Source organism: Streptomyces sp. NPDC006512 (genome assembly GCF_040611935.1).
Lineage (GTDB): Bacteria > Actinomycetota > Actinomycetes > Streptomycetales > Streptomycetaceae > Streptomyces.
On the sequence record NZ_JBEXPG010000012.1, the window covers coordinates 54,632 to 148,680 of the forward strand.

Annotated in this window: 84 protein-coding genes, 1 tRNA gene and 1 pseudogene (1 of these 86 cut by a window edge); 33 read left to right on the forward strand and 53 right to left on the reverse strand. The window is 73.2% G+C overall.

The window, feature by feature from the left end:
- From ABZZ17_RS11395 to ABZZ17_RS11405, 3 genes are all read right to left on the reverse strand, one after another.
- Positions 1–115 carry the 5' portion of a tetratricopeptide repeat protein gene (locus ABZZ17_RS11395; protein WP_356874504.1) on the reverse strand. The gene continues 1,742 nt to the left of window position 1, outside the view, so only the first 115 of its 1,857 coding nucleotides appear in the window; its start codon is at positions 113–115; the stop codon falls past the left edge of the window.
- Between the two features lie 237 nt (positions 116–352).
- Positions 353–426, reverse strand: a tRNA-Met gene (locus ABZZ17_RS11400).
- A gap of 52 nt (positions 427–478) precedes the next feature.
- Complete coding sequence (locus ABZZ17_RS11405; protein WP_356874663.1) at positions 479–3,361, reverse strand: UPF0182 family protein; 2,883 nt, start codon at positions 3,359–3,361, stop codon at positions 479–481.
- 157 nt (positions 3,362–3,518) lie between these two features.
- Here ABZZ17_RS11405 and ABZZ17_RS11410 point away from each other — a divergent pair, with 157 nt between their 5' ends.
- The gene (locus tag ABZZ17_RS11410; RefSeq protein WP_356874506.1) at positions 3,519–4,091 is read left to right on the forward strand and encodes a PPA1309 family protein; all 573 of its coding nucleotides are present in this window, start codon (positions 3,519–3,521) and stop codon (positions 4,089–4,091) included.
- 24 nt (positions 4,092–4,115) lie between these two features.
- Here the strand turns inward: ABZZ17_RS11410 and ABZZ17_RS11415 are convergent, their stop codons facing one another.
- From ABZZ17_RS11415 to ABZZ17_RS11430, 4 genes are all read right to left on the reverse strand, one after another.
- Entirely contained in the window at positions 4,116–5,204 is a 1,089-nt protein-coding gene (locus ABZZ17_RS11415) for a PDZ domain-containing protein (protein ID WP_356874508.1), read from the reverse strand.
- A 105-nt stretch (positions 5,205–5,309) separates the two neighbouring features.
- Positions 5,310–5,507 (reverse strand): hypothetical protein, encoded by a 198-nt coding sequence (locus tag ABZZ17_RS11420; protein ID WP_281211018.1) that lies wholly within the window; start codon positions 5,505–5,507, stop codon positions 5,310–5,312.
- A gap of 169 nt (positions 5,508–5,676) precedes the next feature.
- Entirely contained in the window at positions 5,677–6,138 is a 462-nt protein-coding gene (locus tag ABZZ17_RS11425; RefSeq protein WP_356874511.1) for a molybdenum cofactor biosynthesis protein MoaE, read from the reverse strand.
- Positions 6,139–6,305: 167 nt separating this feature from the next.
- Positions 6,306–7,472 (reverse strand): SDR family oxidoreductase, encoded by a 1,167-nt coding sequence (locus tag ABZZ17_RS11430; protein WP_356874513.1) that lies wholly within the window; start codon positions 7,470–7,472, stop codon positions 6,306–6,308.
- A gap of 191 nt (positions 7,473–7,663) precedes the next feature.
- Between ABZZ17_RS11430 and ABZZ17_RS11435 the strand changes: the two genes are divergently transcribed.
- Positions 7,664–9,052: a zinc-dependent metalloprotease gene (locus ABZZ17_RS11435; RefSeq protein WP_356874515.1), complete on the forward strand. Its 1,389-nt coding sequence runs from the start codon at positions 7,664–7,666 to the stop codon at positions 9,050–9,052.
- On the forward strand, positions 9,049–9,579 hold the full coding sequence (locus ABZZ17_RS11440) for an NUDIX hydrolase (protein ID WP_356874517.1): 531 nt from the start codon (positions 9,049–9,051) through the stop codon (positions 9,577–9,579). Before ABZZ17_RS11435 ends, ABZZ17_RS11440 begins: the two co-directional genes overlap by 4 nt.
- A gap of 89 nt (positions 9,580–9,668) precedes the next feature.
- On the opposite strand, the gene ABZZ17_RS11445 is transcribed toward ABZZ17_RS11440, so the two are convergent.
- From ABZZ17_RS11445 to ABZZ17_RS11460, 4 genes are all read right to left on the reverse strand, one after another.
- Positions 9,669–10,424, reverse strand: coding sequence for an AIM24 family protein (locus tag ABZZ17_RS11445; RefSeq protein WP_356874519.1), 756 nt, complete (start codon positions 10,422–10,424; stop codon positions 9,669–9,671).
- 17 nt (positions 10,425–10,441) lie between these two features.
- On the reverse strand, positions 10,442–11,131 hold the full coding sequence (locus ABZZ17_RS11450) for an AIM24 family protein (protein WP_356874521.1): 690 nt from the start codon (positions 11,129–11,131) through the stop codon (positions 10,442–10,444).
- Between the two features lie 11 nt (positions 11,132–11,142).
- The gene (locus tag ABZZ17_RS11455) at positions 11,143–12,834 is read right to left on the reverse strand and encodes a TerD family protein (RefSeq protein WP_356874523.1); all 1,692 of its coding nucleotides are present in this window, start codon (positions 12,832–12,834) and stop codon (positions 11,143–11,145) included.
- Positions 12,835–12,978: 144 nt separating this feature from the next.
- Positions 12,979–13,518, reverse strand: coding sequence for a M48 family metallopeptidase (locus ABZZ17_RS11460; RefSeq protein WP_356874525.1), 540 nt, complete (start codon positions 13,516–13,518; stop codon positions 12,979–12,981).
- A 231-nt stretch (positions 13,519–13,749) separates the two neighbouring features.
- On the opposite strand from ABZZ17_RS11460, the gene ABZZ17_RS11465 reads away from it, so the two are divergent.
- Both ABZZ17_RS11465 and ABZZ17_RS11470 read left to right on the forward strand, forming a co-directional pair.
- Positions 13,750–14,961 carry a TOMM precursor leader peptide-binding protein gene (locus ABZZ17_RS11465; protein ID WP_356874527.1) on the forward strand — a complete coding sequence of 404 codons (1,212 nt, stop codon included), beginning with the start codon at positions 13,750–13,752 and terminating at the stop codon, positions 14,959–14,961.
- 73 nt (positions 14,962–15,034) lie between these two features.
- Positions 15,035–16,372: an AarF/ABC1/UbiB kinase family protein gene (locus tag ABZZ17_RS11470; protein WP_356874529.1), complete on the forward strand. Its 1,338-nt coding sequence runs from the start codon at positions 15,035–15,037 to the stop codon at positions 16,370–16,372.
- A 33-nt stretch (positions 16,373–16,405) separates the two neighbouring features.
- Here ABZZ17_RS11470 and ABZZ17_RS11475 read toward each other — a convergent pair whose 3' ends face one another.
- From ABZZ17_RS11475 to ABZZ17_RS11495, 5 genes are all read right to left on the reverse strand, one after another.
- Positions 16,406–16,612 (reverse strand): hypothetical protein, encoded by a 207-nt coding sequence (locus tag ABZZ17_RS11475; protein ID WP_356874531.1) that lies wholly within the window; start codon positions 16,610–16,612, stop codon positions 16,406–16,408.
- 111 nt (positions 16,613–16,723) lie between these two features.
- Positions 16,724–17,056: a hypothetical protein gene (locus ABZZ17_RS11480; RefSeq protein ID WP_356874533.1), complete on the reverse strand. Its 333-nt coding sequence runs from the start codon at positions 17,054–17,056 to the stop codon at positions 16,724–16,726.
- Positions 17,053–17,424, reverse strand: coding sequence for a WhiB family transcriptional regulator (locus ABZZ17_RS11485; RefSeq protein ID WP_356874535.1), 372 nt, complete (start codon positions 17,422–17,424; stop codon positions 17,053–17,055). The genes ABZZ17_RS11480 and ABZZ17_RS11485 overlap by 4 nt, the downstream gene beginning before the upstream one ends.
- Positions 17,425–17,599: 175 nt before the next feature.
- Positions 17,600–17,905 carry a hypothetical protein gene (locus ABZZ17_RS11490; RefSeq protein ID WP_356874665.1) on the reverse strand — a complete coding sequence of 102 codons (306 nt, stop codon included), beginning with the start codon at positions 17,903–17,905 and terminating at the stop codon, positions 17,600–17,602.
- Between the two features lie 179 nt (positions 17,906–18,084).
- Positions 18,085–20,325: an ATP-dependent DNA helicase UvrD2 gene (locus tag ABZZ17_RS11495; RefSeq protein WP_356874667.1), complete on the reverse strand. Its 2,241-nt coding sequence runs from the start codon at positions 20,323–20,325 to the stop codon at positions 18,085–18,087.
- Between the two features lie 124 nt (positions 20,326–20,449).
- Here ABZZ17_RS11495 and ABZZ17_RS11500 point away from each other — a divergent pair, with 124 nt between their 5' ends.
- Positions 20,450–20,710, forward strand: a complete 261-nt coding sequence (locus tag ABZZ17_RS11500; protein ID WP_356874538.1) for a mycoredoxin — start codon at positions 20,450–20,452, stop codon at positions 20,708–20,710.
- Positions 20,711–20,819: 109 nt separating this feature from the next.
- On the opposite strand, the gene nudC is transcribed toward ABZZ17_RS11500, so the two are convergent.
- The 5 genes from nudC to ABZZ17_RS11525 all read right to left on the reverse strand — a co-directional run bounded on the left by nudC (position 20,820) and on the right by ABZZ17_RS11525 (position 31,415).
- Positions 20,820–21,764: an NAD(+) diphosphatase gene (nudC, locus tag ABZZ17_RS11505; protein WP_356874540.1), complete on the reverse strand. Its 945-nt coding sequence runs from the start codon at positions 21,762–21,764 to the stop codon at positions 20,820–20,822.
- Positions 21,765–21,819: 55 nt separating this feature from the next.
- A complete protein-coding gene (locus tag ABZZ17_RS11510) occupies positions 21,820–23,223 on the reverse strand; it encodes a dipeptidase (RefSeq protein WP_356874542.1) in 1,404 nt (467 codons plus the stop codon).
- A gap of 10 nt (positions 23,224–23,233) precedes the next feature.
- Positions 23,234–27,238: a UvrD-helicase domain-containing protein gene (locus tag ABZZ17_RS11515; protein ID WP_356874544.1), complete on the reverse strand. Its 4,005-nt coding sequence runs from the start codon at positions 27,236–27,238 to the stop codon at positions 23,234–23,236.
- Between the two features lie 43 nt (positions 27,239–27,281).
- Entirely contained in the window at positions 27,282–30,782 is a 3,501-nt protein-coding gene (locus tag ABZZ17_RS11520) for an ATP-dependent DNA helicase (protein ID WP_356874669.1), read from the reverse strand.
- A 285-nt stretch (positions 30,783–31,067) separates the two neighbouring features.
- Positions 31,068–31,415, reverse strand: coding sequence for an MGMT family protein (locus ABZZ17_RS11525; protein WP_356874546.1), 348 nt, complete (start codon positions 31,413–31,415; stop codon positions 31,068–31,070).
- A 167-nt stretch (positions 31,416–31,582) separates the two neighbouring features.
- Here ABZZ17_RS11525 and ABZZ17_RS11530 point away from each other — a divergent pair, with 167 nt between their 5' ends.
- A complete protein-coding gene (locus ABZZ17_RS11530; RefSeq protein WP_356874549.1) occupies positions 31,583–34,423 on the forward strand; it encodes a lysylphosphatidylglycerol synthase transmembrane domain-containing protein in 2,841 nt (946 codons plus the stop codon).
- 255 nt (positions 34,424–34,678) lie between these two features.
- On the opposite strand, the gene ABZZ17_RS11535 is transcribed toward ABZZ17_RS11530, so the two are convergent.
- Complete coding sequence (locus ABZZ17_RS11535; protein ID WP_356874551.1) at positions 34,679–35,416, reverse strand: YwiC-like family protein; 738 nt, start codon at positions 35,414–35,416, stop codon at positions 34,679–34,681.
- Between the two features lie 265 nt (positions 35,417–35,681).
- Between ABZZ17_RS11535 and ABZZ17_RS11540 the strand changes: the two genes are divergently transcribed.
- From ABZZ17_RS11540 to ABZZ17_RS11570, 7 genes are all read left to right on the forward strand, one after another.
- Complete coding sequence (locus ABZZ17_RS11540; protein ID WP_356874553.1) at positions 35,682–39,344, forward strand: nitrate reductase subunit alpha; 3,663 nt, start codon at positions 35,682–35,684, stop codon at positions 39,342–39,344.
- 4 nt (positions 39,345–39,348) lie between these two features.
- The gene (gene narH / locus ABZZ17_RS11545; protein ID WP_356874555.1) at positions 39,349–40,869 is read left to right on the forward strand and encodes a nitrate reductase subunit beta; all 1,521 of its coding nucleotides are present in this window, start codon (positions 39,349–39,351) and stop codon (positions 40,867–40,869) included.
- Positions 40,866–41,582, forward strand: a complete 717-nt coding sequence (narJ, locus tag ABZZ17_RS11550; RefSeq protein WP_356874557.1) for a nitrate reductase molybdenum cofactor assembly chaperone — start codon at positions 40,866–40,868, stop codon at positions 41,580–41,582. The genes narH and narJ overlap by 4 nt, the downstream gene beginning before the upstream one ends.
- Positions 41,582–42,307, forward strand: a complete 726-nt coding sequence (gene narI, locus ABZZ17_RS11555; RefSeq protein ID WP_356874559.1) for a respiratory nitrate reductase subunit gamma — start codon at positions 41,582–41,584, stop codon at positions 42,305–42,307. The genes narJ and narI overlap by 1 nt, the downstream gene beginning before the upstream one ends.
- Positions 42,304–43,563, forward strand: a complete 1,260-nt coding sequence (locus ABZZ17_RS11560) for a TIGR04053 family radical SAM/SPASM domain-containing protein (protein WP_356874561.1) — start codon at positions 42,304–42,306, stop codon at positions 43,561–43,563. The genes narI and ABZZ17_RS11560 overlap by 4 nt, the downstream gene beginning before the upstream one ends.
- Before the next feature lie 48 nt (positions 43,564–43,611).
- Positions 43,612–44,988: a protoporphyrinogen oxidase gene (gene hemG / locus ABZZ17_RS11565; RefSeq protein WP_356874563.1), complete on the forward strand. Its 1,377-nt coding sequence runs from the start codon at positions 43,612–43,614 to the stop codon at positions 44,986–44,988.
- Positions 44,989–45,074: 86 nt separating this feature from the next.
- Entirely contained in the window at positions 45,075–46,673 is a 1,599-nt protein-coding gene (locus tag ABZZ17_RS11570; protein WP_356874565.1) for an alpha/beta hydrolase, read from the forward strand.
- Positions 46,674–46,725: 52 nt separating this feature from the next.
- Here ABZZ17_RS11570 and moeZ read toward each other — a convergent pair whose 3' ends face one another.
- The 12 genes from moeZ to ABZZ17_RS11630 all read right to left on the reverse strand — a co-directional run bounded on the left by moeZ (position 46,726) and on the right by ABZZ17_RS11630 (position 60,810).
- A complete protein-coding gene (moeZ, locus tag ABZZ17_RS11575; protein WP_356874566.1) occupies positions 46,726–47,904 on the reverse strand; it encodes an adenylyltransferase/sulfurtransferase MoeZ in 1,179 nt (392 codons plus the stop codon).
- Between the two features lie 63 nt (positions 47,905–47,967).
- Positions 47,968–48,732, reverse strand: coding sequence for a spherulation-specific family 4 protein (locus ABZZ17_RS11580; protein WP_356874567.1), 765 nt, complete (start codon positions 48,730–48,732; stop codon positions 47,968–47,970).
- Entirely contained in the window at positions 48,720–49,715 is a 996-nt protein-coding gene (locus ABZZ17_RS11585; RefSeq protein ID WP_356874569.1) for an NAD-dependent epimerase/dehydratase, read from the reverse strand. The genes ABZZ17_RS11580 and ABZZ17_RS11585 overlap by 13 nt, the downstream gene beginning before the upstream one ends.
- 100 nt (positions 49,716–49,815) lie before the next feature.
- Positions 49,816–50,811, reverse strand: coding sequence for a hypothetical protein (locus tag ABZZ17_RS11590; protein WP_356874571.1), 996 nt, complete (start codon positions 50,809–50,811; stop codon positions 49,816–49,818).
- Complete coding sequence (locus ABZZ17_RS11595) at positions 50,808–52,436, reverse strand: DUF3492 domain-containing protein (RefSeq protein WP_356874573.1); 1,629 nt, start codon at positions 52,434–52,436, stop codon at positions 50,808–50,810. Before ABZZ17_RS11595 ends, ABZZ17_RS11590 begins: the two co-directional genes overlap by 4 nt.
- 208 nt (positions 52,437–52,644) lie before the next feature.
- Positions 52,645–54,270: an ABC transporter ATP-binding protein gene (locus tag ABZZ17_RS11600; RefSeq protein ID WP_356874575.1), complete on the reverse strand. Its 1,626-nt coding sequence runs from the start codon at positions 54,268–54,270 to the stop codon at positions 52,645–52,647.
- Positions 54,267–55,259 carry an ABC transporter permease gene (locus tag ABZZ17_RS11605; RefSeq protein WP_356874577.1) on the reverse strand — a complete coding sequence of 331 codons (993 nt, stop codon included), beginning with the start codon at positions 55,257–55,259 and terminating at the stop codon, positions 54,267–54,269. The genes ABZZ17_RS11600 and ABZZ17_RS11605 overlap by 4 nt, the downstream gene beginning before the upstream one ends.
- On the reverse strand, positions 55,256–56,239 hold the full coding sequence (locus ABZZ17_RS11610; protein WP_356874579.1) for an ABC transporter permease: 984 nt from the start codon (positions 56,237–56,239) through the stop codon (positions 55,256–55,258). Before ABZZ17_RS11610 ends, ABZZ17_RS11605 begins: the two co-directional genes overlap by 4 nt.
- The gene (locus ABZZ17_RS11615) at positions 56,236–57,990 is read right to left on the reverse strand and encodes an ABC transporter substrate-binding protein (protein ID WP_356874581.1); all 1,755 of its coding nucleotides are present in this window, start codon (positions 57,988–57,990) and stop codon (positions 56,236–56,238) included. Before ABZZ17_RS11615 ends, ABZZ17_RS11610 begins: the two co-directional genes overlap by 4 nt.
- A gap of 189 nt (positions 57,991–58,179) precedes the next feature.
- The gene (locus tag ABZZ17_RS11620; protein ID WP_356874583.1) at positions 58,180–58,275 is read right to left on the reverse strand and encodes an Ms4533A family Cys-rich leader peptide; all 96 of its coding nucleotides are present in this window, start codon (positions 58,273–58,275) and stop codon (positions 58,180–58,182) included.
- Between the two features lie 70 nt (positions 58,276–58,345).
- Complete coding sequence (locus ABZZ17_RS11625) at positions 58,346–59,824, reverse strand: DUF3152 domain-containing protein (protein WP_356874585.1); 1,479 nt, start codon at positions 59,822–59,824, stop codon at positions 58,346–58,348.
- Positions 59,825–59,829: 5 nt separating this feature from the next.
- Positions 59,830–60,810, reverse strand: coding sequence for an alpha/beta hydrolase (locus ABZZ17_RS11630; protein WP_356874587.1), 981 nt, complete (start codon positions 60,808–60,810; stop codon positions 59,830–59,832).
- Positions 60,811–60,943: 133 nt separating this feature from the next.
- On the opposite strand from ABZZ17_RS11630, the gene ABZZ17_RS11635 reads away from it, so the two are divergent.
- From ABZZ17_RS11635 to ABZZ17_RS11650, 4 genes are all read left to right on the forward strand, one after another.
- Positions 60,944–61,159 (forward strand): hypothetical protein, encoded by a 216-nt coding sequence (locus tag ABZZ17_RS11635; RefSeq protein ID WP_356874589.1) that lies wholly within the window; start codon positions 60,944–60,946, stop codon positions 61,157–61,159.
- A gap of 157 nt (positions 61,160–61,316) precedes the next feature.
- Positions 61,317–61,955 (forward strand): TetR/AcrR family transcriptional regulator, encoded by a 639-nt coding sequence (locus ABZZ17_RS11640; protein ID WP_356874591.1) that lies wholly within the window; start codon positions 61,317–61,319, stop codon positions 61,953–61,955.
- A gap of 120 nt (positions 61,956–62,075) precedes the next feature.
- Positions 62,076–62,303 (forward strand): DUF3107 domain-containing protein, encoded by a 228-nt coding sequence (locus ABZZ17_RS11645; protein WP_356874593.1) that lies wholly within the window; start codon positions 62,076–62,078, stop codon positions 62,301–62,303.
- Positions 62,304–62,420: 117 nt separating this feature from the next.
- Positions 62,421–62,723: a hypothetical protein gene (locus tag ABZZ17_RS11650; RefSeq protein WP_356874595.1), complete on the forward strand. Its 303-nt coding sequence runs from the start codon at positions 62,421–62,423 to the stop codon at positions 62,721–62,723.
- A 106-nt stretch (positions 62,724–62,829) separates the two neighbouring features.
- Here ABZZ17_RS11650 and ABZZ17_RS11655 read toward each other — a convergent pair whose 3' ends face one another.
- Positions 62,830–63,588, reverse strand: a complete 759-nt coding sequence (locus ABZZ17_RS11655) for a ferritin-like fold-containing protein (protein WP_356874597.1) — start codon at positions 63,586–63,588, stop codon at positions 62,830–62,832.
- Between the two features lie 449 nt (positions 63,589–64,037).
- On the opposite strand from ABZZ17_RS11655, the gene ABZZ17_RS11660 reads away from it, so the two are divergent.
- The 3 genes from ABZZ17_RS11660 to ABZZ17_RS11670 all read left to right on the forward strand — a co-directional run bounded on the left by ABZZ17_RS11660 (position 64,038) and on the right by ABZZ17_RS11670 (position 67,321).
- A complete protein-coding gene (locus tag ABZZ17_RS11660) occupies positions 64,038–66,113 on the forward strand; it encodes a DEAD/DEAH box helicase (protein ID WP_356874599.1) in 2,076 nt (691 codons plus the stop codon).
- A 101-nt stretch (positions 66,114–66,214) separates the two neighbouring features.
- Complete coding sequence (locus tag ABZZ17_RS11665; RefSeq protein WP_356874601.1) at positions 66,215–67,072, forward strand: alpha/beta hydrolase; 858 nt, start codon at positions 66,215–66,217, stop codon at positions 67,070–67,072.
- 96 nt (positions 67,073–67,168) lie between these two features.
- On the forward strand, positions 67,169–67,321 hold the full coding sequence (locus tag ABZZ17_RS11670) for a hypothetical protein (protein WP_356874603.1): 153 nt from the start codon (positions 67,169–67,171) through the stop codon (positions 67,319–67,321).
- Between the two features lie 63 nt (positions 67,322–67,384).
- Here ABZZ17_RS11670 and ABZZ17_RS11675 read toward each other — a convergent pair whose 3' ends face one another.
- The 4 genes from ABZZ17_RS11675 to ABZZ17_RS11690 all read right to left on the reverse strand — a co-directional run bounded on the left by ABZZ17_RS11675 (position 67,385) and on the right by ABZZ17_RS11690 (position 70,391).
- Positions 67,385–67,990, reverse strand: coding sequence for a MarC family protein (locus ABZZ17_RS11675; RefSeq protein WP_356874605.1), 606 nt, complete (start codon positions 67,988–67,990; stop codon positions 67,385–67,387).
- Positions 67,991–68,063: 73 nt separating this feature from the next.
- On the reverse strand, positions 68,064–68,930 hold the full coding sequence (locus tag ABZZ17_RS11680) for a PHP domain-containing protein (protein ID WP_356874607.1): 867 nt from the start codon (positions 68,928–68,930) through the stop codon (positions 68,064–68,066).
- A gap of 150 nt (positions 68,931–69,080) precedes the next feature.
- On the reverse strand, positions 69,081–69,722 hold the full coding sequence (locus tag ABZZ17_RS11685; protein ID WP_356874609.1) for a DUF6758 family protein: 642 nt from the start codon (positions 69,720–69,722) through the stop codon (positions 69,081–69,083).
- Positions 69,723–69,806: 84 nt separating this feature from the next.
- Positions 69,807–70,391, reverse strand: coding sequence for a suppressor of fused domain protein (locus ABZZ17_RS11690; RefSeq protein WP_356874611.1), 585 nt, complete (start codon positions 70,389–70,391; stop codon positions 69,807–69,809).
- Between the two features lie 373 nt (positions 70,392–70,764).
- Between ABZZ17_RS11690 and ABZZ17_RS11695 the strand changes: the two genes are divergently transcribed.
- Together ABZZ17_RS11695 and ABZZ17_RS11700 are read left to right on the forward strand one after the other, a co-directional pair.
- The gene (locus ABZZ17_RS11695; protein WP_356874613.1) at positions 70,765–71,889 is read left to right on the forward strand and encodes a magnesium and cobalt transport protein CorA; all 1,125 of its coding nucleotides are present in this window, start codon (positions 70,765–70,767) and stop codon (positions 71,887–71,889) included.
- Positions 71,890–71,920: 31 nt separating this feature from the next.
- Positions 71,921–72,436, forward strand: a complete 516-nt coding sequence (locus tag ABZZ17_RS11700; protein WP_356874615.1) for a hypothetical protein — start codon at positions 71,921–71,923, stop codon at positions 72,434–72,436.
- Positions 72,437–72,457: 21 nt separating this feature from the next.
- Here the strand turns inward: ABZZ17_RS11700 and ABZZ17_RS11705 are convergent, their stop codons facing one another.
- Entirely contained in the window at positions 72,458–73,264 is an 807-nt protein-coding gene (locus tag ABZZ17_RS11705; protein ID WP_356874617.1) for a hypothetical protein, read from the reverse strand.
- Between the two features lie 168 nt (positions 73,265–73,432).
- On the opposite strand from ABZZ17_RS11705, the gene ABZZ17_RS11710 reads away from it, so the two are divergent.
- The 3 genes from ABZZ17_RS11710 (at position 73,433) to ABZZ17_RS11720 (ending at position 76,580) form a co-directional block, all read left to right on the forward strand.
- Complete coding sequence (locus tag ABZZ17_RS11710) at positions 73,433–74,704, forward strand: CBS domain-containing protein (RefSeq protein ID WP_356874619.1); 1,272 nt, start codon at positions 73,433–73,435, stop codon at positions 74,702–74,704.
- A gap of 97 nt (positions 74,705–74,801) precedes the next feature.
- Entirely contained in the window at positions 74,802–75,377 is a 576-nt protein-coding gene (locus ABZZ17_RS11715) for a DUF1003 domain-containing protein (RefSeq protein WP_356874671.1), read from the forward strand.
- Positions 75,378–75,419: 42 nt separating this feature from the next.
- Positions 75,420–76,580, forward strand: a complete 1,161-nt coding sequence (locus tag ABZZ17_RS11720) for an Mrp/NBP35 family ATP-binding protein (RefSeq protein WP_356874621.1) — start codon at positions 75,420–75,422, stop codon at positions 76,578–76,580.
- A gap of 95 nt (positions 76,581–76,675) precedes the next feature.
- On the opposite strand, the gene ABZZ17_RS11725 is transcribed toward ABZZ17_RS11720, so the two are convergent.
- From ABZZ17_RS11725 to sigE, 5 genes and pseudogenes are all read right to left on the reverse strand, one after another.
- Positions 76,676–77,416 carry a hypothetical protein gene (locus ABZZ17_RS11725; RefSeq protein ID WP_356874623.1) on the reverse strand — a complete coding sequence of 247 codons (741 nt, stop codon included), beginning with the start codon at positions 77,414–77,416 and terminating at the stop codon, positions 76,676–76,678.
- 138 nt (positions 77,417–77,554) lie between these two features.
- Complete coding sequence (locus ABZZ17_RS11730; RefSeq protein ID WP_356874625.1) at positions 77,555–77,992, reverse strand: sec-independent translocase; 438 nt, start codon at positions 77,990–77,992, stop codon at positions 77,555–77,557.
- Between the two features lie 121 nt (positions 77,993–78,113).
- Positions 78,114–79,769 carry a trypsin-like peptidase domain-containing protein gene (locus tag ABZZ17_RS11735; protein WP_356874627.1) on the reverse strand — a complete coding sequence of 552 codons (1,656 nt, stop codon included), beginning with the start codon at positions 79,767–79,769 and terminating at the stop codon, positions 78,114–78,116.
- 333 nt (positions 79,770–80,102) lie between these two features.
- Positions 80,103–80,585 (reverse strand): annotated as a pseudogene (locus tag ABZZ17_RS11740) (zf-HC2 domain-containing protein); the annotation flags it as partial.
- Positions 80,582–81,361 (reverse strand): RNA polymerase sigma factor SigE, encoded by a 780-nt coding sequence (sigE, locus tag ABZZ17_RS11745; protein WP_356874629.1) that lies wholly within the window; start codon positions 81,359–81,361, stop codon positions 80,582–80,584. The pseudogene ABZZ17_RS11740 and the gene sigE, both read right to left, overlap by 4 nt.
- 167 nt (positions 81,362–81,528) lie before the next feature.
- On the opposite strand from sigE, the gene ABZZ17_RS11750 reads away from it, so the two are divergent.
- On the forward strand, positions 81,529–82,191 hold the full coding sequence (locus ABZZ17_RS11750; protein WP_356874631.1) for a class I SAM-dependent methyltransferase: 663 nt from the start codon (positions 81,529–81,531) through the stop codon (positions 82,189–82,191).
- Positions 82,192–82,319: 128 nt separating this feature from the next.
- Here the strand turns inward: ABZZ17_RS11750 and ABZZ17_RS11755 are convergent, their stop codons facing one another.
- Positions 82,320–82,487 (reverse strand): DUF3117 domain-containing protein, encoded by a 168-nt coding sequence (locus ABZZ17_RS11755; RefSeq protein WP_003966491.1) that lies wholly within the window; start codon positions 82,485–82,487, stop codon positions 82,320–82,322.
- Between the two features lie 332 nt (positions 82,488–82,819).
- Between ABZZ17_RS11755 and ABZZ17_RS11760 the strand changes: the two genes are divergently transcribed.
- Positions 82,820–83,623, forward strand: a complete 804-nt coding sequence (locus ABZZ17_RS11760) for an enoyl-CoA hydratase-related protein (protein WP_356874633.1) — start codon at positions 82,820–82,822, stop codon at positions 83,621–83,623.
- Between the two features lie 40 nt (positions 83,624–83,663).
- Here ABZZ17_RS11760 and ABZZ17_RS11765 read toward each other — a convergent pair whose 3' ends face one another.
- Both ABZZ17_RS11765 and ABZZ17_RS11770 read right to left on the reverse strand, forming a co-directional pair.
- Positions 83,664–84,242: a DNA-3-methyladenine glycosylase I gene (locus tag ABZZ17_RS11765; protein WP_356874635.1), complete on the reverse strand. Its 579-nt coding sequence runs from the start codon at positions 84,240–84,242 to the stop codon at positions 83,664–83,666.
- Entirely contained in the window at positions 84,239–84,604 is a 366-nt protein-coding gene (locus ABZZ17_RS11770; protein WP_356874637.1) for a DivIVA domain-containing protein, read from the reverse strand. Before ABZZ17_RS11770 ends, ABZZ17_RS11765 begins: the two co-directional genes overlap by 4 nt.
- 76 nt (positions 84,605–84,680) lie before the next feature.
- Here ABZZ17_RS11770 and folP point away from each other — a divergent pair, with 76 nt between their 5' ends.
- Positions 84,681–85,541 (forward strand): dihydropteroate synthase, encoded by an 861-nt coding sequence (folP, locus tag ABZZ17_RS11775; RefSeq protein WP_356874639.1) that lies wholly within the window; start codon positions 84,681–84,683, stop codon positions 85,539–85,541.
- A gap of 42 nt (positions 85,542–85,583) precedes the next feature.
- Here the strand turns inward: folP and ABZZ17_RS11780 are convergent, their stop codons facing one another.
- Complete coding sequence (locus tag ABZZ17_RS11780) at positions 85,584–86,342, reverse strand: TIGR00730 family Rossman fold protein (RefSeq protein WP_356874641.1); 759 nt, start codon at positions 86,340–86,342, stop codon at positions 85,584–85,586.
- A 64-nt stretch (positions 86,343–86,406) separates the two neighbouring features.
- A complete protein-coding gene (dapE, locus tag ABZZ17_RS11785; RefSeq protein WP_356874643.1) occupies positions 86,407–87,486 on the reverse strand; it encodes a succinyl-diaminopimelate desuccinylase in 1,080 nt (359 codons plus the stop codon).
- Between the two features lie 86 nt (positions 87,487–87,572).
- On the opposite strand from dapE, the gene ABZZ17_RS11790 reads away from it, so the two are divergent.
- On the forward strand, positions 87,573–88,511 hold the full coding sequence (locus ABZZ17_RS11790) for a hypothetical protein (protein ID WP_356874645.1): 939 nt from the start codon (positions 87,573–87,575) through the stop codon (positions 88,509–88,511).
- A gap of 262 nt (positions 88,512–88,773) precedes the next feature.
- Positions 88,774–89,082, forward strand: a complete 309-nt coding sequence (locus ABZZ17_RS11795; RefSeq protein WP_356874647.1) for an ATP-binding protein — start codon at positions 88,774–88,776, stop codon at positions 89,080–89,082.
- 86 nt (positions 89,083–89,168) lie between these two features.
- Here ABZZ17_RS11795 and dapC read toward each other — a convergent pair whose 3' ends face one another.
- Positions 89,169–90,263 (reverse strand): succinyldiaminopimelate transaminase, encoded by a 1,095-nt coding sequence (gene dapC, locus ABZZ17_RS11800; RefSeq protein WP_356874649.1) that lies wholly within the window; start codon positions 90,261–90,263, stop codon positions 89,169–89,171.
- A 107-nt stretch (positions 90,264–90,370) separates the two neighbouring features.
- Positions 90,371–90,700 (reverse strand): ferredoxin, encoded by a 330-nt coding sequence (gene fdxA / locus ABZZ17_RS11805; RefSeq protein WP_281211214.1) that lies wholly within the window; start codon positions 90,698–90,700, stop codon positions 90,371–90,373.
- A gap of 116 nt (positions 90,701–90,816) precedes the next feature.
- On the opposite strand from fdxA, the gene ABZZ17_RS11810 reads away from it, so the two are divergent.
- Both ABZZ17_RS11810 and ABZZ17_RS11815 read left to right on the forward strand, forming a co-directional pair.
- Positions 90,817–91,806: a GNAT family N-acetyltransferase gene (locus ABZZ17_RS11810; protein WP_356874651.1), complete on the forward strand. Its 990-nt coding sequence runs from the start codon at positions 90,817–90,819 to the stop codon at positions 91,804–91,806.
- Complete coding sequence (locus tag ABZZ17_RS11815; RefSeq protein ID WP_356874653.1) at positions 91,803–92,594, forward strand: transglutaminase-like domain-containing protein; 792 nt, start codon at positions 91,803–91,805, stop codon at positions 92,592–92,594. The genes ABZZ17_RS11810 and ABZZ17_RS11815 overlap by 4 nt, the downstream gene beginning before the upstream one ends.
- Before the next feature lie 84 nt (positions 92,595–92,678).
- Here ABZZ17_RS11815 and ABZZ17_RS11820 read toward each other — a convergent pair whose 3' ends face one another.
- Positions 92,679–93,938, reverse strand: a complete 1,260-nt coding sequence (locus ABZZ17_RS11820; protein WP_356874655.1) for a hypothetical protein — start codon at positions 93,936–93,938, stop codon at positions 92,679–92,681.
- Positions 93,939–94,049 lie beyond the last annotated feature (111 nt).

Below are 94,049 nucleotides of genomic sequence, written 5' to 3' on the forward strand. Positions count from 1 at the left end.
CGTTGTGCGCGTTAACGACCTGAGCCGCCCCACCGGCTTCCGTGACCGACTCGGTCTCCGCCCTCACAAACCGCCCTGTCTCCAGCAGAGTTGACCTGTCCCCCATAAATCCCATCGTCGCATCACCTGCTACCCGCGTACACCTGGTATGTCGCAGCCAGTGAGGTCACTACAGCGTTTTGTCGACATGCCCACAGAGAGACAAGTCAAACACGCTCCTACCCCAACTCACCCGCCCCAGTGACCCCGTGTCCCCCGTGTCCCCCCTCACGGCCCCCCGCACGCCACTCCGGACTCCGCTCCGGACACGACGAAGGCCCGGATCCCATTGGATCCGGGCCTTCGTCTTCAGTAGCGGGGACAGGATTTGAACCTGCGACCTCTGGGTTATGAGCCCAGCGAGCTACCGAGCTGCTCCACCCCGCGTCGGTGAAACCACAGTATCACGACGCGGGACGGGGCCATTACCGCGTTCGGGTCAGCCGCCCGGCTTGGGCGCCGTCAGCTTCGCCTCCGCGTCGATCGCCCGCTTCAGCGCCGCCTCCAGGTCGTCCTGGGCCTTGCCGTAGGCGGACCAGTCGCCGGCCTTCATGGCCTTGTCGGCCTCCTCGACGGCCTTCTGCGCGTCGGAGAGGGCCGCTTTGACCGTCGGGTCCGTGACGGCCGGCGGCTGCGCCGTGCCGTCGCCGGGCTGGGTCGGGTTCGTCGGCGTCGTCGGCGGGGTCGGGGCGGCCGCCCCGAAGACCACGTTGAGCGCCTTCTCCAGGGTGTCCTCGAAGGCCGTCTGACCGCCGTAGGTCACCAGCACCTTGCGCAGCAGCGGGTACTTGAGCCCGGAGCTGCGGACGTAGACGGGCTCCACGTAGAGCATGCCGCCGTCGAGGGGCACCGCGAGCAGGTTGCCGTACTCGATCTCCGAGTCACCACCGCGCAGGAGGCGGATCGACTCGGCGATCTTCGGTTCGGACTGGAACTTGCTCTGCACCTGTCCGGGGCCGTCCGGCGGCTTGCTCGTCGGCATCTTCAGGATTCTGATCTTGCCGTAGTCCGGGGTTCCCGGATCGGCGTTGACCGCCATGAAGGCACTCAGGTTGGGCCGCTCGTTCGGCGTGAACGTCGTGGTGAGCGAGAAGACCTGGTCCTTCTCCTGCTGACCCGGCATCTTCATCGACAGGTAGTACGGCGGAACCGCCGTGCCGGCCTTGGTGGTCGGGTCGTCCGGGACGGCCCAGGCCTCGCTGCCGCTGAGGAAGGTCTGCGGGTCCGTGACGTGGTACCGCGTGAGGAGCTCGCGCTGGACCTTGAAGAGGTCCTGCGGGTAGCGCAGGTGGTCCATGAGCGGCTTGGAGATCTCGCTCTTGGTCTTGACCGTCCCCGGGAAGGCCTTCATCCAGGTCTTGAGGACCGGGTCCTCGGTGTCCCACTGGTACAGGCTGACCGTGCCGTCGTACGCGTCGACGGTGGCCTTCACCGAGTTGCGGATGTAGTTGACCTGGTTCTCCTGGGCCACCACCGCGCGCTGGCTGTTGGTGAGCGAGTCCGCGGTGCTCTGGCCCAGCGTGGTCCGCGAGGCGTACGGGTAGCCGTTGGTGGTCGTGTACGCGTCGACGATCCAGACGACCCGCTTGCCGATGACGGCCGGGTACGGGGCGCCGTCGATGGTCAGCCAGGGGGCGACCGCCTCGACGCGCTCCTTGGGCGTGCGGTTGTACAGGATCCGCGAACCGTCACCGATGGCCCCGGAGTAGAGGATCTGCGGCTCGTTGAAGGCCAGGGCGTACGCGGCGCGGTTGACCGGGTTGTCGAGGTTGACGCCGGAGCCGCCCTTGTAGCTCGTCTCCTTCTCGCCGTTGTCGTCCGAGTAGTCGAGCTCCTTCTGCGGTCCGCCGACGATCGAGTACTGCTTCGTCTGCTCGCCGTAGTAGATGCGCTGCTCGAAGTCCGTGCCGAACATGCCCTTGGAGGGCAGGTCGGCCTGGGTGAAGTCGGGGGCGCCGTCCTTGACCGTGGTGCCCTTGGCCGCGACCACGCCGTAGCCGTGCGTGTACTTGAAGTGGTCGTTGATCCAGTTGTTCTTCGGGATGCCGCCGATGTTCAGCTCGCGGAGCCCGATGACCGTGTCCTGGCCGCTGTACCGGTCCACGGCGAGCGTGGACGGGAAGCCGTAGTAGCCCTTGACCTGCTGGAGCTGCTGGAAGGCCGGGGAGACGATGTTCGGGTCGAGGAGGCGGACGCTGGCCGTGGTGTCGGCCACCGACCGCAGCTTGGTCCGGTCGTCCGTCTGCGGGACGCCCGGGTAGTCCTTGACCTCGGACCCGGCGATCCCGTAGGCGTCGCGCGTGGCCTTGATGTTCTTCTCGACGTACGGCGATTCCTTGGCCTGCTCGTTCGGCTGGACCTGGAACTTCTGCACGATCGCCGGGTACAGCCCGCCGATCAGGATCGCCGAGAGGACCATCAGGCCGAAGCCGATGACCGGCAGCTGCCAGGTCCGGCGCCACAGGGTGGCGAAGAAGAGCACCGCGCAGATCGCCGCGATGGCGACGAGGATGGTCTTCGCCGGCAGGTAGGCGTTCGCGTCGACGTAGCGCAGGCCCGTCCAGTTGTCGGCGGCCTTGAAGTCGCTGGACTTCACCGCGAGGCCGTACCGGTCGAGCCAGTACGCGATCGCCTTGAAGGTGACGAAGAGGCCGAGCAGCACCGACAGGTGCCCGGTGGCCGCGGCGGTGGCCCGGGCGCCCGGGCTGGTCACGCGCAGGCCGCCGTACAGGTAGTGCACGACGACGGCGGCGATCACCGACAGCACGACCGCGGCGAAGCCGAAGCCGAGCAGGAAGCGGTACCAGGGCAGGTCGAAGGTGTAGAAGGACACGTCCAGGTTGAACTGGGGGTCCTTACGGCCGAAGGGCACGCCGTTGACGTACATCAGCCAGGTCTTCCACTGGCCGGCCGCCGAGGCGCCCGCGATCAGCCCGACGATCGCGGCGATGCCCAGGAGCAGCCACTTCTTGTACGGGGCGATGCTCATCCGGTAGCGGTCGAGGCTCTGCTGTTCCAGCGACATCGCGCTGAGCGGCGGCCGCAGCCGGTGCGCCAGCCAGATGTTCAGCCCGACGGCACCCGCCATCAGCAGGCCGAAGACGGCGAAGAGGCCGATCTTGGTCCACAGGGTGGTCGTGAAGACCGTGGAGTACTTGACGGAGCGGAACCAGAGCCAGTCCGTCCAGAAACCGGCGAACATGATGAACGCCATGGCCAGGACGGCCAGGACGCCCAGGGTCGTCAGAAGAGTCCGGGCGCGCCTGGAGGGGCGGCCGACTCTCATCCGTGGCCCGGAGGGGCCTCCGCCGCGGTCCGGCATCTGGAAAGCCAAGGTGCGCACCTCGAAAGTCGCTGAGTCTGGGTACTGATTCCGGGTACTGAGAAGAATCCGGAGCTGGGCCCCCGATGGTAGGGCCCACTCATGCAACTTACTGAGGCTTTAGTCAGTTCCCGGTATCGGGGAGAAAGGAGGCAGGATGTTGTCCATGTCCAACCTTTCGCCTTCCCCCGGCACCCCGATGGCCGCCAGCCCGCTGACCCGTGCCGTCCTGGAGATCGACGAGTACGCCGCCACCCTCGGCTGGGACAAGCCGGCCCGGCTGTTCGCCCTGGTCGACACGGCCCGGCTGCGCAAGCAGGAGCCGGGGCTCGCGCGCCAGCTCGGCCTCGACCAGGACGACACCGGCAAGAGCCAGCTCACGCCCATCGAGCAGGATTCGGTGCCGGCCGGGACCCCGCTGGACAAGTTCCTGGGGACCATCGCCTGGCCGGCCGCGATCGTCGGGTGCGCGCTGACGGTGGAGCGGCTGATGCTGCCGCCGTCCGCCGAGGCCTCCGTACCGGAGGGGCTCGGCGACAAGCAGCTGGCCAAGTGGGTCGCCGGGCATCCCGACCGGCAGGAGGTCCGGCTGACCGTGGGCGTCCTGCGCGACGGTTCGCGGGAGTCGGCCGTGCGGCTGCGGGAGAAGGACTCCTCCAGCGAGGTGCTGACCGGCGCGAGCCTGGTGCCGGGCCTGGCCGAGGCGCTGGCCGCGACCTTCCTCGACTAGGCCGGCTCTTCCGGATCCTGCCGGTCAGCGGGTGGTGCACCGCGGGAGGCCCGCGGTGTCGCCCTTGGAGATCTTCTCCAGTGCCTTCGTGGCGTCGTCGATGGTGGAGACCTTGACCAGGGTCAGCCCGTCGGGCACGTGCGAGGCGGCGGAGGCGCAGTTCTCGGCCGGGGTCAGGAAGTACTCGGCCCCGGCCTGACGGGCTCCGATGGTCTTCATCTGGATGCCGCCGATCGGTCCGACCCTGCCGGTGTCGTCGATGGTGCCGGTGCCCGCGATGAACTTTCCGCCGGTCAGGTCCTCCGCGGTCAGCTTGTCGACGATGCCGAGGGCGAACATCAGGCCCGCGCTGGGGCCGCCGACGTCGGCGAGCTTGATGTCGATCGGGAACGGGAAGGTGTGGTCGGTCCCGGCCCGGATGCCGACGATGGCGTGCCCGTCGCCCTCCGCCTTGCCCGCGGTGATGGTGACCTTGGCCGTGGTGGTGGGCTCGCGGCCCGCGCGCTCCGCCTCGGCCGCCTCCGCGGCGGGCACGATGGTGAACTCGACCGGCTCGCCGGGCTTGTGCTTCGTCACGAGCTTGGCCACGTCGGCGGGGTCGGTGACCGCGGCGCCGTCGACGGACCTGATCACGTCTCCCGCGTGCAGCCTGCCCTCCGAGGGGCTGGCCTTGACGACGGAGGAGACGATCACGCGGGCGGTGACCGGGATGCCCAGCTGCTTGAGCGCGGCGACCTTGGCGCTCTCCTGCGACTGGCTGAACTCCTCGGCGTTCTCCTGCGTGGATTCCTTGTCCGTCTTGCCGTTCGGGTAGAGGTTCTCGTGCGGGACGACGATGTTGTCGCCCGCCATCCAGCCGTACACCGCTTCCAGCAGGTTCATGTCGTAGTCGGCGCCGGTGACGCGGACGGTGGTCATGTTGAGGTGGCCACTGGTCGGGTACGTCTTGTGCCCCGAGATGCTCAGGACCGGCTCGCCGCGCGAGTCGCCGAGCGTGTTCACCGTCGGGCCCGGGCTCATCTCGGAGTACGGGACCTTGATGAACACCCCGACGCAGAGCAGCGCGAACAGCATGAGGGTGGAGGCGAGCATCGTCGCGGTGCGGCGTGGCATGAATCGACAGTACGGGACGGCCTCGGCGGGCGGCCCCTGGGGCCGGTCCGTACGGGGGCCGTGCGCGGAACTCTCAGAGGATTCTCAGCGGGACCCCCGGGACGCTCAGACGGCGTCGGAACCGGAGTGCGCCTTTTCCTTCGTCCGGGCCTGATCGGCCTTGCCCATGGCCTCACGGAACCTCGCGTAGCCGGCGAGTTCGGATATGTCGCCCTGTGTGCGGTCGCGGGCCGCCCAGCTGCCCCATATCGCCGCTCCGATCGCGGCGAACAGCGGAATCAGCAACCACGCCAGTGATGCCATGGACGTGCCTCCCTGCCCCGAAAGTACGTGTCGTTGGTGGCTTCAACGCTCGTGCCCGGAAAGGGGTTACGCAAATCGAGGGCGTGTTGCGCGGCCGAACGGGTGTGAGGCTACCCCCTTGCGGGGGCAACCCCGCGCCCGGGGGGTTGAGCGGCCGCCGGCCCCGGATTCAGCAGGCGCCGACCCATTCCTCGGTGCCGTCGCTGAAGGTCTGGTGCTTCCAGATGGGGACCTCGTGCTTGAGGTCGTCGATGAGCATCCGGCAGGCCTCGAAGGCCTCGCCGCGGTGCGGGCAGGAGACGGCGACGACCACGGCCAGGTCGCCCACGGCCAGGTCACCGATGCGGTGGACGGCCGCGAGGGCGCGGACCGGGAACTTCGCCACGACGCGCTCGGCGACGCGGCGCATCTCGGCCTCGGCCGTCGGGTGCGAGGAGTAGCCGAGCGAGTCGACGTCGGCCCCGCCGTCGTGGTCGCGCACCGTGCCGACGAACAGGGTCGTGCCGCCCGTCGAGTCGTCGCCGACGGCCTGGAAGACCTCGTCGATCGACAGCGGGGTCTCACGGATCGCGAGCAGCCGGATCGGGTCCGGAGCGGCCTGCTCGCCGGGGTGGTCGAAGTGCGGTGCCATGTCTTCCATCGTGCCCTAGCCGCTGACGTGGCGGAATAGCCGATTCGCCCGGTCCGGGCCCGCGGGCTTGGGAGTCTCCTACAGGAACCGGGCCCCGCACGGCCCGGTGCGGACGGTTCCGGGCGCGGCGGGCGGGCGGGAAGGCAGGCGGGCGGGCGGGCGCGGGGTCAGATGCCGCGGCGCTTGCGGGCGCGGCGGACGGCGGCGGCCGCTCCGAGCAGGGCGACCGTCGCTCCGGCGGCTCCGGCGGCCGTGGCGGCGTCCTTGCGGCCCAGGCGCCGGCCGGCGACGGTGTGCCGGCCCGCCACCTCCTGGAGCAGCTCGGCCAGCACCTCCTCGTTGGTCCAGCGCGGCCGCCAGCCCGCCGCGTGCAGTCCGCTGACGCTGACGACCCACGGGTGCATCGTGTACGCGAGGTCCCCGGCCGGTGACGGGGTCAGGCCGATCCGGTGGAGCCGGGCCGCGGCGCCCAGGGCGACGGCCGAGGGGAGCTCCATGCGGCGGATGCCGCTCAGCTCCTCGACCTCCTCCTGTTCCAGCCATCCCTCGCAGCCGACGGCCAGCTCGCCCTCGGCCTTCTCCAGCGCGGCGTACTCCAGGGCGCTGACCAGGTCCTCGACGTGGCAGAACTGCCAGGTGGGCCGGGATCCGGCGACGACGAGCAGGCGCGGGGACTCGAAGTACCTGGTCAGGGCGGTGTCGGTGCCGCCGACGAGGACCGCCGGGCGGACGACCGTCACGTTGAGGCCGGGGTGCGCGCGGGGGGCCCTGCGGCCCAGGCGCTCGATCTCCAGCAGGTCGCCGACCCCGGTGGCCTCGGCGGTGGCCCGCAGCTCGGAGTCCTCCGAGAGCGGGATGTCGTTGTCGGGGAGCGCTCCGTAGACCATCGCCGAGGTGCAGAGCACGACCCGGTGGACGCCGGCCGCCGCGGCGGCGGTCAGGACGGTCTGGGTCCCGCGCACGTTGTACGCGGTACGGGTCGCCGGGTCGGTCTCCAGGTCGAGGTCGAGCGCGAGGTGGACGACCACGTCCGCGCCGCGCAGTTTCTCGGCGATCGCGGGATCGCGCACGTCGAGGAGGTGCCAGTGCGCCTCGGCGCAGTCCCCGCGCCGCTCGTCGATGGCGACGACCTGCTTGACCTCGTCGGATGCGACGAGGCGGGCCACCAGGGCCGCGCCCACTCCGGACGCGGCACCGGTCACCGCGATCACGGGGCTGCGGCGCCGGGGCTCGGCCTGGTTTCGCGGCTGGCGAACGCCGGGGGCGCTGTCGCCTGGTTCAGGGCGGTTTTCGGCGTCGTGCGGCGCGCGAGCATGCGGATCTGGGGAACTCACCGGGCGTCTCCAGCGGTTGTCTTCAGTAGGGACGCGCCGTGACGCGTACCCACCAGGTGATGTCCATCCTGCCGCAGCCCAGGAGTCGGCGGAGCACCGAGCCCGGAAGCGGGTCAGGTGTCTAGGCTGGGTGGTGTTGCCGGACCATCGCCGTCGGCTCCCGCCGGCGGCCCTACGAGCCGAGGAAACCCGTGAGCGACACCCCATTCGGATTCGGCCTTCCGCCGGAGGAGCCGGAGAACGGCGACGAGGGCAAGAAGGGCGGCCAGGGCGGCCCCGCGAATCCGTTCGGGTTCGACCCCGCCGGTCTTCCGGGCGGCGCGGACAATCCGTTCGCCGCGATGTTCGGTTCGATGAACCCCAATGACCTCGGTGCGGCCTTCCAGCAGCTCGGCCAGATGCTGAGCTACGAGGGCGGTCCCGTGAACTGGGACATGGCCAAGGACATCGCCCGCCAGACCGTCGCGCAGGGCACGGCGGACGGCGTGAAGGACACGAGCGTCGGCCTCGCGGAGAAGGCCGCCGTCGAGGAGGCCGTGCGCCTGGCCGACCTGTGGCTGGACGGCGTCACCTCCCTGCCGTCGGGGGCCAACGCGGCCGTCGCGTGGAGCCGCGCCGAGTGGGTCGAGGCGACCCTCCCGGTGTGGAAGGAGCTGGTGGACCCGGTCGCCGAGCGCGTCGGCGCGGCGATGGGCGGGGTGCTTCCCGAGGAGATGCAGGCCATGGCGGGCCCGCTGCTCGGCATGATGCGCTCCATGGGCGGGGCCATGTTCGGCCAGCAGATCGGCCAGGCCGTGGGCGTGCTCGCGGGCGAGGTCGTCGGCTCGACCGACATCGGGCTGCCCCTGGGCCCGGCCGGGCGGGCGGCGCTGCTGCCGCTGAACATCGAGGGCTTCGGCAAGGACCTGGGCGTCCCCTCGGACGAGGTACGGCTGTACCTGGCGCTGCGCGAGGCGGCGCACGCCCGGCTGTTCGCGCACGTTCCGTGGCTGCGCTCGCACCTGTTCGGGGCCGTGGAGGGCTACGCGCGGGGCATCAAGGTCGACACCTCGAAGCTGGAGGACGTGGTCGGCCAGCTCGACCCGTCGAACCCGGAGCAGCTCCAGGAGGCGTTGCAGGGCGGCATGTTCCAGCCGGAGGACACTCCGGAGCAGAAGGCCGCCCTGGCCCGCCTGGAGACGGCTCTCGCGCTGGTCGAGGGCTGGGTGGACGCGGTCGTGCACGAGGCGGCCAAGCCCCGGCTGACCTCGGCGGACGCCATGCGCGAGACGATGCGCCGGCGCCGTGCCTCGGGCGGTCCGGCGGAGCAGACCTTCGCGACGCTGATCGGCCTGGAGCTGCGTCCGCGCCGGCTGCGGGACGCCTCCCGGCTGTGGGCCTCGCTCACCGACGCGCGGGGCGTGGACGGCCGCGACGGGCTGTGGGAGCACCCGGACATGCTGCCGACGGCCTCCGACCTGGACGACCCGGACGGGTTCGTGCACCGCGAGCAGCTCGACTTCTCCGAGATCGACAAGATGCTCGGCGAGGCGGCCGAGAAGCGTGACCGGCGCGACGACGAGGGTGAAGAGAAGAAGTGAGCCTGCACGAAGACGCGGTCCTGGTACTGAAGCGGTACGAGGGCCAGCCGGAACTGCGCGAGCTGTACCTGGAGCACCTGGCGGCCCATCCGGACGGGGTCTACAAGCCCTGCACGGCCGGGCACGTCACGGGCAGCGCCCTGGTCGTCGACCCGGTGCGCGGCCGGGTGCTGCTGACCCTGCACAAGAAGCTCGGCCTGTGGCTGCAGATGGGCGGCCACTGCGAGCCCGGTGACGCCACGCTGGCCGACGCGGCGCTGCGCGAGGCCGTCGAGGAGTCGGGGATCGCCTCCGGGCTGACCCTGCTGCCGGGCGGGCCGCTGCGGCTGGACCGGCATCCGATCCCGGCGCCGTGCAACTGGCACCTGGACGTGCAGTACGCGGCGCTGGCTCCGGCCGACGCGGTCGCGGAGATCAGCGAGGAGTCGCTCGACCTGCGCTGGTTCCCGTACGAGGAGGTGGCGGCGGTGGCCGACACCTCGGTCGTGCGGCTGGTGGAGGCGACGCGGGAGCGGCTCGGCGCCTGAGGCGACGTGCCGTGACGCGTGATGCGTGACGTGCCGGAGGGGCGGGCCCGTGCGGGCCCGCCCCTCCGGCGCGTTCGCGGTGCCGTCCGTCAGTTCCAGGCGTTGTTCTGGTTCTGGGAGTGGGCTCCGTGCTGGCCCATCCCGAACTGCGCGGCGGCGCCCTGTCCGATCTGGGCGTTCTGCGGCGGCAGCACCTCGCTGGGCTGCACCAGCGCGAAGCCGGTGCCGAGGAAGCTGAGCTCCCAGCCCTCTCCGGTGTTGCCGCGGCGCCGCCAGACCCCGGTGGAGTGGGTCTGGGCCTGCATCTGCACGCGCAGCGAGGTGGACCAGGCGACGATCGCGTCGGCGTCGGCGTTGACGTACTTGTCCGGGGTGACCTGCATCATCAGGGGCTGCCCGGAGGTCATCAGGGCGACCTTGCCGCGGCCGCTGATGTTGAGCTGGTACTTGCCCGAGCCGGAGATGCCGTACTGACTGTCCACCGCGATGGCCTCGGTGTGCAGGGTGGAGTCCAGGGCCAGCACGTAGCTGCTGTCGACGGTGAGGCCGTCCTGGTCCACGTCCACGACGTGGACGTACTGGGCGAGGTTGGCCAGGTAGACGGTGCCCTGCCCGGAGCAGCGCATGAGGTCCAGGCCCTCGCCGGTGCGGGCGCGGGCGGTGCGCTGGCCGCTGCTCTGGTACTCCCCGTCGAAGTCGATGATGCCCTGGTAGGCGACCATCGCCCCCTTGCGGGCGAGGACGTCGTCGGTGCCGCTCAGGGAGACCCGCAGGAGCTGGGGGTTCTGGACGGTGTACCGGTCCTGGGACTGCGCTTCCGCGTAGCCGAAAAGTGCGCTCTGCATGATGTGTCCGCTCCCCCTCAGCCCCGGGCCCGGAGCCGGTCGGTGCTGTCCTCGCTGGGCTGTACGACGACGATGCCCGTGCCGGAGAAGGCCATCTGGTAGGCCTCCCCGCTGCCCCGGCCGATCATCGACGAGGCCTTGAAGCTGCGCTTCCCCTTGACCTTGAGGTTCGGGGACCAGGCGACGAGCGCGTCCGGGTCGACGTACGTCTCGTCCTCGCCGCGGCCGCAGTCGACCACGATCGGGGTGCCGCGGGAGGTGATCGCGACCCATCCCGTGCCGGCGATCTGGACGTTGAACAGGCCCTGGCCGGCGAACTTCGCCATGCCCTTGACCCGCTCGACGCCCCACTGGAGGTGGGCGTCGAAGGCGAGGAGGTTGGTCCCGTTGACGGACAGGGCGTCGTTGTTGAGGTTGATGCAGACGACGTCGGCGCCGTAGTCGGCGAGGTAGAGCAGGCCGTCGCCGGTGGCCTTCATGAGCGGGGCGCCCTCGCCGGTCAGCCACTGGGAGGCCATCTGGCGCACGGCGGGCGGGTTGGGCTCGTACTGGACGAAGCCCTCGTAGGCGACCATCGAGCCGGTGCGGGCGAAGAGGTCCTGGCCGCTCTGCATGGCGACCTTGAGCATGGCCCGGCCGTGGTTCTCCATGCGGGCCGTGACGGGGGTGGGGGCGTAGCCCGCGAGCTGCTGGTTCGTTGCGTTCATGACGGGCTCCCTCAGACCTCGTACGGCTGGACGACGATGAAGTTGCCGGGAGCGCCGCGGAACTGGAGGTTCACGGTCTCCCCGCTGTGGCCGGGGTAGGCGTTGCGGCGCAGCCGGACCTGGCTGGAAATGATCACCTGGGAGGCGGCCGACCAGGCGACGATGGCGTTGCTGTCCGCGAACGTGGTCGGGGTGACGGGCAGGACGACGGGGACGCCCTGCGTCTTGACGATCACCGTTCCCGAGCCCTGGAAGAGCATGGTGAAAAGGGCCCCGCCCGGAATGCCGTGACCCTCGATGCGGCGGACCTCGTGCTGGAGTGACTCGTCGAAGGCGAGGACGTTCTCGGCGGAGACGCAGATCCCGTCGCCCTGGAGCTCGATGGCGTGCAGGTGGGCGCCGTTCTCGGCGAGGAAGACCTGGCCGCGGCCGGTGCAGCGCATCAGCTGCATCTCCTGGCCGGTGGCGTTGCCGACGATGCGGCCCGCGAAACCGGCTCCCTTGTAGCTGAAGTCGACCTTGCCCTGGTAGAGGACCATGCTGCCCTGGCGGGCGAGGACGGCCTGGCCGCCCATCGACAGGTCGACCCGCATGAGCTGCTGGTTCTGCGGGGTCCAGCGGGCGCCCGTGGGCGCCTCCTTGTACGGCTGGAGCGCGGCCGCGAGACCGGCTCCGGGACCGGCGGCCTGGGGGGCCTGGCCGTAGGGAGCCTGCTGGCCGTAGCCGGGCTGCTGCCCGTACGGGGGCGGCTGCTGGCCCGGGATCTGGCCGTAGGCGGGCTGCGGCGGCTGCTGGCCGTAGGGCGCGGGGGCCGGGGGCGGGACCTGGCCGCCGTACGAGGGCTGCGGCGGCTGGCCGTACGAGGGCGGGCCGGGCTGCTGCGGCGGGTGCGGCGGCTGGCCGTAGGGCGCGGCCGGGGCCAGCGGGGCGACCATGGTCGGGGCGGTGTGCACCGGGGCCGGGGGCTGCTGCGGGGCGGGAGCCTGCGGGGCGGGTGCCTGCGGCTGCGGGGCGGGCGCCTGTGCCGGGGCGCCGAAGGACGGCGCGGGGGCGGGCGGCTGCTGCTGGACGGGCGCGCCGAAAGACGGGGCCGGGGCGGCGCCCTGCGGCGGCGGGGCGAACCCGGGCGCGGCGCCCTGCGGCGGTGCCGGCTGTGCGGCCTGCTGCGGCTCCTCCTCGGCGACCTCGCCGCCGAAGTGCTGGAGCAGCGCGGCGAGGCCGCCGTCGAAGCCCTGGCCGACGGCGGCGAAGCGCCACACGTCCTTGAGGTAGAAGTCGCCGATCATCAGCGCGCGCTCGGTGCTGAACTCGGAGCCGTTGAACGCGTAGCGGACGACTTCCTCGCCGCCGGCGACGATCCGGATGTAGCCGGGGCCGATCTGCGACATCTGCCCGGCGCCGTCGAGGGTGGCGGAGAAGGAGAGCCGGTGGATGGACGACGGGATCCGGTCGAGCGTCACCCGGAAGGATTCCGTGTCGCCGGCCTGCGCGCCGAGCTGCTGGATGGACTCTTCCGGCGACTTCGGCTGGTTGAAGAAGACGAAGTAGCGGTCGTCCGAGAGCTGCTCGTTCGCGTCGAGGCCGAAGCAGCTGATGTCGAAGGTGAGTCCGGGCCCGGAGATCTGGACGCCCACGTACAGATCGGTACCCGCCGTCAGATCACTGATCTTGGCCTTGTGGCCGCGTTGGAATTCCCTGGCCATACGTCCGACCGTCCCCCATTCCGACTGTGAATGCCTGCCGCTGCATGCGTGCCGCTCAGGCTAACGGCTCCGGCCGACATCCGGCCAAGTCGGTACCGACCCGGTACAAACGCGTACCGCGGCGTGCGCTCGCGTGGCGCGGGGTCATTCCTCGCGGGCTGCCGGAACCTTCGGCAGGCGTTCCGCCGCGACCACTCCTTCGAGGTAACCGCGGGCCCGTTCGGTCTTCGGATAGGCCTCCAGCAGCTCCCAGAAGCGGGGGCCGTGGCCGGGCACGAGGAGGTGGGCCAGCTCGTGCAGCAGCACGTAGTCGACCACGTACTCGGGCATGCCCTGGAGCCGGTGCGAGAGCCGGATGCTGCCCTCGGCGGGGGTGCAGGATCCCCAGCGGGTGTTCTGGTTGGTCACCCAGCGCACCGAGCGGGGGCGGGCACGGGCGCTGAAGTACTGCTCGGACAAACGCGCGGCGCGTTCGGTGAGTTCCGCGTCGCCGAGGGTCCTCTTGCTCTCCTGGGCGGCGAGCTTGTCCAGCATCACCCCCACCCAGCGGCGCTCCTCCGCCTCGGACATCCGGGCAGGGATCAGGACGACCGTACGGTCACCCTCGCGGTAGGCGGATACGGTCCTGCGGCGGCGCGCGCTCCGGCGGACTTCGACGGCGCGCTGCGGTGGATCGGCGGACACGCCTCGAAGGTACCCGGTCGCCATGGCGGAAGTCCCGCGCGTCCGCGGTTCGAACATGATCGATTCGTTGCGAATTCCAGAAACACCCCTTTTCTCCATCTCATATGCCTAATACCCCTCGCCTGTGGACGAATTCCCGCACGTCGCGCGACGTGCGGGCATGGTGATCGAAAGCGGTGAATCGGGACGGGCGGATCCCCCGGCGGGATCCGCGCATCGAAGGGGGCTGTCGTGTATCCGAAGGTGAAACCCGCGCTGGCACGGGCCTGGCGCGATCTGCAGACGGTGCAGTTCGGGGTGACTCCCGCCAGCGCGGTGGTGCTCGGACCGGTGGACACGGCCACCGGCTCGCTCATCGACCGCATCGACGGGACGCGAAGCATGGACCTGCTGCGGGCGGAGGGCGCCGGGATGGGTCTGCCCGAGGGGCGGGTGGACGAGCTGGTGCGGCGGCTCGCGGGGGCGGGGCTGCTCGACGACGTCACCGCGGGCGGGCCACGGGCCCAGGCCGTCCGGCGGCGGCCCGAGACCCTGGAGCGGCTGGGGCCCGACCTGGGCTCGCTGTCGCTGGTGCACCGGGAGCCCGGTGGTGACTTACGGGGCGCCGCGGCGCGCAGGGCGATACGGGTCCAAGTGCGCGGGAGCGGACGGGTGGGGGCGGTCATCGCCGCCGTCCTGGCGGGAGCGGGGGTGGGGCGGGTCGAGGTGCTCGACGGGGGCCGGGTGCTGCCGGCCGACGTGGCTCCGGGCGGGCTGGGTCCCGCGAGTGTCGGGCGGCTGAGGGCCGAGGCGGCGGGGACGCTGGTGCGGGACGCGGCCCCGGGGCGGGGGCCCCGGGCCGGGGAGCCGGCGGGGCCGGAGCCGGCGCTCGCCCTGGTGGTGGTCGCGCCCCGGGACGGGCTGCAGTCCTGGGCGCCCGATCCGCACACGGCGGCCGACTGGGTGGCCACCGGCACCCCGCATCTCTACGCGGGAGTACTGGAGGCAACCGGTCTGGTGGGGCCACTGGTGCTGCCGGGGTCCACGGCCTGCGCGGGGTGCATGGAACGCGACCGGGTCGACCGGGACCCGGCCTGGCCGCGGATGCTGGTCCAGTGGCGCTCGGCGCACCGCCGCCGCGCGACGGCCGCCTGCGATCTGGCCCTCTCGACGGCGGTGGCCGGCCTGGCGGCGGCCCACGCCCTGTCCTTCCTCGACGGGGAGGTGCCCGCTTCGGCGGGCGCCCGCTGGGAGGCCGCGCTGCCGGGCCTGTCCTGGGACCGCTCGGCGGTGTGGCCTCATCCGGACTGCCCTTGCGGGGCGGCGACGGCACGCGAGCCGGCTCCGCCCCGGCCACCGGGCCTGGGCGGCGGTGCGGGCGACGGCGACGGCGACGGCGACGGTCGAGCGGCGCTGCAGGACGCCGGGGCAGGATCGGGCGCGGACCGCCGGAGTCGGCCATGACAGGATGCGTCGGAACCGTGGATCGCCTTGAACCGCCGCTTGCGGCGCAGCTGTCTGGGAACTGGAGGGGCGCATGTCTGATCTTCCCCGGAAGGCGGTCACCCGTACCGTCAAGCTGGCCGCGCTGCCACTCGGGTTCGCGGGCCGGGCCACCTGGGGGCTGGGCAAGCGGATCGGCGGCAAGTCGGCCGAGATCGTCGCCCGTGAGCTCCAGCAGCGCACCGCCGAGCAGTTGTTCCGCACGCTCGGTGAACTGAAGGGGGGCGCGATGAAGTTCGGGCAGGCCCTTTCGGTGTTCGAGTCGGCCCTGCCCGAGGAGATCGCCGGGCCCTACCGGGCGGCGTTGACCAAGCTTCAGGAGGCGGCCCCGCCACTGCCGGCGGCCAGGGTCCACGAGGTGCTGGCGGAGCGTCTGGGCGAGGACTGGCGCGAGCTGTTCGAGGAGTTCGAGGACAAGCCGGCCGCGGCCGCCTCGATCGGGCAGGTGCACCGGGCGGTGTGGCACGACGGCCGGCAGGTGGCGGTCAAGGTCCAGTACCCGGGGGCCGGTGAGGCGCTGCTGTCCGACCTCAAGCAGCTGGGCCGCTTCGCCGGACTGCTGGGGCCACTGGTCCCCGGCATGGACATCAAGCCGCTGATCACCGAGATGCGCGACCGGGTCGCGGAGGAACTGGACTACGAGCTGGAGGCCGAGGCCCAGCGCACGCACGCGGACGCCTTCGACGACGACCCGGACGTGGTCGTGCCGGACGTCGTGCACCAGGGCGACGAGGTGCTGGTGACCGAGTGGATCGAGGGCACCCCGCTGTCGGAGGTGATCGCCGACGGAACCCAGGAGGAACGCGACCGCGCCGGGCAGCTGTTGGCCCGGTTCCTGTTCTCGGGCCCGGCCCGGACGGGGCTGCTGCACGCCGATCCACACCCGGGCAACTTCCGCCTGATAGCGGGGGCGGACGGCCGGACACGGCTGGGCGTACTGGACTTCGGCACCGTCGACCGGCTGCCCGGCGGCTGGCCCAAGCCCATCGGCCGGTCCCTGCGGATGACGCTGGACGGTGACGCCGAGGGGGTCTACGGGCACCTGCGGGCGGAGGGGTTCGTGCGGGATTCCATCGACCTCGACCCGGAGGCCGTGCTCGACTACCTCAAGCCGATCATCGAGCCCGCCGAGGCCCAGGAGTTCACCTTCACCCGACCGTGGCTGCGCGGCCAGGCGGCGCGGATCGCCGATCCCCGCTCCCCCGCGCACCAGTTGGGGCGCCAGATCAATCTGCCGCCGTCGTACCTGCTGATCCACCGGGTGACGCTGAGCACCATCGGGGTGCTGTGCCAGCTGGGCGCGACGGTGCGGCTGCGGGACGAACTGGACGCCTGGCTCCCGGGGTTCGCGCCGGAGGACGGGCCCGCGTAGGGAGCGGGGCCGGCCCCGGGCGCGGCCCGGGGGTCACCACCAGGAGGAGTCGAGCCGGCCTTCGATGGCGCGGAGGTTGGCCCGCGCGCAGTCGACGCAGAAGTACTGCCTGGTCCCGTTCTCCACGGAGCAGGTCCAGGTGGGCGGGGCGCCGTCGGGGGCGGTGGTGCCGCAGCGCGCGCAGGCGACGGGCTGGGCCTCGGGCCCCCGCGGGGCGGGGTGGGGAGTCGGCTGGTCCACCTCCAGACGATATCCCCGCGGGCCCCGGCCGGCACGCGCAACGCACCGGGGGGACCGGTCCCTTCGGACCGGTCCCCCCGGTGGTTCTTGTTCGTTCGGCTGCGTCAGCTCTTAGTGCATGACGGCCATGGCCAGCGCGCGCCGGGCGCGCAGGGACACGCGCTCGGCTCGACGCTGCATGCGCCGGGCGGCGACCAGGCGCAGGGCCTGACGCTCGGCGTCCGCCTCACGCATGCGGTCGTCCATATGGGCACGGGCCAGGGCTTCTGGGATGAGTTGCATTTCGCGGGTCCTGTTCTGACGCGAGGTGATCGCGCCGGCGGTGATGAAGTCTGCGGTGGCGGAGCCGTGCGGCTGCTCGCTCGTGGTGGTGATGGGGGACATGAGGGCCTGCTTCAGGGGGTCGTGCGTCAGAGGGCGGTCGATGGTTCCGATGGCGGTCATGCCGCTGCAACCGGGTTCTTGCGCGGACGGCCACGCGGCCGCTTCCGGGCGACGACGACGCCCTGGACGAAGAGCTCGCCGCCCCAGACGCCCCAGGGCTCGCGGCGCTCCTTGGCCCCGGCGAGGCAGGCCTCGACGAGGGGGCAGGTGCCGCAGAGCGACTTGGCGTACTCGACGTCGGCCGGGGACTCGGCGAAGAAGACCTCGGGGTCGAAGGTGCGGCAGGGAACCGGGACGCCGAGGTTCTCGATGGCGTCGTCGAGCGCGGTGAGCGCGGTGAGGGGGGTCAAGGTGGAGTCCTCCGGGACTGCGGGCGGGGAGATCGTTTGGGTCTGCGGTACGGACGGGGCGTGCGCTTCGAGTTGCACGGTGTTTTCTTCCTCGTCTTGTTCGTCTAGTCGTTCCGGCCGGTTGGCCGGGTGCGGCTGGTTCTGCCAGTCCCGAGGCCCCTTCGCTCCGTCATCCCCGTTCGGGGACAAACAGAAGGGCCGCGGATCCCTGGTGGGGTTCCGCGGCCCTGAAGGCGCCGGCCTGATCTTGCGATCAGACTGGATCACTCCAGGGTTCGAGCCCGCGGAAGGCCCACATCAGGTGCTGCTGCTTCGTCGTCTGCTTCGTCCGAGCTCCGGCACCGGCGGCGGCCGCGAAGCCATAGGCGCCATGCGCCTGGGCTTCCGCTACTGCCACCAGTGCCTTGGTCGGTCGCTCATTGCGCTCGCTGACCGGAAGGGTCGCGAGCAGGGCGGGGCTGCCGGCGGAAATCGCGGACAGACCGGTGCCCAGGATCGAGACGGAACCGAGCAGGCAGGAAGCGTCGACCGAGCGATCGGTCATTTTGGTGAAGGTCATGAAGCTGGTCACTGGTCTCGCCTCCTCTCGGCGTCTCGGGGACCCGGCCCGAAGGCCAGTCCCATGCGTATTCGGATAAGTACAGCACGGATCCAGGGCTTCGGAGAAGCCACCGTTTCCGTTGCTAAGAACCTATGGGGATTCGCTGGGCATGTGCAAACTATTTTTCCGACGAGTTTCTACGCGTCGTCAGGATCCTCGCCCGCAGGCTCCTGGCCTGCACAGATGGCCAGGACATCCGCTCCGTACCGGTCGAGCTTGCGGCCACCGACGCCGGAGATCATCGAGAGCTCGCCCGCCTCGGAGGGCGCGGCCTCCGCGATGGCCATCAGCGTCTTGTCCGTGAAGACGCAGTACGCGGGCAGTCCCTGGGCCTTCGACTGGCCGGCCCGCCAGTCGCGCAGCCGCTCGTAGAGTCCTTCGTCCATGTCGGACGGGCACTCTTCGCAGCGCATCAGTTTGATCTCCCCGGCCTCGGTCAGGGTCTTGCCGCAGACCCGGCACAGCGCGGGGCCGCGGCGGCCGCGCTTGCGGACGCCACGGTCGGCTCCGGTGCCGGGGCCGGTTCCCGGGGCCGCCGAGCCCGGCCGCAGGCCGTTCAGGAAGCGGCTGGGGCGTCGGGAGGCCCGGCCGCCGGGAGTCCGGGAGAGGGCCCAGGAGAGCGTCAGGTGGTGCCGGGCGCGGGTGACGCCGACGTAGAGGAGCCGGCGCTCCTCCTCGACCTGCTCGTCGGTCTTCGCGTAGGTGATGGGCATCATGCCGTCGGTGAGGCCGGCGAGGAACACGGCGTCCCACTCCAGGCCCTTCGCGGCGTGCAGCGAGGCGAGGGTGACGCCCTGGACCGTCGGGGCGTGCTGCGCGGCCTTCCGCTCGTCGAGCTCGCGCGTGAGGTCGGCCAGGGTGGCGCCCGGCCTGCTCCGGGCGAAGTCCTCGGCGAGGCGGACCAGCGCGGCCAGGGATTCCCACTGGTCGCGCACGGCGCCGGAGCCGGCCGGCGGCTCGCTGGTCCAGCCGGTGGAGCTCAGCACGGCGCGGACCTGGGAGCCCAGCTCGACGACGTCCTCCAGCAGCGGGTCGCTGCTGCCGCCGGAGCGGGCGGCGCCGCGCAGGGCGAGGACGGCCTTCTGGACCTCGCTGCGCTCGAAGAAGCGCTCGGCGCCGCGCAGCTGGTAGGGGACCCCGGCATCGGCGAGGGCCTGTTCGTAGACCTCGGACTGGGCGTTGATGCGGTAGAGCACGGCGATCTCGCCGGCGGGGACGCCGGCCGCGATCAGGTCGCGGATGCGGCGGGCGACGCCCTCGGCCTCGGCGGGTTCGTCCGGGTACTCGGCGTAGACCGGGTCGGGGCCGGGCTCGCGCTGGGAGACGAGCTCCAGCCGGTGCTCGGCGGCCCGGCCCTTGGCCTGGTTCAGCAGCCCGTTGGCGAGGTGGACGACCTGGGGGGTGGAGCGGTAGTCGCGGATCAGCTTCACCACGGTGGCCTGCGGGTACCGGGTGCGGAAGTTCAGCAGGTGGTCGGGGGTGGCGCCGGTGAAGGAGTAGATCGTCTGGCTGGCGTCGCCGACGACGCAGAGGCTGTCGCGGTCGCCGAGCCACAGTTCGAGGAGGCGCTGCTGGAGGGGACTGACGTCCTGGTACTCGTCCACCACGAAGTGCTGGTACTGGCTGCGGATCTGCTCGGCGATGTCGTGGCGGTCCTGGAGGATGCCGACGGTCAGCAGCAGCACATCCTCGAAGTCGATCATGCCGCGGTCGCGCTTGAGCTGCTCGTACGTCCCGTAGATCTGGGCGATCTCGGCCATGTCCCTGGGGGCCTCGCGGCCCGCCTTGAGGGCGGCGGCCGGGTAGTCGGCGGGCACGGTCTGGGTGACCTTGGCCCACTCGATCTCGCCGGTGACGTCCCGCAGCTCGCTCCGGTCGAGGCGGATGCGGCAGCGCGCCCCGGCCTCCGCCACGAACTGGATCTTGCGTTCCAGCAGCCGGGGCACCTCGCCGCCGACCGCGCGGGGCCAGAAGTACTGGAGCTGGCGCAGGGCGGCGGAGTGGAAGGTGCGGGCCTGGACGCCGTCCGCGCCGAGGGTGCGCAGGCGTCCGCGCATCTCGCCGGCGGCGCGGTTGGTGAAGGTGACGGCCAGCACGCTGGCCGGCATGAGCTGGCCGGACCGGACGCCGTAGGCGATGCGGTGGGTGATGGCACGGGTCTTGCCGGTGCCCGCGCCCGCCAGCACGCACACCGGTCCGCGCAGGGTCGTGGCGACCTCGCGCTGCTCCGGGTCGAGACCCAGGAGCACGGCGTCGGCATCGGCCGCGCCGGTGCCCGGGCCGTCCGGGAAGGCTGAGGAGTGCGTTGCTGCTGTCACCCCGCCATGCTGCCAGGTCCGGTGGGGCGGGCGGGAAATCCGTCCACAGGCCCCGCGGATCCGTCGTACCGGTACGGAGGACGGGGACCGGGCGCGGGGCCGGGTGCGGGGGCCGGGAATGGCACGGCGGTCCCGTGCGTTCGAGTACTCGGACCACCGAGGCCCCCACGAAGGAGAGCGCAGCATGCAGGACACGGGCACCGTCACGATGTACAGCACGACCTGGTGCGGCTACTGCAACCGGCTGAAGAAGCAGCTGGACCGGGAAGGCATCGCGTACAACGAGATCAACATCGAGCTCGACCCCGCGTCCGCGGCGTTCGTGGAGAAGGCCAACGGCGGCAACCAGACGGTTCCGACCGTGCTCGTGAAGTCGGCCGGCGGCAACGAGTCCGTCATGACGAACCCGAGCCTGGCCCAGGTCAAGCAGGCCCTCGCCGTCTGATCCGCGGTCCGTCGCGGTCTCGGAAAGGCCCCCGCCCGTCGGCGGGGGCCTTCTGCTGTAACGGTGACCGTGACCGTGAGTGCGACGGTGACTGTGACTGTGACGAACGTTACGCCGTCGGGCGCGGCAGCGGCTTCCCGTACCAGAGCTCGACCAGCCGGGCCGCGATGGAGATGCCGCCGGCGGGGGGCGTGACCTCGCCCCGCTCGATCGCCTCGGCCAGGTCCTCGCGCGAGAACCAGCGGGCCTCCTCGATCTCCTCGCCGTCGACGGTGATCTCCGAGGTGACGGCCCGGGCGGTGAAGCCCAGCATCAGGCTGTACGGGAACGGCCAGGGCTGGCTCGCGACGTACTCGACCTCGCCGACCTTGACGCCCGCCTCCTCCCACACCTCGCGGATCACCGACTGCTCGATCGACTCGCCCGGCTCGACGAACCCGGCGAGCGTCGAGAAGCGGCCCTCCGGCCAGTGGACCTGGCGGCCCAGCAGCGCACGGTCCTGGTCGTCGGTGACCAGCATGATCACCGCGGGGTCGGTGCGCGGGTAGTGCTCGGCGCCGCAGCCCGGGCAGCGGCGGATGTGCCCGGCGGCCGCGACCACGGTGCGCTCGCCGCAGCGGGAGCAGAAGCGGTGCATCCGCTGCCAGTTCTCCAGCGCCACGGCGTGCACCATCAGCCCGGCGTCGCGCGGGTTCAGCAGGAGCCCGGCCTCGCGCAGTCCGGCCGGGCGGGCCGACTGGTCCATGCGGCCCGGCAGGGAGTCCTTCTGGAGCGCGAAGTACCGTACGCCGTCCTCGTCGGTGCCCAGGAAGTAGCGGTGGGTCTCGGTGACCGGGGCCTCGAAGGCCGGGGTCATCACGATGCCGGTGCCGCCGTCGGGGGTGTCGTCGATGAGGACCTGGCCGCCGGAGACGACGAACACGCGGGTCGTCGGGTGGCTCCAGGCGGCGGCCAGCCACGCCTCGTCGAGGCGGTGGTGGGCGGCGCGGTCGATTCCGCTCGGCGCGGCCAGCGTGATCGGACGCTCGGTACGGGTGCTCACAGGTACTTCCAACTCCCCCGGTGGTGGGACAAGGCAGGCGCGGCGATGGGTGGGTGTGCGGGCGGGCTCAGCCGGTCTTCCAGTGTTCGGCCAGGTCGCCCCACAGGTAGGCGGTGGTCTCCACGCCCTTGAGGAGGAGGTCGAGTTCGACCTTCTCGTTCGGCGAGTGCCAGCCGTCGGAGGGTACGGAGATCCCGAGGAAGAGGACGGGCGCGTCCAGGACGTCCTGGAGGTCGGCCGCCGGCCCCGAGCCGCCCTCGCGGGTGAAGCGGACCTGCTGCCCGAAGGCGCGTTCCATGGCCCGCACGACGGACCGCAGCGCCGGGTGGTCCAGCGGGGTCAGGCACGGCCGGGTGGGTGCGCCGAAGGTGATGGAGTGCCGGATCCCGTCGGGGACCTGCGCGGCGACCCAGTCCTTGACGGCCGCCTCGATCTCGTACGGGTCCTGCCCCGACACCAGGCGGAACGACAGCTTCAGGTGGGCGGAGGCGGGCACGATCGTCTTGCCGCCGGGGCCCTGGTAGCCGCCGCCGATGCCGTTGACCTCGGCGGTCGGGCGGGCCCAGACGCGCTCCAGGGTGGAGTAGCCGGCCTCGCCCGCGGCGGCGTGCGACTTGGCGGTGCGGAGCCACTCGGCCTCGTCGAAGGGCAGCTCGGAGATCAGCCGGCGTTCGGCGTCGGTCAGCTCGGTGACGTGGTCGTAGAAGCCGGGGACCGTGACGCGCTCGTCCGCGTCGTGCAGGGCCGCGACGAGGCGGGCGGCGACGGTGGCCGGATTGGGCACGGCCCCGCCGAAGGCACCGGAGTGGATGTCCTGGTCGGGACCGTGGAAGTCGATCTCGCAGTCGGCGACGCCGCGCATGCCGGTGCACACGGTGGGGGTCGTCTCGGACCACATGCCGGTGTCGGAGACGATCACGACGTCGGCGGCGAGGCGCTGGGCGCGGGCCTCGACGAGGTCCCGGAAGTGCGGGGAGCCGGACTCCTCCTCGCCCTCGATGAGGAGCTTGAGGTGGACGGCGGGGGCGGCGGCGCCGGTCGCGGCGAGGTGCGCGCGGACGCCGAGGGTGTGGAAGAACACCTGGCCCTTGTCGTCGGCCGCGCCGCGCCCGTACATCCGGCCGTCCTTGACGACGGGCTCGAAGGGCTCGGTGTGCCAGCCGTCGGCGAGGGCGGCGGGCTGGACGTCGTGGTGTCCGTAGACGAGGACGGTGGGCGCGTCCGGGTCCTCGCTCGGCCAGTGCGCGAAGACGGCGGGGGCGCCGTCGGTCGGCCAGACCTCGGTGACCGGGAAGCCGGTTTCGGCGAGCTTGGCGGCGAGCCAGTCGGCGCTGCGGCGTACGTCGTCCGCGTGCTCGGGCTGGGCCGAGACGGAAGGGATCCGCAGCCACTCGGCGAGGTCGCCGAGGAAGGCCGTGCGGTGGGTGTCGATGTACGCGCGGACGACGCTGTCCGCCTGGATCTCGCTCATGCCCACGAGCCTAGCCGTCCGCCCGGGGGGCATCGTCGGTGCCCGATTTGCCTTGGAGGATCCGCTCAAGGCGGGCCCGGTCGGGCAGGTCGCGGGGGCGTATCACGCGGCCGCTGCGAACGTGGAGGAAGGCGGCGCCGACCCGGTCGAGGGGGGTGCCGGTGGCCTCCGCCCAGGCGAGCCGGTACACGGCGAGCTGGAGGGGGTCGGCCTGGGTGGTGCGGCCGGTCTTCCAGTCGACGACCTCGTACGAGCCGTCGGGATTCCGGTAGACGGCGTCGATGCGGCCCCGGATGACGCGGCCGGCGAGGGTCAGCTGGACGGGGGCCTCCATCCGGTACGGGGTGCGCTCGGCGTACTCGCTGCGCTCGAAGGCGGCCTTGAGGGAGTCGAGGTCGGCCTCGTCGGCGATCTCCTGGTCGGAGCCGGGCAGCTCGGCGACGGGGTCGAGGAGGTCGAGGTGCGGCAGGGGCAGCTCGTCGAAGCGGGACTCGACCCAGGCGTGGAAACGGGTGCCCTGGCGCGCGGCGGGCTGCGGGGGCTTGGGCATGGGGCGGGCGAGATCGCGTACGAAGCCCTGCTCGTCGGCGGCGAGTCGCAGCAGCTGGCTCGCGGACAGGGCGGAGGGCAACTCGACGTCGCGCACGGCTGCGCGGGCCCGGCGGAGCTCGCCCTCCAGGGCGTCGAGGTCACGGTCCCAGGAGGCGATGGCGCGGGCCTCTTCGGGGGTGAAGGTGGCCCGGCCGGCCTGTCGGGGGACGGGGCCGGCTCCCGCCGCCCAGGGCTCCGCGGCCCAGGGGTCGTCGTCCCCCCGGCTCGGCCCGGCCGACGGGCGGCGGGCGGGCCACAGGTCCCCGTCCCCGGCCCACAGATCGTCCCCGCCCCCGGCCGGCGCGCCGTCCGCTGCGCTCTCCCCGGCCCAGGGGTCGTCGGAAAGCGGCTCGGGCGCCCCCGCGCGGGCGGCGGGTACGGCGTGCTCCCCGGCCCAGGGGTCGTCGGACAGCGGGCCCGGGCCGCCGGGCCGGGCGGCGGGCACGGCCGGGCGAGCCGCCCAGGGGTCGTCCGGCGGCGCCTGGGGACCCCCGAGGGAGCCGGCCACCGGCTCCGCCGCTCCGGCGCGGGCCGGGGGCAGGGCGCTCTCCCCCGCCCAGGGGTCGTCGGAGAGCGGCCCGGGCCCGGTGGCGGGGGAAGCAGCCGCGGCGGGCTCGCCCGCCGGGGGATGGTCCGGCGCGGCCTGCGGAGCCCCGACGGGGTCGGCCGGTGCGGTCGGCGTCCCGGCGCGGGTGGCGGGTACGGCGCTCTCCCCCGCCCAGGGGTCGTCGGAGAGCGGCCCCGGGCCGTCGGCGCGGGCGCCGGGTACGGCGGGCCCGGTCGGCCAGGGGGTGTCCTCCGGGGGGTCCGGCCAGGGGGTTTCGTCCGTCGGGTCCTCGCAGTGCGGGGGCCAGAGGTAGGGGTCGGTCTCGGGGCCGGGTGCGGGGGCCGGTTCGGGGCGGTTTGCGAGGTGGGCCTCGACCAGGGCGGCGGCCCGGCGGCGCAGGGCCAGCGAGTCGGGGTCGAGGGGCAGCGGCCAGGAGTGCTCGGCGACGGATTCCGCGGCGAGCGCCGGGTTCTCGGCGTCCGGGGCGGGTTCCTCCGCCCAGGCCTCGATCTCCCCGAAGCCGGCCGCGCAGTGGTCGTGCAGGGCGGTCAGGAAGCCGGAGGGGCCGCGGCGCTTCTTCTGGGTCGGGCCCCACCAGTGGCCGGAGGCCAGCAGGAGGGAGCGCGGGCGGGTGAAGGTCACGTAGCCGAGGCGGAGTTCCTCGACGGCCTTGTGCTCCTTGAGGGCGGCCTTGAAGGACTTCAGGCCGGCCGAGGTCCAGGCCGGGTCGTCCGGCAGGGTGGGGGCGTCGCCGCGCAGCCCGTACGGGAGGACCTTGGCGTACGAGGTCCAGGCCTCCGGCGGCTTCTCCTTCGGGAAGGACCCGGCGCACAGGTCGGGGACGACGACCACGTCCCACTCCAGCCCCTTGGACTTGTGGGCGGTGAGGACCTTGACGGTGTTCTCCCCGCCGGGCAGGGCGTGGTCGAGGCCCTTCTCGTACTGGGCGGCGGTGCGCAGGAAGCCGAGGAAGGCCAGCAGCGTCGCCTCGCCGTCCAGGGCGGCGAAGCCGGCGGCGACGTCCATGAAGTGGGACAGGGTCTCCCGGCGGCGGGCCGCCAGGGCGTGCGGGGACGCGGACAGCTCCACCTCCAGCCCGGTCGCGGCGAGCACCCGGTGCAGGACGTCCATCAGCGGGTCGGCGAGGGAACGCCGCAGGTCCCGCAGTTCCTGTGCGAGGTGCGCGAACCGGACGCGGGCGGCCGCCGAGAAGGGGAGGTCGTCGGGGGTCTGGCCGGAGCCGTCGAGGAAGGTCTCCAGCGCGTCGGCGAGGGAGACGACCTCCGCCGGGTCGACTCCTTCGACGGCCGCGGCGAGACGGCCGTCGGGGCCGGAGTCGGGGCCGGACGGGCGGGCGACCAGCTGCCGGGCCCGGCGCCCGAGCAGGGCCAGGTCGCGGGGTCCGATCCGCCAGCGCGGGCCGACGAGGAGCCGGACCAGGGCGGCGTTGGCCCCGGGGTCCTGGAGCACCTCGCAGACGGAGACCAGGTCGGCGACCTCGGGCAGGTGCAGCAGCCCGGACAGGCCGACGACCTCCACCGGCACGTCCCGGGCCACCAGGACGGCCTGGATCCGCGCGAAGTCGGCGGCGGACCGGCACAGCACCGCGATCTCGCCCGGTTCCTTCCCGGTGCGCACCAGGTGGGCGACGGAGTCGCCGAGCCACTCCAGTTCCTCGGCGTGGGTCTCCAGCAGCGCGCAGCGGACCGAGCCGTCGCGTTCGGCGCCCGGCGCGGGGCGCAGCGCCTCGACCCCTTCGTGCATGGCGCGCAGCGGGGCGGCGAGGCCGTTGGCCAGGTCGAGGAGGCGGCCGCCGCTGCGCCGGTTCTCGCTGAGCGAGAGGCGGGTGGCGGGGCTGCCGTCGGCGTGCGGGAAGTGCTCGGGGAAGTCGTCGAGGTTGGCGACGGAGGCTCCGCGCCAGCCGTAGATGGCCTGGCAGGGGTCGCCGACGGCGGTGACGGCATGCCCCGTGCCCCCGCCGAAGAGACCGGACAGCAGCAGCCGCTGGGCGACGGAGGTGTCCTGGTACTCGTCGAGCAGGACGACCCGGAACTCCTCGCGGAGCAGGGCTCCGACCTCGGGCCGGGTGGTGGCGAGCTGTGCGGAGAGGGCTATCTGGTCGCCGAAGTCGAAGAGGTCGCGGGAGCGTTTGGCGGCGCGGTAGCGGGAGACGAGCTCCAGCAGTTCCAGACGGCCGCGTACGGCTTCGGGAACCTTGCGGAGGTCCTCGTTGGTGAGCTTGGCGTCGGCGAGTGCGTCCAGCAGGGCGGTGTCGTACGCGCGCAGGACGGGCGGGTCGACGAGGTGCTCGGAGAGTTCCCCGTCGAGGGCGAGGAGGTCCCCGACCAGGTCGGGCAGGGATTTGGTGAGGGAGGGGTACGGGCCCGGGGCCTCGCGGAGCACCTTCGCGGCGAGCTGGAAGCGGGTGGCGTCGGCGAGGAGCCGGGCGCTGGGCTCCAGGCCGATGCGCAGGCCGTGGTCCTTGAGGAGCTGCCCGGCGAAGGCGTGGTAGGTGGAGATGCGGGGCTCACCGCCCGCCGAGCCGGACTCCACGTCGGCCGGGGAGGGGTCCGGGTCGGTGATCCCGGCACGGCCGAGGGCCTTGCGGACGCGCTCGGCGAGTTCCCCGGCGGCCTTGTTGGTGAAGGTCAGTCCGAGGACCTGTTCGGGGGCGACGGCGCCGGTGCCGACGAGCCACACCACGCGGGCGGCCATCACGGTGGTCTTGCCGGAGCCGGCGCCCGCGACGACGACCTGGGGTGCGGGCGGGGCGGTGACGCAGGCCATCTGTTCGGGCGTGAAGGGGATCCCGAGGAGCTCCTTGAGCTGCTCGGGATCGGTGAGGACGGGCGCGCGCCCGGACTCGTACGCGGTCACCTCAAAAGGCTAGCCGCCCGCACCGACACTCCTCGCCGCCGTCTCATTCCACGGTCTGGCGGCCCTCGGGGCGGGCGCTGCACGCGCCGCGGAAGGAGCAGCGGTTGCAGTGTTCGCCGGTGGCCGGGGCGAAGCGTTCGTCGAGGACCCGTCCGGCGGCGGTGGCCAGCAGGTCGCCGACCCACGCGCCGGAGGGTCCGTCGTGGAGGGCCTGCTGGGCCTGGACCTTCGGGATCTCGTCGCCGCCGTCCTTCTTGGCGGCGCCCTGGCGCAGCTGCACGAGTTCGGCGCCGCCGGGTTCGGGGCGCAGCCCGTCGAAGACCTCGTCGACGGCGCCCTCGCGGACGGCGAGCTGGTAGACGGCGAGCTGGGGGTGCCGGGCGACCTCGTCCCTGGTCGGTGCGGCCTTGCCGGTCTTGAAGTCGACGACGTACGCGCGGCCCTGCGGGTCGGCTTCGACGCGGTCCATGGAGCCGCGGATCCGCACGGCGTACTCGCCCGCGTCGAGGGTGACGTCGAAGTCGTGCTCGGTGGCGACGGAGGCGCGGCCGCCGCGGTCGGTGGTGTGCCAGCGCAGGAAGCGTTCCAGGGCGGCGCGGGCGTTGTCCTTCTCCTGGCGGGACTTCCAGGGCGCGTCGAAGGCGAGGGCGTCCCAGACGGAGTCGAGGCGTTCCATCAGGACGGCGAGGTCGGCGGGGGTGCGGCCGGAGGCGACCTCGTCGGCGAGGACGTGAACGACGTTGCCGAAGCCCTGGGCCGCGGTGGAGGGGGCGTCGGCCTTGACCTCGCGGCCGAGGAACCACTGGAGGGAGCAGGTGTTGGCGAGCTGGTCCAGGGCGCTGCCGGAGAGGGCGACCGGCCGGTCCCGGTCGCGCAGCGGGACGGTGGAGCGGGTGGGTTCGTACAGGCCCCACCAGCGCTGCGGGTGCGCGGCGGGAACGAGGGGGCGGTCCTCGTCGTCGGTGATCGCGGCGAGGCGCGCGAGGCGGCGGGCGGCGGCGTCGCGCAGGGCCTCGGAGGCGTCGGGGTCGACGGTGGTGGCGCGCAGCTCGGCGACGAGGGCGGGGACGGCGAGGGGCCGGCGGGGGCGGCCGGTGACGTCCTTGGGGGTGACGCCGAGTTCGGTGAGGAAACGGGAGGGCTGGTCGCCGTCCTCGGCGGGGGCCTTGACGGCGGTGACGACGAGGCGGTGGCGGGCGCGGGTGGCGGCGACGTAGAAGAGCCGGCGTTCCTCCGCGAGGAGCGCGCCGGGGGTGAGGGGTTCGGCGAGGCCGTCGAGGCCGATGCGGTCGGCTTCGAGGAGGGAGCCGCGGCGGCGCAGGTCGGGCCAGAGTCCTTCCTGGACTCCGGCGACGACGACGAGTCCCCACTCCAGGCCCTTGGAGCGGTGGGCGGTCATCAGGGTGACGGCGTCGCCGCGGACGGCCCGGGTGGTGAGGGTGTCGGCGGCGATGTCCTCCGCTTCGAGCTGTTCGAGGAAGTTGAGCGCGCCGCGGCCGCCCGTACGGTCCTCCGCGCGGGCGGCGTTGTCGAAGAGGGCGCAGACGGCGTCGAGGTCGCGGTCGGCGTTGCGGCCGGCGGCGCCGCCGCGGCGGGCGCCGCGTTCCAGGCGCTGCGGCCAGGGGGTGCCGTCCCACAGGGTCCACAGGGCCTCTTCGGCGGTGCCGCCGCCCTGGAGGAGTTCGCGGGCCTTGCGCAGGAGCAGGCCGAGGCGCTGCGCGCCGCGGGCGTAGGCGGGGTCGTGGGCGGTGAGCCGCTCGGGCTCGGCGAGGGCGCGGGCCAGCAGGACGTCGGAGGGTGCGGGGGCGGTGACACCGGCGGCCCGTTCCTCGTCCCGCAGCGCCCGCCCGAGCCGGCGCAGGTCGGCGGCGTCCATGCCGCCGAGCGGGGACCCGAGCAGCGTGAGCGCGTCCTCGACCCCGACCCAGCCCACGGCTCCGCCGCCACTGCCGTCACCGGCGCCGTCCGCGACCGTCCCGGCGTCCGGAACCGGGCCGGCCGCCGGGCCGTCGCCCTCACCGTCAGCCTCACCCGCGCCCTCGCCCGCGACGAAGCCCGGGCCCTCGACGGGACCGGCGGAGCCGGCCGCCGGGGCGGGGGGCTCCGTATCCGCCGGGCGCCCGGCGGAGTCCGCAACGGGCTCGGCTTCCCGCACCGGGGCGGGGTCCGGCCCGGTACCGGTACCGGTACCGGAACCAGCACCACCACCGTCCGCGGGGTCCTCGCCCTCGGCGGAACCGGAACCGGAACCGGCCGGCGGGGCCGTGGCGGCCGTGGCCGTGATGCGCAGGGCCGTCAGGAGGGGGGCGACGGCCGGTTCGTGGCGCAGGGCGGTCGCGGCGGCGTCGGTTTCCGCGGGGACTCCGGCCGCGATGAGGGCGCGGCGCATGGCCGGCAGGGTGCGGCCGCCGGCGCGGACCAGGACGGCCATGTCCCGCCAGGGGACGCCGTCCTCCAGGTGGGCCCGGCGCAGGACGTCCGCGATGTTGTCGAGCTCGGACCCGGCCGTCGGGTACGTGTACACCTCGACCCGACCGCCCTCCCGTACGGGCTGTAGGGCCCGGTGCGCCTTGACGGCGGCGGACGGCAGGCGCGGTACGGGCATGCGGGTGGTGAGCAGGCGGGTGGCGGCGAGCAGGGCGGAGCCGGAGCGGCGGCCGACGGTGAGGGCCCGTACGGCCGCGCCCGGGAAGGCGGACTCGAAGTCGAGGACGTTGTTGATGTCGGCGCCGCGGAAGGCGTAGATCGACTGGTCGGGGTCGCCGAAGGCGACGAGCGTGCCGGCGGGGCCGTTGAGGGCGCGCAGCAGGCGCAGCTGGGAGGCGTCGGTGTCCTGGTACTCGTCGACGAGGATCACGTCGTGGGCGGAGGCGACGGACGGGGTGCCCTCGGCCAGCAGGACGGCGCGGTGGAGGAGTTCCGCGTAGTCGAGGGCGCCCTGGAGGTCGAGGACGTCGAGGTACTCGGAGAGGAAGGCGGCGGCCGCCTTCCAGTCGGGGCGGCCGGTGCGGGTCGCGAAGGAGTCGAGCGCGGCCGGGCCGAGGCCGAGCTCGCGGGCGCGGGCCAGGACGGCGCGGACCTCGTCGGCGAAGCCGCGGGTGGTGAGCGCGGCGCGCAGGTCGTCCGGCCAGCGGATGGAGCGGAGGCGGCGCTGGCCTTCGAGCAGGGTGCGGACCATGACGTCCTGCTCGGGGCCGGAGAGCAGGCGCAGCGGGTCGGCGAAGAGCTCGTGGTCCTGGTGGGCGCGGACGAGGCCGTAGCAGAAGGAGTGGAAGGTGGTGGCCTGCGGGGCGCGGGCGCCGCCGAGGCGGAGGGCGGCCCGGTCGCGGAGTTCCACGGCCGCCTTGCGGCTGAAGGTGAGGATGAGGATGCGGGCGGGGTCGGTGCCGGCCTCGACGCGGGCGGCGGCGGCCTCGATGAGGGTGGTGGTCTTGCCCGTGCCCGGTCCGGCCAGGACGAGCAGTGGTCCCCGGGTGTGATCAACCACCGCGCGCTGGGCTGCGTCCAGGACAGGGGGAGCCACCTGTTCCGGCCCGGTGCGCACCAGGCGGTACGCGTCAGGGGTCCGCGTACGCCGCTCTGAGCGGCCGGAGGAAGAGGTGATCACGTGAGGTGCCGGTCCTGGTGGGTCTGCGGTTGCTGCGGTGGTGGCGGCGGCGGGGACTGCGGTGGCCGCACCCGTCGCGTACGCCGAAGGGGCAACGCTACGCCAATCGCGGCGGCCGCCGCAGTCCGTCCCGGGAGGGCGGGACGTCGCCCCGGAGGCCCCGGGTGTCGTCCCCCGTACGGGCCTTCGACCGCCCGCCCCCGCTCCGCATGGCCGAAGCTGTCAGGTGTGAGCCTCGTCGCCTCCGTCCCGTCCGTCGCGCCCGTCCCAGCGGGCCCGCCGCATGGCCAGGCGCGGCTCGCCGGACGGGGTCTCGCGCAGCGGGGTGCCCTCGGTGCGGTAGTGCTCCAGGGCCCGCCGCTCGCTGCCCGGGAGGGGTTTCCCGTCCGCCCGCACCACCCGCCACCAGGGCACGGCTCCTCCGTACAGGGCCATGACGCGCCCGACTTGGCGCGGTCCGCCCTCGCCGAGCCACTCCGCGACGTCCCCGTACGTCATCACCCGGCCGGGCGGAATCCGCTCGGCCGCCTCCAGCACCCGCTCCGCGTAGGCGGGCAGCTCTTCGCTCATCCGGGACATGCTGCCGGATGCCACCGACATCCGGACGGAAGCTTCGGTTCCATACCGGCGCGCACCCTGATGCCCCGCCGGGCCGTCGGTCCGTGCCACCATCTTCCGGGCGGTGACTGGTGATACGTGATCAAGAAGAGACGGATGTGACGGCGAAGGAGCAGGGTGTGAGCCCTCCGGACGGCGCGTCGAAGGACGAGGGCGCGCACCCGGACGACGGCGCGCGCGACGTGCGCGCCGCACGTCCGGACGCCCCGGCGCGCCCGGGCGCGCTGGCTCCTCCCGCGCGCGGCCCGGGCTCGGGAACGCACCCCGGGACCGGCCCGGCCCCCGGGGCCGCTCCGGAAGCCGGCCCCGGCGAAGGCCCGGGCGAAGGCCCCGGCCCTGCGGCGGACCCCGCCGACGAGGACGAGCCGCACGGCCACGCGCCGACGGCCGCCGACCAGGTGGAGGTGGACGAGCCGCTGCTCGCCGCCCGCGTGCACCGCCCCTCCGACCTCGTACGGTTCCTCGCCGGCATCCTCGGCATCGCCGTCGTCCTCGGCATCGCGACCTTCGCCCACGGCACCACCGCGGGCCTCGAACAGGACATCAGCAACAGCACCGGCCAGGCACCCGCCCTCCTGATCAAGGTCGCCGGGCTGGTGTCGAGCATCGCGGTCCTCCTGGTCCCGGTCGCCTTCGCCATCGAACGGCTGATCAAACGCGACGGACTGCGCATCGCCGACGGCGTGCTCGCCGCCGTCCTCGCGCACGGGGTCACCCTCGCCACCGACCTGTGGGTCTCGCGGGCCGCCCCGGGCGCCATCCAGGAGGCCCTCACCCAGTCCACGGGCATCGGCGACACCCTCACCGATCCCGTGCACGGCTACCTCGCGCCCGTGATCGCGTACATGACCGCCGTCGGGATGACGCGCCGGCCCCGCTGGCGCGTGGCCCTGTGGGTGGTGCTGCTGCTCGACGCCTTCGCGATGCTGGTCGGCGGGTACACCACACCCTTCTCGATCATCCTGACCGTGCTGATCGGCTGGAGCGTCGCGTACGGGACCCTGTACGCCGTCGGCTCGCCGAACGTGCGGCCCACCGGGCAGAACCTCCTCGCCGGGCTGCGCCGGGTCGGCTTCCAGCCGGTCAGCGCGATGCGCGCGGAGACCGGCGACGGGACGGACAACGGCTCCGAGGCGAGCGACCGGGGCCGGCGCTACCACGTCACGCTGGAGGACGGTCCGCCGCTGGACGTCACCGTCGTGGACCGCGAGCAGCAGGCGCACGGCTTCTTCTACCGGGTGTGGCGACGGCTGACCCTGCGCGGGATCACCACCCGGCGCAGCCTCCAGTCGCTGCGCCAGGCGCTGGAGCAGGAGGCCCTGCTCGCGTACGCCGCGATCGCGGCCGGGGCCAACGCCCCGAAGCTGATCGCGACCTCCGAGCTGGGGCCGGACGCCGTGATGCTCGTCTACGAGCACCTGGGCGGACGCACCCTGGACTCGCTCTCCGACGAGGAGATCACCGACGAGCTGAGCCGCAACGCCTGGGAGCAGGTACGGGCCCTCCAGTCGCGCAGGATCGCGCACCGCCGGCTCACGGGGGACGCGCTGGTGGTGGATCGTTCCGGCAAGGTCATCCTCACGGACCTGCGGGGCGGCGAGATCGCGGCCGGTGACCTCGTGCTCCGGATGGACATCGCGCAGCTCCTGACCACGCTCGGCCTGCGGGTCGGCGCGCAGCGCTCGGTCGCCTCGGCGGTGTCGGTACTCGGCCCGGACACCGTGGCGGACTGCCTGCCGCTGCTCCAGCCGATCGCGCTGAGCCGTTCGACCCGGGCGACGCTGCGCAAGCTGGCCCGCGAGCGGGCCGACCGGCAGCGGGAGGCCGTACTGGAGTCCTCGCGGGCGGCGAAGGCGGCGCGCGAGGCGGACGCCTCGGCCCCGGCGGCGACGCCGGCGGCGGCCCGCAAGGCCGAGAAGCGGGCCCTGGACGACGCGCTGGACGACGCCCGCGAGGAGGACCTGCTGAGCCAGATCCGCCAGCAGGTGCTGCTGATCCGCCCGCAGGCGCCGGTGGAGCCGGCCCGGCTGGAGCGGATCCGGCCGCGGACGCTGGTCTCGTTCATCGCGGGCGCCTTCGGCGCGTACTTCCTGCTGACGCAGCTGGCCCACGTGGACTTCGCGAAGATCGTCGGCGAGGCGCAGTGGGGCTGGGTCGGGGCGGCGCTCGGCTTCTCGGCGCTGAGCTACTTCGCGGCGGCGATGAGCCTGCTGGGCTTCGTGCCCGAGCGGGTGTCGTTCCTGCGGACCGTGGTCGCGCAGGTGGCGGGGTCCTTCGTGAAGCTCGTCGCTCCGGCGGCGGTCGGCGGGGTCGCGCTGAACACGAGGTTCCTGCAGCGGGCGGGGGTCCGGCCGGGGCTGGCGGTCGCCAGCGTGGGCGCCTCGCAGCTGTTCGGGCTGGCGAGCCACATCCTGCTGCTGCTGTCCTTCGGCTACCTGACGGGCACCGAGAAGACCCCGGAGATGACCCCGTCCCGGACGGTCATCGCGGGTCTGCTGACGGTCGCGGTGCTGGTGCTGGTGGTGACGGCGGTGCCGTTCCTGCGGAAGTTCGTGGTGACCCGGGTACGGGCCCTGTTCGCGGGCGTGGTGCCGCGCATGCTGGACGTGCTCCAGCGGCCGCAGAAGCTCATGACCGGCATCGGCGGCATGCTGCTGCTGACCGGCTGCTTCGTGATGTGCCTGGACGCCTCGATCCGCGCCTTCGGCGGAGGCGAGGCCATCAGCTACGCGAGCATCGCGGTGGTCTTCCTGGCCGGCAACGCGCTCGGTTCGGCTGCGCCGACCCCGGGCGGCATCGGCGCGGTGGAGACCACGCTGACGCTGGGCCTGGTCGCGGCGGGCCTCCAGGGCGACGTCGCCTTCTCGGCGGTACTGCTGTTCCGCACGATGACCTTCTGGCTGCCGGTGCTGCCGGGGTGGATCTCGTTCAACTTCCTCACCCGCAAGGAAGCCATCTAGGCCAAGGAAGCCATCTAGTGCCGTGACCGGAAAGGTCCACCGGGTCGCGACGCCCGGCACGGCGCCTCTCCGCGTTGTCGGACCACGGAGGTACGTCCAGTACGAGCCGTGGCCCTCCGCCTTGAGATGCACCGCACCGGACGCCGCGACCCGGCAAACCTTCCCGGCCACGGCACTAGGCCCCTCTCTTCCGGATCGTGCCGGTCGTGCCGGGCCGTCCCGCGTGGAGCGGGGTGGCGCGGGCGCGGCTGCGGGTCAGAACGCGAGCAGCAGGGTGGCCAGGAGGGCGGCCGACAGGGCGAGTTCCACCGCGCCGACCAGTGGGGGTTTCAGGCCGCGGCCCGGCAGGGCGGCCGCTCGGGCGAGGCAGGCGGCGAAGGGCAGCGCCAGCCAGGGCGAGAGCGCGGCCGCGGCGGCCAGGGCCGCCGCGTGGTAGGCGACCGAGCCGCGGCGGTAGGCCGGGGAGCGGCGTTCGCGGATCATCGTCTTCACGTACGGGACGGTGCCGGCGAAGTAGAGCAGGCAGGCCAGCGCCGGCCGCCAGAGCGCCGCGGGGTCCGCCCCGCCGAGGCCGCCCGCGACCAGCAGCATGCCGCAGGCCGGGACGACCGCGGCCAGGCCGTTGACCAGGGCCCGCTCGCGGCCCCGTAGGGCGTAGCGGGTGTTCACCGCCACGAAGGGCGCCGCCGCCGCGCCCGCGAGCAGCAGCCGGGGGTGGAGCGCCACCAGGGGCAGGCCCGCCGCCGCGGCGGCCGCGCCGAGCACCAGCGCCGGGCGGCCGTGCCGGGACGCGGAGCGCAGCCCGCGCGCCCGCAGCCGCAGCCACTGCTGGGCGTGGAAGACGGCGGCGTACGCGAGCAGCCAGGCGGCGAGGAGCAGCCCGTGCTGTCCGCCCGGCCGGGGCGCGAGGAAGGTGCCCGCGAGGAAGGGCACGGCCAGCATCGCCCACGCCCCGTGCTGGTCGGGGATCCAGCGGTACTCGTCGCGTGCCACGGCCACGCCCTCCTGGATGTCGCGTTCTTCCGCGATTCGCCTGTGGCCCGGCGCAGTTGGGCCGCTTCCAGCGTGGCATCCACTGGGCCCGTGAAAGTGCGGAAGGAGGTCACGGACAGAGGGGACCTTTGTCACCGGTTCGGCCGGTCCGGCGGGCGTAGCGTCGTTTCGGGCCCGTTTCCTCCCGGACTGTCCGATGACCGTCCGGTCCTGTTCCCGGTCCCGGTCCCGTTTCCGGTCCCGTTTCCCGCCCTGGAGGGTCGCCTTGCACGAGCGTCAGGAGAACAAGGCGCATGAGGACGCCGTCGATTCGCTCATCAGGGCGGGCAGTTTCTTCACCCGCGCCGAGGTGTCCGACGACCTGCGGACGGTGCACCGGACGGGCGGGCGGGCCGCGGAGGCCTTCTACCGCGACCGCTGGAGCCACGACAAGGTCGTCCACTCCACCCACGGCGTGAACTGCACCGGTTCCTGCCGCTGGAAGGTGTTCGTCAAGGACGGGATCATCACCTGGGAGACCCAGGCGACCGACTACCCGTCCGTCGGCCCGGACCGGCCGGAGTACGAACCCCGCGGCTGTCCGCGCGGAGCCTCGTTCTCCTGGTACTCGTACTCCCCCACCCGCGTCCGCTACCCGCTCGTGCGCGGCACGCTCCTGGAGGCGTACCGCGAGGCCAAGGCCCGCCTGGGCGATCCGGTCGGGGCGTGGGCGGACATCCAGCGCGATCCGGAACGCCGCCGCGCCTACCAGCGGGCCCGCGGCAAGGGCGGTCTGGTGCGGGCCTCGTGGGAGGAGGCGACCGAGATCATCGCCGCGGCGCACGTGCACACGATCGCGGAGCACGGCCCGGACCGGGTCGCGGGCTTCTCCCCGATCCCCGCCATGTCGATGGCCTCGCACGCGGCGGGGGCCCGCTTCCACTCGCTCATCGGCGCCCCGATGCTCAGCTTCTACGACTGGTACGCCGACCTCCCGGTGGCCTCGCCGCAGGTGTTCGGCGACCAGACGGACGTCCCCGAGTCGGGCGACTGGTGGGACGCGGCGTACCTGATGATGTGGGGCTCGAACGTCCCCGTCACCCGCACCCCGGACGCGCACTGGATGGCCGAGGCCCGTTACCGGGGCCAGAAGGTCGTCACGGTCTCACCGGACTTCGCCGACAACACGAAGTTCGCCGACGAGTGGATGCACCCGCACCCCGGTACGGACGGCGCGCTGGCCCTGGCGATGGGCCACGTCGTCCTGAAGGAGTTCTTCGTCGAGAAGGAGACGCCCTTCTTCACGGACTACGTCCGCCGGTACACCGACCTGCCGTTCCTGGTCTCGCTCCGGGAGACGGAACAGGGCCTGGTGCCGGGCAAGTTCGTCACCGCCGCCGACCTCGGGCAGGACACCGAGAACGCGGAGTGGAAGACCGTCCTCGTCGACGACGTCACCGGCGAGCCGGTCGTGCCGAACGGCACGCTCGGGCACCGCTGGGGGAAGAACGAGACGCCCGAGTGGAACCTGGACCTCGGTGACACCGTGCCCCGCCTCACGCTCCTCGGGGAGGGCGGGAGCGCCGAGATCGTCCTGCCGCGCTTCGAGGACGACGAGCGCGGCGGCACCGTCCGCCGCGGGGTGCCCGTGCGCCGGCTCGGCGACCGCCTCGTCACCACCGTCTTCGACCTGATGCTGGCCCAGTACGGAGTCGGCCGCGCGGGCCTGCCCGGCGAGTGGCCCGCCGGCTACGACGACGCCTCGCAGCCCGGCACCCCCGGCTGGCAGGAGTCGCTGACCTCGGTCCCCGCCGCCCAGGCGGTGCGCGTGGCCCGGGAGTTCGCGGAGACGGCCGAGCGGTCGAACGGCCGCTGCATGATCCTCATGGGAGCCGGCACCAACCACTGGTTCCACTCCGAGACGATCTACCGCGCCTTCCTGGCGCTGCTCACCCTCACCGGCTGCCAGGGCCGCAACGGCGGCGGCTGGGGCCACTACGTCGGCCAGGAGAAGTGCCGTCCGGTCACCGGCTGGGCGACCCTCGCGGCGGCCTCCGACTGGTCGCGCCCGCCGCGCCAGATGATCGGCGCGGCCTGGTTCTACCTGCACACCGGCCAGTGGCGCTACGACACCCTGCCCGCCGAGGCGCTGGCCTCCCCGCTCGCGACGGGCGCCTTCACGGGGATGACCGGCGCGGACTGCCTGGCCGCGAGCGCCCGCATGGGCTGGATGCCCTCGTACCCGACCTTCGACCGCAACCCCCTCGACCTGGGCGCGGCCGCCGACCCGGTGGCCGACGCGGTGCGGGAGCTGAAGGACGGCACGCTCGGCTTCGCCGGCGAGGACCCGGACGCCCCGCGGAACTGGCCCCGCGTGCTCAACGTGTGGCGGGCCAACCTGCTCGGATCCAGCTCCAAGGGCAACGAGTACTTCCTCAAGCACCTGCTCGGCACCCACTCCAACCTCCCCGACGACGGCCCGCGCTGCGCGCCCAGGGACGTCACGTACCGGGAGGAGGACGTCGAGGGGAAGCTGGACCTGCTCATGTCGATGGACTTCCGGATGACGTCCACGACGCTGCTGTCGGACGTGGTCCTCCCGGCGGCCACCTGGTACGAGAAGCACGACCTGTCCTCCACGGACATGCACCCCTTCCTGCACGCCTTCACCCCGGCCGTGGACCCGCCCTGGCAGGCCCGCTCCGACTACGACGCCTTCCTCGCGATCGCCCGCCGGTTCGGCGAGCTCGCCCGGACCCGTCTCGGCGTCCGCAGGGACCTCGTCGCGACCGCGCTCCAGCACGACACCGCGGGCGGCGAGATGGCCCAGCCCGGCGGGGTGGCCCTGGACTGGTCGAAGGGCGAGTGCGAACCCGTGCCCGGGCGCACCATGTACAACCTGGCGGTCGTCGAACGCGACTACGGGGCGGTCGGTGAGAAGTTCGCCGCGCTCGGCCCGCTCGTCGACCGGCTCGGCGTGACCACCAAGGCGATCACCTACGACGTGACCGAGGAGATCGCCTACCTCGGGGAGAAGAACGGCCTGGTCCGGAGCGGGGTCGCGGAGGGCCGCCCGCGCCTGGACACCGCCGGGCGGGCCTGCGAGGCGATCCTCTCCCTGTCCGGCACCTCCAACGGCCGGCTGGCCACCCAGGGCTTCGAGACCCTGGAGAAGCAGGTCGGCACGCACATGGCGCACCTGGCCGCCGAGGCCGAGGGCAAGCGGATCACCTTCGCGGACACCCAGGCCCGCCCCGTCCCGGTGATCACCTCTCCCGAATGGTCGGGTTCCGAGGCCGGCGGGCGCCGCTACACGGCCTTCACCGTCAACACCGAGCACCTGAAGCCCTGGCACACCCTCACCGGCCGCCAGCACTTCTTCGTCGACCACGACTGGCTGCACGAGGTCGGGGAGTCCCTCCCCGTCTACAAGCCGCCGCTGAACATGCACACCCTGTACGGGGAGCCCGAACTGGGCGTCGTCGACGAGAAGACGGTCGCCGTCCGGTACCTGACCCCGCACAACAAGTGGGCGATCCACAGCCAGTACCAGGACAACCTCTACATGATGACGCTCGGCCGGGGCGGTCAGACGGTGTGGATGTCCCCGCAGGACGCCGCCGCGATCGGGGTCGCGGACAACGACTGGATCGAGGCCGTCAACCGCAACGGCGTGGTCACCGCCCGCGCGATCGTCTCCCACAAGATGCCTCCCGGCACGGTCTACATGAACCACGCGCAGGAGCGGACGGTCGGCGTCCCCAAGACGGAGAAGACCGGCCGCCGCGGCGGCATCCACAACTCGCTGACCCGGGTGATGCTCAAGCCCACCCACCTCATCGGCGGCTACGCCCAGCTGACCTGGGCCTTCAACTACCTCGGCCCGACCGGCAACCAGCGTGACGAGGTGACGGTCATCCGCCGCCGCGACCAGAAGGTGGAGTACTAGTCCCATGCGCGTGATGGCACAGGTCGCGATGGTCATGAACCTCGACAAGTGCATCGGATGCCACACCTGTTCGGTCACCTGCAAGCAGGCGTGGACCAACCGGCAGGGCACCGAGTACGTCTGGTTCAACAGCGTGGAGACCCTCCCCGGCCAGGGTTACCCGCGCCGCTGGGAGGACCAGGAGAAGTGGAAGGGCGGCTGGGAGCGCACCCGTTCCGGCCGGCTGCGGCTGAAGGCGGGCGGCCGGCTGAAGAAGCTCGGCGGCATCTTCGCCAACCCCCACCTGCCGGAGATCGACGACTACTACCAGCCGTGGACCTACGAGTACAAGAACCTCACCGAGGCCCCGGCGGGCGACGACCTGCCCACCGCCCGGCCCGTCTCGCAGATCACCGGCGAGCCCGTCGACAAGGTCGAATGGGGTCCGAACTGGGACGACAACCTCGGCGGCGCCCCCGCGCACGCCCCGAGGGACCCGATCGTGGAGAAGATCCGCGACGAGGTGGGCGAGAAGATCCGCTTCGAGTTCGAGCAGAGCTTCATGTTCTACCTCCCCCGGATCTGCGAGCACTGCCTGAACCCGGCGTGCGTCTCGTCCTGCCCGTCCGGTGCGATGTACAAGCGCGAGGAGGACGGCATCGTCCTCGTCGACCAGGACGGGTGCCGCGGCTGGCGCATGTGCGTGACGGGCTGCCCGTACAAGAAGGTGTACTTCAACCACCGCACCGGCAAGGCTGAGAAGTGCACCTTCTGCTTCCCGCGCATCGAGGTCGGCATGCCGACGGTGTGCTCCGAGACCTGCGTGGGCCGGATGCGCTACCTCGGCGTGATGCTCTACGACGCCGACAAGGTCGCCGGGGCCGCGGCCGTCGAGGACGAGCACGACCTGTACCCCTCCCAGGTGGAGTGCTTCCTCGATCCGCACGACCCGGCCGTGGCCGCCGCCGCCCGCGCCGCCGGCATCACCGAGGAGTGGCTGGAGGCGGCCCGGAACTCCCCCGTCTACGACCTGATCGCCACCTACCAGGTCGCCCTGCCGCTGCACCCGGAGTACCGGACCATGCCGATGGTCTGGTACGTGCCTCCGCTGTCCCCCGTCGTCGAGGCGGTCGCCGCCACCGGCAGCGACGGCGAGGACGCCGGCAACCTCTTCGGGGCGATCGACGCGCTGCGCATCCCCGTCGAGTACCTGGCCGCGATCCTCACGGCGGGCGACACCTACGCCGTCGAGGCCGTGCTGCGCCGGATGGCGGCGATGCGCGCCTACATGCGCAGGATCAACCTCGGCGAGCCGAGGGACGAGTCGATCGCCGGAGCGGTCGGCCTGACCGGCCCCGAGATGGAGGACATGTTCCGGCTGCTGGCCATCGCCAAGATCGAGGACCGGTTCGTGGTCCCGACGGCCGCCCGCGCCGAGGCCGACGCCCTCGCCGGGACCCACCCGCTGGACGCCGCCTGCCCGGTCGGCGGGGAACCCGAACCCCGCGTGATGCTCAACCTCAGCCCCACCAGGAGGAGTTCGTGACACCCGACGGCCTGGTGCGGCTCGTGGCCGGCTGCGCGCTGCAATACCCCGGCGACCGCTTCCACGACGAACTCCCCCGCCTGCGCGCGGCCCTCGCCGGGGCGCCGGACGGACCGGCCGGACTGCTCGGCGCGTTCCTCGACGGCGCCGAGGAGCTCGGCCCCGTCGAGCTGTGCGCGCGGTACTCCGACACCTTCGACACCCGCAACCGGCGCTGCCTCTACCTCACCTGGTGGACCGACGGCGACACGCGCCGGCGCGGGCTCTCCCTCGTCCGGCTGAAGCGGATCTACCGGGACTTCGGGCTGGAGTACGCGGGCGAGGAACTGCCCGACTTCCTGCCGGTGGCCCTGGAGTTCGCCGCGCTCCGGGAGGAGGCCGGTACCGAGCTGCTCCAGGAGCACCGGGCCGGGCTGGAACTGCTGCGGCTCGCGCTCGCCGAGTCCGGGTCCCCGTACGCCCGGGTGCTGGAGGCCGTCTGCGCCACCCTGCCCGGGCCCTCGCCGCGCAGCCGCGCGGAGGCGAAGGCGCTCGCGAGGAACGGTCCCCCGCAGGAACTGGTGGGCGCGGGCTCGGCCCTCGAACCCTTCGGCCCGGGCATCGACCCGCCGCAGGACCTCCCGGCGGACTTCCCGGCGGCGCTCACGGCCGGCTTCCCGTCCGGCCGGACCGCCGACCTCCCCTGGCCCACCACCGAAAGGCAGACGGCCTGATGGACCTCCTCCTGTGGGGCGTACTGCCGTACGTCTCGATCGCCCTGCTCGTCGCCGGCACGCTCTGGCGGGCCCGCTTCGACCAGTTCGGCTGGACCACGCACTCCTCGCAGGTCCACGAGTCGCGGCTGCTGCGGATCGGCTCCCCGCTCTTCCACTTCGGCATGCTCTTCGTGGTCGTGGGCCACGTCGTGGGCCTGCTGATCCCGATGGGCTGGACCGACGCGGTGGGCCTGGACGACCACGCCTACCACCTCCTGGCCGTCTCCACCGGCGCCGTCGCGGGCGTCGCGGCCGCCGCCGGCGTCGGGATCCTGGTGTACCGGCGCTTCACGGTGCCGGCCGTCCGCCGGGCGACCCTGCGCGGCGACCACGTGATGTACGCCTGCCTGCTCGGTGCGATGCTCCTCGGGCTGACGGCCACGGTCCTCAACTCGACCGGGCAGACCGGCGGCTACAACTACCGCGAGGGCGTCTCGGTCTGGTTCCGCAGCCTGTTCGCCCTGCGGCCGGACTACCACCTGATGGCGGGCGCCCCGCTCGCCTTCCGGCTGCACGTCCTGTTCGGCTTCGCGCTGTTCGCGCTCGTCCCGTACTCGCGGCTGGTGCACATGTTCTCCGCCCCGCTGAAGTACCTGGTCCGGCCGTACGTCGTCTACCGGCGCCGGGATCCGGAGCAGCTGGCGAACCGCCCGCAGAGGCGGGGCTGGGAGCGGGTGTCGTGAAGCCTCCCGCCGGCTCGGCGCGGCCCCCGGCCGGTGCCGGGCGGCCGCCCGCCGTCGTGCGCCGGCCCCGGCACTCGGTCGCCGAACGCCCCTTCCTCGTGATCTGGGAGGCCACCCGGGCCTGCCCGCTGGCCTGCCTGCACTGCCGGGCCGAGGCGCTGACGGCCCGGGACCCGCGGGAACTCGACGGGGCGGACGCCCGCCGGGTGATGGACCAGACCGCCGCCTTCGGGAAACCCGGCCCGCTGTTCGTGATCACCGGCGGGGACCCCTTCCAGCGCCCCGACCTCGCGGACCTGATCGCGTACGGGACCTCCCTGGGCCTCAGGGTCGCCGTCTCCCCCTCCGGCACCCCCACCCTGACCCGGGCCGGCCTCGAAGCCGTCCGCGACGCCGGCGCGGTGGCCCTCTCCCTGTCCCTGGACGGGTCCACCGCCGCCCGGCACGACGCCTTCCGGGGCGTCCCGGGGGTGTACGACTGGACCCTGGAGGGCTGGCGGACCGCCCGCGAGCTGGGCCTCAAGGTGCAGATCAACACCACGGTCTCCCGGGACAGCCTGGAGGACCTGGCCGACATCGCCGCCCTGGTGCGGCGCGAGGGCGCGATGCTGTGGTCGGGCTTCCTGCTGGTGCCGACGGGACGCGCGGAGGGTCTGGACCCGCCGACCCCGGCGGAGATCGAGGACGTACTGCACTTCCTGTACGACTGCGGCGCCGTGATGGCCACCAAGACCACGGAGGGCCACCACTTCCGCCGGGTCGCGCTCCAGCGGGCCGTCCTCGACGCGCGCGGCGAGCGCCCCGCCCTCGGTCCGCTGTACGGGCGGCTGCGCGCCCGCGCCGCCGGCCTCGGCTTCTTCGAGGGCGCCCGGCGGACCGTGCGCCGGCCCCCGATGGACGTCTCCTCGGGGCGCGGCTTCGTCTTCGTCTCGCACACCGGCGAAGTGCACCCGAGCGGTTTCCTGCCGCTGTCCGGCGGCAACGTGAAGGAACGCCCGCTGACCTCCGTCTACCGGGAGTCGGCGCTGTTCACCTCGCTGCGCGATCCGTCGCTGCTGCGGGGCAGGTGCGGGGCCTGCGAGTTCAAGACGGTGTGCGGGGGCTCTCGGTCGCGGGCGTACGGTTCCACCGGGGACGTGCTGGAGGAGGATCCGTACTGCGCGTACGAGCCCGGCAGCTTCCCGTACCGGCGGGAGGTGGAAGCCCTGGCCGAAAGCACGAAGCGGCGACCCCCGCCCCTCCCATATGTTTCATAAGGGAACATATCGTCCACGGTCGCAGGACCACGGTCACAGGAGAAGACAATGCGTTCAGTGATCGTCGTCGGTGGCGGCATCAGCGGTCTGGCGGCCGCCTGGCAGCTGCGCGGCCACGCGGACGTCACCCTGCTGGAGGGCCAGGCCAAGGTCGGCGGCAAACTCCGCACCGGCACCATCGCCGGCATCACCGTCGACGAGGGCGCGGAATCCCTGATGGCCCTGCGCCCGGAAGCCGTGGAACTGGCCGCCGCCGTCGGACTCGGCAACGCCCTCCGCGACCCGGAACAGGCCCCCACCACCGTCTGGACCCACGGCGCCCTGCGCCCCCTGCCGGCCGGGCACGTCATGGGCATCCCCACCGACCCGGCCGCCCTGGCCGGCACCGGACTGCTCTCGCCGGAGGGCGTCCTGCGGGCCGGCCGGGAGGAGACCCTCCCCGCCTCCCCGCTCACCGGCGACTGCTCCGTCGGCGCCTACCTGGGCGCCCGCCTCGGCCGGGAGGCCGTCGACCGGCTGGTCGAACCCCTCCTGGGCGGGGTCTACGCCGGCCGCGCCGACCGGCTCTCGCTGCGCGCGGCGATGCCCCGGATCGCCGCCCTCGCCGAACAGGGCACCCCGCTGCTGCCCGCCCTGCGCCGCATGAAGGCCGCGGGCGCCCCCCGCCCGGCCGCGGTGGCCGTCCAGGGCGTGGCCGGCGGCACCGGCCGCTTCCCGCAGGCCGTGGCCCGGGCGTGCGGTGCGCGCATCCTGACCGGGACGACGGCACGCTCCCTCCACCGCCTGCCGGACGGCGGCTGGCGGGTGCTGGCGATGACCGCCGACGGCCCCCTCACGATGGACGCCGACGCCGTGATCCTGGCGCTCCCGGCCTTCGCCGCGGCCGAGCTGCTGCGGCCCCACTCCCCCCTCGCCGAGGAGGAGCTCGCGGCCATCCCGCACGCCTCGACCGCCGTCGTCACCATGGCCTTCTCCCGCACCCGGGCCCACTTCCTGCCGGAGGGCAACGGGTTCCTCGTCCCGCCGGTGGACGGCCACGCCCTCAAGGCCGCCTCGTTCCTCTCCAACAAATGGGCCTGGCTGCACGACGCGGCGCCCTCGGTGTTCGTGCTCCGCGCGTCCATCGGCCGGATCGGCGAGGAAGAGCTCCTGGACCGGCCCGACCGCCACCTGGTGCGCACCGCGATCGCCGAACTCCACCACGCGGTGGGCCCCATGGGCGAGCCCCTGGCCGCCCGCGTGACCCGCTGGGACCGGGGCCTGCCGCAGTACGGCGTCGGCCACCGCGAGCGGGTGAACCGGATCCGCGGGGCGGTCGGGAAGCTCCCCGGCCTCGCCGTGTGCGGCGCGGCCTACGAGGGGGTGGGCGTCGCCGCCTGCGTGGCGACCGGCCGCAGCGCCGCGAAGGAGATCCTGGCGGCCTGACCCCGCCCCCGGCGGGGCGGGCCCGCGGGCACCCGAACGGCCCACGGCGCGGGCGGAGCCGCCACGCCCCGCGCAGGATGGGGAACATGCCGAGAAACGCCCTGCGGACCGCCGCTGCCGCCGCCCTCGCCACCGCGCTGCTCACCACGGCCGCCTGTTCCGGCGGCGGCGACGGGGAGAAACCGGAGGCCGACGCCGCCGGTGCGAAACCCCTGGAGTGGGGCGAGTGCGAGGCCCCCACCGCCCTGGAGGGCGGGGGGCAGACGCCCGGCAAGGACTGGCAGTGCGCCACCCTCGACGTGCCCCTGGACTACGCGAAGCCCGAGGGCGAGACGATCCCCCTCGCCCTGATCCGCGCCAAGGCCCGCGACAAGAAGAACCGGATCGGCTCGCTCGTCTTCAACTTCGGCGGCCCGGGCGGCTCGGGCATCACCACCCTCCCCGGCGCGGCCAAGGAGTACGACGCGCTGCGCGACCGGTACGACCTGGTCAGTTTCGACCCCCGCGGGGTGGGCCGCAGCACCCCGGTCCGCTGCCTGGACGACAAGCAGCTCGACGCGTACTACGCCCAGGACTCCTCGCCCGGCACACCCGAGCAGGAGAAGGCCTACGTCGACGGCATCAAGGGGTACCAGCAGGCCTGCCGGACGAAGTCGGGCAAGGTCCTGCCGTACGTCGGCACGGAGAACGCCGCCCGCGACCTCGACCGGATCCGCCAGGCCCTCGGCGACGAGAAGCTGAACTACTTCGGGATCTCCTACGGCACCGAACTCGGCGGGGTCTACGCCCACCTCTTCCCGAAGAACGTCGGCCGGGCCGTCTTCGACGCCGTCGTGGACCCGACGAAGACCTCCGAGGAGGGCTCGCTCGGCCAGGCCAAGGGCTTCCAGCTCGCCCTCGGCAACTTCGCGCAGGACTGCGTGGACCGCGGTGACGCCTGCCGCCTCCAGGGCAGCACCGCGAAGGAGATCGAGGACAACATCATCAAGCTCCAGAAGTCCCTGGCCGCCCAACCCATCACGGGCATCGGCGACCGGCAGCTCACCGACGGGGCCGCGACCAACGGCATCGCGCAGGCCCTGTACTCCAAGGAGCTGTGGCCGCTGCTGGAGCAGGGCCTGGACGAGGCGGAAGGCGGGCAGGGCCAGCTGCTGATGGCCCTCTCCGACGCCCTCAACGGCCGGGACCAGCAGGGGCGCTACAGCAACATCGGGGCCGCCAACACGGCCATCAACTGCGCGGACTCCAAGGAGCGCGTCACGCTGGAGCAGGCCAAGGCCAAGCTCCCGGCGTTCCGGGCGGCGTCGCCCGTCTTCGGGGACTTCCTCGGCTGGGCCATGCTGAGCTGCACCGACTGGCCCGTGGCGGGCGCCTGGGACACCCCGGACGTGTCCGCCCCCGGCGCGGACCCGATCCTGGTGATCGGCAACACCGGCGACCCGGCGACCCCGTACGAGGGGGCCCGCAAGATGGCCGAGCGGCTCGGCGAGGGCGTGGGCGTGGAGCTGACGTACAAGGGCGAGGGGCACGGCGCGTACAACAGCGGCGACCCCTGCGTGCAGAAGGCGGTGAACGGCTACCTGCTGGACGGGAAGGTGCCGGCCGCCGGCTCCGTCTGCACCGCGGTCCCGGACGCCACGGGGACGCCCGTCACACCGCAGGCCCCGGCGTCGCAGAGCGCCTGAAACGCGCCGGAGGGGCCGTACCGCGGGCGCGGTACGGCCCCTCCGGCGCGTTCTAGTAGACCGGCTTCTCGGGCTCGATCTGGTGGACCCAGCCGATGACGCCGCCGCCGACGTGGACGGCGTCCGCGAAGCCCGCGGACTTCAGGACGGCCAGGACTTCCGCACTGCGGACACCCGTCTTGCAGTGCAAGACGATGCGCTTGTCCTGCGGCAGGTCCTGGAGGGCCGCGCCCATCAGGAACTCGCCCTTGGGGATCAGCTTCGCGCCGGGGATCGAGACGATCTCGTACTCGTTGATCTCGCGGACGTCGATGATCTCGATCGGCTCGTCGTTGTCGATCCACTCCTTGAGCTGCTTGGGAGTGATCGTCGAACCCGCGGCGGCCTCCTGGGCCTCCTCCGACACGACGCCGCAGAAGGCCTCGTAGTCGATGAGCTCCTTGACGGTCGCGTTCGGACCGCAGACCGCGCAGTCGGGGTCCTTGCGGACCTTGACCTGGCGGTACTGCATCTCCAGGGCGTCGTAGATCATCAGGCGGCCGACCAGCGGCTCGCCCACGCCCGTGAGGACCTTGATGGCCTCGGTGACCTGGATGGACCCGATGGACGCGCACAGCACGCCCAGCACGCCGCCCTCGGCGCAGCTCGGGACCATGCCCGGCGGCGGGGGCTCCGGGTAGAGGCAGCGGTAGCAGGGTCCGTGCTCGGACCAGAAGACCGAGGCCTGGCCGTCGAAGCGGTAGATCGAACCCCACACGTACGGCTTGTTCAGCAGCACGCAGGCGTCGTTGACCAGGTAACGGGTGGCGAAGTTGTCCGTGCCGTCGACGATGAGGTCGTACTGGCTGAAGATCTCCATCACGTTCTCGGCTTCGAGCCGCTCTTCGTGAAGGACCACGTTGACGTACGGGTTGATGCCCAGCACGCTGTCGCGCGCCGACTCGGCCTTGGAACGGCCGATGTCTGCCTGGCTGTGGATGATCTGGCGCTGCAGGTTCGACTCGTCGACCTCGTCGAACTCCACGATGCCCAGCGTGCCGACGCCGGCCGCGGCCAGGTACATGAGGGCGGGCGAGCCGAGGCCGCCCGCGCCCACGGCCAGCACCTTGGCGTTCTTCAGGCGCTTCTGGCCGTCCATCCCGACATCCGGGATGATCAGGTGGCGGGAGTACCGACGGACCTCGTCAACGGTGAGCTCAGCAGCTGGCTCTACCAGGGGTGGCAGCGACACGGGGACTCCGTAGATGGGTATGTCTCAACGGTTGTTCTCCCCGTAACACTGCCACGCCCCTCTTCATTCCGAGACACCCGGTCCGATCCGCGAGACGATTTCGTCCCAGTACCCGGGCATCGAGGCCCAGGGGTCCCGGTCCCCGGCACCCCGCCGGTCCGTGAACCAGATGGTCCTGGCACCCTGCCAGCGGGCGATCCGGACGGCCTCCTCCAGGTGGGTGCGGGGCACGCCGTGGACGAGGTGGCAGAACCGCTCCGGCGGGTACTCGGCCGTCCACTCCGCGACCTGCGACCAGCGGTAGTCCGCCCAGGCCCCGGAGAAGGTGACCAGCTGGTCGGCGGCCTCGGCGTAGCCCTCGCAGGGGTGGGTGCCGTGCCCGAGGACGATCCGCAGGTCCTCGCCCAGCCCCCGCAGGGTCTCCACGACCCGGCGCACGGAGGCGAGTTCCGACCGGTCGGCGGGGGCGTCGGCGAGGTAGAAGCCGCCGACCCCGTACCAGTCGCGGAAGCGGTGGGCGTCGGAGACCAGCTCCCCGAACGACCGGCTTCCGTCCCGCAGGGCGAGATGTCCGAGGAGCCGGGGGCCGTCGCCGCCCGGACCGCGCAGCTTCGCGGAGGCCTCGGAGCAGTGCGGGTCGGGCCGGCCGCCCGGGCCGTCGGTGACGTTGAGGACGGCCCAGTGCAGGGGGGTCCCGGGGCGGGTCAGCTCGGCCCATTCGACGGGGGCGAGCAGGGGATGTGCGTAGCCGGGGGCGCCGAGACCGAGGCGGCCGGCCCCGGTCGCGGCGTCCGCCGGGGTTCCCGGCGGCGTGGTCAGATGCGGCACGCCGCCTCCATCCAGATGTCCGCGAGGGATTCCTCCAGGTTGATCCGGGGCCGCCAGCCGAGCCGGTCGCGGGCGGTGCGGACGTCGGCCTGCTGCCAGGCGCCGCAGCCGTCCGGGTAGGGGTAGGGCTGCGGGGCGCTGCCGGCGAGCTGCTCGGGGGTCGCCTCGGAGCGGGGCGAGCCGATGGCGGCCAGGCCCGGCGGCCGGCCGGGGTGCGCGTGCTGCTGGGGCAGGTCGAGCTCGTGCAGGGCGCCCCCGTACCCGGCGACCCGGGCGAGGACGGCCGCCGCGTCGCGCAGCCGGACCGCGCGGCCGGTGCCGATGTTGACGACGCCCTGGGCGGCGGAGAGGGAGGCGGCGTGCACCGCCCGGGCGACGTCCCGTACGTCCACGAAGTCCCGCTGCACGCCGAGGCCGCTCAGCTTGAGCTCGCCGTCCCCCGACTGCATGGCGCGCCGCATGGCCTCGGCGAGCCGGCCGAGCGGGGAGCCGGCGGGGGTGCCGGGGCCGACGGGCGAGAAGATCCGCAGGACGACGGCGTCCAGACCCGATCCGAGGACGAGTTCGGTGGCGGCGAGCTTGCTGACGCCGTACGGTCCGCCGGGTCTCGGGACGGCGTCCTCGGCCGTGGACGAGCCGGGCTGGCTGGGCCCGTACTCGGCGGCGCAGCCGAGCTGGACGAGCCGGGCCCCGCAGCCGCTGCGGCGCAGCGACTCGCAGATGGTGGCGACGGCGACGGTGTTGTGCCGGGTGAGTTCGCGGGCGCCGCCGCGGGTGGCGCCCGCGCAGTTGATGACGACGCCCGGGTGGACGGCGTCGAGGAAGCGGGTGAGCGCGCCGGGGCTGCCCGTGGCGAGGTCGAAGCGGACGTCGGCGTCGTCGCCGCGGCCGAGCGCGGTGAGCTGGACGGCGGGGTCGGCGAGCAGCCGGTCCGCGACGTAGCGTCCGAGGTAACCGTTGGCTCCGATCAGCAGCACCCTCATCGCGCCGCCCCTTGGTTGTTTGGCTGGCCGGTCATCCTGTTTCTCCTTGGCTGGTGGGGTCGGTATCGGGGTACGGCGCTCCGGCGTCGGTTCCGAAGGCTCAGGGACGCGCGTGTGCCGAGGCACGGGACAGCGCGAGGAAGGCGTGTACGAGGAGTCCCGCGGCGGCGGCGGACACCACCGCCGGGGACGGGACCAGGGCGAGGACCAGGGCCGCGGCCACGGGCGCGCGGTGGGCGCCGTGGCCGAGCAGCAGGCGGGCCAGGAACAGCAGCACCGCGAGCGGCACGGCCTGCGCGAGGGGGGCTCCGGTCACCGCGGCCGCCCCCGTGGCGGCCGCGGTGAACAGCAGGAGGGTCCCGGCGAGCAGGGGCCGCGCCCCGTCGGCGAAGTCCTCCAGGGCCCGGCTCGCGGCGAGCCGGCGCCGGGCCCGGGCGGCGAAGAGGACTCCGGCCAGGTACCCGGGGGCGACGGCCAGGGCGAGGCCGGCGCCGAGGGCCGGTCCGTGCAGGTGCGCGGCCCAGCCGACGGCGGCGGCCGCGAGCAGGTGGGCGGCGTAGGGGAACCGTCCGCCGGCGCTGCGCCCGGGCCACACGAGGGCCCCGGCGGTGACGAGCGCCGCGAGGGGTCCCGCCCACGGCGTCCCGGCGGCGGCCGCGCCGACCGCGAGGGCCCCGGGCAGCAGGGAGTACCCGAAGCCGCGCAGCGCGCGGGGGCCGGCCGGCATCCGGGCGGGCGGGGCGGGGCGGTCGTCGTCGCGCGGGGTGCGGGCGTACAGCTCTTCCGCGAGGGAGAAGACGTCGCGGTGCCGGAACCGGGCGGCGGTGCGGTCGGTGATGCCGTGCGCTTCGAGCCCGGCGGCGATCTCCAGCGGGTCGACGGCGCGTTCGCAGAGCTCCCGGTGCCGGTGCAGCAGGGTTTTGACGGGGTCACCGCCGGCGGTCCGCCGGCGGGGGGCCTGCGGGGCGGAGCCGGCGGGGTCCGTCCGCGGGGACGGCCCGGCCTCCTCGGCGGGGGCAGGGGCGGCGGCGGGGCCGGGCGCTGGGGCGGGGCCGGGTGCGGCGCCCGTGACGGGGCCGGGGTCGAGGGCGGTCATACGGCGGCCTCCGTGATCCCGGAGGGGCCGGCCGTGGAGCCGGGGGCCGCCCAGGTGGGGGTGGTCCAGTGCCCCGGGACCCGGGCTTCGGCGGGCTGCTCGAAGGGGATCTCCCCGTCGGGCCGTGCGGAGCCGCGGGCCAGGAGCCGGAGGTAGATGTCCTGGAAGGCGGTGACGTTCTGCTCGACGGTGAACAGTTCCAGGGCCCGGGCCCGGGCGGCCGCGCCGAGCCGCTGGGCCCGTTCGGGTTCCCCCAGCAGCGCGAGGCAGGCGTCGGCGAGGGCGCGGGGGTTGCGGGGCGGGACGACGAGTCCGGTGCCGCCGATGACCTCGCAGACGGCGCCGACGTCGGTGGAGACGGTGGCCCGGCCGCAGAACATGGCTTCGGCGAGGGTGATGGGGAAGCCCTCGATCACCGAGGACAGCACCACGATCCGCCCGGCGGCGTAGGCGTCGGCCGGGGAGGGGGCCTCGGGACCGCCGACCTCCTCGAAGGTGACGGGGCTCTCCCCCACCGTGCGGGCGTCGGCGGCCTCGTCGGGGAAGAGCTGCGCGGCCAGGGAGCGGCAGTCGGCGAGGTAGTCGACGGACACGGCGCCGGGGGCCACGGAGGTGGCGAAGATCCGCAGCCGGGTCCGCGGGGCGGCCTTGCGGACCTCGGCGAAGGCGTGCAGCAGGGCGATGAGGTCCTTGGCCGGCTCGATCCTGCCGACCCACACCAGGGTGTCGGGGTCGCCGGATTCCGTGTCCTCGCCGACGGCGGCGAATCGGTCCGCCTCCATCCCCGGGTACACGGTCCGCAGCCGTTCCCGGGGTGCGCCGCAGCGTTCCTGCCAGCGGCGGGCGTGGGCGTTGCCGGGGGTGAGCAGGTCGGCCCGGGCGTAGATCTCGCCGGCGAGGCGGGTGTGGAAGGCGGCGAGGAGGGCGCGCAGCGCGGGCCGGGCGCCGTCGGGGTCGGCCAGGTAGTGGGCGCGGAGCTGGACCCCGTACTCGGTGACCAGCAGCGGGACTCCGAAGAAGCGTTTGGCCAGGAGGCCGGGGATGGCCGCGACCCCGCCGGCCGCGGCGTGGCAGACGTCGGCCGTGCCGAGTCCGGAGCCGCAGTCCTCGTACCAGTCGAGGGACAACGGGCGCAGCGCGCGCTCCAGTTCGTCGACGAACTCCAGCAGGTCGGGTACCTGCGCCGCACGTACGGCGCGGCCCGCGCCGGGGGCCCGGCAGGCCGACTCGACGGTGCGCACGGCCGTCTCCGAGCGCAGCGCCGCGTACATCCCGCCCTGTTCGCGGGCGAGTTCGGCGAGGGCGTAGAGCCCGGTGGCGAAGGGGTCGGCCTGGCCGGCGCAGACGCCCCGGACGAGGTCCCCGAAGGCTTCGGCGAAGCGGCGCCGCTCGCGCCGGGAGTGGGTGCGCCCGTCGTCGGCGGGGGCCCACAGCGGTGCGGTCCGTACCCGGGTGACGTGGTCGGGGAGCGGGACGCGGCCGCGCTCTTCCTGGCCGGCGCTGCGGCTCAGCGCGTAGAGCTCGAACTCGTGCTGCGGGAGCCCGCGCACGAGCCGGTCGCACCACAGCCTCGCCTCTCCGGCCGCATACGGATATCCGCCTTCCGTGAGCAGTGCGATCCGCATGAGTGGCACCCCCGATCTCCCGTTCAGGAGGTCGCCGTTGGCCCGGCGACCCGCCGCGGAAGAACTCAAGCGGATATGCCGAAGGCGCGACGGACGGTTGTCCGTCGCGCCACCGGAAGGGGTGAAGAGTCGTAACTTTCCCGTACGGTTCGCGTTCGAGCACGCTAGGAAAGGGTGTCTTCCCGGCGCCCGGCCGGGCCCGGGCGCCCTAGGCGAAGGCCTCCTGCCGCGCGGAGCGCCTGCCGGCCGCCAGGGCGGGGTCCAGGGCCGGTACGGCGTCGAGCAGCCGGCGCGTGTACGGGTGGGCGGGCCGGTCGTAGACGCGGTCCACGGGGCCCTCCTCGACGATCAGGCCGCCGCGCATGACGGCGACCCGGTCGCTGACCTGCCGGACCACCGCGAGGTCGTGCGCGATGAAGACGAGGGCGATGCCCAGCTCCCGCTGGAGTTCGGCCAGCAGCGCCGTGACCTGCGCCTGGGTGGTGACGTCGAGGGCGGAGACGGGTTCGTCGCAGACGATCAGCCGGGGCCGGGGCGCGAGCGCGCGGGCGATGCCGACGCGCTGGCGCTGGCCGCCGCTGAACTCGTGCGGGTAGCGGTCGTAGTGCCCGGCCTCCAGACCGACGCGGGCGAGGAGTTCGCCGACCCGGGAGCGGATGGCCTTCTCGTCGCGTTCCCCGGCGGCGCGCAGCGGGTCGGCGACGGACTCGCCGACGGAGCGGCGCGGGTTGAGGGAGGACACCGGGTCCTGGAAGACCATCTGGGCGCCGGCGGCGATGCCGGTGATCTCGGTGCCCGCGTGCCGGACCTGGCCCGAGCTGGGCGGCAGCAGGCCGACGAGCATCCGTCCGAGGGTGCTCTTGCCGCTGCCGCTCTCCCCGACGATGCCGAGGGTCTCCCCGGCGCGCACGGCGAGCGAGACGCCTCCGACGGCGGCGATCCGGCGCTTGCCGCGGCCGAACTCCCGGCTCAGCGCGAAGGCCTCGACGACGGGCGCGGCCTCGGTGTCGGCGGGCCGCAGCCGGGTCGGGCGCGGGGTGTCCAGCCGGGGCACGGCGGCCAGCAGGGTCCGGGTGTAGGGGGCTTCGGGGGCCGAGAGGACCTCGGTGACCGGGCCCCGTTCGACGGCGGCGCCGTCGCGCATGACGAGCAGGTCGTCCACGTTCTCCGCGGCGACGCCCACGTCGTGGGTGACGAGCAGCAGGCCGAGGCCGCGTTCCTCGCGCAGCCCGTGCAGCAGGTCCAGGATCTGGGCCTGGACGGTGACGTCGAGGGCGGTGGTCGGCTCGTCGGCGATGAGCAGCTTCGGCTCGCAGGCCAGGGCCATCGCGATGAGGGCGCGCTGGCGCATGCCGCCGCTGAACTCGTGGGGCCGGGCGCGGGCCCGCCGGACGGCGTCCGGGATGCCCACCCGGTCCAGGACCTCGACGGCCCGGGCCCGGGCGGCCCGCCGGGAGACGCCGGCGTGGATCCGGTGGACCTCGGCGATCTGGTCGCCGATGGCGTAGTACGGGTCGAGGGCGCTCAGCGGGTCCTGGAAGACCATCGCGGCGGCGCCGCCGCGCAGCCGGCGCAGTTCGGCGGTGGTGGCGGTGGCCACGTCGGTGCCGTCGACGCGGACGGTCCCGGAGAGGCGGGCGCCCGTGCCGTGGTGCAGCCCGAGCAGGGCGGCGGCCACGGTGGACTTGCCGCTGCCGGATTCGCCGACGATGCCGAGGGCGCGGCCGGCCTCCAGGGTGAAGGAGACGCCGTCGACGGCCCGTACGTGTGCGCCGGGTCCGCCGACCGGGAAGTCGACGACGAGGTCGTCCACTTCGACGAGGAGTTCCGTCATGCGAGGGCCACCCTTCGGTCCGCGACGGCGTAGAGCAGGTCGGCGACGGCGCCCGCGATGACGACCGCCGCTCCGATGGCGAGGACGACGCCCACGACCACGGGCAGGTCGACGACCCGCACTCCGTCGATCAGCGTCTTGCCGAGGCCGGGGATGCCGAAGAGGGACTCGGTGAGCACCGCGCCGCCGATCATCGTGCCGAAGTCGACGGCGCTGAGGGCGATCACGGGGGCCACGGCCCCGCGCACGGCGTGCCGGGTGACGATCGCCCGCTCGCCCACGCCGTAGGCGCGGAAGGTGCGGATGTGGTCCTCGGCGAGCGTCTCCAGGGTGGAGCTCCTGGTCAGCCGGGCGTACTTGGCGCTTTCGAAGAAGCCGAGCGTGACCCAGGGCAGCAGCATGTTCCAGGCCCACTGTTCGGGGTCCTCGGTCAGCGGCACGTAGGTCGGGAACGGCAGCCACTGGAGGTAGGCGCACACCGTCATGAGCAGCAGCAGGCCCAGGATGAACACCGGGGTCCCGGTACCGGCCAGGGTGAGGACGGTCAGGGCGCGTTCGGTGAGGCCGCCGCGGCGGAGCGCGGAGAGCAGCCCGGTGCCGACGCCGACGACGAGCCAGATGACCAGCGCACCGAGCGCGAGGGACAGGGTCGCGGGGAGCCGCTCCAGGAGCAGCTCGGTGACCTGCCGGTCGTTCTGGTAGGAGAAGCCGAGGCAGGGCGCGTCGCAGTGCAGCAGCAGTCCGGCGCCGCCGGAGTAGTCACGGCCCGCCAGCAGTCCCTGGAGGAAGTGCAGGTACTGCACGATCACGGAGTCGTTGAGCCCGAGCTGTTCGCGGACCTGGGCGATCTGCTGCGGGCTGCAGCGCTCGCCGCAGGCGAGGCGGGCGGGGTCGCCGGGGGCGACGTAGAAGAGGGCGTAGATGAGGACGGACAGGGCGAGCAGGACGAGCAGGGCGCCGCCGGTCCGTTTGAGCACGAAGCGGGTCACGCCCTGCGCTCCTTTCTGGTGCCGACCCGCAGGCGCGAGCCTTCGCGCGGGTCGAGGGCCGTGCGGACGGCGTCGCCGAGGACGGTGAAGGCCAGCACGGTGACGAAGAGCAGCCCGGCGGGGAGCAGGACGTAGGTGGGGTCGGCGCGGAACCAGGTCTGCGCGCTGGACAGCATCTGCCCCCAGGAGGGGGTGGGGGGCTTGACGCCGACCCCGAGGAAGGACAGCGAGGCCTCCGCCACCATGGCGGTGGGGACCTTGATCGCCGCGAGGGTGATGACGGGCGCGGCCAGTGAGGGCAGCAGTTCGCGGCGGGCGATCCGCAGGGTGCCGTTGCCGGAGAGCCGGGCGGATTCGACGAAGTCGAGGCCGTTCAGGGCGAGGGTCTGGGCGCGCACCATGCGGGCGGTGCCGCCCCAGTCGAGCAGCCCGATGATCAGGATGAGCAGCAGCGGGCGGGGGAAGTCGGGCGGGACGACGGCGGTGAGGGCGATGCCGATCACCAGCATGGGCAGCGCGATCATCACGTCGGTGAAGCGGCCGATGAGCTGGCTGACGAAGCGGTTGCCGAGGGCGGCGGCGAGGCCGACGCCCACCCCGACGGCGATCTGCACGGCGGTGGCGCCGAGGGCCACGAGCAGCGAGACCCGCGCTCCGTAGAGGAGGCGGGTGAACAGGTCGCGGCCGGTTCCCGGTTCGACTCCGAGCCAGTGATCGGCGGAGACGCCGCCGAAGGAGCCGAGGGGGACACCGCCGCGTGCGGAGTCGACGAGTTCGTCGTGGTAGGCGTTCGGATCCTGGCCGGTGAGCTGGGCGAACAGGGGTGCGGTGAGGGCGAGCAGGACGAGCAGGGCCAGGACGGCGGCGGCCGCGAGGGCCGCGGGGCGGCGCAGCAGGCGCCGTACGACCTGGCGCGCGGCGCCCGCCGCCGGGGTGACGACCCCGGCGGCGGACACCGGCTTTTCGATCAGGACGCTCACTTGACGGAGACCTGCGAGATGTCGAGGACGCCGGTCCAGTCGCTGATGACGACGTTCTTGACGTCCTTGCCGACGAGGCGCTTGTAGACCGGGTGGAACAGGGGCACGTCGAGGGCCTGCTCGCCGATCTTCTTGTCGAGGGCGCCCCAGCGCTTCCCGGCGGCCGCGAGGTCGGTCAGCTTGGCGATCTCGTCGATCTCGGTGTTCACGGCCGGGTCGTCGAGCTGGGCGTGGTTGTAGTTCGAGCCGTTGGTGACGATCTGCCGGCCGTCGAAGATCGGGGCCAGGAAGGGGGCGCCGGAGGGCCAGTCGGCGCCCCAACGGGAGAGGAAGAAGCCGGGGGTGTTCTTGACGTCCCAGCGCTTCTCGTTGAAGGCGTTGTTCTCCAGGCCCTCCAGCTTGACGGTGATCCCGGCGGCGGCGAGGGCCTGCTGGACGGCGGTGGCGACCTCGGGGCTGGTCTGCCGGTTCTGGGCGGTGGAGTGGGTCAGGGTGATGGTGAGGCCGTCGGGGAAGCCGGCTTCCTTGAGGAGCTCCTTGGCCTTGGCCGGGTCGCCGGTCTTGCCCGCCGGGAAGTGGTCGTAGGGCGCGTACCCGAAGGCCTCCCGCTCGGGGAGGAAGGTGGTGGCGGGCTCGGCGAGGGCGGAGCCGCCGGCCGCGTTGATGACGCTGGTGCGGTTGACGGCGTACGAGATCGCCTGGCGGACCTTCGGGTTGTCGAAGGGGGCGACCTTCGGGTTGAAGGCCAGGTAGTTGACGTAGCCGAAGTGGCCGGTGCCGACGCGGGCGGCCAGCTCCTTGTTGTCGCCGATCTGTGCGAGTTCGGCGGGTCCGAGGTTGGTGTCGGTGGTGACGGCGGCCGCGTCCGGGCCGGAGCTGGTGGACAGCCGCTGGTTGATGACCGCCGCGTCGAGGCCGGAGCGGACGTCGATCTTGTCCGGGTAGGCCTTGCGCTCCTCGTCGGTCTTCTCGTCCCAGTGTTCGTTGCGCTCCAGGGTGAGGTGCTCGCCGTCGCCCTCGTTCTTGACGACCTTGTACGGGCCGGAAGAGACCGGGTGCTCCTCGTACTTGACTCCGGTGTCCTTGCCCTTGGGTACGGGGGCGAACTGCGTCTGGGTGGCGAGGAAGGGGAACTCGCCTTCGGGCTTGCGGAGTTTGAAGACGATCGTCTTCGCGTCCGGCACCACGATGGAGTCGAGTCCCTTTCCGCCGTCCTTGTAGGGGCCCTCGTAGCTCTCGCCGCCCACAAGCCAGTCCCGCAGGTAGGGGGCGCCGCCGGAGAGTTCGGCGGCGAAGGAGCGCTCGATGCCGTACTTGATGTCGGCGGTGGTGATCGGGGAGCCGTCCTCGTACTTGAGTCCGTCCTTGAGCGTGTACGTCCACTCGGTGGCGTCGGCGTTGGGCTTGCCGAGGTCGGTGGCGAGGTCGGGGACGACCTTGGCGCCGGCCGGTCCGTCCTCGCGGTTGCGGGTGGTCAGCGTGCGGAACACCAGCGAGGGAACGTTTCCGCCGCCCGAGGTGTAGAGGCGGGCCGGGTCGAAGTCGCTCTGCGGCTCGTTGTTGAGGACGCTCAGGGTGCCGCCCTTCTGCGGGGCGCCCCCGGTGGCGCCCGGCTTGTCACCGGCGCCGGTCTTCTCCGCGGCGTCCTTGGGCCCGCACGCCGCGGCGCCCCCGGCCAGTACGAGGCTGACGGCGACCGCGGCCACACGGCGCGATATCTGGGACTGACGGGCTGGACCGACGGAAAGCATGGGAAAGGGGTACCTCTCGGCGTGGAGTGGAATGCGGAAAGGGCCACGCGAGGGCAGCTGTCACCGGTCGGCGAAAGGTTCGGGAACCGGAGGGAACGAGGCGGCCGCGCCCGCGGGCGGAAGGCCCGGGCGCGGCGAGACGGTCGATGACGGGACGGTCAGAGACGGGGTCGCGCGCTCAGGCAGGCGTCAGCGACAGAAGATGTCGGCCACGCTGTGCGCGGCCACACCGAGGAGCGCCAGCTCGATGGCGGCGCTCGCGGAGACGGTGTGGTGGTGCGACATGCGGAGAACAATTACCGATCAGCGGACACCTTGTCAACGAAAGAACCGGCCGCCGATCCGCCGGTTCCCGTCAACCCCCGGGGAAAACCCAGGGATTGGCCTTGCACTGAATGTTGTTGATGTCGAGGGATTTCGTCTGCTGCTGCATGATCGGCGCGAGCGCGCCCGGCGTCTGGCAGCTCACGTGCCCGTGCCCGAGGCGGTGCCCGACCTCGTGGTTGATGAGCATCTGCCGGTACGCGAGCATCTGGTCCGCGCCGTAGGTCGGCGAGCCCTGCGCCCAGCGGAACGCGTTGATCATCACGCGTTCGGTGGAGGCGGAGTCGCAGGAGACGTTGTCGACGGTGGTGTCCAGACCGGACTTGGCGCACCAGACGCCGGTGGTCCCCGGGCTCGCCAGGGTGATCACGAACTCGGCCTCGCCGCCCGGCACCCGCTCGAAGGTCATCGCGCCGTTGTGGGCCCAGCTGCGCGGGTCGTTGAGGGTGCGCTGCACGGCCTCCGCGAAGAGCTGGTGGTCCAGGCCCAGCCCCTGCTCGACGTCGACCCGGTAGCGCACCACCTTGCCCTTGCCGGGCGCCTTGACCACGCCGGGCACGGTGTCGAAGGCGCCCGGGCCCTTCAGCTGGGCGTCGATGGGCAGTTGCAGCGCCATCTGCTGCTCGAACGTCAGCTGCGGCGCGGGCGCGGCCACGACCGGCGGCGGGGAGGCAGGCGTCGGGCGGCCGTCGGAGCGGGAGGCCGCCGACTCGCTCACGCGGTCGGGAGTGTCGTCGCCGGCCGCGGCCGCCCCGCCCGCGGACTCGCCGTCGAGGGCCACCTGCCCCGCGACGACGACGGCCAGGACGGTGGTGACGGCCGCGGCGGCCATCCCCGTGTACGTACGGATCTTCGCGCCGCGCCCGGGTCCGGGGCGGTCCCCGGCGGTCGCCCCGGGCTCCGGCGCCGCCTCGGACTCGGTCGGCCCGGGCTCCCTCGGCCCGGGCACGAGCGGCGCCCCGGCCGCACGCGGCGGCGGGGCCGTGACCCGGGGGAAGCCGGCGGCGGGCGTACCGAAGGGCGGGGTGTCGGTGTCCCGGACCGGCGGCGGGGCGTACGCGGTGGTCCGCGGGACCCCCCGCCAGTCCCCGTACACGGCGCCCCGCACCGGCTCCGGCGAGGGGTTCGCGCCCCAGGCCCCGCCCGGTTCGCGCTGCTCGGGCCGCCCGCCGGGCCGCGCTCCGGGCCGGGCCGCGGGGGCGTATCCCCGGTGGATGACGGTGGGTTCGGGCGCCCGGCGCGGGGCGGGCGGATCCTCGTAGGACGCGGGGGGCGGCGCGTAGCGGTCCTGGGCCCGGTCGTGGGGGGCGGGCGCCCCGTAGGGCGGCGGATCGTACGGCGCCGGTTCGTAGGGCGGCGGTTCGTAGGGCGGCGGTTCGTAGGGCGGCGGTTCGTAGAGGGCGCCGGGGGGAGGTCCGTACGGATCCTCGTACGGGTCCTCGTACGGCGCGGGCTCCGGCCGGGCGGCGGCAGGGGCGGGGGAAGGGGCCTTGCGACTATGTCGTCCCACGGTCCTCAGCCCTTGCCGTCTTCGGCGTCTCGGTCGGTGTCGTGCAGCAGCTCCCGGAAGGCGGCGGCCACCACCTCGGGGTACTCCATCATCGCCACGTGCCCGGCCTCGGGCAGGCACAGCAGCCGCGAACCCCGGAAGGCCGCGGCGGCCTTGCGCGCCATACGGTACGAGACCAGTTGGTCGCGGCCACCGTAGACCAGCAGGGTCGGGGCGAGCACGCGCTGCGCCTGCCGCCACAGCCCGTGCTGCCCGCCGAGGGTGTAGGCGTCGACGATCCCCCGTGACGAGCGGGTCATCGCCTCCCAGAAGTACGGCAGGGCCATCCGCCGTTCCATCTCCTCGACGGCGTGCGCGAACCCCTCCGGTGTCACCCGGGAGGGGTCTCCGTAACAGAGGCCCGTCACCCCCCGGGTGCGCTGCTCGGCGGTCAGCCCGCGGGTGAGCCGCACGAGCAGGGGGGCCATGCCGGGCACCGCCAGCAGGGCGGTGGGGACGGCCGATCTCTGCACGCGCAGCTCCGGCAGCGCCGGGGAGACCAGCGTCAGGGTCCGCACCAGGTCGGGCCGGACCGCCGCGACCCGGGTGGAGACGGCCCCGCCGAGGGAGTTCCCGAACAGGTGGACCGGCCCGCGCCCGGCGGCGTCGAGGTGACGGATGACGGCCCGGGCGAGCGCGGTCACCGAGTAGTCGCGGTCGGCGGGCGGCGGGGACCAGCCGAAGCCGGGGAGGTCGACCGCCTCGCCGTCGACGGTGCCGGCGAGCTGCTCCATGAGCACGGACCAGTTCTGGGAGGAGCCGCCGAGTCCGTGCACGAAGAGCGCGGGCGGCAGGTCGTCCCGTACGGGTGGCCGGAAACGTACGTTCAGCTCCAGGCCCGGCAGCGCGACGGTGCGCAGCTGCTCTCCTTCGGCCACCCGCACCGCTCCCACCTGGGAGTTCGGCTCGGGGGTGGACCGCACACCCGGCAGCTCGGTCGAAGACATGGGGCAATGTTACGAGAGGATCACGCTCACCCCCCTGTCTTCCCTTGTGTTGGCGGTCACAGGACCGCCTGGCGGCGCATCCCCGATCCTCCTAGGCTCGTAGTGAGGTACGAGCGAAGGCGAGGGGAGCGCGATGACTGTCGACCCTGCGGAACCGGACACCTTCCGGGGGAGGATTCCGGAGATCACCGACCCCGAGGCGCCCGAAGCGGACGCCGCGGAACAACTGGCCGAACTCCAGCCGCAGGAGGACGACCCGCTGTCCGGTCTGGAGCCGGGAGAGGCACCCGAGGCGGACGCCGCCGAACAGGCCCGGGTGGTCCCGCTCGACGAGGAGGACTACCGCTGACGGCCCGCACGCACCGCCCGCCCGCCGCTGACCAGCGTGTCCGGCTGGTCCGTACCGCGAGAAAACTCGGCTTGAACCCACCAGATCGGGTTACCGAAAAGTACGATGGCGGCGCGGCGCAGAGCGCACTGTGTACTGAAAGAAAGTGGGAGGCGGCGTGACAGCCATCGAGCAGACCGAGGCAGCGCGTCCGCGGGGCACGCGACTGCCGCGCCGCGCCCGGCGCAACCAGCTCCTGGGCGCGGCCCAGGAGGTGTTCGTCGCGCAGGGCTACCACGCCGCCGCGATGGACGACATCGCGGAACGCGCCGGAGTCAGCAAGCCGGTGCTCTACCAGCACTTCCCCGGCAAGCTCGACCTCTACCTGGCGCTGCTGGACCAGCACTGCGAGGCACTGCTGCTGGCGGTGCGCACGGCGCTGGAGTCGACCAGCGACAACAAGCTGCGCGTGGCGGCGACGATGGACGCCTACTTCGCGTACGTCGAGGACGAGGGCGGCGCCTTCCGGCTCGTCTTCGAGTCGGACCTGACGAACGAGCCCGCGGTGCGCGAGCGCGTCGACCGCGTCTCGCTCCAGTGCGCCGAGGCCATCTCCGACGTCATCGCCGAGGACACGGGCCTGTCGAAGGACGAGTCGATGCTGCTGGCCGTGGGCCTGGGCGGGGTCTCGCAGGTCGTGGCCCGGTACTGGCTGTCCAGCGAGAGCCCGGTCGCCCGGGACACCGCGGTCGGCCTGCTGACCTCGCTGGCCTGGCGGGGCATCGCCGGTTTCCCGCTGCACGGCACCGACGCCTGACCGGCGGCTGTTCGCTGCGAGCGTGTCCGCCGCGAGCCGATCGTGTCCCCTCTCCGGGCTAATGTGGACCGGGTACGGCGCGGCTGATCGCGCGAACCGGACCGTCGGAGGGACAAAGCCGTGGAGGTCAAGATCGGCGTGCAGCACGCACCCCGGGAGATCGTGCTGGAGAGCGACCTGAGCGCCGAGGAGCTGGAGAGCATCGTCTCGGCCGCTCTGTCGGGCACGGCGCCGCTGCTCAGCCTCACCGACATCAAGGGCCGCAAGGTCCTGGTGCCGTCGGACCGCCTGTCGTACGTCGACCTGGGTGAGCCGAGCGCGCGCAAGGTCGGTTTCGGAGCGCTCTGAAGCACCGGGAACTGAGAGGAACGGCCCGGCGGTTGACCCCGCCGGGCCGTTTCCCTTTCGTCCCCTTCGGGTAGGACCGCAGTGACCCGGTTTGCCCTGACGTATGGGAGTGACCAGATGCTGCTGATGGAGGCGCTCGGCTCCGGCCTGCTGGGCCTCGCCCTGTCCGGCGCGGCCGTGCGCGGACTCGCCAGGCGGCTGCCGTCTCCCAGAACGGTCCTGGTCAGCGGTGTGGCGGGGGCGCTCTTCGGGGCCTACCTCACGCACACGGCGCTGGGTCCGGGGCACAACACCCTGGCCGCCACGTTCGTCGGCGCCGGCCTGGTGTCGGCCGTCGTGCTCTCGCTGCTCCTGCGTCCGGCCCAGCACTCCGGGAGGCCGCCCCGCCGGGCTCCGTTTTCGCTCCCGTCGCGGGGCTGAGACCCCCGGACGAGAGCCGACCCCCGGACGAGAGCAGGGGCCCTGACGGACAGGGCCCCTGAGTCGTGATCCGGTGCGTGACCTGTGATCCGGTGCGTGACCGGGGTCAGGCCGCCAGGCCCAGCGCGGCCATCCGCTTGGTGTGCGCCTTCGTGATCCGGGTGAACATCTCGCCGACGGCCGCCAGGTCGAAGCCCGCCGCCATTCCGTCGACGCCGCCGACCAGCATCGTCGACAGCGCGTCGCGTTCCGCGACGACCCGCTGCGCCTGCGAGAGGGCCTCGCCCATCAGCCGGCGCGCCCACAGCGCGAGGCGGCCGCCGCAGCGCGGGTCGGCCTCGATCGCGGCGCGGACCTTCTCGACGGCGAAGCCGCCGTGGCCGGTGTCGTCGAGCACGCCGACGACCAGGGCGCGGGTGTCGGTGTCGAGGTGGGTGGCGACCTCGCGGTAGAAGTCGCTGGCGATCGAGTCGCCGACGTACGCCTTGACCAGGCCCTCCAGCCAGTCCGACGGGGCCGTCTGGCGGTGGAAGTCGTCGACGCCCTTGGCGAAGGGCTCCATTGCGGCCGTCGGCTCGGTGTCGATCGCGGCGAGCCGGTCGCGCAGCCGCTCGAAGTGGTGGAACTCGGCGGAGGCCATCTTCGCGAGTTCGGCCTTGTCACCGAGGGTGGGTGCGAGCTTCGCGTCCTCCGCGAGCCGCTCGAAGGCCGCGAGCTCTCCGTACGCCAGCGCGCCGAGGAGGTCCACGACGGCGGCCCGGTACTGCGGCGACGCCGAGGCGGTCGCCCAGTCCTGGGCGGCGATACCGTGCGCCTCGGCGGGGGTGCCGTCGTCGGCGGGAGATGCGTTTTCTACGGTCGACATGCTCCGCACAATAGCCGCCCGAAAGGCCGCACAAGGCACCACTCCCGCACACTGTCAGTCCACGTAAACGCGCCTACCCGGTGAATTCACCCGACACAGCTGCGCGATTCCGGGGTACAGTGGTAATGCGCCTGCCGAATACTCGGCGGGCCATCCGAATGAGGATGCCCGGTCGGTGGCCCGATCGGCTCCAACCCGACCGCCCTCGGTGTGGTGCGTACGTCCATGCGTACCGCCTCCGCACGAGGGGCCCCCTCAGCGGCAGAAGCGCTTGAGCGAAGGCTAGTGGTCCCGCGCAGCTTCGTACGTAGCAGTACTGCAAGCACGGCACGGTACGACCCCCCTCGCCGCCTCGCGCCGCGTCTCACAGAAGAGGCAGCACCCTGACTACGTTCCGAGACCTCGGGATCTTTCCCGAGACGGCCGAGGCCCTTGAGGCCGTCGGCATCGTGTCCCCCTTCCCGATCCAGGAGATGACCCTCCCCGTCGCCCTTTCCGGCACGGACGTCATCGGCCAGGCCAAGACCGGTACCGGCAAGACGCTGGGCTTCGGTCTCCCCCTGCTGGAGCGGGTCGTCGTCCCCGCGGACGTCGAGGCGGGCCGGGCGACGCCCGAGCAGCTGACCGACGCCCCGCAGGCCCTCGTGGTGGTTCCGACCCGCGAGCTGTGCACCCAGGTCACCAACGACCTCCTGACCGCGGGCAAGGTCCGCAACGTCCGCGTCCTCGCCATATACGGCGGCCGCGCGTACGAGCCGCAGGTCGAGGCGCTCAAGAAGGGCGTCGACGTGATCGTCGGCACCCCGGGCCGCCTGCTCGACCTCGCCGGCCAGAAGAAGCTCGACCTGTCCAAGGTCAAGGCCCTCGTCCTCGACGAGGCCGACGAAATGCTCGACCTGGGCTTCCTGCCCGACGTCGAGAAGATCATGGGCTACCTGCCCGTCAAGCGTCAGACGATGCTGTTCTCGGCGACCATGCCGGGCGCCGTCATCGGGCTGGCCCGCCGGTACATGACGCAGCCCACGCACATCCGCGCCGTCTCCGAGGACGGCGAGGGCGCGACCGTCGCCAACATCAAGCAGCACGTCTTCCGCGCGCACAACATGGACAAGCCGGAGCTCGTCTCCCGCATCCTCCAGGCCGAGGGCCGTGGCCTCGCCATGATCTTCTGCCGCACCAAGCGCACCGCGGCCGACATCGCCGAGCAGCTGGAGAAGCGCGGCTTCGCCTCCGGCGCCGTCCACGGCGACCTGGGCCAGGGCGCCCGCGAGCAGGCGCTGCGCGCGTTCCGCAACGGCAAGGTCGACGTGCTGGTGTGCACCGACGTCGCCGCGCGCGGCATCGACGTCGAGGGTGTGACCCACGTCATCAACTACCAGACGCCGGAGGACGAGAAGACCTTCCTGCACCGCGTGGGCCGCACCGGCCGCGCGGGCAACAAGGGCATCGCCGTCACCCTGGTCGACTGGGACGACATCCCGCGCTGGCAGCTGATCAACAAGGCGCTGGAGCTGGACTTCCACGACCCGGTCGAGACGTACTCCACGTCCCCGCACCTGTTCGAGGAAATGAACATCCCGGCCGGCACCAAGGGCGTCCTGCCCCGCGCCGAGCGCACCCGGGCCGGCCTGAAGGCCGAGGACCTGGAAGACCTGGGCGAGACCGGCGGGCGCGGTGCCCGTGGCGGCCGCGGCCCCGCTGCCGCCGCCGTGGTGACCGAGGAGCGCCCCGCGCGCACCCGTACGCCGCGTCAGCGCCGCCGCACCCGTGGTGGTGCGGACCTGGGCTCCGAGACCGTGGACGCCCCGGCGGCCCCGGCCGTCTCCGAGGCCGCTCCGGCGGGCGACGAGCCGCGCAGGCCGCGCCGCCGCCGGACCCGCGTGTCCGCCACGGCCGCCGCCGCCGCGGTGGCCGAGGCCGCCGTCGTCGAGGCGCCGGTCGCCGAGGCCCCGGTGGTCGCCCCCGCCGCGGCTCCGGTCGTCGCCCCGGCCCCGGCCGAGGCTGCGGTCGTGGCCGAGGAGGCCCCGGTCAAGGCGCGCCGCACCCGGACCCGCAAGGCCGCCGCGCCGGTCGCCGAGGTGGTCGCCGAAGCGGCCGTCATCCCGGCCCCGGCCGAGGAGGCCCCGGCCGCGCCGCGTCGCAGCCGGGCCCGCAAGGCCGTGGCGCCGGCCGCCGAGGCCGTCGTCGTCCCGGCTCCTGCCGTGGCCGAGGAGGCTCCGGTCGCGCCGCGCCGTCCCCGCGTCCGCAAGGTCGTGGCGCCCGCCGCCGACGAGCCGGACTTCCAGATGGCCCCGCTGGTGGAGCCGGTCAAGGCCCGCCGCACCCGGCCGCGCAAGGTGGTGGAGGCGGCTCCGGTCGCCGAGGCCGCCGCGCCGGCCGAGGAGGCTCCGGCGAAGCCGAAGCGCACCCGGACCCGTAAGGCCGCTCCGGCCGCCGAGGCCGCCGCTGCGGTGGCCGAGGAGGCCCCGGCCAAGCCGCGCCGTACCCGCGCCCGCAAGGTCGCGGAGACCGCCCCGGAGGCGTAGGGCTCACACCCCGTGAACGGCCCCGGTCCCCTTTCGAGGGGGGCCGGGGCCGTCCGCGTACCCGGGATGAGGACTCCCCTACGGGCCGGTAGCCTCGGGCCATGAGCAAGCCGCCGCGCCTCACGCTGCCCTCCGTCGCCCGCGCGTACCGCCTGTCCACCGCCCGCGGCGTCTTCGCCGTGCACGAGGCCGGGGAGGCCGTGCGCGGCACCGCCCTGCTGGTCCCGGGGTTCACGGGCAGCAAGGAGGACTTCGTCGGCCTGCTGGAACCCCTGGCCACCGCCGGGTACCGGGTGGTCGCCGTCGACGGGCGCGGACAGTACGAGAGCCCCGGCCCGCGCGACGAGGCCGCGTACGAGCTGCCGGAGCTGGCCCGCGACGTCCTGGCCCAGGCCGCCGCGCTCGGCGGGGGCCCGCTGCACCTGGTCGGGCACTCCCTCGGCGGCCTGATCGCCCGCGCGGCCGTGTTGCGCGACGCCGCGCCCTTCGCCTCGCTCACCCTGCTGAGCAGCGGGCCCGCCGCGATCACGGAGGTCCAGCAGGCCCGGACGAAGCTGCTGGTCGCCGGGCTGGAAGCGCTGCGGGACGACATGCCGGCCCTCTGGGCGGCGATGCGCTCCCAGGATCCGCAGGACGCCGTCCCGGACTCCCCCGAGATGGCGGAGTTCCTGCGGGAGCGCTGGCTGGCGACCGTCCCGGAGCAGTTGATCACGACCGGCCGGGTGCTGATCGCCGAGCCGGACCGGGTGGAGGAGCTCGCGGCCGTCCCGCTGCCCAAGCTGGTGCTGTCCGGAACCGTCGACTACGCCTGGCCGGTGCCGCTGATGGACGACATGGCCGTCCGCTTGAGCGCGGCGCGAGTCGTGGTCGAGGGCGCCGAACACTCCCCCAATGCCGAGAACCCACAGGTCACGGCCGGTGCGCTGGCTTCCTTCTGGGAGAGCGCCCTCCAGAGGTAGTTAGCCAGTGAAAAAATTTCCTTAGCGTAGGGAATGTTTGCCGCTTACACTTCGTTAACCCTGTGCAAGGAGAAACACCGACGAAGGGAGAAGCCGATGCGCTTCGAGATTCTGCGCCTGGACGACGTCGACGGAACCGCCGTGGACAGCACCGTCGTGGACGCGGCCTCCGTCAACCGGATCGTGCAGCAGGCCGCCTCTGTGGGCCAGCGCATTCTGATCCGACCGGCCGAGACGGCGTCCTCCTGATCTTCGACGAACGCCCCCGCACCGATCACGGTGCGGGGGCGTTCGCGCGTCCGGCGCGGGACGTCAGCTTCCGCGGACGACCTGGAGCACGCCGTTGATGATCTGCTGGACGGCGATGGCGGACAGCATCATGCCGGCGAGCCGCGTGACGAGGACCACGCCGCCGTCCTTGATGATCCGGATGATCACGAGCGAGTAGCGCATGGTCAGCCACAGCACCACGTGCATCGCGACGATCGCGCACCAGACCGAGACCTGCCCGGTCACGCCGTCGGCCTTCTGCACGGCGAGGATGACGGACACGATCGCACCGGGGCCGGCCAGCAGCGGCATGCCCAGCGGGACGAGGGCGACGTTCACGTCCTTGGTCTGCTTGGGCTCGTCCGTCTTGCCCGTGAGCAGGTCGAGCGCGATCAGCAGGAGCAGCAGACCGCCCGCGATCATCAGCGCGGGGACGGAGACGTGCAGGTAGTCCAGGATCTGCTGACCGCAGATCCCGAAGACGGCGATGACGCCGAAGGCCACGCAGACCGCCTGCCAGGCCATGCGGCGCTGCACCTTGGCGGGGCGTCCGGAGGTCAGGGCGAGGAAGATCGGCGTGATCCCCGGGGGGTCCATAATCACAAAAAGCGTGAGAAAAAGGGATCCGAAGACGGCGAAGTCGAACACAGTGATGCCTTGCAGGTGAGGGGTGTGACGCGAAAGGGGGGCGGGCGGAGCGCGGGGGGGGGGGGGGCGGCGCTTACGCGCGGGCGTCTCCGCCGGCGCCGGGCACGGGGAAGGCGCCGGTCGCACGGCGCGTGATCTCGCCGTAGATCTCGGGGTCGGTCGTGTACTCCCCGAGGCGGCAGGTCTTGCGGCTGCCGTGGTAGTCGCTGGACCCGGTCGTCAGCAGGCCGAGGTCCGCGGCCAGACCGCGCAGCCGGGCACGGGTGTCCGGGTCGTGGTCCATGTGGTCCACCTCGATGCCGTCCAGGCCGGCGGCCGCCAGGGCGGCTATCGCGGACTCGGGCACGCAGGTGCCGCGCTTGACGGCGGCGGGGTGCGCGAAGACGGTGACCCCGCCGGCCGCCTTGACCAGGCGGACGGCGTCGAAGGGGTCCAGCTCGTGCTTCTCCGCGTACGCGCGGCCGCCGTTGGCGAGCCAGTCCGCGGTGAACGCGTCGGAGACGGTGGGGACGACGCCGAGCTCGACGAGGGCGGTGGCGATGTGCGGGCGGCCGACGGAGCCGTCGCCCGCGATGCGGGCCACCTGCTCCCAGGTGATGTCCACGCCGAGCGCGCGCAGCTTGCCGACCATCGCCTGGGCGCGGGGGGTGCGGTCGTCTCGGACGAGCTCCCGCTCGCGGGAGAGCTCGGGCTCCAGCGGGTCGAAGAGGTACGCGAGCATGTGCAGGCCGACTCCGTCGAGGCGGCACGACAGCTCGGCGCCCGTGACCAGGGTCAGCCCGGCGGGGAGGGCGGCGAGCGCCTCCGCGTATCCGCCGACGGTGTCGTGGTCGGTCAGCGCGACCACGTCCAGCCCGGCCGCGGCGGCGTTGCGCACCAGCTCGGCGGGGGTGTCCGTACCGTCGGAGGCGGTGGAGTGGGCGTGCAGGTCGATGCGCACAGCCGAACTCCAGGGCTCACGGGGGCGGGGGGACACTCCAGGATAACCGCGCTTCCCCCTTGCCCCTGCCCCGGCCGGGCGGGGACGGGGGCGGGTTCGGCTCCGCCCGTGCCGGGGTCGTGCGGGGGCTACGGGCGGGCCGGGGCCGGCTCAGGGAGTCAGGATGCGGGGGCTCAGGGCTCCGCAGGGGAGCAGTTCCACCTCGGAGCCCGCGTCGCGCAGGTCGGTGAGGACCAGTTCGTCGTACATCAGGAGGCCGGACTGCTCCGGCCAGACCACGGCCCACAGCCACAGCCCCCGCGCCTCGCCCGCGAAGACGGCCCGGTCGTCCGGGACCCCGGAGACGTGCCACAGCGGCGTCGGCCGGCCCGCCGCGACGACCTTGGCGTGGGGCGGCGCCGAGACGTCGATGCGCGAACCGGGGTCGGGGTCGTCGATGCCGGCGAACCGCGCGCCGAGGCCGACGCCGAGTTCCTCCGCGACCAGCAGCAGCTCGCCGATGCCCCCCAGCGGCCCCGGCCCCGAGCAGGCGACGGCGGTGGCGCGGCCGCCGCTGCGGTCGTCCCCGGCGGAGGCGACCCCGGTGAACAGCCACCCCACCGGCAGGGGCCACGGCATCCACACCGGCACCTGCGCCCGGTGGACGACCACGCTCAGCCCTTCGACACTGGGCGGGATGACCGGTTGCAGCGGGTGGACGGCGCCGTGGTCGGCGCACTGCCAGGAATCGGCGAAAAGACCGGGCGCGCGCACCCGGCCACCGCACTTCGGGCAACTCGGTTCGCCCCTCATAGGAAGCACGCTCCTCCCCGCCCGGCGCCCCGTCAAGGCACGATCACCCGTCCGGATGTCATCCGTACCCGCGGGCGCGGGCGCTCAGTCCAGTGCGACGGCCGTACGCAGAGGGTCCCGCAGATCGGTGCCGCGCGCGAGCCAGCGTTCCTGGAGGGCGGCGGCGCCGTGGACGCGCTTCCAGGCGGCCTCGTTCGCCGTCATCGGCAGGAGGGGGAGGAAGCGGACCGGGTCCATGGGGTCGTCCAGGTCGAGGTCCCCGACGAGGCCGCCCGGCTCGGCGACGAGCACGGAGGTGAACGGGGCCCCGTCCCAGAGCGGTTCGCCGACGTCGAGGGAGGCGCCGGGGGCCACGATCAGCCCCTCGACCATCGGGGAGGCGGCCAGCACCGCGAGCGGGCGCAGCAGTTTGTCGGTCGGGGCGAGCCCGGCCCGTACGGTCAGGACCAGCTCGGCGCGCGGGCCGCGGACCGGGTCGGCGACGACGTCGGTCGGATCGGCCATGGGGTGCGCGGACATGCCGAGGGTCGCGTACCGCAGGAGGTCTCCCTCGGCGAAGCGGAGGACCTCGATGCGGTCGGTGCCCAGGAAGGTGACGGCGGCGCGGGCGTCGGGTTCGCCGAACGTGCTGCGGAGCCGGGCTTCCACGAGGGCCAGAATTTCTGCCATGGAGCGAGCATAGAACTCGTATCGCGCGGGTAAAGGGCGGGTCCTGACCATCCGTCGGCTGTTAGTGTGGACAGCTGGTCGGGGCCGCGCGCAGCAGGGCCCCTCCCAGCGGTGAGAGGACGTCCCCTACGGGGGACCGGCCGGAGGAGGTGGGGCTGCGGTGGATCGAAGTCGATCGTGCAGTACCAATCGCTCTTCCACTTGTCCGGCGGACGCTTCCCGCCCGCTGTGATCTTCTGATCAGTAGAAGAGCGACGGCAGAACTTTGTCCTCCCGTCCTGCTTCCTTCCGAACCGCCCGGGTCTGCCCGCCCGTGGCCGCGGAAGGCCTCCCACCCGTACGGTCCGCAGCCGTGCGCGCGAAGGAGCCTGCCATGTCGATGCTGCCCTACCTCCGTGCCGCCGTCCGTCCGGCACTGCGCAAGTCCACCCCCGTACAGCCCGGCTACGACGCCACCCGCGACCCCTCCGCCAGCAGTGCGGTGGTCGACTGCGCCGTGTACCGCGACGGCCGGCGCGACCTGCGCGGGCCCGGGGCGGCGTGTCTGACGCCGCGCGAGGCGATCCGCCGGGTCCGTGAGGACGGCGGTTTCGCCTGGATCGGCCTCCACGAGCCGACCGAGGCCGAGTTCGCGGGGATCGCCGCCACCTTCGGTCTGCACCCGCTCGCCGTGGAGGACGCGGTGCACGCGCACCAGCGGCCGAAGCTGGAGCGCTACGACGACACCCTCTTCACCGTCTTCAAGACCATCCACTACGTCGACCACGCCGAACTCACCGCGACCAGCGAGGTGGTGGAGACCGGCGAGGTGATGTGCTTCACCGGCCCGGACTTCGTCATCACCGTCCGGCACGGCGGCCAGGGCTCCCTGAAGGGCCTGCGCCACCGCCTCCAGGACGACCCGGACCTGCTCTCGCGCGGCCCCTCGGCGGTGCTGCACTCGATCGCCGACCACGTGGTCGACGGGTACATCGCGGTCGCCGCGGCCGTGCAGGACGACATCGACGAGGTGGAGAGCGAGGTGTTCGCCGCGCCCGCCAAGGGTGTGAGCCGGGGCGGTGACGCGGGCCGGATCTACCAGCTCAAGCGCGAGGTGCTGGAGTTCAAGCGGGCGGTGGCGCCGCTGCTGCGGCCGATGGAACTGCTGAGCGAGCGCCCGATGCGGCTGGTGGACCCGGCCGTCCAGAAGTACTTCCGTGACGTCGCCGACCACCTGGCGCGGGTGCACGAGCAGGTCGTGGGCTTCGACGAGCTGCTGAACTCGATCCTCCAGGCCAACCTCGCGCAGGCGACCGTCGCCCAGAACGAGGACATGCGCAAGATCACCTCATGGGCGGCGATCATCGCGGTGCCGACGATGATCTGCGGGGTGTACGGGATGAACTTCGAGCACATGCCCGAGCTCCAGTGGAAGTACGGCTACCCGATGGTGATGGCCTCGATCGTCGGAATCTGCTTCACCATCCACCGCGCGCTGCGGCGCCACGGCTGGCTGTAGCCGGGCGGAGCCGACGGCCTACCCTGTGCGCATGACTCTCAGCGCGCTCGACCTCGCCCTCGTCGAGGAGGCCTCCAAGAAGTCCGGCCTGATCTGGGTCCGTGGCGCCGGCGCCGACCGGGCCCTGTGGCACGCCTGGGTGGACGGCGCCGCGCACGTCCTCGGGGACGGGCCCGGCGAGCAGCCGTTCCCGGGGCTCGCCGACGGTTCCTCCGCCGAGGTGACCGTGCGCAGCAAGGACAAGGGCGGCCGTCTCGTCGCCTGGACGGCGGCCGTGCGGGAGCTGGAGCCGCACGGTGAGGCGTGGGAGGCGGCGGTGGCCGAGCTCAAGGGCAAACGGCTGAACGCGCCCGACTCGGAGCACATGACGGAGCGCTGGGCGCGGGAGTGCCGGCTGCTGCGTCTGGAGCCGGTCGCGGTGTCGGCGCGGCTGCCGGAGGGGTCGCTGGCCGCGGTTCCGCTCCAGTCCCCGGCGACGACCCGCCGGGCGATTCCCGCGGGGCTGCCGAAGCTGCTGCTGAAGCGGAAGAAGAAGAGCGGGCGCTAGGCCGTTTCTTCGGCGCGCCCGTCAGCCCGTGGTGCCGGAGCCCTGGCCGGAGCCCTGGCTCTTGGACGGGGCCGGGGAGGTGCCGGTGTCCTGGCCGCCGGTGCCCTGGCCGTCCTTGGCCGTGGGGAGTTCCACGGTCTGGTCCTCCTGGGGCGGGTCCAGCGGGAAGGCCTGGCCCCACTCGGCGAGCTCCACCCGGCCCGCGCCGCCCGCGCGCTCCATCAGCAGCGGGTACGGGGTTCCCGTCAGGGACACCGAGAGCCGGCCGCCCTTGCCGCCCTCCGCCAGGACCGGGACCGCGCGGGTCTGGCCGACGGTGCCGTAGGGGCCCTTGGTGAGCTTGCCGTCGAGGCCGAGCAGTCCGTCGAGCAGGACGTCCATGTCGGTGAACCCGCGGAACTGCTTGTAGGAGGGGTCGTTCTCGGGCACCTTCACGTACTTGTCGCCGAGCTTGCCGGCCGAGTCCGACTTCCCCCAGAAGGCGGCGCTCGCCTTCAGGTAGAGCTGCTCGCCGACCCGCAGCAGCTGGAAGGTGTCCTCCTGCGACTTGACCTCGCCGGTTCCGCCGTCGGACTTCAGCCGCATGTCGAGGGCGTACGTCTTGCCGCCGGTGACCAGGGTCCCGGACAGGTGGACCGATTCGGCCGCGGTGGCGGCCGCCTTCGCCTGCGCCTCGATCTTCTCGGCGGTGAGCTTGCCGATCCCGTTCGTCCCCTTGTCGGGGTCCTTCTTCTCGCCGCAGCCCGTACCGGTGACGGCGAGGCCCGTGCACAGGGCGCCGATGAAGGCCGCCCGGCGCAGCCGTGCGGCGGAGGGGTAGGCGGTCACGGTCGGGTGCCTCTCTTCGTGCGGCTGCGGGCAGCAGGCAGCGTACCCGCACGTGGCCCGGCTCCCTCCGGACCCCCGGGCGGACGGCCCCACCAGGACGGTTGCGCGCGGCACGGGCTAGCCTGAGGCACGGCAGGACTGTCGATTGACGCTCTAGGAGGCGCTCGGATGGCTGCAGGCGCCCCGCGGATCTTCGTCTCGCATCTGTCGGGTGTGCCCGTCTTCGATCCCAACGGCGATCAGGTCGGCCGGGTCCGCGACCTGGTCGCGATGCTGCGCGTGGGCGGCCGGCCGCCCCGGCTGCTGGGTCTGGTCGTCGAGGTCGTCAGCCGCCGCCGGATCTTCGTGCCGATGACCCGGGTGACGGGCGTGGAATCGGGACAGGTCATCACCACCGGCGTCGTCAACATGCGGCGCTTCGAGCAGCGCCCGACCGAGCGGCTGATCCTCGGCGAGCTGCTGGACCGGCGCGTGACGCTCGGGGCGACCGGCGAGGAGGTCACCGTCCTGGACGTGGCCATCCAGCAGCTGCCGGCCCGCCGGGACTGGGAGATCGACCGGATCTTCGTCCGCAAGGGCAAGGCGGGCGCGCTGCGCCGGCGCGGCGAGACCCTGACGGTCGAGTGGTCCGCGGTGACCGGCTTCTCGCTGGAGGAGCACGGGCAGGGCGCCGAGAGCCTGGTGGCGACCTTCGAGCAGATGCGTCCGGCGGACCTGGCGAACGTCCTGCACCACCTGACGCCGAAGCGGCGCGCCGAGGTGGCCAACGCCCTGGACGACGACCGGCTCGCGGACGTCCTGGAGGAGCTCCCCGAGGACGACCAGGTGGAGATCCTCGGCAAGCTGAAGGAGGAGCGCGCAGCGGACGTCCTGGAGGCGATGGACCCCGACGACGCGGCCGACCTGCTGTCCGAGCTGCCGGAGGACGACAAGGAGCGGCTGCTGACCCTGATGCAGCCGGACGACGCGGCGGACGTGCGGCGCCTGCTGTCCTACGAGGAGCGCACGGCGGGCGGTCTGATGACGACCGAGCCGATCGTGCTGCGGCCGGACGCGACGGTCGCGGACGCGCTGGCCCGCGTACGGCAGTCGGACCTGTCGCCGGCGCTGGCGGCGCAGGTGTACGTGTGCCGGCCGCCGGACGAGACCCCGACGGGCAAGTACCTGGGGACGGTGCACTTCCAACGGCTGCTGCGGGATCCGCCGTTCACCCTGGTCAGTTCGATCGTGGACACCGACCTGCCGCCGCTGCGGCCGGACGCGTCGCTGCCGGTGGTGACGAGCTACCTCGCCGCGTACAACATGGTGGCGGTGCCGGTGGTCGACGAGAGCGGTTCGCTGCTGGGCGCGGTCACGGTCGACGACGTACTGGACCACCTGCTGCCCGACGACTGGCGCGAGACGGACTTCCATTCCGAGGAGGCCGTGCGTGGCCACTGAGCGGGGACGCGGCGAAGCGGCGCGCGAACGGCGCCGGGAGCGGCGCGAGCATGCCCGGGAGGGGCTGTCCGACCGGCTGGAGGAGGCGGCGGAGCGGCTGCGGCACGAGCGGCCGGAACGTTCCACCGAGCGGGCGAAGAGCACCGCGCCGTCCGGGGCGAGCGCGTTGTCGCGTTCCCGCGTACGGCTGGACGTGCCGCGCCCGGCGCGCCGGCGGCTGCTGCCCGAGTACGACCCGGAGGCGTTCGGGCGGCTGTCGGAGAAGGTGGCGCGGTTCCTCGGCACGGGCCGGTTCATCGTCTGGATGACGCTGGTCATCGTGGTGTGGGTGCTGTGGAACATCTTCGCCCCGGACCACCTGCGTTTCGACCAGTACCCGTTCATCTTCCTGACGCTGATGCTGTCGCTCCAGGCCTCGTACGCCGCCCCGCTGATCCTGCTCGCGCAGAACCGGCAGGACGACCGGGACCGGGTCAACCTGGAGCAGGACCGCAAGCAGAACGAGCGGTCCATCGCGGACACCGAGTACCTGACCCGGGAGATCGCCGCGCTGCGGATGGGCCTGGGCGAGGTCGCCACGCGCGACTGGATCAGGTCCGAGTTCCAGGATCTGATCAAGGAGATGGACGAGCGGCGGCTATTCCCGCCGGAACGTGATGAAGGCGACCGCTGAGGAGCTTTCCTGAGCCGTGCTACCGAGCCGTACCATCGGGGCATGGCTACCGACACAAGCTCCGCCGCCGTGCCTGAGCAGGACGCGATCCTGGACGCGCTGGCGACGGTGAACGACCCCGAGATCCACCGGCCGATCACCGAGCTCGGCATGGTCAAATCGGTGGAGATCGGCGACGGCGGCGCGGTGGCCGTCACGGTGTACCTGACGGTGTCGGGCTGTCCCATGCGCGAGACCATCACCAAGAACGTCACCGAGGCCGTCGAGAAGGTCGCGGGCGTCACCTCCGTCGCGGTCTCCCTCGACGTGATGAGCGACGAGCAGCGCAAGGACCTGGCGGCCACCCTGCGCGGCGGCACGGCCGAGCGCGAGGTGCCCTTCGCGAAGCCCGGCTCGCTGACCCGCGTGTACGCGGTCGCGTCCGGCAAGGGCGGTGTCGGCAAGTCGTCGGTGACGGTCAACCTGGCCGCGGCGATGGCGGCCGACGGCCTGAAGGTCGGCGTGGTCGACGCGGACATCTACGGCCACAGCGTGCCGCGCATGCTCGGCGTCGAGGGCCGTCCGACCCAGGTCGAGAACATGATCATGCCGCCGTCCTCGCACGGCGTGAAGGTCATCTCCATCGGCATGTTCACCCCGGGCAACGCGCCGGTCGTGTGGCGCGGTCCGATGCTGCACCGCGCGCTCCAGCAGTTCCTCGCGGACGTGTTCTGGGGCGACCTGGACGTGCTGCTGCTGGACCTGCCGCCGGGCACCGGTGACATCGCGATCTCGGTGGCGCAGCTGGTGCCGAACGCCGAGATCCTCGTGGTGACCACCCCGCAGCAGGCGGCGGCCGAGGTCGCCGAGCGGGCCGGCTCGATCGCCGTGCAGACCCACCAGAAGATCGTCGGCGTGGTCGAGAACATGTCGGGCCTGCCGTGCCCGCACTGCGACGAGATGGTCGACGTCTTCGGCTCGGGCGGTGGCCAGAAGGTCGCCGACGGGCTGACGAAGACGGTCGGCGCGTCGGTGCCGGTGCTCGGCTCGATCCCCATCGACGTGCGGCTGCGCGAGGGCGGCGACGACGGCAAGCCCGTGGTCCTGTCCGACCCGGACTCCCCGGCCGGTGCGGCCCTGCGCGCGATCGCGGGCAAGCTGGGCGGCCGCGCCCGCGGCCTGTCGGGCATGTCGCTGGGCATCACCCCGCGCAACAAGTTCTAGCGTACGTGCCCCGGGCCCGGGGCACGTACGCGAAGGAGGGGGTCACCGCCGGCCGGCGGTGACCCCCTCCTTCGCGTTGCGGCCCCGCCGCGCGGCTACTCGTAGGACGCGAGGTCCCCGATGACGGAGAAGCCGAGCCCGTAGGCGCTCATGCCCCGGCCGTAGGCGCCCAGGTGGACGCCCGCGGGGGTGGACCCGGCGAGGACCCAGCCGAACTCGGACTCGCGGTAGTGGAAGGGCGTCGGCTCCCCGTCGACCGGCAGGGACAGCGTGGACCAGTCCTCGCCGCCGAGGTCGTCGGCGAGTTCCCAGGCGGCCTCGGTCTGCTGGTCCAGCCAGTCGCTGCGCAGGGAGTGGTCCATCTGCCCGGGCCAGCTGTAGGCGAGGAGCCCGGAGCCGGCCAGCCAGGCCGCCGAGGAGACCGAGGTGGCCTCCAGGGTGCCGGTGCCGTCGCCGCTGCGGCGCAGCGGGTTGCTGGCCACGGTGATCACCACCGCGAAGCGTTCCTTCTCGCCGGTGGCGATCTCGCCCCGGGCGGAGGGCTCGTCGCCGTGGCCGGTGGAGCCGTGCTCCACGGTGCCGTCGGCGCCGGTGCCGACCTGCATGAGCCAGCGGGGGCCGGTGAAGGCCCCGTCCAGCCCGTACCAGGGGAAGTCGGCCCTCAGGTACCCCTCGGCCGTCCGGCGGGCCGCCGGGACGGGCGCGGTGGCCTCCTGGGGCTGCCCGGGGGGCGTCTCCTGGGGCGCCGGGGCGGTGTGCTCGGTCTGCGGGGGTGCGGCGGCAGGGATTTCGGCGGGCTGTGCGCCCACCCGGCTACTACTGCGCGTCGTCTCCATCTGGGCGGCCTCTCGTTCCGTGGGGTCCGGAACGGCCCTCCCCCTCGCTTCGCTGGGGGGACCCCCTCCCTCGGGCGTCTTCGGTCCGGACAGATGGAGGATAGCCATCCGACCCCCGATCCCCGGGCAGGCCGCGGCTCAGGTGGCGTCGGCGTCGAAGGGCGTACGGGGCTCCGGGGCCGGGGCGGGGGCCTTCTTCAGCAGGTCGGGACCGGTGCCGGCGGCGGGCGTGGCGGCCGCTTCGGCGGCGGCGGTCTCCTTGCCGTTCACGGCGTCCGTGACGTCGTCGAGTTCCTTGCGGAGATCGAAGCTGGTGCGGATCTCCTTGAGGTCCTCGTTCTCCGTGAGCTGCTTGCGGATGAAGGTCTTCGGATTCAGGTCCTCGAACTCGAAGTCCTTGAATTCCGGGCCGAGTTCGGAGCGGATGTCCTGCTTGGCGCTGTCGGAGAACGACCGGATCTTGCGGATCACGCCGGAAACGTCCTGGATCACCTTCGGCAGTTTGTCCGGGCCGAAGATGAGAATGGCGAGCACCACGATCGCGACCAGCTCGAGTGCGCCTATGTCGTTGAACACCTTGCCGCTCCTCGGCTCTCTCCACTTCGGGCCTGGACAACGGTACCCGGCGATGTCCGCGGTCCCCTACGCCAGTGCCGCCCCTTTCCCGGATTCACCCCGCCGTCACTCCGCATTCGCGTCAGGAACCGTTCGCGGAACCGAGCACCACGTCCAGCGTGCGCTCCTTGCCGTCGCGGAGCACGGTCAGGCGCAGCGGATCTCCGGGACGGTGGGCCCGGATCTTGATGATGAGCTCGTCGCCGCCGTGTACGCGGACCCCGTCGACCTTCGTGATCACGTCGCCGGGGCGGATGCCGGCGCGGGCGCCGGGCCCGTCGGCGACCACCGGGGGCTTGCCGTCCTCGCCCTTGGTGCCGACGCGGGCCCCGTCGCCCTTGAACTGCATGTCCAGGGTGACGCCGATGACGGGGTGGGTGGCGCGGCCGGTGCGGATCAGTTCCTCGGCCACCCGCTTGCCCTGGTTCACCGGGATGGCGAAACCCAGGCCGATGCTGCCGCTCTGGCGGGCGCCGTCCTCCTCGTCGTCGCCCTGGTCGGCGCCGCGGATGGCGCTGTTGATGCCGATGACGTGGGCGCGGGAGTCCAGGAGCGGGCCGCCGGAGTTCCCCGGGTTGATGGGGGCGTCGGTCTGGAGGGCGTCCACGTAGCTGATGTCGCTGCCGTCGCCCTTGTCACCGCCCGCCGTGATGGGGCGGCCGGTGGCGCTGATGATGCCCGCGGTGACCGTGTTGGACAGGTCGAAGGGGGCGCCGATGGCCACGACCGGGTCCCCGACCTTGACGTTCTCCGAGTTCCCGAGAGCCAGCGGCCGCAGGCCCCGTACGCCGGTGACCTTGACGACGGCCAGGTCGTAGCCCCCGTCGCGGCCGACCAGGGTGGCGGGCACGCTCTCGCCGGTGCTGAAGGTGACCGTTATGTCCTTGGCGCCCGCGACGACGTGGTTGTTGGTCAGGATGTGGCCCTGGTCGTCGAGGACGAAGCCCGTACCCGTGCCGCCGCCCCCGCCGCCGTTGACGTGCAGGGTGACCACTCCGGGCAGGGCGGTCGCGGCGATCCCGGCGACGCTGTCCGGGGCCCGCCCCTTGTTCTCGGCGGCCGCCTGCGGCAGTTCCAGACGGGTGGTGGCGCGGCGCTCCGCGACGATCCCGAGGTAGCCGCCCACGCCGCCCGCGAGGAGGGCGATCACGGCGCCGAAGGCGGCCAGCTGCCACAGCCGGGGCGGTCGGGGGGCCTGGCCGTGGTCCGCCACGTGGAGCGGGCGGTCGGCCCAGGGGTCGTAGCGCGGGCCGGGGACGGTGTCGGGGAAGTCGAAGGGATCCGCCGCACGGGTGTCCGCGCCCTCGCCCGGGTGCGCCCCGGCAGGGTGTTCCCCCTGCGGGGCGGCTCCGGACCGGGCGTCCGCGTCCAGGGCGGCGGAGGGGCTTTCCGCCTCCGGGGTGGCGGAAGGGGTACCCGTGGTCGGGCCGGTCTCGGAGGGGGTACCCGTGTCCGGGCCGGTCTCGGAAGGGGTACCGGTGTCCGGGCCGGTCCCGGAGGGGGCCGGCCCGGGCGGAGTGGCCGTGGCAAGGGTGGCGGCGTCCCGGGAGTCCGCGCCGGGCTCCGGCTGCGGGGAGGCGTCCACGGCGGAGCCGGGCGCATCCGCCCGGCTCCCGGGCCGGCTCCACCACCTCGGAGCGGGGACGGCCTTGCGGCCGTCGGAAGGCCGGCCGCCAGGCTCCTGACCGTCGGACGGCCGGCCGTCGGACGGGCTGGCGGACTGCTGGCTGTCGGACATGGACGCTCCCCGCGGGCCTGTCGCACCGCACGGCGGCGCATCTGCCGCAGATTCAACCAGGTGCCCGGGCCCGCCGGGGGCCCGGGCCCGGCCCGATCCGCCGGGCCTCCCTGGCCTCCCGGGGGGCCTCCCGGGCCTTCTCGGGCCTCAGCGGGTGAGGGAGACCGGCTGGGCGGACGCCGGGGCCGAGGTGGCGGCCAGGGGCAGCTGACCGGACGGGCCCAGGCCGGGTACGCCCGCGGGGGTGGGCAGCCGGTCGCGGACGACGGCCGTCAGCGGCACCGAGGGGCCGGGCCGGGAGGCCGGCGCCTCACCGCGGGCGTTCGGCTCGACCGCCTCCAGCGGCAGCGAGCCGCCGAGCGCGATCGCGGCCAGCGACACGGCTCCCGCCGCGACGAACGCGAGGCGGCGTCTGGGCCGCCCCATCTCGTGGATGCGGAAGCCCTCGCGCGCAGCGGCAGGGGCCGCGTACGCGAAACCCCCGAAGGGCTCGGCGCCTGGCGCGGGAGCGAGCCCCGGCCCACGGGAGGCGCCGGGCGGACCCGACGCTCCCGGCGGACCTGACGGGCCCTCGGAAGAGCCTCCGGGCAGCCCCTGGAGCCGGGCCAGCAGCCCGGCGGACAGCGGCGGCGGCGCGCTCTCCACGAACATGGTCTTCAGGCGGCGCTGGGCATCGGCCTCGGCCTTGCACTTGGCGCAGGTCGCCAGGTGGGCCAGGACCCGCTCGCGCGCGTCGTGGTTCAGCTCCCCGTCCACCAGGGCGGCGAGCCGGTCACCCAGGTGCTGTTCGGCAGGGGACGGACTGGCTCCGCTCACTCGGGTCCGCCCTCTCCCCCGGCGCCCGGGGCGCCCACCGCCACCCCGGCCAGCGCACGCTGTTCGGCGCGGGCTTCGGGGGACCGGTGCTTGAGCGCCTTGCGCAGGTGCGAACGGCCGCGGTGGATCCGGCTGCGGACGGTGCCGAGCTTCACGCCGAGGGTGGCGGCGATCTCCTCGTAGGACAGGCCCTCGATGTCGCACAGCACCACGGCGGCACGGAACTCCGGCGCGAGGGTGTCCAGCGCCTGCTGCACGTCCGCGTCGAAGTGGGTGTCGTGGAGCACCTGCTGGGGGGACGGCTCACGGCTCGGCAGCCGCTCGGCGGCGTCGTCGGCGAGCGCGTCGAAGCGGATCCGCTGCTTGCGGCGCACCATGTCCAGGAAGAGGTTGGTGGTGATGCGGTGCAGCCAGCCCTCGAAGGTGCCCGGGGTGTACGTGGACAGCGAGCGGAAGACCCGGACGAACACTTCCTGGGTCAGGTCCTCGGCGTCGTGCTGGTTGCCCGTCAGACGGTAGGCGAGGCGGTAGACCCGCGCACTGTGCGTGCTGACGATCTCCTCCCACGTGGGAGGGGTCCACGCCTGGGAGCCCGCATCGGCGGCAAAGGTCGCGGTGGTTGCGGTGTCGGCGGTGTGGAAGCGGTCAGCAATGTCGGTCACGGATTTCGGCTCACCCGCCGACCAGAAGAAGCGTCTGAGGACGCCCCCACGATCCACAGGCGCAGCCGCACCTCCCCTGTCGGCTCTGGTGGTGTCCAGTGGAGCCCCTACCATAGCCACCCCTCCCGTCAGCTCCGGATAAACGTTTTTACGCTAACTTTGCACGGGCCTTGGGTCCCCGGCCGCCGATCTGCCCGCTGCCGTCCCCTCTATCCCGCGTCTACCCCTCCCAACGCCCGGTCCCATCTGCGGGTTCCCGACGTCAGCGGATACAGTCACCGTTGCGCCAACTATGGGGACAGGAGAGGGTCATTAGCGGCAACCGGCAGACGAGCTGGGCGTTCGCCGACGCGTTTGTCGCCGAGGACGACGCTCTGCGATGGGCCCGCGACCGGTCCAGGGAAGCGGGCCTGCGCTCCGTCTCCCCCGGCACCGGGGCCGCGCTGCGCCTGCTCGCCGCCACCGCGGACGCCAAGGCGGTAGCCGAGATCGGCACCGGCACCGGTGTCTCCGGCATCCACCTGCTCCACGGAATGCGCCCGGACGGGGTCCTGACCACCGTGGATCCCGAGCCCGACCGGCAGGCCTTCGCCCGCCAGGCCTTCCGCGCCGCGGGCTTCGCCGGCAACCGGGCGCGCTTCATCCCCGGCCGCGCGCTCGACGTGCTGCCCCGCCTCGCGGACGGCGGGTACGACCTCGTCTTCTGCGACGGCGACCCCGCCGAGTCCCTCGACTACCTCGCCGAATCGTTGCGCCTGCTGCGGCCCGGGGGCCTGGTGTGCTTCGAGGGAGTGTTCTCCGACGGCCGTACGGTCGACTCCACGGCCGTCGCCATCGAGGTGATCCGGGTCCGCGAGCTGCTGCGCACCGTCCGCGAGAGCCCGGCGCTGGAGGCCGCGCTGCTCCCGGTGGGTGACGGGCTGCTGTGCGCGGTCCGTCGCTGAGGAGCGAGCGGAGCCCGTCGGGACGCGGCGGGGGCCGGCGACGGCCCCGTCCGGGTGCGGACGCAACACCGCCCCGGACGCGAGGAGCGGCCGGGGCGGTGCAGAGATGATCAGATGGTGCCGCTGCTTCAGCCGACGACCTTCTTCAGGGCGTCACCCAGGGCGTCCGCTTCGTCCGGAGTCAGCTCGACGACGAGCCGACCGCCGCCCTCGAGCGGTACGCGCATGACGATGCCCCGCCCCTCCTTGGTGACCTCGAGCGGGCCGTCGCCCGTCCGCGGCTTCATGGCCGCCATGCTCGTTCCCCTTCCTGAAACCAGCTCATCGTCAGCCGACGGCCCCGTTCAGGCGCCTAGTACCCGGCATCGAACACATTGCTTCCCGGCCATTATCCCGCATGTCAGGACCCGATGACCAACATCGGATGGGAACGCTTGCGCAACGCGCTCGGCCAAAACCACTCATTTCGGGGATCCGCCTGCGATACTTCGCCGCTGCGACCGGGAGACCGCCTCCGCCGTGTTTGACGCACATCACATGACCGGTGGTGGCGGCGTCCGCCATGCTGACCCTTGCACCGGCCGGTACCGGCCGGTAGCCAAGCCCGCGACGAAGGGGGACCCCCGCCATGGCCGACAGCGTGCTCTACGAAGTATCCGACGGACTCGCGACCATCACGATCAACCGGCCCGACGCGATGAACGCCATGAACACGGAGGCCAAGGTCGCCCTGCGCGACGCGGCCCTGGCGGCGGCCGCGGACACCGGGGTGCGGGCCGTGCTGCTCACCGCGGCGGGCACCCGGGCGTTCTGCGTGGGCCAGGACCTCAAGGAACACATCGGGAACCTGGCGGCGGACCGCGAGAACGGCTCGTCCCTGACGATGGACACCGTCTCCGAGCACTACAACCCGATCGTCCGGGCCCTGACCGAGATGCCCAAGCCCGTGGTGGCCGGAGTCAACGGCGTCGCGGCCGGCGCCGGCTTCGGTTTCGCCCTGGCGGCGGACTACCGGATCGTCTCGGAGGACGCCTCCTTCAACACCTCCTTCGCGGGGGTGGCGCTGACCGCGGACTCGGGCGTCTCCTGGACCCTGCCCCGCCTGATCGGTGCCTCGCGCGCCTCCGACCTCCTGCTCTTCCCGCGCTCGGTCAAGGCCCGCGAGGCGTACGAGCTGGGCATCGCGAACCGTCTGGTGCCCGCGGAGTCCTTGCACGCGGAGGCCGAGTCGCTGGCCCGCACCCTCGCGCAGGGCCCCACGGTGGCCTACGCGGCGCTGAAGGAGTCCCTGGCCTACGGCGCCTGCGCCTCGCTCCCCGAGGCCCTGGAGCGCGAGGAGGCGCTGCAGGCCCGCGCGGGTGCCTCCGAGGACCACGCCATCGCCGTCCAGGCCTTCCTCGCCAAGCAGCCCCCGAAGTACCTGGGCCGCTGACGGCGGGGCCGCCCGGCGGGGCGGCCGCCTCCCGCGGGGCTCAGGCCTCGCGGGAGACGCAGCCCGCCAGGTGGTCGTTGACCAGGCCGCAGGCCTGCATCAGGGCGTAGGCGGTCGTGGGGCCGACGAAGCGGATCCCGGCCTTCTTCAGGGCCTTGGCCAGGGCCGTGGACTCCGGGGTGACCGCCGGCACGTCGGCCACGTCCTCCGGCGCCGGGCCGGGCTCTCCCGGGGCGTGGGACCAGATCAGCGCGTCCAGCTCGCCCGGCTTCCAACCCGCGAGCTCCTTCGCGTTGGCGAGGGTGGCCTCGATCTTGGCCCGGTTGCGGATGATCCCCTCGTCCGCCATCAGCCGCAGTACGTCGGCCTCGCCGAAGCGGGCGACCTCGGCGATCGCGAATCCCGCGAAGGCGGTACGGAAGCCCTCGCGGCGGCGCAGGATCGTCAGCCACGACAGGCCCGACTGGAAGGCCTCCAGGCACAGCCGCTCGTACAGGGCGTCGTCGCCGTGGACCGGCCGGCCCCACTCGGTGTCGTGGTAGGTGACGTAGTCCTCGGTGGACAGGCCCCACGGGCAGCGCAGGCGGCCGTCCGGGCCGGCGACGGGCCCGCCGCTCACGGGGTTTCCTTGGTCAGGTCGATCGCGGGGGCCGGGGCCGCCTCCGCGGGGCGCCCCGCAGAGGCGGCGCCGGCCGCGGCGGCCGAGAGCTCCGCGATCCGCGCGTCCCGTTCCGCCAGCTCGGCCGCCAGGCGGTCCAGTACGTCGTCCACCTCGGCCATCCGGTAGCCGCGCGGTGCGACGGGCAGCCGCAGGGCGTCGATGTCCGCCCGCACCACGGGACGGCTCTCCGGGAGCCCGTCGGTCACCCGGTCCGGCTCGGCCTCGGGCAGGACGGCCTCCGAACCTCCGCCGACCACCGCGAGGGTGACCGCGGCCACGACCACGACCAGCGCGATCAGCAAGAACCAGAACACGATCAACTCCCCTGAGAGACTCCGGCCACCAGGTTAAGGTCGCAGACGAGGCGAGAGGGTCGCCGAAGGAGGAAAGAGCAGGATGCTGCGACTGGGCAGGCGCGAGTTCGACACCCACGAGCCGGTGATCATGGCCATCGTGAACCGGACTCCCGACTCCTTCTACGACCAGGGCGCGACGTTCCGCGACGAGCCCGCGCTGGACCGGGTCGAGCGGGCGGTCGCCGAGGGCGCGGCCATCATCGACGTCGGCGGGGTGAAGGCGGGTCCCGGGGAGCACGTGGACGCCGCCGAGGAGGCCCGGCGCACGGTCGGTTTCGTGGCGGAGGTGCGGCGCCGCCACCCGGACGTGGTGATCAGCGTCGACACCTGGCGGCACGAGGTCGGCGAGGCGGTGTGCGAGGCCGGGGCGGACGTGCTGAACGACGCGTGGGGCGGGGTGGACCCCAAGCTCGCGGAGGTCGCCGCGCGCTACGGCGCCGGTCTGGTCTGCACCCACGCGGGCGGGGTCGAGCCGCGGACCCGGCCGCACCGGACCGTGTACGGGGACGTGATGGAGGACGTCCTGCGCGTCACGGTCGGGCTGGCTGAGCGGGCTGCGGCCCTCGGCGTCCCCCGGGAGTCGATCATGATCGACCCGGGGCACGACTTCGGGAAGAACACCCGCCACTCGCTGGAGGCCACCCGCCGGCTCTCGGAGATGACCGATACGGGCTGGCCGGTGCTGGTGTCCCTGTCCAACAAGGACTTCGTCGGCGAGACCCTCGACAAGCCGGTCAAGGAGCGCCTGCTGGGCACCCTGGCGACCACCGCCGTCTCGGCGTGGCTGGGCGCCCAGGTCTACCGGGTCCACGAGGTCGCGGAGACGAAGCAGGTCCTCGACATGGTGGCGTCGATCCAGGGGCACCGCCCGCCGGCGGTCGCCCGCCGCGGCCTGGCCTGAGCCGGCCTTCCCCCGGCGGCCGGCCGCCGGGGGGAGCGGGTCCTACTTGCCGACTTCCTTCGTCACCAGGGCGATCGCCTCGTCCACGTCGTCCGTGACGTGGAAGAGGTAGAGGTCCTTCTCCGAAGCCTTGCCCTGGGCGATCACCGTGTTGCGCAGCCAGTCGATCAGGCCGCCCCAGTACTCCGTGCCGAAGAGCACGATCGGGAAGCGGGTGATCTTCTGGGTCTGTACCAGGGTCAGCGCCTCGAACATCTCGTCGAGCGTGCCGAGGCCGCCCGGCAGGACCACGAAGCCCTGGCTGTACTTCACGAACATCGTCTTGCGGACGAAGAAGTACCGGAAGTTCAGCCCGAGGTCGACGTGCTCGTTGAGCCCCTGCTCGAAGGGCAGCTCGATGCCGAGGCCGACGGAGATGCCGCCGCCCTCGCGGGCGCCCTTGTTGGCCGCCTCCATCGCGCCCGGGCCGCCGCCGGTGATGACGGCGAAGCCCGCGTCGACGAGGGCCCGCCCGATCCGTACGCCGGCGTCGTACTCCGGCGAGTCGACCGGGGTGCGGGCCGAGCCGAACACGCTGATCGCGGGCGGCAGCTCGGCGAGCGTGCCGAAGCCCTCGATGAACTCCGACTGGATGCGCAGGACCCGCCAGGGATCGGTGTGCACCCACTCGGAGGGCCCGGCTGAGTCCAGCAGCCGCTGGTCCGTCGTACTGCCCGCCTGCACCTGGCTCCGCCTGCGCAGCACCGGCCCGAGCTGCTGCTCCTCGGGCCGACGACGAGACGAACCTTCGGGGTTGCCCATGATGTGCTCCCTCCTGCTGATCGTTGGATCAGGTTAGGCGCACAAAGGTGGCCAGAAGGGGAATTTACGAGGTCAGCCAGGCGCGGAGTCGTTCCTCGCAGTGGAGGATCGCCTTCGTCTCGACGCGCTCGTCGACCTTGTGGGCCAGCAGGGCGTCTCCCGGGCCGTAGTTGACCGCCGGAACGCCGAGGGCGCTGAAGCGGGCCACGTCCGTCCAGCCGAACTTCGGCATGGCGCGGCCCCCGACGGCTTCCATGAAGGCCGCGGCGGCGGGGTGGGAGAGGCCGGGCAGGGCGCCGCCGGAGAAGTCGTCGACCACGAACTCGGAGATCCCGCAGTCCGCGAACACCTCCCGCACGTGGGCGACGGCGTCCTCGACGGTGCGGTCGGGGGCGTAGCGGAAGTTCACGGTGACCGTGCACGCGTCCGGGATGACGTTGTTGGCGACGCCGCCCTGGATGGCGACCGCGTTGAGGCCCTCGTGGTACTCCAGGCCGTCGATGACCGGCTTGCGGGCCTCGTAGGCGGCCAGCTTCGCCAGGATCGGGGCGGCGCCGTGGATGGCGTTGGAGCCCATCCAGCTGCGCGCGGAGTGCGCGCGCTCGCCGGCCGTGCGGAGCAGGACCCGCAGGGTGCCCTGGCAGCCGCCCTCGACCTCGGCGTTGGAGGGTTCCAGCAGGACGGCGAAGTCGCCGGTGAGCCAGTCGGGGTGGGCCTCGGCGACCTTGCCGAGGCCGTTGAGGTCGGCGGCGACCTCTTCCTGGTCGTAGAAGACGAAGGTGAGGTCGCGGTTCGGCTCGGGGACGGTCGCGGCGATGCGCAGCTGCACGGCGACCCCGGACTTCATGTCCGTCGTGCCGCAGCCCCACAGGACGTCGTTCTCGTCCAGGCGGGAGGGCACGTTGTCGGCGATCGGCACGGTGTCGAGGTGGCCGGCGAGTACGACGCGCTCGGCGCGGCCGAGGTTCGTGCGGGCGACGACGTTGTTGCCGTGGCGGTCGACGGTGAGGTGCGGGAGGCCGCGCAGCGCGTTTTCCACGAGGTCGGCGAGGACCTTCTCGTCGCCGCTCACGGAAGGGATGTCGACGAGCCGGGCGGTCAGCTCGGCAGCGTCCAGGGTGAGGTCCAGCTCGGATTCGGACATGGACCCGACCCTAACGCCCCGGGATGCGCCGGTACCGGGTGCGTCCGGCCGGTGGACGCGTCATCTGCCTCAAGTACGGTAGCCGCGTGTCCGAGACCGATCGCTCCCGTCCCCGACGCCGCCGACGCCCGATACGCCTGGCCGCGGCGCTGCTCGCGCTGCTCGGCCTGATCGGGTACGGCGTCGTCCAGAACGAGTCCATCGGCGGGGCCGGCGCCCCGCACTGCACGGTGCGCGCGGCGGAAGCCGGCGGGGGCGGGGGGCGTTCGTTCTCCCTGAGCCCGGAACAGGCCCGCTACGCGGCGACCATAGCGGCGGTGGGGACGACGAAGGGGATGCCGGAGCGGGCGGTGACGATCGCGGTGGCCACGGCCATGCAGGAGTCGGCGCTGCGCAACCTGGACCACGGCGACCGGGATTCGCTGGGTCTGTTCCAGCAACGCCCCTCGCAGGGCTGGGGAACCCCGGACCAGATCATGGACCCGGTGTACTCGGCCGGGATCTTCTACGACCGGCTGGAGGACGTTCCCGGGTACGCGGGGATGCCGCTGACGGTCGCCGCGCAGAAGGTGCAGCGCAGCGGTTTCCCGGACGCCTACGCGAAGCACGAGCCGGACGCGGTGCTGCTGACGGCGGCCTTCACCGGGCGGGCCCGCTCCGTCCTGGAGTGCGCCGGCCCGAAGGACGGTCCCGAGGGCGATCCGGCCCGGGTGCGGGAGGGGCTGAGCCGGGACTTCGGGCCGGCCGTGCTGCCGAAGGCCGGTGCCCCGCGCGGCAATGCGGCGCCCCGGGACGCGGCCGAGGTGGCCCTGCGGGTGAAGGAGCAGCGGCGCGGGTGGGAGCTGGCGCACTGGGCCGTCGCGCACGCCTCGGAGCTTGGGATACAGCGGGTCTCCTACGACGGGATGGCGTGGATCGCGGGCGAGCACCGGGGCGCGTGGGTCCCGGGCGTCCCCTCCGCCGCCGGTGATCCGCGCGCCGCGGGCCCGGAGGACGTACGGATCTTCCTGACCCGCCCCAGGTAGCCGCGGATCCGGGACGGGCGGGCAGGCGTACGAACCGTCACCCGCAGGGGGAGGGGCGCGCGCCGGCCGCGGCTGGTCGGCGGGGGGTCGCGGATCCGCTGGTCGGAGCGGGTTCCGTGAGGGCGTACGGGTATCTCATGCGCTTGTCGCCGAAGCCGATAAGCCGACGCATTACCGATCCTTTACCCGGGGCATCCGCAACTTGATCCACCCCGGGAGCGGTTGTACACGGCGTACTCAGCCGCTACCGCTTAGGAGCAACATGTCCCTCCCCCTGACCCGTCGGATCGCCCGTGCCGCGCTGCTCCTGGCCGCCGGTACCGCGCCCGTGGTCGGTGCGGCCGGCGCGGCCAGCGCCGCGGGCCTGGAGTCCGTGCCGCAGCTGGGCGCGCTCACGGCGCCGGACTCCGCGGACGCCACGGCCGCGGCCACGGACGCCGCGGGCACCGTCACCGGCGCCGTTCCGGCCGCCGGTCCCGCCGGCGAACTGGCCGGCACGGCGACCAAGACGCTCGGCGGGCTGCCCGTGAACACCCTGCCGGTGGGCACGCTGCCCGTGCTGGGCGGCTGACACCGCCGCGGGAACGCCGAGGGGCCGGGAGCGCACGCTCCCGGCCCCTCGGGCCGTTCGGGGTCCGGGAGGCCCGGGCCCCGGGCTCAGCCCAGGCGCTTGACGGCGGCCGCGACCCGCTCGTCGGTGGCCGTGAAGGCGACGCGGACGAACTCGGCGCCGGCCTCGCCGTAGAAGTCGCCGGGCGCGACGAGGATGCCGAGCTCCGCGAGGCGGGCGACGGTGTCCCAGCAGGGCTCGTCGCGGGTCACCCACAGGTACAGGCTGGCCTCACTGTGCTCGACGCGGAAGCCGTGTGCCTCCAGGGCCGCGCGGAGCGCCTCGCGGCGGGCGGCGTAGCGGCCGCGCTGCTCGGCGACGTGGGCGTCGTCGCCCAGGGCCACGACGGTGGCCGCCTGGACGGGGGCGGAGGTCATCATGCCGCCGTGCTTGCGGATCTGGAGCAGCTCGCCGAGGACGTCGGCGTCACCTGCGATGAACGCGGCCCGGTAGCCGGCCAGGTTGGACCGCTTGGAGAGGGAGTGGACGGCGACGATGCCCTCGTAGGAGCCGCCGCAGACCTCGTCGTGGAGGACGGAGACGGGCTCCGCCTCCCAGCCCAGTTCCAGGTAGCACTCGTCGCTGAAGAGCAGGATGCCGTGCTCGCGCGCCCAGGCCACGATCCGGACCAGGTCCTCCTTGGACAGGACCCTGCCGGTGGGGTTGGACGGGGAGTTGAGCCACAGGAGCTTCACGCCGGCCGGGTCGAGGTCGGTGGGGTCGTCGTAGACGACCGGCTCGGCGCCGCACAGGCGGGCGCCGACCTCGTACGTCGGGTAGGCGAGGCGGGGGTAGGCGACCTTGTCGCCGGCGCCCAGGCCCAGCTGGGTCGGCAGCCAGGCCACGAGTTCCTTGGAGCCGACGACCGGCAGGACGTTGCGGTGTCCGGCGGCGCTCGCTCCGAGCCGGCCGCGCAGCCAGCCGGTGATCGCGTCGCGCAGGGCGGGCGTCCCCCACACCGTCGGGTAGCCCGGGGAGTCGGCGGCGGCGACCAGGGCGCGCTGGATCAGCTCCGGGACCGGGTCGACGGGCGTGCCGACCGACAGGTCGACGATGCCGTCCGGGTGGGCCGCGGCCGTCTTCTTGTACGGCTCCAGCTTGTCCCAGGGAAAGACGGGAAGACGGTCGGATACTGCGGCCACGGTGGTCTCTGCTCTCTCTGGGTACGCGCTCGGTTCGGGTGGGTAAACGGCTCGGTCCCGCGCGGCAGGAGTGCCGTACGGGACCGAGGAGCGTCTGCCGTGAACGGTCAGTGCTGCGGGTTGATGTCCGCCGGCAGCGCCGCGACGAAGGGGTGGTCGCGCTCGATCAGGCCCAGCTTGGAGGCACCACCGGGCGAACCGAGCTCGTCGAAGAACTCGACGTTCGCCTTGTAGTAGTCCTTCCACTCCTCCGGGGTGTCGTCCTCGTAGAAGATGGCCTCGACCGGGCAGACCGGCTCACACGCGCCGCAGTCGACGCACTCGTCCGGGTGGATGTACAAGGACCGCTGGCCCTCGTAGATGCAGTCGACGGGGCACTCTTCGATGCATGCCTTGTCCTTGACGTCGACACAAGGCTCCGCGATGACGTAGGTCACGCTCTCGTTCCTCCTCGGTAGGGCTGTCCATTCGCGCGGGAGCGCGGCGTCGTCGATGCCCGCACCTAGTATCTCCGTTCCCGGGCACGATCCGAACAGGAGGGGCGGACAGAGCTGTGGAAATCACTGCCGGTGGGCTGCTGGAGATCCGTATCACCCCGGCTGACGTGGGTAAACGAGTCTCTGTACGACGGGTGGAGGCGGAGTCGGGGCGGTCCCCCGCCTTCGTGGACGCCGTCGGGGTTCTCACATCCTGGAACCAGGGTGTGCTGACGATCACACGCAAGGACGGCGTGTCCGTCCACATCCCGGAATCCCTGCTGGTCGCGGGCAAGACGGTGCCGCCCGCGCCGGCCCGCCGCAGGGGTCCGGCGGCCTCCTTCCAGGAGCTGGCGAGGGTCACGGCGCGGGCCTGGGTGCCGCTGGAGAGCGAACCGCTCGGGGAGTGGACGCTGAGGGCCGCCGGGGGCTTCACCCGCCGGGCCAACTCGGTACTGCCGCTCGGCGATCCCGGCATACCCCTGGACGAAGCACTCGCCCGGGTGACCTCCTGGTACGCGGAACGTGACCTTCCGGCGTACGTGCAGACCGCGACCGGCGCGGCCGGCACGCAGGAGCTGCTCTGCGCGGAACTGGAACGGCGCGGCTGGGTCAACGAGGTCTCGGCGGAGGTCCGCGTCGGGGGCCTGGCCCCGGTCGCGGACCTGGACGCCGACGTGACGGACGTACGCCTGACCCGCACCCCGGACGAGGCGTGGCTCGGCCGCTACGGGAAGGTCCGGGACCCGGACCTGGCCCGGCGGATGCTCGTGGAGGGCCCCTCGGTGTGGTTCGCCTCCCTCGCCGACGGCCGCGCGGTCGGACGCTGCGTGGTGGACGGGCGCTGGGCCGGGTTCGGCGCGGTCACGGTCGCCCCGGAGCACCGGCGGCGGGGCCTGGCGACGGCGGTCATGGCGGCCCTGGCCCGGCGGGCGCTGGAGGAGGGCGCCTCGGCGGCCTGGCTCCAGGTGGAGAGCGACAATCCCGGGGCGCGCGCCCTGTACGACGGGATGGGCTTCGCGACGCACCACGCCTACCACCACTTCCGGGCCCGGGCGGCGCGGTGAGCGCGCGGACGCGGGAGCTGTTCGCGGCGGAGGCCCGCGCGGAGCGGCCCGACCTGGCGCAGCTGTGCCTGCTGCTGGCCGCGGAGGCCGACCCGGACCTGGACGAACGCGCCATGGACTGGGCGCAGATCGAGCTGGACCGGCTCGCGGGGATGCTGCCGTACGGGCTGAGCGGCGGGCGGGCCTGGGCGTCGGCCCTGACGGAGCTGCTGGGGGGCCGGCTGGGTTTCCACGGCACCCCGGCGGACTACGACCGCCTCACCTCCTCGCTGCTCCACGAGGTGCTGCGGCGCCGCCGGGGGCTGCCGATCCTGCTCTCCGTCGTCTGGATGGAGGTGGCGCGGCGGGCGGGCGCGCCCGTGTACGGGCTGGGGCTGCCCGGGCACTTCGTGGTGGGTTTCGGGGATCCGGAGGAGGGCGTGGTCGCGGACCCGTTCGCGGGCGGGGCCTCGCTCGGCGCGGGTCCGGCGGAGCTGGCCTCGGGGCCGCGGACGCCGGCCCGGACCCTGGACATCGTGCTGCGGATCCTGAACAACGTGCGGGCCTGGGCGTCGGGCCGGCCGGAGCACTCGGCGGTGGCCCTCTGGTCGCTGGACCTGGCGCTGCTGCTGCCCTCGCACCCGGCGGCGCTGCGCTACGAGCGGGCGCGGCTGCTGGTGGAGCGCGGCGCCTTCACGGCGGGCGCGGCCGAACTGGAGGCGTACGCCGAGGTGATGGACGCGGTGGACAAGGAGGCGGCGTCCCGCATCCGCGGCGAGGCCGTCTCCGCCCGCGCGCTGCTGAACTGAGCGGGGTACGCCCGGACCGGGCCGGGTACGCCGAAGCCCCTTTCCCCGGGCGGGGAGAGGGGCTTCGGGCAGGGCGGACCCGGATCAGCCGGCGTTGGTGTCGATGACGACGATCCGCTCGGCGGGGGTCTTGCCGATCAGGGCCTTGCCGAGGGCTCCCGCGACGTCCTGCGGGGTGACGGCCGTCTTCGCCCCGGTGCCGCGGGTGATCATGACGCCGTCGAAGGTGTTCCCGTAGGTGGCCTTGAGGGCCTCCAGGTCGTACTTCTCGACGAGGCGTCCGTCCACGGCCGTCATGCTGATGATCTTCGGCAGGGACTTGGCGCCGAAGGGGAGGGACTTGGCGCCCGCCTTGACCGTCACGGTGCCGGACATGGCGGGCTCCGCGAACTCCTTCATCGCCCGGTCCAGTTCGGCCTGGGTGACGGTGGGCTCCCGGGTCGTGACCGGAAGTTCGACGGGGGCGGCCTTGCCGCTGCCGACGAGCTCGCCGAAGGCCTTCCTGACCCGGTCCACCGAGCCGTCGACGTCGAGGCCCTCGCCCGCCTTGCCGGGGACCGCGACGGGCTTGCCGGTGTCGAACTTGATGGTGGCCTCGGTGGCGGTGCCGGCGCTGCCGCCCAGCTCCTGGAGCGCGACGCGCAGCTTCTCCTCGTCGACCGGCATGACGGCCTCTGCCGTGCGCTCGACGCCGAAGAGGGTGCCGATGACGGTGACGGGGTTGTAGTCGCTGCCCGCGGCGTTGCGGACGGTGGTCTGCGCGTCGAGGGTCAGGCCCGCCTTGTCGGGCTTCAGCTCGACCTGCTTGCCGCCGACGCTGAGCTGGAGCGGGGCCGCGGCGCGGGTGCCGAAGGCCTGCTCCAGCTTGTTGACGGCCTCGTCGCGGCTGCCGCTGATGTCGACGCCGAGGACGGTGGTGCCCTTGGGGACGTCGGAGTGGTTCAGCAGCAGCCCGGCGCCGTAGGCCACGCAGACCAGCGTGACCAGGCCACCGCCGAGGAGGACCAGCTTGGAGCGGCCCTTCTTGGCGGGCTTGGCGGGCTTCGCGGCCGGCCCCGCCCCCTTGGTCTGCTTGCCCGCCGGGCCGGGCGGCGTCGGCAGGGGCTGCCTCGGCGGCTGCGGCCCGGGGGCCGGCGCGACGGGGGCGGGCGCCGGGGCGGGAGCGTGCGCGGCCTCGGGGCCCGGCCAGCGCGGCGCCTCGTCGGCGTGTACGGGTACGGTCCCCATCGCGGGCCCGCCCGTCGGCCCGGCGGGCTCCGTGAAGGCGGGGAACGCCTCGGTGACGGGCCCGGCGTCGTACGCCGGGTAGCCCTGCGGCGGCGTGCCGACGCCGGGGCCGCCCACGTGCGGGGGCGGCGCGAAGCCGCGACGACCTGGACGGATTCCTTGGCCTTGCCGTCGTTCTACTTGCCGTTGACGGAGTCGGTGAGCATGACGAGGCAGAAGGGGCAGGCG

Excerpts from the sequence above, each read along its gene's own strand:
- ABZZ17_RS11405 (WP_356874663.1), bottom strand. The coding sequence starts at position 3,361 with ATGCCGGACCGCGGCGGAGGCCCCTCCGGGCCACGGATGAGAGTCGGC.
- ABZZ17_RS11410 (WP_356874506.1), top strand. The coding sequence starts at position 3,519 with ATGTTGTCCATGTCCAACCTTTCGCCTTCCCCCGGCACCCCGATGGCC.
- ABZZ17_RS11415 (WP_356874508.1), bottom strand. The coding sequence starts at position 5,204 with ATGCCACGCCGCACCGCGACGATGCTCGCCTCCACCCTCATGCTGTTC.
- ABZZ17_RS11420 (WP_281211018.1), bottom strand. The coding sequence starts at position 5,507 with ATGGCATCACTGGCGTGGTTGCTGATTCCGCTGTTCGCCGCGATCGGA.
- ABZZ17_RS11425 (WP_356874511.1), bottom strand. The coding sequence starts at position 6,138 with ATGGCACCGCACTTCGACCACCCCGGCGAGCAGGCCGCTCCGGACCCG.
- ABZZ17_RS11445 (WP_356874519.1), bottom strand. The coding sequence starts at position 10,424 with ATGCAGAGCGCACTTTTCGGCTACGCGGAAGCGCAGTCCCAGGACCGG.
- ABZZ17_RS11450 (WP_356874521.1), bottom strand. The coding sequence starts at position 11,131 with ATGAACGCAACGAACCAGCAGCTCGCGGGCTACGCCCCCACCCCCGTC.
- ABZZ17_RS11455 (WP_356874523.1), bottom strand. The coding sequence starts at position 12,834 with ATGGCCAGGGAATTCCAACGCGGCCACAAGGCCAAGATCAGTGATCTG.
- ABZZ17_RS11470 (WP_356874529.1), top strand. The coding sequence starts at position 15,035 with ATGTCTGATCTTCCCCGGAAGGCGGTCACCCGTACCGTCAAGCTGGCC.
- ABZZ17_RS11480 (WP_356874533.1), bottom strand. The coding sequence starts at position 17,056 with ATGACCGCCATCGGAACCATCGACCGCCCTCTGACGCACGACCCCCTG.
- ABZZ17_RS11490 (WP_356874665.1), bottom strand. The coding sequence starts at position 17,905 with ATGACCTTCACCAAAATGACCGATCGCTCGGTCGACGCTTCCTGCCTG.
- ABZZ17_RS11500 (WP_356874538.1), top strand. The coding sequence starts at position 20,450 with ATGCAGGACACGGGCACCGTCACGATGTACAGCACGACCTGGTGCGGC.
- ABZZ17_RS11510 (WP_356874542.1), bottom strand. The coding sequence starts at position 23,223 with ATGAGCGAGATCCAGGCGGACAGCGTCGTCCGCGCGTACATCGACACC.
- ABZZ17_RS11525 (WP_356874546.1), bottom strand. The coding sequence starts at position 31,415 with ATGAGCGAAGAGCTGCCCGCCTACGCGGAGCGGGTGCTGGAGGCGGCC.
- narH (WP_356874555.1), top strand. The coding sequence starts at position 39,349 with ATGCGCGTGATGGCACAGGTCGCGATGGTCATGAACCTCGACAAGTGC.
- narI (WP_356874559.1), top strand. The coding sequence starts at position 41,582 with ATGGACCTCCTCCTGTGGGGCGTACTGCCGTACGTCTCGATCGCCCTG.
- hemG (WP_356874563.1), top strand. The coding sequence starts at position 43,612 with ATGCGTTCAGTGATCGTCGTCGGTGGCGGCATCAGCGGTCTGGCGGCC.
- ABZZ17_RS11570 (WP_356874565.1), top strand. The coding sequence starts at position 45,075 with ATGCCGAGAAACGCCCTGCGGACCGCCGCTGCCGCCGCCCTCGCCACC.
- ABZZ17_RS11585 (WP_356874569.1), bottom strand. The coding sequence starts at position 49,715 with ATGAGGGTGCTGCTGATCGGAGCCAACGGTTACCTCGGACGCTACGTC.
- ABZZ17_RS11590 (WP_356874571.1), bottom strand. The coding sequence starts at position 50,811 with ATGACCGCCCTCGACCCCGGCCCCGTCACGGGCGCCGCACCCGGCCCC.
- ABZZ17_RS11595 (WP_356874573.1), bottom strand. The coding sequence starts at position 52,436 with ATGCGGATCGCACTGCTCACGGAAGGCGGATATCCGTATGCGGCCGGA.
- ABZZ17_RS11600 (WP_356874575.1), bottom strand. The coding sequence starts at position 54,270 with ATGACGGAACTCCTCGTCGAAGTGGACGACCTCGTCGTCGACTTCCCG.
- ABZZ17_RS11615 (WP_356874581.1), bottom strand. The coding sequence starts at position 57,990 with ATGCTTTCCGTCGGTCCAGCCCGTCAGTCCCAGATATCGCGCCGTGTG.
- ABZZ17_RS11620 (WP_356874583.1), bottom strand. The coding sequence starts at position 58,275 with ATGTCGCACCACCACACCGTCTCCGCGAGCGCCGCCATCGAGCTGGCG.
- ABZZ17_RS11630 (WP_356874587.1), bottom strand. The coding sequence starts at position 60,810 with ATGTCTTCGACCGAGCTGCCGGGTGTGCGGTCCACCCCCGAGCCGAAC.
- ABZZ17_RS11635 (WP_356874589.1), top strand. The coding sequence starts at position 60,944 with ATGACTGTCGACCCTGCGGAACCGGACACCTTCCGGGGGAGGATTCCG.
- ABZZ17_RS11650 (WP_356874595.1), top strand. The coding sequence starts at position 62,421 with ATGCTGCTGATGGAGGCGCTCGGCTCCGGCCTGCTGGGCCTCGCCCTG.
- ABZZ17_RS11655 (WP_356874597.1), bottom strand. The coding sequence starts at position 63,588 with ATGTCGACCGTAGAAAACGCATCTCCCGCCGACGACGGCACCCCCGCC.
- ABZZ17_RS11665 (WP_356874601.1), top strand. The coding sequence starts at position 66,215 with ATGAGCAAGCCGCCGCGCCTCACGCTGCCCTCCGTCGCCCGCGCGTAC.
- ABZZ17_RS11670 (WP_356874603.1), top strand. The coding sequence starts at position 67,169 with ATGCGCTTCGAGATTCTGCGCCTGGACGACGTCGACGGAACCGCCGTG.
- ABZZ17_RS11685 (WP_356874609.1), bottom strand. The coding sequence starts at position 69,722 with ATGAGGGGCGAACCGAGTTGCCCGAAGTGCGGTGGCCGGGTGCGCGCG.
- ABZZ17_RS11690 (WP_356874611.1), bottom strand. The coding sequence starts at position 70,391 with ATGGCAGAAATTCTGGCCCTCGTGGAAGCCCGGCTCCGCAGCACGTTC.
- ABZZ17_RS11695 (WP_356874613.1), top strand. The coding sequence starts at position 70,765 with ATGTCGATGCTGCCCTACCTCCGTGCCGCCGTCCGTCCGGCACTGCGC.
- ABZZ17_RS11700 (WP_356874615.1), top strand. The coding sequence starts at position 71,921 with ATGACTCTCAGCGCGCTCGACCTCGCCCTCGTCGAGGAGGCCTCCAAG.
- ABZZ17_RS11710 (WP_356874619.1), top strand. The coding sequence starts at position 73,433 with ATGGCTGCAGGCGCCCCGCGGATCTTCGTCTCGCATCTGTCGGGTGTG.
- ABZZ17_RS11720 (WP_356874621.1), top strand. The coding sequence starts at position 75,420 with ATGGCTACCGACACAAGCTCCGCCGCCGTGCCTGAGCAGGACGCGATC.
- ABZZ17_RS11725 (WP_356874623.1), bottom strand. The coding sequence starts at position 77,416 with ATGGAGACGACGCGCAGTAGTAGCCGGGTGGGCGCACAGCCCGCCGAA.
- ABZZ17_RS11735 (WP_356874627.1), bottom strand. The coding sequence starts at position 79,769 with ATGTCCGACAGCCAGCAGTCCGCCAGCCCGTCCGACGGCCGGCCGTCC.
- sigE (WP_356874629.1), bottom strand. The coding sequence starts at position 81,361 with ATGGTAGGGGCTCCACTGGACACCACCAGAGCCGACAGGGGAGGTGCG.
- ABZZ17_RS11755 (WP_003966491.1), bottom strand. The coding sequence starts at position 82,487 with ATGGCGGCCATGAAGCCGCGGACGGGCGACGGCCCGCTCGAGGTCACC.
- ABZZ17_RS11760 (WP_356874633.1), top strand. The coding sequence starts at position 82,820 with ATGGCCGACAGCGTGCTCTACGAAGTATCCGACGGACTCGCGACCATC.
- folP (WP_356874639.1), top strand. The coding sequence starts at position 84,681 with ATGCTGCGACTGGGCAGGCGCGAGTTCGACACCCACGAGCCGGTGATC.
- ABZZ17_RS11780 (WP_356874641.1), bottom strand. The coding sequence starts at position 86,342 with ATGGGCAACCCCGAAGGTTCGTCTCGTCGTCGGCCCGAGGAGCAGCAG.
- dapE (WP_356874643.1), bottom strand. The coding sequence starts at position 87,486 with ATGTCCGAATCCGAGCTGGACCTCACCCTGGACGCTGCCGAGCTGACC.
- ABZZ17_RS11795 (WP_356874647.1), top strand. The coding sequence starts at position 88,774 with ATGTCCCTCCCCCTGACCCGTCGGATCGCCCGTGCCGCGCTGCTCCTG.